86 protein-coding genes and 2 riboswitches (1 of these 88 cut by a window edge) are annotated in these 91,447 nt (G+C 68.1%); of the genes, 29 read left to right on the forward strand and 57 right to left on the reverse strand.

Annotated elements, in window-relative coordinates; genetic code table 11:
• The 4 genes in view from IB278_RS09900 to IB278_RS09915 are tightly spaced (at most 48 nt apart) and all read right to left on the reverse strand, a layout consistent with a single transcriptional unit that may run on beyond the window.
• Positions 1–832 carry the 5' portion of a Bug family tripartite tricarboxylate transporter substrate binding protein gene (locus IB278_RS09900; protein ID WP_145744704.1) on the reverse strand. The gene continues 140 nt to the left of window position 1, outside the view, so the window shows 832 of its 972 coding nt (coding positions 1–832); its start codon is at positions 830–832; its stop codon lies beyond the left edge, outside the window.
• 48 nt (positions 833–880) lie between these two features.
• On the reverse strand, positions 881–1,261 hold the full coding sequence (locus tag IB278_RS09905; RefSeq protein WP_145744702.1) for a VOC family protein: 381 nt from the start codon (positions 1,259–1,261) through the stop codon (positions 881–883).
• A complete protein-coding gene (locus tag IB278_RS09910) occupies positions 1,258–2,241 on the reverse strand; it encodes a hydroxymethylglutaryl-CoA lyase (protein ID WP_192323323.1) in 984 nt (327 codons plus the stop codon). The genes IB278_RS09905 and IB278_RS09910 overlap by 4 nt, the downstream gene beginning before the upstream one ends.
• Complete coding sequence (locus tag IB278_RS09915; RefSeq protein WP_145744698.1) at positions 2,238–3,413, reverse strand: CaiB/BaiF CoA transferase family protein; 1,176 nt, start codon at positions 3,411–3,413, stop codon at positions 2,238–2,240. The genes IB278_RS09910 and IB278_RS09915 overlap by 4 nt, the downstream gene beginning before the upstream one ends.
• 114 nt (positions 3,414–3,527) lie before the next feature.
• On the opposite strand from IB278_RS09915, the gene IB278_RS09920 reads away from it, so the two are divergent.
• Complete coding sequence (locus tag IB278_RS09920; protein ID WP_145744696.1) at positions 3,528–4,439, forward strand: LysR family transcriptional regulator; 912 nt, start codon at positions 3,528–3,530, stop codon at positions 4,437–4,439.
• A gap of 36 nt (positions 4,440–4,475) precedes the next feature.
• Here IB278_RS09920 and IB278_RS09925 read toward each other — a convergent pair whose 3' ends face one another.
• Positions 4,476–5,420, reverse strand: a complete 945-nt coding sequence (locus tag IB278_RS09925) for a LysR family transcriptional regulator (protein WP_192323324.1) — start codon at positions 5,418–5,420, stop codon at positions 4,476–4,478.
• Positions 5,421–5,523: 103 nt separating this feature from the next.
• On the opposite strand from IB278_RS09925, the gene IB278_RS09930 reads away from it, so the two are divergent.
• The 3 genes from IB278_RS09930 to IB278_RS09940 all read left to right on the forward strand — a co-directional run bounded on the left by IB278_RS09930 (position 5,524) and on the right by IB278_RS09940 (position 9,821).
• Positions 5,524–7,032: a CoA-acylating methylmalonate-semialdehyde dehydrogenase gene (locus IB278_RS09930; RefSeq protein ID WP_192323325.1), complete on the forward strand. Its 1,509-nt coding sequence runs from the start codon at positions 5,524–5,526 to the stop codon at positions 7,030–7,032.
• A gap of 116 nt (positions 7,033–7,148) precedes the next feature.
• Positions 7,149–8,006 (forward strand): class I SAM-dependent methyltransferase, encoded by an 858-nt coding sequence (locus IB278_RS09935; protein ID WP_192323326.1) that lies wholly within the window; start codon positions 7,149–7,151, stop codon positions 8,004–8,006.
• A gap of 216 nt (positions 8,007–8,222) precedes the next feature.
• The gene (locus IB278_RS09940) at positions 8,223–9,821 is read left to right on the forward strand and encodes a glucan biosynthesis protein (RefSeq protein ID WP_145744688.1); all 1,599 of its coding nucleotides are present in this window, start codon (positions 8,223–8,225) and stop codon (positions 9,819–9,821) included.
• A 13-nt stretch (positions 9,822–9,834) separates the two neighbouring features.
• Here the strand turns inward: IB278_RS09940 and IB278_RS09945 are convergent, their stop codons facing one another.
• On the reverse strand, positions 9,835–10,752 hold the full coding sequence (locus IB278_RS09945) for a LysR family transcriptional regulator (RefSeq protein ID WP_192323327.1): 918 nt from the start codon (positions 10,750–10,752) through the stop codon (positions 9,835–9,837).
• 125 nt (positions 10,753–10,877) lie between these two features.
• Here IB278_RS09945 and IB278_RS09950 point away from each other — a divergent pair, with 125 nt between their 5' ends.
• Entirely contained in the window at positions 10,878–11,630 is a 753-nt protein-coding gene (locus tag IB278_RS09950; protein WP_145744684.1) for a glucose 1-dehydrogenase, read from the forward strand.
• Positions 11,631–11,669: 39 nt separating this feature from the next.
• On the opposite strand, the gene IB278_RS09955 is transcribed toward IB278_RS09950, so the two are convergent.
• On the reverse strand, positions 11,670–12,047 hold the full coding sequence (locus tag IB278_RS09955; protein ID WP_370878910.1) for an FKBP-type peptidyl-prolyl cis-trans isomerase: 378 nt from the start codon (positions 12,045–12,047) through the stop codon (positions 11,670–11,672).
• Positions 12,048–12,201: 154 nt separating this feature from the next.
• On the opposite strand from IB278_RS09955, the gene eat reads away from it, so the two are divergent.
• From eat to IB278_RS09980, 5 genes are all read left to right on the forward strand, one after another.
• Positions 12,202–13,623, forward strand: coding sequence for an ethanolamine permease (eat, locus tag IB278_RS09960; protein WP_192323328.1), 1,422 nt, complete (start codon positions 12,202–12,204; stop codon positions 13,621–13,623).
• 13 nt (positions 13,624–13,636) lie between these two features.
• Positions 13,637–15,031 (forward strand): ethanolamine ammonia-lyase subunit EutB, encoded by a 1,395-nt coding sequence (locus tag IB278_RS09965; RefSeq protein ID WP_192323329.1) that lies wholly within the window; start codon positions 13,637–13,639, stop codon positions 15,029–15,031.
• The gene (gene eutC, locus IB278_RS09970) at positions 15,028–15,810 is read left to right on the forward strand and encodes an ethanolamine ammonia-lyase subunit EutC (RefSeq protein ID WP_192323330.1); all 783 of its coding nucleotides are present in this window, start codon (positions 15,028–15,030) and stop codon (positions 15,808–15,810) included. The genes IB278_RS09965 and eutC overlap by 4 nt, the downstream gene beginning before the upstream one ends.
• Positions 15,811–15,895: 85 nt before the next feature.
• Positions 15,896–17,155 carry an HAD family hydrolase gene (locus IB278_RS09975; protein ID WP_145744676.1) on the forward strand — a complete coding sequence of 420 codons (1,260 nt, stop codon included), beginning with the start codon at positions 15,896–15,898 and terminating at the stop codon, positions 17,153–17,155.
• Between the two features lie 192 nt (positions 17,156–17,347).
• On the forward strand, positions 17,348–17,929 hold the full coding sequence (locus tag IB278_RS09980; RefSeq protein WP_192323331.1) for a peroxidase-related enzyme: 582 nt from the start codon (positions 17,348–17,350) through the stop codon (positions 17,927–17,929).
• A gap of 12 nt (positions 17,930–17,941) precedes the next feature.
• On the opposite strand, the gene IB278_RS09985 is transcribed toward IB278_RS09980, so the two are convergent.
• The 3 genes from IB278_RS09985 to IB278_RS09995 are packed head-to-tail and all read right to left on the reverse strand — an operon-like array spanning position 17,942 to position 21,032.
• Positions 17,942–19,693: a phosphoethanolamine transferase gene (locus tag IB278_RS09985; protein ID WP_192323332.1), complete on the reverse strand. Its 1,752-nt coding sequence runs from the start codon at positions 19,691–19,693 to the stop codon at positions 17,942–17,944.
• A gap of 57 nt (positions 19,694–19,750) precedes the next feature.
• Positions 19,751–20,320, reverse strand: coding sequence for a phosphatase PAP2 family protein (locus tag IB278_RS09990; RefSeq protein WP_145744670.1), 570 nt, complete (start codon positions 20,318–20,320; stop codon positions 19,751–19,753).
• Entirely contained in the window at positions 20,307–21,032 is a 726-nt protein-coding gene (locus IB278_RS09995) for a phosphatase PAP2 family protein (RefSeq protein ID WP_145744669.1), read from the reverse strand. Before IB278_RS09995 ends, IB278_RS09990 begins: the two co-directional genes overlap by 14 nt.
• Positions 21,033–21,182: 150 nt before the next feature.
• Between IB278_RS09995 and IB278_RS10000 the strand changes: the two genes are divergently transcribed.
• Together IB278_RS10000 and IB278_RS10005 are read left to right on the forward strand one after the other, a co-directional pair.
• Positions 21,183–21,857 carry a response regulator transcription factor gene (locus IB278_RS10000; protein ID WP_145744667.1) on the forward strand — a complete coding sequence of 225 codons (675 nt, stop codon included), beginning with the start codon at positions 21,183–21,185 and terminating at the stop codon, positions 21,855–21,857.
• A complete protein-coding gene (locus IB278_RS10005) occupies positions 21,854–23,206 on the forward strand; it encodes a sensor histidine kinase (protein ID WP_145744666.1) in 1,353 nt (450 codons plus the stop codon). Before IB278_RS10000 ends, IB278_RS10005 begins: the two co-directional genes overlap by 4 nt.
• 9 nt (positions 23,207–23,215) lie before the next feature.
• Here the strand turns inward: IB278_RS10005 and IB278_RS10010 are convergent, their stop codons facing one another.
• Both IB278_RS10010 and IB278_RS10015 read right to left on the reverse strand, forming a co-directional pair.
• On the reverse strand, positions 23,216–23,638 hold the full coding sequence (locus tag IB278_RS10010; protein WP_012748385.1) for an acyl-CoA thioesterase: 423 nt from the start codon (positions 23,636–23,638) through the stop codon (positions 23,216–23,218).
• A gap of 22 nt (positions 23,639–23,660) precedes the next feature.
• Positions 23,661–24,443 (reverse strand): SDR family oxidoreductase, encoded by a 783-nt coding sequence (locus IB278_RS10015; protein ID WP_145744662.1) that lies wholly within the window; start codon positions 24,441–24,443, stop codon positions 23,661–23,663.
• Positions 24,444–24,559: 116 nt separating this feature from the next.
• Here IB278_RS10015 and IB278_RS10020 point away from each other — a divergent pair, with 116 nt between their 5' ends.
• Positions 24,560–26,263 carry an electron transfer flavoprotein-ubiquinone oxidoreductase gene (locus IB278_RS10020; protein WP_145744660.1) on the forward strand — a complete coding sequence of 568 codons (1,704 nt, stop codon included), beginning with the start codon at positions 24,560–24,562 and terminating at the stop codon, positions 26,261–26,263.
• 253 nt (positions 26,264–26,516) lie between these two features.
• On the opposite strand, the gene IB278_RS10025 is transcribed toward IB278_RS10020, so the two are convergent.
• The 4 genes from IB278_RS10025 to IB278_RS10040 all read right to left on the reverse strand — a co-directional run bounded on the left by IB278_RS10025 (position 26,517) and on the right by IB278_RS10040 (position 33,360).
• Positions 26,517–30,173, reverse strand: coding sequence for a hydantoinase B/oxoprolinase family protein (locus tag IB278_RS10025; protein ID WP_192323333.1), 3,657 nt, complete (start codon positions 30,171–30,173; stop codon positions 26,517–26,519).
• Between the two features lie 42 nt (positions 30,174–30,215).
• Positions 30,216–31,508 carry an MFS transporter gene (locus IB278_RS10030; RefSeq protein WP_192323334.1) on the reverse strand — a complete coding sequence of 431 codons (1,293 nt, stop codon included), beginning with the start codon at positions 31,506–31,508 and terminating at the stop codon, positions 30,216–30,218.
• A 39-nt stretch (positions 31,509–31,547) separates the two neighbouring features.
• Positions 31,548–32,363 (reverse strand): putative hydro-lyase, encoded by an 816-nt coding sequence (locus tag IB278_RS10035; protein WP_192323335.1) that lies wholly within the window; start codon positions 32,361–32,363, stop codon positions 31,548–31,550.
• Positions 32,364–32,454: 91 nt separating this feature from the next.
• Positions 32,455–33,360 carry a LysR family transcriptional regulator gene (locus IB278_RS10040; RefSeq protein ID WP_145744656.1) on the reverse strand — a complete coding sequence of 302 codons (906 nt, stop codon included), beginning with the start codon at positions 33,358–33,360 and terminating at the stop codon, positions 32,455–32,457.
• Between the two features lie 68 nt (positions 33,361–33,428).
• Here IB278_RS10040 and denD point away from each other — a divergent pair, with 68 nt between their 5' ends.
• From denD to gcvP, 8 genes are all read left to right on the forward strand, one after another.
• A complete protein-coding gene (denD, locus tag IB278_RS10045) occupies positions 33,429–34,445 on the forward strand; it encodes a D-erythronate dehydrogenase (protein ID WP_192323336.1) in 1,017 nt (338 codons plus the stop codon).
• 64 nt (positions 34,446–34,509) lie between these two features.
• On the forward strand, positions 34,510–35,481 hold the full coding sequence (locus tag IB278_RS10050) for a TRAP transporter substrate-binding protein (protein WP_012748393.1): 972 nt from the start codon (positions 34,510–34,512) through the stop codon (positions 35,479–35,481).
• Between the two features lie 82 nt (positions 35,482–35,563).
• The gene (locus IB278_RS10055) at positions 35,564–36,058 is read left to right on the forward strand and encodes a TRAP transporter small permease (protein WP_145744654.1); all 495 of its coding nucleotides are present in this window, start codon (positions 35,564–35,566) and stop codon (positions 36,056–36,058) included.
• Positions 36,055–37,332, forward strand: a complete 1,278-nt coding sequence (locus IB278_RS10060; RefSeq protein ID WP_145744653.1) for a TRAP transporter large permease — start codon at positions 36,055–36,057, stop codon at positions 37,330–37,332. The genes IB278_RS10055 and IB278_RS10060 overlap by 4 nt, the downstream gene beginning before the upstream one ends.
• 149 nt (positions 37,333–37,481) lie before the next feature.
• Entirely contained in the window at positions 37,482–38,030 is a 549-nt protein-coding gene (locus tag IB278_RS10065) for a hypothetical protein (RefSeq protein WP_186454199.1), read from the forward strand.
• A gap of 31 nt (positions 38,031–38,061) precedes the next feature.
• A riboswitch (glycine riboswitch) is annotated at positions 38,062–38,152 on the forward strand.
• A 12-nt stretch (positions 38,153–38,164) separates the two neighbouring features.
• A riboswitch (glycine riboswitch) is annotated at positions 38,165–38,280 on the forward strand.
• A 45-nt stretch (positions 38,281–38,325) separates the two neighbouring features.
• Positions 38,326–39,504: a glycine cleavage system aminomethyltransferase GcvT gene (gene gcvT, locus IB278_RS10070; protein WP_145744650.1), complete on the forward strand. Its 1,179-nt coding sequence runs from the start codon at positions 38,326–38,328 to the stop codon at positions 39,502–39,504.
• A 47-nt stretch (positions 39,505–39,551) separates the two neighbouring features.
• Positions 39,552–39,923 carry a glycine cleavage system protein GcvH gene (gene gcvH, locus IB278_RS10075; RefSeq protein ID WP_192323337.1) on the forward strand — a complete coding sequence of 124 codons (372 nt, stop codon included), beginning with the start codon at positions 39,552–39,554 and terminating at the stop codon, positions 39,921–39,923.
• A 50-nt stretch (positions 39,924–39,973) separates the two neighbouring features.
• Positions 39,974–42,880 carry an aminomethyl-transferring glycine dehydrogenase gene (gene gcvP / locus IB278_RS10080; RefSeq protein ID WP_192323338.1) on the forward strand — a complete coding sequence of 969 codons (2,907 nt, stop codon included), beginning with the start codon at positions 39,974–39,976 and terminating at the stop codon, positions 42,878–42,880.
• A 10-nt stretch (positions 42,881–42,890) separates the two neighbouring features.
• On the opposite strand, the gene IB278_RS10085 is transcribed toward gcvP, so the two are convergent.
• From IB278_RS10085 to IB278_RS10180, 20 genes are all read right to left on the reverse strand, one after another.
• Positions 42,891–43,139, reverse strand: a complete 249-nt coding sequence (locus IB278_RS10085; RefSeq protein WP_145744644.1) for a hypothetical protein — start codon at positions 43,137–43,139, stop codon at positions 42,891–42,893.
• A gap of 89 nt (positions 43,140–43,228) precedes the next feature.
• Positions 43,229–44,167 carry a DUF3014 domain-containing protein gene (locus IB278_RS10090; protein WP_192323339.1) on the reverse strand — a complete coding sequence of 313 codons (939 nt, stop codon included), beginning with the start codon at positions 44,165–44,167 and terminating at the stop codon, positions 43,229–43,231.
• A gap of 126 nt (positions 44,168–44,293) precedes the next feature.
• On the reverse strand, positions 44,294–44,959 hold the full coding sequence (locus IB278_RS10095; protein WP_192323340.1) for an alpha/beta hydrolase: 666 nt from the start codon (positions 44,957–44,959) through the stop codon (positions 44,294–44,296).
• A 4-nt stretch (positions 44,960–44,963) separates the two neighbouring features.
• Positions 44,964–46,022, reverse strand: a complete 1,059-nt coding sequence (locus tag IB278_RS10100; protein WP_145744638.1) for an NAD(P)H-dependent flavin oxidoreductase — start codon at positions 46,020–46,022, stop codon at positions 44,964–44,966.
• Between the two features lie 142 nt (positions 46,023–46,164).
• Positions 46,165–46,911: a tRNA-uridine aminocarboxypropyltransferase gene (locus tag IB278_RS10105; RefSeq protein ID WP_145744636.1), complete on the reverse strand. Its 747-nt coding sequence runs from the start codon at positions 46,909–46,911 to the stop codon at positions 46,165–46,167.
• 54 nt (positions 46,912–46,965) lie between these two features.
• Positions 46,966–48,177: a DUF1501 domain-containing protein gene (locus IB278_RS10110; protein WP_192323341.1), complete on the reverse strand. Its 1,212-nt coding sequence runs from the start codon at positions 48,175–48,177 to the stop codon at positions 46,966–46,968.
• A gap of 150 nt (positions 48,178–48,327) precedes the next feature.
• Entirely contained in the window at positions 48,328–49,878 is a 1,551-nt protein-coding gene (locus tag IB278_RS10115) for a DUF1800 domain-containing protein (RefSeq protein ID WP_192323368.1), read from the reverse strand.
• Between the two features lie 50 nt (positions 49,879–49,928).
• The gene (locus IB278_RS10120; protein ID WP_145744632.1) at positions 49,929–50,399 is read right to left on the reverse strand and encodes a hypothetical protein; all 471 of its coding nucleotides are present in this window, start codon (positions 50,397–50,399) and stop codon (positions 49,929–49,931) included.
• A gap of 122 nt (positions 50,400–50,521) precedes the next feature.
• The gene (locus IB278_RS10125) at positions 50,522–51,205 is read right to left on the reverse strand and encodes a DsbA family oxidoreductase (RefSeq protein ID WP_145744630.1); all 684 of its coding nucleotides are present in this window, start codon (positions 51,203–51,205) and stop codon (positions 50,522–50,524) included.
• 38 nt (positions 51,206–51,243) lie between these two features.
• Positions 51,244–52,656 (reverse strand): MFS transporter, encoded by a 1,413-nt coding sequence (locus IB278_RS10130; RefSeq protein WP_145744628.1) that lies wholly within the window; start codon positions 52,654–52,656, stop codon positions 51,244–51,246.
• 30 nt (positions 52,657–52,686) lie between these two features.
• On the reverse strand, positions 52,687–54,585 hold the full coding sequence (locus IB278_RS10135; protein WP_192323342.1) for a bifunctional sugar phosphate isomerase/epimerase/4-hydroxyphenylpyruvate dioxygenase family protein: 1,899 nt from the start codon (positions 54,583–54,585) through the stop codon (positions 52,687–52,689).
• A 141-nt stretch (positions 54,586–54,726) separates the two neighbouring features.
• Entirely contained in the window at positions 54,727–55,491 is a 765-nt protein-coding gene (locus tag IB278_RS10140) for an alpha/beta fold hydrolase (RefSeq protein WP_145744624.1), read from the reverse strand.
• The gene (locus tag IB278_RS10145; RefSeq protein WP_192323343.1) at positions 55,488–56,708 is read right to left on the reverse strand and encodes a Bcr/CflA family efflux MFS transporter; all 1,221 of its coding nucleotides are present in this window, start codon (positions 56,706–56,708) and stop codon (positions 55,488–55,490) included. Before IB278_RS10145 ends, IB278_RS10140 begins: the two co-directional genes overlap by 4 nt.
• On the reverse strand, positions 56,705–57,136 hold the full coding sequence (locus IB278_RS10150) for a carboxymuconolactone decarboxylase family protein (protein ID WP_192323344.1): 432 nt from the start codon (positions 57,134–57,136) through the stop codon (positions 56,705–56,707). Before IB278_RS10150 ends, IB278_RS10145 begins: the two co-directional genes overlap by 4 nt.
• Positions 57,136–58,344 (reverse strand): 3-carboxy-cis,cis-muconate cycloisomerase, encoded by a 1,209-nt coding sequence (pcaB, locus tag IB278_RS10155; protein WP_192323345.1) that lies wholly within the window; start codon positions 58,342–58,344, stop codon positions 57,136–57,138. Before pcaB ends, IB278_RS10150 begins: the two co-directional genes overlap by 1 nt.
• A 100-nt stretch (positions 58,345–58,444) precedes the next feature.
• Positions 58,445–59,278, reverse strand: a complete 834-nt coding sequence (locus IB278_RS10160; protein WP_145744617.1) for a shikimate dehydrogenase family protein — start codon at positions 59,276–59,278, stop codon at positions 58,445–58,447.
• A gap of 15 nt (positions 59,279–59,293) precedes the next feature.
• Positions 59,294–60,298 carry a TRAP transporter substrate-binding protein gene (locus tag IB278_RS10165; RefSeq protein WP_145744615.1) on the reverse strand — a complete coding sequence of 335 codons (1,005 nt, stop codon included), beginning with the start codon at positions 60,296–60,298 and terminating at the stop codon, positions 59,294–59,296.
• A gap of 46 nt (positions 60,299–60,344) precedes the next feature.
• Entirely contained in the window at positions 60,345–61,625 is a 1,281-nt protein-coding gene (locus IB278_RS10170) for a TRAP transporter large permease subunit (RefSeq protein WP_145744613.1), read from the reverse strand.
• Position 61,626: 1 nt separating this feature from the next.
• On the reverse strand, positions 61,627–62,232 hold the full coding sequence (locus IB278_RS10175; protein ID WP_145744612.1) for a TRAP transporter small permease: 606 nt from the start codon (positions 62,230–62,232) through the stop codon (positions 61,627–61,629).
• Between the two features lie 42 nt (positions 62,233–62,274).
• On the reverse strand, positions 62,275–63,198 hold the full coding sequence (locus IB278_RS10180; protein WP_192323346.1) for a shikimate dehydrogenase family protein: 924 nt from the start codon (positions 63,196–63,198) through the stop codon (positions 62,275–62,277).
• Positions 63,199–63,398: 200 nt separating this feature from the next.
• On the opposite strand from IB278_RS10180, the gene IB278_RS10185 reads away from it, so the two are divergent.
• The 6 genes from IB278_RS10185 to IB278_RS10210 all read left to right on the forward strand — a co-directional run bounded on the left by IB278_RS10185 (position 63,399) and on the right by IB278_RS10210 (position 69,019).
• Entirely contained in the window at positions 63,399–64,193 is a 795-nt protein-coding gene (locus tag IB278_RS10185) for an IclR family transcriptional regulator C-terminal domain-containing protein (protein WP_145744608.1), read from the forward strand.
• Positions 64,194–64,266: 73 nt separating this feature from the next.
• Entirely contained in the window at positions 64,267–65,274 is a 1,008-nt protein-coding gene (locus tag IB278_RS10190) for a Bug family tripartite tricarboxylate transporter substrate binding protein (protein WP_192323347.1), read from the forward strand.
• A gap of 25 nt (positions 65,275–65,299) precedes the next feature.
• Entirely contained in the window at positions 65,300–65,965 is a 666-nt protein-coding gene (locus IB278_RS10195; RefSeq protein WP_145744605.1) for a response regulator, read from the forward strand.
• On the forward strand, positions 65,966–67,384 hold the full coding sequence (locus IB278_RS10200; RefSeq protein ID WP_318646679.1) for a sensor histidine kinase: 1,419 nt from the start codon (positions 65,966–65,968) through the stop codon (positions 67,382–67,384). It abuts the gene before it with no gap.
• A gap of 28 nt (positions 67,385–67,412) precedes the next feature.
• Positions 67,413–68,435, forward strand: a complete 1,023-nt coding sequence (locus IB278_RS10205) for a Bug family tripartite tricarboxylate transporter substrate binding protein (RefSeq protein WP_192323348.1) — start codon at positions 67,413–67,415, stop codon at positions 68,433–68,435.
• A gap of 143 nt (positions 68,436–68,578) precedes the next feature.
• The gene (locus tag IB278_RS10210; RefSeq protein WP_145744601.1) at positions 68,579–69,019 is read left to right on the forward strand and encodes a hypothetical protein; all 441 of its coding nucleotides are present in this window, start codon (positions 68,579–68,581) and stop codon (positions 69,017–69,019) included.
• A gap of 34 nt (positions 69,020–69,053) precedes the next feature.
• Here IB278_RS10210 and IB278_RS10215 read toward each other — a convergent pair whose 3' ends face one another.
• The 13 genes from IB278_RS10215 to IB278_RS10275 form a co-directional block, all read right to left on the reverse strand.
• Complete coding sequence (locus IB278_RS10215) at positions 69,054–70,283, reverse strand: ROK family transcriptional regulator (protein ID WP_145744599.1); 1,230 nt, start codon at positions 70,281–70,283, stop codon at positions 69,054–69,056.
• Positions 70,276–71,073, reverse strand: coding sequence for an ATP-binding cassette domain-containing protein (locus IB278_RS10220; RefSeq protein WP_145744597.1), 798 nt, complete (start codon positions 71,071–71,073; stop codon positions 70,276–70,278). The genes IB278_RS10215 and IB278_RS10220 overlap by 8 nt, the downstream gene beginning before the upstream one ends.
• Entirely contained in the window at positions 71,073–72,032 is a 960-nt protein-coding gene (locus tag IB278_RS10225) for an ABC transporter permease (protein WP_145744595.1), read from the reverse strand. The genes IB278_RS10220 and IB278_RS10225 overlap by 1 nt, the downstream gene beginning before the upstream one ends.
• Before the next feature lie 16 nt (positions 72,033–72,048).
• Complete coding sequence (locus IB278_RS10230; protein WP_192323349.1) at positions 72,049–73,053, reverse strand: sugar ABC transporter substrate-binding protein; 1,005 nt, start codon at positions 73,051–73,053, stop codon at positions 72,049–72,051.
• 239 nt (positions 73,054–73,292) lie between these two features.
• Positions 73,293–73,769 carry a pentapeptide repeat-containing protein gene (locus IB278_RS34205; protein WP_318646680.1) on the reverse strand — a complete coding sequence of 159 codons (477 nt, stop codon included), beginning with the start codon at positions 73,767–73,769 and terminating at the stop codon, positions 73,293–73,295.
• A gap of 43 nt (positions 73,770–73,812) precedes the next feature.
• Positions 73,813–74,703, reverse strand: a complete 891-nt coding sequence (locus IB278_RS10240) for a hypothetical protein (RefSeq protein WP_192323350.1) — start codon at positions 74,701–74,703, stop codon at positions 73,813–73,815.
• Positions 74,703–75,176 carry a DUF2515 family protein gene (locus IB278_RS10245; RefSeq protein WP_412556323.1) on the reverse strand — a complete coding sequence of 158 codons (474 nt, stop codon included), beginning with the start codon at positions 75,174–75,176 and terminating at the stop codon, positions 74,703–74,705. The genes IB278_RS10240 and IB278_RS10245 overlap by 1 nt, the downstream gene beginning before the upstream one ends.
• Before the next feature lie 157 nt (positions 75,177–75,333).
• Positions 75,334–77,499 carry a LamG-like jellyroll fold domain-containing protein gene (locus IB278_RS10250; protein WP_192323352.1) on the reverse strand — a complete coding sequence of 722 codons (2,166 nt, stop codon included), beginning with the start codon at positions 77,497–77,499 and terminating at the stop codon, positions 75,334–75,336.
• A gap of 114 nt (positions 77,500–77,613) precedes the next feature.
• Complete coding sequence (locus IB278_RS10255; RefSeq protein WP_145747790.1) at positions 77,614–78,798, reverse strand: MFS transporter; 1,185 nt, start codon at positions 78,796–78,798, stop codon at positions 77,614–77,616.
• Positions 78,798–79,910 carry a chorismate synthase gene (aroC, locus tag IB278_RS10260; protein ID WP_145747791.1) on the reverse strand — a complete coding sequence of 371 codons (1,113 nt, stop codon included), beginning with the start codon at positions 79,908–79,910 and terminating at the stop codon, positions 78,798–78,800. The genes IB278_RS10255 and aroC overlap by 1 nt, the downstream gene beginning before the upstream one ends.
• Before the next feature lie 32 nt (positions 79,911–79,942).
• The gene (locus tag IB278_RS10265) at positions 79,943–80,128 is read right to left on the reverse strand and encodes a hypothetical protein (protein ID WP_021008003.1); all 186 of its coding nucleotides are present in this window, start codon (positions 80,126–80,128) and stop codon (positions 79,943–79,945) included.
• Between the two features lie 76 nt (positions 80,129–80,204).
• Positions 80,205–80,672, reverse strand: a complete 468-nt coding sequence (locus IB278_RS10270; RefSeq protein WP_145747792.1) for an SRPBCC family protein — start codon at positions 80,670–80,672, stop codon at positions 80,205–80,207.
• Positions 80,561–81,007, reverse strand: coding sequence for an ArsR/SmtB family transcription factor (locus tag IB278_RS10275; protein WP_192323353.1), 447 nt, complete (start codon positions 81,005–81,007; stop codon positions 80,561–80,563). The genes IB278_RS10270 and IB278_RS10275 overlap by 112 nt, the downstream gene beginning before the upstream one ends.
• Positions 81,008–81,114: 107 nt before the next feature.
• Between IB278_RS10275 and IB278_RS10280 the strand changes: the two genes are divergently transcribed.
• The gene (locus tag IB278_RS10280; protein WP_145747794.1) at positions 81,115–81,537 is read left to right on the forward strand and encodes a cupin domain-containing protein; all 423 of its coding nucleotides are present in this window, start codon (positions 81,115–81,117) and stop codon (positions 81,535–81,537) included.
• 142 nt (positions 81,538–81,679) lie between these two features.
• Positions 81,680–82,261, forward strand: a complete 582-nt coding sequence (locus IB278_RS10285) for a GbsR/MarR family transcriptional regulator (RefSeq protein WP_192323354.1) — start codon at positions 81,680–81,682, stop codon at positions 82,259–82,261.
• 6 nt (positions 82,262–82,267) lie between these two features.
• Here IB278_RS10285 and cydX read toward each other — a convergent pair whose 3' ends face one another.
• The 8 genes from cydX to IB278_RS10325 form a co-directional block, all read right to left on the reverse strand.
• Complete coding sequence (gene cydX / locus IB278_RS10290; protein WP_145747796.1) at positions 82,268–82,417, reverse strand: cytochrome bd-I oxidase subunit CydX; 150 nt, start codon at positions 82,415–82,417, stop codon at positions 82,268–82,270.
• A 14-nt stretch (positions 82,418–82,431) separates the two neighbouring features.
• Positions 82,432–83,586: a cytochrome d ubiquinol oxidase subunit II gene (gene cydB, locus IB278_RS10295; protein WP_145747797.1), complete on the reverse strand. Its 1,155-nt coding sequence runs from the start codon at positions 83,584–83,586 to the stop codon at positions 82,432–82,434.
• Entirely contained in the window at positions 83,583–85,199 is a 1,617-nt protein-coding gene (locus tag IB278_RS10300) for a cytochrome ubiquinol oxidase subunit I (RefSeq protein WP_145747798.1), read from the reverse strand. The genes cydB and IB278_RS10300 overlap by 4 nt, the downstream gene beginning before the upstream one ends.
• Before the next feature lie 49 nt (positions 85,200–85,248).
• A complete protein-coding gene (locus IB278_RS10305) occupies positions 85,249–86,955 on the reverse strand; it encodes an amino acid ABC transporter ATP-binding/permease protein (RefSeq protein ID WP_192323355.1) in 1,707 nt (568 codons plus the stop codon).
• Entirely contained in the window at positions 86,952–88,658 is a 1,707-nt protein-coding gene (gene cydD / locus IB278_RS10310; protein WP_192323356.1) for a thiol reductant ABC exporter subunit CydD, read from the reverse strand. Before cydD ends, IB278_RS10305 begins: the two co-directional genes overlap by 4 nt.
• A 161-nt stretch (positions 88,659–88,819) precedes the next feature.
• Positions 88,820–89,983, reverse strand: coding sequence for an acyltransferase family protein (locus IB278_RS10315; protein ID WP_412556324.1), 1,164 nt, complete (start codon positions 89,981–89,983; stop codon positions 88,820–88,822).
• Positions 89,980–90,942, reverse strand: coding sequence for an NAD(P)H-dependent flavin oxidoreductase (locus IB278_RS10320; RefSeq protein ID WP_145747801.1), 963 nt, complete (start codon positions 90,940–90,942; stop codon positions 89,980–89,982). The genes IB278_RS10315 and IB278_RS10320 overlap by 4 nt, the downstream gene beginning before the upstream one ends.
• Before the next feature lie 84 nt (positions 90,943–91,026).
• Positions 91,027–91,447: acyl-CoA dehydrogenase C-terminal domain-containing protein (locus tag IB278_RS10325; protein WP_192323357.1), on the reverse strand; the 421-nt coding region annotated here is incomplete at its 5' end.

Consider the following 91,447-nt stretch of genomic DNA (forward strand, 5'->3'; position numbering starts at 1 on the left):
TCTCGACGATCTTCTTGATCTCCGCACTGAGCTTGTTGACGACCTCGGGCGGCGTCCTGGCCGGTGCGAACACCGCGAACCACGACTCCACCTCGTAGCCCGGCAACCCCGCCTCGGCCGAGGTCGGCACATCGGGCATCGACGGATGGCGCTTGCTGCCCGTGTACGCCAGCGGCTTGATGCGCCCGCCCGCGAAATGGCCGATGACCGAGGGCGGCGTGGTGATGAACATGTCGACGTTGCCCGCGATCAGGTCGTTGATGGCCGGGCCCGAGCCCTTGTAGGGCACGTGCGTCATCGGCTGCCTGGCCTGACGCGACAGCAGCTCGCCCGCGATGTGCTGGATGGAGCCGTTGCCCGACGAGGCGTAGAACAGGCCGCCCTCCTTCTTCTTCTTGCCGTAATCGATCAGCTCCTTCATCGAGTTCACGGGCAGCTTGCCGCTCACCGCGACCACGTGCGGCGCGCGCATCACCAGCGCCACCGGCACGAAGTCCTTGGTGGGGCTCCACTTGATCTGCGGAAAGAGCGCGGGGTTGCCGACGTGGTAGCCCGAGTACTGCATCAGCAGCGTGTAGCCGTCGGGCGCGGCGCGCGCCACCGCCTCGGTGCCGATGTTGCCGCTGGCGCCGGGCCTGTTGTCGACCACGATGGGCTGGCCCAGCGCGCGCTGCAGCGGGTCGGCCACCATACGCGCCATGATGTCGGTGGACCCGGCAGGCGCGGTGGGCACGATGAAGGTGATCGGTTTCGAGGGCCAGGTGTCGGCACTGGCCGCGCTGGCCGCCAGCACGAGGCCTGCGGCCATCAGAAGGCGATGGGTGGATTTCATGGTTTGTCTGTCTCCGGTGTTTTTAGGGTTGCATTCGAAGCCGGCGCGTCAGGGCGCCAGCTCGGATATCTCGATGAGATTCAGGTCGGGATCGCGCACGTAGACCGATCGGATGCGCGAGGTGGCGCCGGTCCGCATCACCGGGCCTTCGAGGATCGGAACGCCATTGTTCTTCAGCCGCGCGATCACGTCCTCGAGCGGCACGCTCGCGATGAAGCACAGGTCCAGCGAGCCCGGCGTCGGCACCTGCGCCTTGGGCTCGAACTCATGGCCCTTCACATGCAGGTTGATCTTCTGGTTGCCGAAGCGGAAGGCCTTGCGGTTCGCGCCGAAAGTCTCCAGCGCCATGCCCATCACGTCGACATAGAAGCGGGTACAGGCCTCCTCGTGAGCGGTGGTGAGCACCAGGTGGTCCAGATGGTCGATCATGCGTGCAGCTCCTTGGCCCGGCGCGCATGCGCGCGCGCCGCGATGTCGTTGAAATCCGCCGGCGGCGCATGCCGCGTGAGCCGGTGGCCGGCGCGGGAAACCTGGCTCGGCAATTCGTGCTGCACCAGCGCTTCGAGTTCCGAGGCGGCATCGATCAGGCCGTCCAGATCCATGCCGGTGTCGTAGCCCATGCATTGCAGCATGTGCACCACGTCCTCGGTGGCGACGTTGCCGGTGGCGCCGGGTGCATAGGGGCAGCCGCCGATGCCGCCCAGCGACATGTCGAGCCGCTCGATGCCCGCCTCGACTGCCGCCACCGTGTTCGCGAGCCCCATGCCGCGCGTGTTGTGAAAGTGCGCCGTCCACTGCAGGCCGGGATGCCGCGCCATCGCGGCCTCGCAGACGGCCTGCACCTGCGTGGGAAAAGCCATGCCCGTGGTGTCGCACAGCGTGATGCCCTGCACCTGCAGCGCCGCGAAGCGGTCGATCCATTCCAGCACCGCAGCCATCGGCACCTCGCCTTCCATCGGGCAGCCGAAGACGCAGGAGAGCGACACGTTCACCGGCACGCCGGCCCGCCTGGCCAGCGCGATGACCTCGGCCAGCTGCGCGAACGACTGCTCGCGCGTCATGCGCAGGTTGCTGAGGTTGTGGGTCTCGCTGACCGACATGACGATGTTGAATTCGCCGATGCGGCTCTCCAGAGCGCGCTCGGCCCCGCGCAGGTTCGGCACCAGCGCGGTATAGACCACGCCCGGCCGGCGCACGATGCGCTGCATCACTTCCTCGCCATCGCGCAGCGCCGGAATCGCCTTGGCGGAGGTGAACGAAGTCACCTCGATCTTGGCGTAGCCCAGCGTGCCCAGCCGATCGACGAGCGCGATCTTGTCGTCGGTGGGAATGAAGCGGCCCTCCATCTGGAAGCCGTCGCGCGTGGCCACTTCGTTGATGAAGAGCCGCTTGCCCTTGCCTTCTTTCATACGGCCTCGCTTTCTTCGGTGCGGCGCGCCGGCCAGCCCGCGCCCTGCAGCTCATCGGTGTGTTCGCCGAGCCGCGGCGCGGGATGCGCGATGCGCCCCGGCGTGGCGCTGAGCTTGGGCACCACGCCCGGCACCTTGAGCATTTCGCCGTCGGCGGTGGCCGTCTCGACGATCATCTGGCGCGCCAGGTACTGCGGATCGGTGGCGATGTCGGCCACCGTGTAGATGCGCCCGACCGGCACGCCGGCCGCATCGAGCACCGCGAGCACCTCGTCGCGGCTGCGCTGCAGCGTCCAGGCCTCGATGGCGGCATCGATCTCTTCCACCCGCTGCACGCGGCCATCGTTGTGCACGAGCTGCGGATCGTTCTCCAGGTCCGCGCGGCCGATGGCGCGCATCAGCCGCCTGAAGATGCTGTCGCCGTTGCCCGCCACCAGCACGTAGTGGCCGTCATTGCACTTGTAGGCATTGGTCGGCGCAATGCCCGGCAGGGCGCTGCCGGCGCGCTCGCGCACCGCGCCGAACGCGTCGTATTCGGGCAGCAGGCTTTCCATCACATTGAAGACCGACTCGTAGAGCGCCACGTCGATGAATTGCCCCTCGCCGCCATGGACCGTGCGATGGTGCAGCGCCGTGAGCACGCCGATCACGCCATGCAGCGCCGCCAGCGTGTCGCCGAGCGAGACGCCCACGCGCACCGGCACCCGGCCCGGCTCGCCGCTCAGGTAGCGCAGCCCGCCCATCGATTCGCCGAGCACGCCGAAGCCCGGCTTGTCGCGGTACGGCCCGGTCTGCCCGTAGCCCGAGATGCGCAGCATGATGAGCCGCGGGTTGAGCGCATGCAGCTGCTCCCAGCCCAGGCCCCAGCCTTCGAGCGTGCCGGGCTTGAAGTTCTCGATCAGCACGTCGGCCTCCAGCGCCAGCGCGCGCACGGCCTGCTGGCCTTCGGCGCTGCGCAGGTCGAGGCACACCGAGCGCTTGTTGCGCGACTGCACCTCCCACCACACCGAAGTGCCTTCGCGCAGCAGCCGCCACTTGCGCAGCGGATCGCCGACGCCGGCCGGCTCGACCTTGATCACGTCGGCGCCGAATTCCGCGAGCGTCTTGCCCGCGAACGGGCCGGCGATGAGCTGGCCGAGCTCCAGCACCTTGAGGCCTTCGAGTGCATTCATCTTGCGTCTGTCTCCTGGTTGGTTGCCCCAACTCTAGGAACAGATCGCGGCGAGCGGAATTGCTTTGATGGCAGGAGGCCTTCGCAAAATGCGAAGGCTTTCTAGAATGGACGGATGGCCGTTCCCATCAACCCCGCCCGCGTCGACTTCGTCACGCTGCGCCTGTTCTGCGCCGTGGCCCAGTCGGGCAGCATCACCAAGGGCGCGGAAGCCTGCCACCTGGCGCTCTCGGCCGCCAGCCGGCGGCTTTCGGACTTCGAGGCGGCCACGGGATCGAAGCTGCTGGAGCGCAGCTCGCAAGGCATCGCGCTGACCCCGGCCGGCCACGTGGCCATGCAGCATGCAATGCGGCTGTTCCAGGGCTTCGAGCAGTTCAGCAACGAGCTCGGCGACTACTCGAGCGGGGTGCGCGGCCATGTGCGGCTGTGGGCCAACATGTCGGCGCTCACCGAGTTCCTGCCGGCCACGCTCGCCGCCTTCCTGGGCCAGCACCCGGACATCCGCGTCGAGGTCGAGGAACAGCTGAGCGGCGACATCGTGCGCGCGCTGGTCGACGGCCTGGCCGACGTGGGCGTGTTCGCCGAGAACACGCCAGCCTACGGGCTCGACGTGGCGCCGTTCCAGACCGACGAGCTGGTGGTGCTGTGCGCCCGGCAGCATCCGCTCGCACGCACCCGCCGGACCGATTTCAAGACCTGCCTCGCGCATGAGTTCGTGGGCCTGAACCGCAGCAGCTCGCTGCTCGAACTCACTTCGCGCGCGGCCGAGCAGGCCGGCATTCCGATGCGACTGCGCGTGCAGGTGCGCAGCTTCGATGCGATGTGCCACATGATCGCGGCCAACCTCGGCATCGGCGTGGTGCCGCTCGCGGCCTGCAAGGCGCAGGTGAACGCACTCGGCCTCAAGGTGGTTCGGCTCAGCGACGCCTGGGCCGTGCGCCGTCTGCTGATGGCGACCAAGACGGGCGAGACCTTGTCGCCGGCGGCGCAGCTGCTGGTGGGGCAGTTGATGGCGTCGTCCAACTGAAAACGAGACCGGAACGGTCTCCTTGAAGCATCAGCCCTAAGGCAGCTCGAACCCCGCCTTGAGCGTCTCGCGCAGATGGCTCACGAACAGGTTGACCGCGCGCGGAATGTGCAGCGAATAAGGCCGTATGGCGTAGATCTGGTCGGCAAAGGCGCCCGTGGGCTGCCAGTCGGAGAGCACCTCGACCAGCTTGCCCGCCTGCAGGCCCGACTGCGCGCTGAAGTCGGGCAAGAGCGCAATGCCCAGCCCCGCCTGGGCCGCGTCGCGCAGCGCCTCGCTGTTGTTGGCCGCCAGCGGCCCGGCAATGGGCACGGTCACGCGCTCGGCCTGGCGCGCGCGGCCGCCACGCCGCTCGAACGACCACACGTTGGTTTCCTGCCCGCGCGGATAGTGCAGGCAATCGTGCTCGGTCAGCATGGGCGGCGCCAGCGGGGTGCCGCGGCGGCGCAGGTAGGCCCGGCTGGCCACCAGCACCGAGCGCGTGTCGCACAGGCGCCAGGCCACGTGCGTGTCGGGCGGCGATGCCGCATGCCGCACCGCCAGGTCGAAGCCTTCCGTGGCCAGCGAACTCAGCCGGTCGGAAAGCTCCATCTCGATGCGGATCGACGGATGCGCCAGCAGAAAATCGGCGAGCCTGGGCAGCAGCTGCTGCCGCCCCAGCGCCACCGGCGCGGTGACCCGCACCAGGCCGCGTGGTTCGCCCGCATGGTCCCGCGCCTGCAGGAAGCTGTGGGCGATCTGCTCGAAGGGCTCGCGCGTCTGGTCGACCAGCTGCTGTCCGGCCTCGGTCAGCCGCATGCTGCGGGTGGTGCGGCGCACCAGGGTCACGCCCACGGCGCGCTCCAGCTCGGCGATGCGCTGGCTCATGGCGGCCTTGCTCACGCCCAGGCGCGCCGCGGCGGCGGTATAGCTGCCCTGCTGGCCGAGCACGATCAGCCAGTTCAGGTGCATCCAGAGCGATTCGGCTTTTTGCAGATCCATGGTGGGATTGTTCACTATAGCGAACAAACAGTTCAACTCCAGCGTCTAGGCAGGCGCCCTTCCCCTTTCTAGACTGGCGCAATCACTTGACCTGGGACCCTCCATGACCACACAGATCGCGCATTTCATCGGCGGCCAGCACGCCGCCGGCACCTCCGACCGCACGCAGGACGTCACCAATCCGGCCACCGGCAAGGTCACGGGCAAGGTGGCGCTGGCCGTCCAGGCCGACGTCGATGCCGCGGTGGCCGCCGCACAGGCCGCCTTCCCCAAGTGGGCCGACACGCCGCCGATCCGCCGCGCCCGCGTGATGTTCAAGTTCCTGGAACTGCTGAACCTGCACAAGGACGAGCTCGCGCACATGATCACCGCCGAGCACGGCAAGGTGTTCACCGACGCGCAGGGCGAGGTCTCGCGCGGCATCGACATCGTCGAATTCGCCTGCGGCATCCCGCAGCTGCTCAAGGGCGACTTCACCGACCAAGTCTCCACCGGCATCGACAACTGGACGCTGCGCCAGCCGCTCGGCGTGGTCGCCGGCATCACGCCCTTCAACTTCCCGGTGATGGTGCCGATGTGGATGTTCCCGGTGGCCATTGCCGCGGGCAACACCTTCGTGCTCAAGCCCAGCCCGACCGACCCGACCCCGTCGCTGCGCATGGCCGAGCTGCTGAAGGAGGCGGGCCTGCCCGACGGCGTGTTCAACGTGGTGCAGGGCGACAAGGTGGCGGTCGATGCGCTGCTCGAGCACCCCGACGTCAAGGCCGTGAGCTTCGTGGGCTCCACGCCCATTGCCAACTACATCTACGAAACCGGCGCCCGCAACGGCAAGCGCGTGCAGGCGCTCGGCGGCGCAAAGAACCACATGGTGGTGATGCCCGACGCCGACATCGACCAGACGGTGGATGCGCTGATCGGCGCGGGCTACGGCTCGGCCGGCGAGCGCTGCATGGCCATCAGCGTGGCGGTGCTGGTGGGCGACGTGGCCGACAAGATCATTCCCAAGCTCGTCGAGCGCACGAAGACGCTCAAGGTGCTCGACGGCGAGAACCTCGCGGCCGAGATGGGCCCGATCGTCACGCGCGCGGCGCACGAGCGCATCACGGGCTACATCGCCCAGGGCGAAAAAGAAGGCGCGAAGCTGCTGGTCGACGGCCGCCAGTTCGATGGCAGCAAGGCTGGCGACGGCTGCGGCGACGGCTTCTGGATGGGCGGCACGCTGTTCGACCACGTCACGCCCGAGATGCGCATCTACAAGGAAGAGATCTTCGGCCCGGTGCTCTCCTGCGTGCGCGTGGCCAGCTTCAAGGACGCGGTCGACCTGGTCAACGACCATGAATTCGGCAACGGCGTGAGCTGCTTCACGCGCGACGGCAACGTGGCGCGCGAATTCAGCCGCCGCATCCAGGTGGGCATGGTCGGCATCAACGTGCCGATCCCGGTGCCCATGGCATGGCACGGCTTCGGCGGCTGGAAGCGCAGCCTGTTCGGCGACATGCACGCCTATGGCGAGGAAGGCGTTCGCTTCTACACCAAGCAGAAGTCGATCATGCAGCGCTGGCCCGAGAGCATTGGCAAGGGCGCCGAGTTCGTGATGCCCACCGCCAAGTAGAAGATGCAGCGGCGGCCGGCACGGGGCATGCCGGCCTGCCCGCGGGCTAACGAAAGGCTGACTTGCTCCACGGCGTGGGAGCGGCCAGACTTGCGCATGAACCGGTGCCTGCGCCCATGACAGCAAGCAAGAGAGCCGCGCGAAGCCTGTCGGCCGTGCCGTCGACCTTGCGGATCCCGCTCGCCGCGCGCGCTTCGGGCGACGCGATGTTTCCGCAGATGGCCGTGCGCGACGCCTACGCCGCCTCGATCCTCGAGAAGATCCGCGACGAAGGCCATCCGCTGCCCGAGGACCGGACCACCATCTACAGCATCCTGAGCCGCACGCGGCGCTTTCGCAGCCTCGCGCAGGAGTTCCTCAAGCAGCATCCGGGCGGCCGCGTGGTGAACATGGGCTGCGGCCTAAGCCACTACTTCCAGTGGCTGGACGACGGAAGGTCGCGCATGACGGATGCCGACCTGCCCGAGGTGATGGCGCTGCGCCGCGAGCTGATTCCCGAGACCCACCCGCGCCACGATGCGCGCGAGCTCGACCTCACGTCGCCGCGCTGGTGGGACGCGCTCGAACTGCCGCGCAAGCGCCAGGCGCAGCCGGTCTTCCTCTTCACCGAAGGCGTCCTGATGTACCTTCAGCCGCAGCAGGCGCAGGCCGTGCTTGCGACCTTCGGCGAACGCGCGCCCGCGGGCTCGGTGCTGGCCTTCGATGCGGTCTGCTGGCTTGCCGTGGGCCGCGCCGCGCAGCATCCCTCGCTGCGCGCCACCGGGGCGGAGTTCCACTGGGGGCTGCGCAAGACCGCCGAGCTGACGCAGCCCCATCCGCGCCTGCGGCTCGACGCCACCTACCGGGTGCTCGAAGGCAGCGGCCTGGCCTACACCCTGTTCGCGCCACTGGTGCTGATGCTGCTCGGCCTGCCGCTCTATGCCGTCTACGCACTGGGCGTGGCCGACAGCGCCAATGACAGCGCCGATACATAAACGCACAAATTTCTCAAATCCCGGCCTTGTCCGGCTCGCGCTGCGCAGCTTGGCTGACGCGCCAAACCCCGCGGCCGCGGCATGCTCGCCGCTCCTGTGCGCGGAAAATCCAGGGCGCCGGCTGCATTAGGATGGTTTCCCCGGCCGCATCGGCTTCCGCTCATTCCTTTTCGTACTCCACGACGTACTCCCAAGACCGCAACCCTCAAGAAACACATGCTTGATCGCCGATCCTTCCTTGCCGCAGGTGGTGCCGCCGCCGCACTCGCCGCCCTTGGACTGCCCGAAGAGGCACTGGCCGCCAACGGCCTGAAGCTGAGCCAGCCTTCGCCCTTCTCGTTCGACCGCCTCGTGGCGCAGGCCAGGCGCCTGGCCGGGCAGCCCTATGCCGCGGCCGCGCCGCTCGCACCCGAGGTGCTCGAGAAGATCGACTACGACGCACACGGCAAGATCAAGTTCGACCCGGCCAACGCCCTCTTCCGCGACGGCCCGGGCGCCTTTCCCGTCACCTTCTTCCACCTCGGCCGCTTCTTCCAGACACCCGTGCGCATGCACGTGCTAGAGAATTCCGATGGCGACGCCTTCGCACGCGAGGTGCTCTACAGCCCTTCGTACTTCTCGATGCCGCCCGACAGCCCGGCGCGCGCGCTGCCAGCCGGCGCTGGCTTTGCGGGCTTCCGGCTGCAGGAAAGCCGCCTGGGCGACCAGAGCAAGCTCGACTGGCAGAAGAACGACTGGGTGGCCTTCCTGGGCGCCTCCTACTTCCGCGCGATCGGCGAGCTCTACCAGTACGGCCTGTCGGCGCGCGGCCTTGCGCTCGACGTGGCGGTGCCCGACAAGCCCGAGGAATTCCCCACCTTCACGCGCTTCTACTTCGAGACGCCGGCTGCGAACAACACCACATCGATGACCGTCTACGCGCTGCTCGAAGGGCCGAGCGTCACGGGCGTGTTCAAGTTCGTGATGCAGCGCGGCAAGGCCGTGATCATGGACATCGACGCACGCGTTTTCCTGCGCCGCGACGTGTCGCGCCTGGGCCTGGTGCCGCTCACCTCGATGTACTGGTACTCGGAGACCATCAAGCCCACCGCCATCGACTGGCGCCCCGAGGTGCACGACTCCGACGGCCTGGCCATCTGGAACGGCGCGGGCGAGCGCATCTGGCGCCCGCTCAACAACCCGACGCAGACGCGCGCCTCGGCCTTTGCGGACACCCGGCCGCGCGGTTTCGGGCTGCTGCAGCGCGACCGTGCGTTCGACAACTACCAGGACGGCGTCAACTACGAGAAGCGCCCCAGCCTCTGGATCGAGCCGCTGGGCGACTGGGGCGAAGGCTCGGTGCAGCTGATCGAGATCCCGACCGACGACGAGATCCACGACAACATCGTCGCCTTCTGGGTGCCCAAGGCCGAGGCCAAGGCGGGCGCGAGCTACAGCCTGCAGTACCGGCTGCACTGGACCGATCAGGAGCCCTTTCCCTCGCCGCTCGCGCGCTGCGTGGCCACGCGCATCGGACGCGGCGGACAGCCCGGCCAGCCGCGCCCGCCGGGCGTGCGCAAGTTCATGGTGGAGTTCGTCGGGCAGCCGCTCACCACCGTGCCCTTCGGCGTGAAGCCCGAGCTGGTGCTGACGGCGCCGCGCGGCAAGTTCTCCTACGTCTTTGCCGAGGCCGTGCCGAACGGTGTGCCGGGCCACTGGCGCGCACAGTTCGACTTCACGCCCGAAGGCAACGAGCCGATCGACATGCGGCTCTACCTGAAGACCGGCGACAAGACGCTGACCGAAACCTGGCTGTTCCAGTACCAGCCAGCCTGAGGCCGCCGATACTTCAGCGCCTGCCCGGCTGGTTGTAGGGCGCGAAGAGCTCCACCGCCCAATCGACGAGCACCCGCAGCTTCGCGCTCAGGTGCCGGTTGGTGGGATACACCACGTGCAGCGGATACGGCGGCGGCGCCCAGCCCTGCAACATCTCGACGAGTGCGCCGCTCGCGAGGTACGGAGCAGCCATCACGTCGAAGGTCTGCGCCACGCCCATGCCGGTGAGCATGGCCGTCAGGTGCGCGGTGCTCTCGTTCACGCCCACCACGGTGTGGCCATGGATCTCGATGCGCTCGTCGCCACGCACATAGCGCAGCGGAATCGGTCGGTTGCTCAGCGACGAGAAGTAGCCCACCACGCGGTGCGTGCCGTCGCCGAGGTCCGCCGGCGTCTTCGGCATGCCGTGGCGCTCCAGATAGGCCGGCGTCGCGCAGGTCACGAAGCGCAAGGTCGCGATGCGGCGCGCCACGAGCGACTGGTCGCTCAGTTCGCCCGCACGGATCACGCAGTCGACCGCATCGCCGATCAGGTTCACGGGCCGGTCGCTCACGCCGATCTCGAGCTCGATCTCCGGATACCGCGCATGAAACGCCGGCAGTTGTGGAATCAGGATCATGTTGGCAAAGGAGGACCCGACGTCCACCCTCAGCCGCCCGCGCGGATTGGCTTGCGCGTTGGTGAGGTCCGATTCGATGCCTTCGAGCTCCGCCAGCACGCGCGCGGTGCGCTCGTAGTACGCCGCGCCCTCGGGCGTGACCGTCACGCGCCGCGTCGTGCGCTGCAGCAGCTTCACGCGCAGATGCGTCTCGAGCTGCTGCACCATTTTTGTCACGGTGGGCTTGGGCATCTGCAGCGAGTCGGCCGCGCGGGTGAAGGTGCCCGCCTCGACCACCCTGGCGAAGACGCGCATGGCGGTGATCTGGTCCATCGCTGGATTATTAGTGATTCGTGAATAAACATATCCCTCGAGGCGTCTTGGTCCGCGAGCGGGTCGCGCCCAAACTTCGTTCCGTCGTCAACGCTGCATTGCAGCCATCAAGGAAGAAGGAAACCATGACCCTCAAGCTCAGCGACAAGATCGCCCTCGTCACCGGCGGCACCAGCGGCATCGGCCTTGCCACCGCGCAACGCTTCGTGGCCGAAGGCGCCCACGTGTTCATCACCGGCCGCCGCCAGGCCGAGCTCGACGCAGCCGTCAAAACCATCGGCCGCAACGTGACCGGCGTGCTCGGCGACGTGTCGAAGACCGCCGATCTCGATCGGCTCTATGCCGCCATCAAGGAACAAAAGGGCCGACTCGACGTGCTCTTCGCGAACGCAGGCGGCGGCAGCCTGCTGCCGCTGGGCCAGATCACCGAAGAGCATTTCGACAAGATCTTTGGCACCAATGTGCGCGGCCTGCTCTTTACCGTGCAGAAGGCGTTGCCGCTGATGCCGAAGGGCGCGTCGATCGTCCTCAACGCATCGATCACCAGCATCAAGGGCACGCCCGCCTTCAGCGTCTACAGTGCGACCAAGGCGGCGGTGCGCAGCTTCGCGCGCAGCTGGGCGGTGGACCTGAAGGATGCCGGCATCCGAGTCAACGCGGTCAGTCCCGGCGTGGTGCCTACCCCGGCCTACGACCTGCTGGGCCTCACGGCGGAACAGGTGAAAGGCTTCATCGAGGGACAGGCGCAGAACATTCCACTTGGCCGGGTAGGCACGCCCGACGAGATCGCCAAGGCCGTGGTATTCCTGGCCTCCGACGACAGCAGCTTCGTGCACGGAGCGGAGCTCTTCGTCGACGGAGGCATGGCGCAAATATAGGCACGCCCCGCCCCAGGCTCACGAACCGAGCACTCCGGTTCAGCGCTTCTTGACGGAAACCAGCTCGACCTCGAAGTTGAGCGTGGCATTCGGCGGAATCACGCCGCCTGCGCCGCGCGAGCCATAGGCGATGGCCGGCGGGCAGGTCAGCTTGGCCTTGCCGCCCGGCTTCATCTTCTGCACGCCTTCGGTCCAGCAGGGGATCACGCCGTTGAGCGGAAACTCGGTCGGCTCGCCGCGGCTGTAGGAGCTGTCGAATTCCTTGCCGCTGTCGGGAAAGGTGCCGCGGTAGTGCACCTTGACCACGTCGGTGGCGGCGGGCGATGCACCGGTGCCTTCCTTCAGCGACTGGTAGACCAGGCCGCTCGGCGTGGTGACGGGTGCCGACTGCGCCCAGGCGGAGGACACCGCGCACAGAGAAACCAGGACGGCACAGAAGACAGACAAGGAAGAAGAGGAAGACTTCACTGAACACCTCGGGAGATTGGAAAGGCACGATTATGGCCAGCGGTGGAACGGGCCTTGCTTTGCCGGATACGCACTGTCAACATCCGCAAAAGGAGGAAGCCCCATGCAGTCCACCGCAGTCACGCCGGCCGCAGCCGCTGTTCCCGCAGGCACCGGCCACCTGAAGAAGGTCCTCGGCCCCGTCCAGCTCTGGGGCATCGCCGTGGGCCTGGTCATCTCGGGCGAGTACTTTGGCTGGAGCTATGGCTGGAACACCGCCGGCACGCTCGGCTTCCTGGTGGCCACGGTGCTGGTGGCCACGATGTACACCACCTTCATCTTCAGCTTCACCGAGCTCTCCACCGCCATCCCGCATGCGGGTGGCCCCTTTGCCTATGCGCGGCGCGCCTTCGGTCCGACCGGCGGCTTCGTGGCGGGCTTTGCCACGCTGATCGAGTTCGTCTTTGCGCCGCCGGCCATCGCGCTGGCCATCGGCGCCTACCTCAACGTGCAGTTCCCGGGCATCAACCCCAAGTGGTTCGCGCTGGGCGCGTACGTGATCTTCATCGCGCTCAACTGGATCGGCATCGGCATTGCGGCGGCCTTCGAGCTGTTCGTGACGGTGCTCGCGATCGTCGAGCTGCTGGTGTTCATGGGCGTGGTCACGCCGGGCTGGACCATGGCCAACTTCGTTGCCAACGGCTGGGCCGGCGGCAGCGTGCTCAACGGCGCGGCCATCTCGGGCATCTTCGCGTCGATACCGTTCGCGATCTGGTTCTTCCTGGCCATCGAGGGCGCGGCCATGGCCGCCGAGGAAGCGCGCGATCCGCACCGCACCATTCCCATCGCCTACACCACGGGCATCGTCACGCTGGTGGTGCTGGCCTTCGGCGTGATGATCTTCGCCGGCGGCGTGGGCGACTGGCGCAAGCTCGCCAACATCAACGACCCACTGCCGCAGGCCATGAAGGCGGTGGTGGGCGACAACAGCGGCTGGCTGCACATGCTGGTGTGGATCGGCCTCTTCGGCCTGATCGCCTCGTTCCACGGAATCATCATGGGCTATTCGCGCCAGATCTTCGCGCTGGCGCGCGCGGGCTACCTGCCGCGCTACTTCGCGGGCCTGAGCCCGCGCTTCGACACGCCGCACCGCGCGCTGCTGGCGGGCGGCGTGATCGGCGTGGTCGCCATCTTCAGCGACGAGTGGGTGCAGTTCGGCGGCCAGACGCTCACGGCCAACATCGTGACCATGGCCGTGCTCGGCGCCATCGTGATGTACCTGATCTCGATGGCCGCGCTCTTCAAGCTGCGCCGCAGCGAGCCCGGCCTGCTGCGCACCTACCGCGCGCCCTTCTATCCGGTGTTTCCGGCGATTGCGCTCGGGCTCGGGGTGGTCTGCCTGGGTGCCATGGTCTGGTTCAACGCCATGCTCACGCTGCTGTTCGTGGTGCTGATGGCCCTGGCCTACGGCTACTTCCTGCTGACCTCGGCGCAGCGCAAGGCGGCGGCGCCCGACGAGATGCTTTCCTCAACGCGCACTCTGTGAAGAGGAAGGAAAGATGCGCTACCGCACCACCATCGCCGGCCAGGTCTTCGCCTTCGACGACCTGAAGCAGGTCATGGCCGTGGCCAGCCCGGCGCGCTCGGGCGACTACCTGGCGGAAATCGGCGCGGCCACCGCGCAGCAGCGCATGGCGGCGCGCCACGTGCTGGCCGAAACGCCGCTCAGGCAGTTCCTGAGCGAAGCGCTGATTCCCTACGAGAGCGACAACATCACGCGTCTCATCATCGACACCCATGATGCGCAGGCCTTTGCGCCGGTGGCCCACCTCACGGTCGGCGACTTCCGCAACTGGCTGCTTTCGGAGCAGGCCACCACCGACGCGCTGACGGCACTGGCACCGGGCCTCACGCCCGAGATGGTGGCAGCCGTGTCCAAGCTCATGCGCAACCAGGACCTGGTGTCGGTCGCCAAAAAATGCAGCGTGGTCACGCGCTTCCGCGACACCATCGGCCTGCCCGGCCACCTGGCCGTGCGCCTGCAGCCCAACCACCCGACCGACGATCTGCGCGGCGTGGCGGCCTCCACGCTCGACGGGCTGCTCTACGGCGCGGGCGACGCGGTGATCGGCCTCAACCCGGTGTCCGACAGCATGCAGGTACTCGGCCGCCTGCTGCACATGCTCGACGAGGTGATCCAGCGCTTCGAGATCCCCACCCAGAGCTGTGTGCTCACGCACGTGACCAACACGCTCAAGCTCGCGGAGGCCGGCGCGCCGGTGGACCTGGTGTTCCAGTCGATCGCGGGCACCGAGAAGGCGAACCTGTCCTTCGGCGTGACGCCCGAGCTGCTGGACGAAGCCTATGCCGCGGCACTGGCACTGAACCGGGGCACGGTCGGCAACAACGTGATGTATTTCGAGACCGGCCAGGGCAGCGCGCTGTCGGCCAATGCCAACTTCGGCGTCGACCAGCAGACCTGCGAGGTGCGCGCCTATGCGCTGGCGCGGCGCTACAAGCCGCTGCTCATCAACACGGTGGTCGGCTTCATCGGGCCTGAATACCTGTACGACGGCAAGCAGATCATCCGCGCCGGCCTCGAAGACCATTGCTGCGGCAAGCTGCTGGGCCTGCCCATCGGCTGCGACATCTGCTACACCAACCATGCCGAGGCCGACCAGGACGACATGGACAACCTGCTGGTGCTGCTGGGCACCGCGGGCATCAACTTCATCATGGGCATTCCGGGCGCCGACGACGTGATGCTCAACTACCAGAGCACCTCGTTCCACGACGCGCTGTTCCTGCGCCAGACGCTGGGCCTGAAGCGTGCCCCTGAGTTCGAGGCCTGGCTGCAGCGCATGCAGATCACCGATGCCGCGGGACAACTCGCGCCGCCTTCGGCCAACCGCCTGCTGGCGGACATGAGCGGGCTCGCCGCGCTTGGGTCATGAGCAAGGACGCCGTCACGCCGAATCCCTGGGCGCAATGGCGTTCGGCCACCCCCGCGCGCCTCGCGCTGGGCCGCGCCGGCGCCGGCATGCCGACCGACGAGACGCTGCGCTTCGGCTGGGCCCATGCGATGGCGCGCGATGCGATCCATGCGGCGCTCGACGTCGATGCACTCGAAGCCACGCTGCAACAACAGCATTGGCAGGTGATGCGGGTACGCAGCCGCGCCGAAGACCGCACCACCTACCTGCGCCGCCCCGACCTCGGCCGCCAGCTCGACCCCGCGGATGCGCAGCGCCTGCGAACCGCCGCGACAAGCGATTGCGATGTGTGCCTCGTCGTCGGCGACGGCCTTTCCTCGCTCGCCGTGGCGCGCCATGCCGCGCCGCTGCTGGCCGCGCTGCGCGCGCAGCTGCCGCCCGAGACGCGCTTCTCTCCCGTGGTCATCGCCACCCAGGCGCGCGTGGCGCTGGCCGACGAGGTCGGCGAGCTGTTCGGCGCCGCGCTCTCGGTGATGCTGATCGGCGAGCGCCCGGGGCTCAGTTCGCCGGACAGCCTCGGCATCTACCTGACCCATTCGCCCAAGCGCGGCCGCCACGACGCCGAGCGCAACTGCATCTCGAACGTGCGCCCCGAAGGCCTGCCCTGCGAAGCCGCCGCGTTCAAGCTGGCATGGCTGATGCGTGAGGCGTTACGCCGGGGGCTGACCGGCGTCGGGCTCAAGGACGAGAGCGATCTCGCGGTGCTCGAATCACGCCAGGCGACACCGCTGCCGCGCTGAGCGCCAAGCCCCTTGCCAAATTGTCACGAGCGTTCCGTACGCTCGCGGCCTGGTTCATCCCTGCACAAGTACAAGGTCAAAAACAATGCAACGCCGACTCGTCCTTCTCACCCCCCTGGCCGCGGCGCTCGTCGCCACCGGCTGCGCCAGCGTGCCTTCCCAGCGCCTGAACACCGGCCACTGGGACGCCTTCAACCGGGCGCAGATCGAAGGCCTGATCGCCAGCCTCGGCAAGTCGAGCCCGGGCTACAACGCGGCCAGGCCGCCCTATGTGGTTTTCGACTGGGACAACACCAGCGTGTTCCTCGACATCGAGGAAGCCTCGCTGATCTACCAGCTCGAGAACCTGGTCTTCGGCGCCACGCCCGCGCAGCTCGAGGTGGCGCTGCGCAAGAACATCCCGAAGAAGGACTTTCTTCCCGCCTACAACAATGCGGCCGGCCAGCCGGTCAACATCGACCGCGTGGTGCCCGACATCGTGGCCAGCTACACCTGGCTCTACCAGAACTACAGCGGCCTCAAGGGCAGCCAGCCGCTGGCCGCGGTGAAGCTGAGCCCGCACTACATCGCCTTCACCACCAAGGTGCGCTTTCTCTACGAAGCCATCGGCGACACCTTCGACCACGACACCGCCTACCCCTGGGTCACCTACCTCTTCGCCGGCATGACCGAAGCCCAGGTGCGCAAGCTCACGGCCGCCACCGTGGCCTGGCAGCTGAAGGAGCCCGTGGCCAAGGTGAAATGGACCTCGCCGGCCGCGCTGCCGGGCCAGGCCGGCGTGGTCTCGGTCAGCTGGAAGAACGGCCTGCGGCTGCAGCCCGAGATGCAGGAGCTGTATGCCGCGTTCCGCAACGCAGGCTTCGACGTGTGGGTGTGCTCGGCCTCCTTCGTCGACGTGATCAAGGAGATTTCCTCGAACCCCGCCTTCGGCTACAACAACCCGCCCGAGCGCGTGCTGGCAATGGAGCTGGAGCGCGACGCCAACGGCGTGATCCAGCCCGAGTACCGCCACGGCTACGACCAGACCCAGGGCCCCGGCAAGACCAAGAACATCCAGCGCTTCCTGGTCAGCAAGTACGGCTACGGCCCGAGCTTCATTGCCGGCGACAGCGAGGGCGACCAGAACATGATGGCCGACTTCGCCGACACGAAGAAGGTGCTGATCGTGAACCGCCTGCGCGACCCCAAGACCGACATCGGCAAGTTCTCGGCCATGGCGGTGCAGAACTACGGCAAGCCCGACACGCGCTACCTGCTGCAGGGCCGCGACGACAACACCGGCCAGTGGGTGGCTTCACAGCTGCACACGCCGCTCGGCGCAACCCAGGGCAAGGCACTGAAATAAGGCTCATCCCCAGGCTTCGCGCACTTCGTGTCGCTTCTCCCTCCCCCTCACCGGGGGCAACACCAGCGGCCCGGCGAAGCCGGCTCCGCGGTGTTCCTGGCATTGGCTGCGCCAGTCGCGTGGGCCGCGGGTCATACGTCATCGTAGTAAAAACTATGATGGCCCATCGAGACAACCCGCACCGGAGACGACATGGCCACAGACCGCTACCCCCTCGCCGAGCTGAAAGACCTGCCGGAAGACATCCGCACCGCGATCCTCGCGGTGCAGGAAAAGGCCGGCTTCGTGCCCAACGTGTTCCTCGCGCTGGCGCGCCGCCCGGCCGAGTGGCGCGCCTTCTTCGCCTACCACGACGCGCTGATGCTGAAGGAGGAAGGTTCGCTCACCAAGGGCGACCGCGAGATGATCGTCACCACCACCAGCGCGGCCAACCGGTGCCTCTACTGCGTGGTGGCGCACGGCGCGCTGCTGCGCATCTACGAGAAGAAGCCGCTGGTGGCCGACCAGGTGGCGGTGAACTACCGCAAGGCCGACATCACGCCGCGCCAGCGCGCCATGCTCGACTTTGCGATGAAGGTCTGCGAACGCTCACACGAAGTCGAGGACGCGGATTTCACCGCGCTGCACGCCCACGGCTTCGACGACGAGGACATCTGGGACATCGCCGCCATCACCGCCTTCTTCGGCCTGAGCAACCGCCTCGCGAGCTTCAGCGGCATGCAGCCGAACACCGAGTTCTTCCTGATGGGGCGGCTGCCGCGCGAGAAGAAATAGACCGCGCGGGGGTCAGGCCTTGCCCCGGCAGGACGCGAGCGCGTCCAGCGCGGGCTTGTAGGTGGGGTTGCTCACGTCCATCAGCCCCAGCACCGTGTGGTAGAGGTTGTCGTGCGTGAGCGGCGTGTCGAGCCCCGCCTCCATGCACGCGCGCGACAGCTTGCGGCGCTCGCTCATGCCGGCACCGAACCAGGTGACCATCGGCACGTGCTTCTGCGCCTCGGGTGCGAAGCTGTAGGGCACGCCATGCAGGAACAGGCCGTATTCGCCGAGCGACTCGCCATGGTCGCTCACGTAGAGCAAGGCCGGGTCGTACTGGCTCGACTGCGCCTTGAGCCAGTCGATGGTCTGGCCCAGGAAATGGTCGGTCTGCGCGATCGAGTTGTCGTAGACGTTCTGCAGCTCCGCGTGGCCGCACTCGGCCAGCGCATTGGTCTTGCACTCGGGCAGGTAGCGCTTGACCTCCGGCGCCGAGCGCTTGTAGTAGGCCGGCCCGTGGCTGCCCATCTGGTGCATGACCAGCACCACGCCCTTCGCGCGGCGCTCGGCGGGCAGCGCGGCAATGCGCGCGTCCAGGCCTTTGAGCATGACGTCGTCCAGGCATTCCTCGCCGTCGCACAGCGCGCTCTTCTGCGCGGGCGAGAGGCTGTCGAAAGCCGAGGCATTGGGAATGCGCGTGCACACGTCCTTGCAGCCGGCCTGGTTGTCCAGCCACAGCACCGCCAGTCCGGCGGCCTGCAGCACGTCGACCAGGTTCTCGTAGTCGTCGCTGCGCGACTCGTAGCCCTGCTTGCCGAGCGGCGAGAACATGCACGGCACCGAGGCGAGCGTGTTGGTGCCGCACGAATGCACGTCGCGATAGCTCAGTACACCGCGCGCCGCCAGCTCTGGCGTGGTGTTGCGTGCATAGCCGTTGAGGCCGAAGTGGTCGGCCCGCGCCGTCTCGCCCACCACCAGCACGAACATCGGCGGCCGCGCCTGGCCCGCGTAGCTCGCGCCCAGCGCCGTTCCGGCCGTGATGGGAATCAGCTTGCGGCTGCGCTTGAACATCGGCCTGATGACCACCGAGCCGGCCGAGTAGAGGCTCGCGACCGGGTTCATCATGTAGCGCAGGTGGACGTTGTTGCGCATCAGCGGCGCGAGCTGCCGGTTCATCGAGACCGCAGCCACCAGCGCCACCACCACCGAAAGCAGCAGCAGCGCCGCGTTGCGCCAGAGCTTGGAGACGAAGCGCATCGGCACGATGCGCGCGCGCCAGAGCGCCAGCGCCGGCAGCAGTGCCACCAGCAGCACGTGGTAGGCCATGCGCCAGCTCATGAGGTCGCGCGCCTCGTTCGGGTCGGTCTGCAGCACGTTGGCGATCATGGTCGGGTCCATCACCACGCGGTACTCGAGCATGTAGTGCTGCACGAACGCGGCCAGCAGCACCACCGCGAACCACAAGGGCTTCATCCAGCGCGACCAGGCCGTGAAGGACAGCAGCGCGACCGTGGCGCACACCATGAGCACCGCCATGGCGGCGCTCGTGGGCAGGTAGGTGCTGGGTGCGCCGCCGATGCGCGCCAGTTCGTTCCAGAGCGGCCAGTTGGCGGCCAGGGCAAGGTAGATGGCGAGCCAGACGACCACGCTCTGCGCCGAGCGTGGCCGCGCCAGCCAGAGGTCGATGTGCGCCCAGAGCGCACGTGCGGGCGCCAGGAAGGAAGCGCCGGACGCCGGCACGCCCACGTCCCGCCCCGGCGTGGGCTCGATTCTTGAAAATGACATCTACCGACTGTAAGAAGCGCAACTGAAGCCAGCCTGAATTGCGCGTTCAGCCGGCGTTCAGGTTCGCGCCCGCCTCGCCCTCAAGCGGGGCCGCATGAAGGCCCTGAGCGCCAGGTTCAGCGGCCGGCTCAGGCCGCGCTCCACCACGATCGACATCAGGGCGGCGAGCATCGCCCCCACGACCACGTCGAGCGGAAAGTGCAGTCCGAGGAACACGCGGCTCCATCCGACCACCGCGGCCACCGCCAGCGCGGCCAGCATGGGCGCGCGCCACGGCAGGCACCACAGCGAAAACGCCGCAGCGAAGGTGCAGGCGGCATGCAGGCTCGGAAAGCCCGGCCGCGCGCCTTGCGGCGCCCACTGGATTCCCAGGCCGTAGAAGGCGGGCCGCTGGAACGGCATGGCCGAGCGGAACACGTTCACGAAGATCCAGACCGCCAGCACGCTGACCAGCGCGGTGAAGCAGGCATAGCGCAGGCGGCGGTCGATCACCGCCGCACCGATGATCGCGGTGGCCAGCAAGGCCGGCAGCACGTCGGAGGCAAAGCGCGCGAAATGGATGCTCCACGCCGGTGCCGCGGCACTGGCGTTGATCAGCGCGAACAGGGCGGCATCAAGGGCCTGCATGCAGCACAGCAGGTTCGGCTGCGGCCAACCGCAAAGCGCGGGGTGCGGCGGCCAGGTCGATGGCAAAGCCCACCACCCAGCAGATCCAGGCGGTCCAGAGCGTGTGGCTCATGTAGTGGGCCCCCCGCAGTTGCTGCGACAGGCCGAGCAGCAGCCCCGCGGCCAGCGACGCGCAGAGCCAGAGGATGGCGGCGCGCGGCGATACCCGGCGCAGCACGAAATAGCCGCCCACATAGGCGAAGGCCGCTGAAGCGTGGCCCGCCGGGAAGCACCCGCCCGCGCCGCCGTCATAGACCTTCCATGCCCAGTGCGACACATGGCTGGCCGCGCCGCCGAATTCCTTCAGGTCCCAGGGGCAGCTCGTGTGGCTCGCATGCTTGAGCAGGCTGATGGCCACAACCGAGAGCAGCACGGTGAATGCCAGCTGCGCCCGGGCGCGAACCGGCAGCTGCCGCAGGACGCCGAGCGGCCAGCGGATGGCGGCGAACAGCGCGATCACGAACAGCCAGCTCAGGTCCTTCGCGCCCTCGTGCATCACATGCACCAGGAAGGCGTTGTCGCGCCACGGAAAGCCCACGGGGGTGCCCGCCAGGCGGGCCAGCGCGAGATCGCCTCCGGTGGCGTCCCACGCCAGCAGCAGGACCAATGCAAGGAAGGTCAGTGCTCCCAGGCGAAGATTCGAGGGATTTGGATGATTGGGGACACGCGTCATGAGAACAGAGGAAACCAGCAAGCCTGAAAACCCCCAGAGCCTACGTTCGTGGCCTGAACCGAGCCTGAAGCGGCCCTGAACGGAAACTGACGCCGCCCGGCCCCGCGACAGTCGGCGCTAGACTGCGTTTTTTTTGAAAGACCCCATCGCGTGCGCATATTGCTCGTCGAAGATGACAGTGCGTTGGCAGACGCCGTCTGCAGCTACCTGGTTGCGAAGGCATTCGTGGTCGACGTGGCGTCCAGCCTCGCCGAGGCACGCGGCGCCCTGCTCTCGGTGCAGTACGCCGCCGTGCTGCTCGACCTGCACCTGGGCGACGGCGACGGCCTGTCGCTGCTGCCCCAGGTGCGCGCGCTGCGCGAGCCACCCATCGTCATCGTGCTGACGGCGCGCGACCAGGTCACCGACCGCATCCGCGGGCTCGACGCCGGCGCCGACGACTACCTCATCAAGCCCTACGACCCGGCCGAACTGCTGGCCCGGCTGCGCGCGGTGGAGCGGCGGCGCAGCGCCGGCAGCTCGCCAGTGCTGCGCCTGGGAACACTGGAGATCGACCTGGCGCAGGACAGGGTCCGCAAGGACGGCAACCCGGTCGTCCTCACGCAGAAGGAATGGGCCCTGCTGCGCGTGATGGCCACGCGGCCCGAGCGCATCCACACGCGCGAGAACCTGGCCGACGCGCTCTACGGCTTCGGCGACGAGGCCGACAGCAACACGCTCGAAGTGTTCATCAGCCGCCTGCGGCGCAAGCTGGGCAAGAACCACATCCAGACGCTGCGCGGCCTGGGCTACCGGTTGTCGACCTCGTCGGGCGACGACGAATGACCGCGGCACGCCCGAAGGACGACCGCGACACGCTGGCCGGCCGCCTGACGCGCACACTGATCCTCTGGGTCGGCGGCGTGTGGATGCTCTGCGTGCTGGCCGTGGTCTGGTACGTGGACCGCGAGATCAACCACAACTTCGACAACGAACTGGTCGAGGTCTCGCACCGCATGTTCGACATGGCGCTGCAAGAGCTCGGCAAGCTGCAGCATTCGGGCGCCACGCCGGACGCGCCAATGATCGCGCCCAAGCAATTGTTCTCGGAAGACGCTGTGATGTACCAGGTGGTGGACATCCACGAGCACGTGCTGCTGCGCTCGGCCGAGGCGCCCACCGATGCCTTCGACGTGCCGCTGGCCGCGGGCTTCGCCAACAACCAGACCTGGCGCATCTATACGGTGCGGCATCCCACGCTGGGCCTTTACTTCCAGGTGGCCGATCCGCTTGACGAGCGGCGCTCGGCGCTGAACCGCACGCTGTTCGGGCTGATCATTCCGCTGGGTGCCGTGCTGCCGCTGCTGGCGCTGGTGCTGCGCAGGGTGGCCCGCAACGAGCTGCGCGTGCTGCAGCAGCTCGCAGGCGAGATCGAGAAGCGCAGCGGCTCCGACCTGCGCCCCATCACGCTGCCCGGCCTGCCGTACGAGCTGCGCGCGGTCGGCGACCACGTCAACAGCCTGCTGGAACGCCTGTCGCACTCGCTGGACGTCGAGCGCGCGCTGGCCGCCAACGCGGCGCACGAGCTGCGAACACCGCTGGCCGCCGCACGGCTGCGGCTGCAGACCGCGCTCGAGCACGACCTGCAGCGCAACGACGTGCAGGCGGCGCTCGATGCGCTGCAGATGCTCAGCCACCGCACCGAGAAGCTGCTGCAGCTCTCGCGCGCGGAATCGGCCGCCTCGCTCGCTCGCGCACGGGTCGACCTGGTGCAGCTGGCCGGTGCCGTGGCGCAGGACTTCTGGAACGACCCGCAGATCAGCGAGCGGCTCGCGCTCAAGGTGCCCGACGACGCCGCGCCGGTCGCCTCGGGTGACGTCGACGCGCTGGCGATCGCGCTGCGCAACCTGGTGGAAAACGCGCTGCGCTACGGCGGCAGCGGCCGCGTGGTGATCGAGGTGATGGCGCCCTGCACGCTCGCAGTGCGCGACTTCGGCGCGGGCGTCAGCGCCGCGCAGCTCGCCACGCTGCAGCAGCGCCATGTGCGCCACAGCTCCGATCGCGCGGGCTACGGACTGGGGCTGTCGATCGTGGGCACGATCGTCGAGAAGCACGGCGCCAGGCTCGAACTGGCATCGCCCCCGCCCGGCGCCGCCCATGGCTTCGAGGCGCGCATCGTGCTGCGGCCGGCCTAGCGGCCAGGCCTACTCGCTCACCACCGCGCGCAGCCAGTCGGGCAAGGGCAGCGCCTTCTGCTTCGGAAAGTCGACCCAGATCGTGGTGGCCCCGCCGGCCGCGCAGATCACCTCGGGCGCCTCGGCGCGCGCCATGGTGGCCCAGCTCTCGAAGGTGGTGCGTGCCGGATCGCTCACGTACATCTTGAGCAGCACGTCGCCGGGATATTCGATCTGGCGGTAGAAATTGCAGAAGGCGTTGACGATCACCATGCCTTCGCCGCCCGGCGCGGGCTCGATGCCGAGCGAGCGGATCCAGTCGATGCGCGCAGTTTCGAGGTAGCGGAAGTAGGTGCCGTTGTTGAGGTGGCCCATGGCGTCCATGTCGCCCCAGCGGATGGGGATGGACATCTCGAACACGAACTTTTTCTTCTCGGGGATTTCGATTCTCATCGGTGGGCTTTGATGGAGAGGATCAGAGCGCGAACCCGTCGTCGGCCGCAATGACCGCGCCGTTCACGAAGTGGCTCTGGCCACTGGCCAGCAGCACGATCAGCCCATCGAGGTCTTCGGGCTTGCCCACGCGCTTGCGCGGCAGCATGTTCACGAGCTTGGCGCCGCCCTCGGAGGCCCAGTGGTCCTCGTTGAGCTCGGTCGTGATGTAGCCCGGGCACAGCGCATTCACGTTGATGCCGAAGCGGCCCCATTCGAGCGCCATGGCCTTGGTCATCTGAACCACCGCCGCCTTGCTCATGCAGTAGGTGCCGATCTGCGGCAGCACCTTGAGCGCCGCCACCGAGGCGATGTTGATGATGCGCCCGCCGATGTAGGTGCCGGGCGCCGAACCGTCGGCGCGTGCCAGCATGCGCTTGCCCACTTCCTGCGCGACGAAGAAGGAGCCCTTCACGTTGGTGTCGAAGATGTAGTCGTAGTCGTCGGGCTTGACGTCCTGCAGGCGCTGGGTGGTGCTCACGCCCGAGTTGTTGACCAGGATGTCGATGGGGCCGACCTCGGTTTCGGCGCGCGCCACGGCGGCCTTGATGCTGCCGATGTCGGTGACGTCGAGCTCGACCGCATGCGCGTCGCCGCCCTCGCCCTCGATGCGGGCGCGCAGCTCCTTCAGTTTCTCGAGCCGGCGGCTCGCGAGCACGACTGCGGCGCCGGCGCGCGCCAGCGTCTTGGCAAACTGTGCGCCCAGTCCGCTGGAAGCGCCGGTGACGAAGGCCACGCGGCCCGAAAGATCGATGCTGTAAGCCATGAAAGGGGGTCCTGTTGAGCCGTTGCCGAGTCGCCGAGGCGACGCCCGGCACTCCACATAAAATGTTTCGCGCCCTCGAGGCGTCCGAGCCTCAAATCATTATCGACGAGACCCACATGACCCACGACGAAATCCTCGCCCAGTTCGGCCCCCGCGAATCCATGGAATATGACGTGGTCGTCGTCGGCGGCGGCCCGGCCGGCCTCTCGACCGCCATCCGGCTCAAGCAGTTGGCCGCCCATCATGAAAAGGAAATCTCGGTGGTGGTGCTCGAAAAGGGCTCCGAGCCCGGCGCGCACATCCTCTCGGGCGCCATCATGGACCCGCGCGCGCTCAACGAGCTGCTGCCCGACTGGAAGGAACTGGGCGCCCCGCTCAACCAGCCCGTCACCGACGACGCCATGGTGTTCCTCGGCGAGAAGTCGGGCCTGCGCACGCCCAACCTCTTCCTGCCGGCCTGCTTCCAGAACCACGGCAACTACATCATCAGCCTGGGCGCCTTCACCAAGTGGCTCGCGCAGCAGGCCGAGAACATGGGGGTGGAGATCTTCCCGGGCTTCCCGGCGGCCGAGGTGCTCTACAACGAGAACGGCTCGGTGCGCGGCGTGGCCACCGGCAACATGGGCGTGGGCAAGGACGGCGAACCCACCGAGAACTTCCAGCTCGGCATGGAGCTGCTGGGCAAGTACACGGTGTTTGCCGAAGGCGCGCGCGGCCACCTGGGCCGCCAGCTGATCGCCAGATTCAAGCTCGACGAGGGCAAGGATCCGCAGACCTACGGCCTGGGCGTGAAGGAAGTGTGGGAGATCGACCCCAAGCGCCACCAGCCCGGCTTCGTGCTGCACACCGCCGGCTGGCCGATGAAGAGCGACACCTACGGCGGCGCCTTCCTCTACCACATGGAAGACAACAAGGTCACCATGGGCTTCATCACCGGCCTGGACTACAGCAACCCCTACCTGAGCCCGTTCGAGGAAATGCAGCGCTGGAAGCTGCACCCCAACATCCGCTGGTACCTCGAAGGCGACGAGGCCCAGGGCATCAAGCCCGCCAAGCGCATCGGCTACGGCGCGCGCGCCATCACGGCCGGCGGCCTGATGTCGCTGCCCAAGACGGTGTTCCCGGGCGGCGCGCTGGTCGGCTGCGAGGCCGGCTACCTCAACGTGAGCCGCATCAAGGGCAGCCACGCCGCCATCAAGACCGGCATGCTGGCCGCCGAAGCCGCCTTCGACGCGGTGCAGGCCGGCCGCCAGCACGACGAGCTCACGGCCTACCCGGCCGCCTTCGAGAAGAGCTGGCTCTACACCGAGCTGAACAAGGCGCGCAACTTCAAGGCCTGGTTCAAGAAGGGGCTGGGCATTGCCACCTTCATGAACGGCATCGAGCAGTGGCTGTTGAAGGGTCATATTCCATGGACCCTGCACCGCCACAAGCCCGACCACCTGTACCTCAAGCCCGCGGCGGAGTGCAAGCCCATCGCCTATCCCAAGCCGGACGGCAAGCTGACCTTCGACCGCCTCTCGAGCGTGTTCATCAGCAACACCAACCACGAGGAGCAGCAGCCGGCGCACCTGACGCTCAAGGACGCGTCGGTGCCGGTGAACATCAACCTCTCGAAGTTCGCGGGCCCCGAAAGCCGCTACTGCCCGGCCGGCGTGTACGAGTTCGTGCCCGACGAGGCCAGCGCGGGCAAGCAGCGCCTGCAGATCAACGCGCAGAACTGCGTGCACTGCAAGACCTGCGACATCAAGGACCCGACGCAGAACATCGTGTGGGTCACGCCTGAAGGGGGCGGCGGGCCGAATTACGTGGGGATGTGAGGCTTCTCTACCTTCTTGGAAGCCCTCTTCGGAGGGCTTTTTGCTTTTTGTTGGTTGTTGTGCGCTCTTGTTCGGGGTGCGTGCACAGGCCACGGCGCCGGTGTACCGCTGATCAACGACCGCTGCGCATAACGCTCCCGTCGGTGGGGTGCCTTGCGCAGCGAAATCAAGGGGGAGGCCGCAGGCCGGAGGACATTCGCGGAGCAAGGTACCCCGTCGGCGGGAGCGCACCCCCGCCGACAGAACGCACAGTTCAGCGCCCAGCTTCGCCCCACCCTCCCCCACCGGGTGTCTCGATCACGAACACGTCCCCCGGTGCCATCTGCACCTGTCCGATGTGATCCAACGTCTCGACCGTCCCATCGGCCCGTTCGACACGGTTGATGCCCACCGCACCAGCCTCCCCACCCGCACCGCCGAAGGCACCGTAGAGCCGGCCATTGCTGAGGATCGATGCCGTCATCGGCGCCAGGAAGCGCACGCGCCGCACGCCGCCGTCGCCGCCACGCCAGCGGCCCGCCCCACCCGAGCCGGTGCGCAGGCGGTAGCTGTCCAGGCGCACCGGGTAGCGGAATTCGAGCACCTCGGGGTCGGTCAGGCGCGAGTTGGTCATGTGGGTCTGCACCACGCTCGTGCCATCGAAGCCCGGGCCCGCGCCGGAGCCGCCCGAGATGGTTTCGTAGTACTGGTGCTCGCCGTCGCCGAAGGTGAAGTTGTTCATGGTGCACTGGCTCGCGGCCATCACGCCCAGCGCGCCGTAGAGCGCATTGGTCACGCAGCTCGAGGTTTCGACGTTGCCCGCCACCACCGCGGCCGGCGGCAGCGGATTGAGCATGCAGCCGTCCGGCACGATCACCTCGATGGGCTTGAGGCAGCCCGCGTTGAGCGGGATGTCGTCGTCCACCAGCGTGCGGAACACGTACAGCACGGCCGCCATGGTGATGGCCCGCGGCGCATTGAAGTTGTTGGGCAGCTGCGCGCTGGTGCCGGTGAAGTCGACCGTGGCCGAGCGCGCGACGGCATCGACCGTGACCCGCACGCGGATCTGCGCGCCGTTGTCCAGCGGCAGCGTGAACTCGCCGTTCCTCAGCGCCGTGATGACGCGGCGCACCGATTCCTCGGCGTTGTCCTGCACGTGGGCCATGTAGGCGGCCACGGTCTCGCGGCCGAACTGCGCGACCATGGCCTGCAGCTCCTGCACGCCCTTCTCGTTGGCGGCGATCTGCGCGCGCAGGTCGGCCAGGTTCTGCTCGATATTGCGTGAGGGATGCGCGCCGCTGGCCAGCAGCGCGCGCAGCTCGGCCTCGCGCAGGCGGCCGCCCTCCACCAGCTTGAAGTTGTCGATCAGCACGCCCTCGTCGCCGATGGTGGCGGAGAACGGCGGCATCGAGCCCGGCGTGATGCCGCCCACGTCGGCATGGTGGCCGCGCGACGCCACGTAGAACGAGGGCCGCGCATCGCTCGCTCCCAGGTACACCGGCGTGACCACCGTGATGTCGGGCAGGTGCGTGCCGCCGTGGTAGGGGTCGTTCAGCACGAAGACGTCGCCCGGCTTCATGCCGGGGTTGCCGTCGATCACCGTCTTGATCGACTCGCTCATCGAGCCCAGGTGCACCGGCATGTGCGGCGCATTGGCGATCAGCTTGCCCTGCACGTCGAACAACGCGCAGGAGAAGTCGAGCCGTTCCTTGATGTTCACCGAGTAGGCCGTGTTCTGCAGCCGCAGGCCCATCTGCTCGGCAATGTTCATGAAGAGGTTGTTGAACACCTCGAGCATCACCGGATCGGCGCTGGTGCCCAGGGCCTGCGCGGCCACGCGCGGGCGCACGCGGTGCAGCTCGATGCCGGCCGCGGTGGCGCGCGCCTGCCAGCCGGGCTCGATCACCGTGGTGGCATTGCGGCCCGCGAGGATGGCGGGACCGTCGATGGAGGCGCCGGGCTTGAGCGCCGCCTCGTCGAACAGCGCGGCGTCGCGCCAGCCCGCGGCTTCTTCGTCGGCCTCGCAGTACATGCGCACGGCCGCCAGCGGCTCCGGTGCATGCGAGGCCGCTTCGGCCTGCGCGGCCGGCGCCGCGGCGCGCTCGCCGGCGCCCACGGCTTCGACCGTCACGGCTTCGATCACGAGCGCCCGTTCGGCCATCAGGAAGGCGAAGCGGCGGCGATAGCCGGCTTCGAACTCTTCGCGCATCGCGGCAATCGCCTCGCCGGCCGAACCCGCCATGGGCAGCGCGCAGGCCAGCGCGGTGTCGGTGCCCTCGTAGCGCAGCTGCACGCGGTGCACCGTGGCAATGGCTGCATCGGCCACGCCCTGCTCGCGCAGTTCTCCTTTGGCCTGCGCCGCCAGCGAACCCGCCGCCTCGCGCGCCGCCGCCAGGCCTTGCGCATCGAGCCGGCGTTCCAGCGCGAGTTCGCGCATCGCGAGCTGGTCGGCCAGCCCCATGCCGAAGGCCGAGAGCACGCCCGCCAGCGGATGCAGGTAGACGCTGCGCATGCCCAGCGCATCGGCCACCAGGCAGGCGTGCTGGCCGCCGGCGCCGCCGAAGCACTGCAGCGTGTACTGCGTGACGTCGTAGCCGCGCGCCACCGAGATGCGCTTGATGGCGTTGGCCATGCTGGCCACGGCGATGCGCAGCGCGCCGCTCGCCACTTCCTCGGCGCTCACGGTGCGGCCCGTGGCTTCCGACATGCGGCGCGCCATGGCGTCGAAGCCGCGCCGCGCGGCCGCCAGGTCGAGCGGTTCATCGGCGTTGGGCCCGAACACACGCGGAAAGTGCGAAGGCTGGATCTTGCCGAGCAGCACGTTCGCATCGGTGGTGGTGAGCGGACCGCCGCGCCGGTAGCTGGCCGGCCCGGGGTTCGCGCCGGCCGACTCCGGCCCCACGCGCAGCCGCGCGCCGTCGAAGGCGATGACCGAGCCGCCGCCCGCGGCCACGGTGTGGATGCTCATCATCGGCGCGCGCATGCGCACGCCGGCCACCTGGGTTTCGAAGGAGCGCTCGAACTCGCCGGCGTAATGCGAGACGTCGGTGGAAGTGCCGCCCATGTCGAAACCGATCACGCGCGGATGGCCGGCATCGATCGCGGTGCGCACCATGCCGACGATGCCGCCCGCCGGGCCCGAGAGGATCGCGTCCTTGCCCTGGAAGCGGTCGGCCTGCGTGAGCCCGCCCGAGCTCTGCATGAAGAACAGCGGCACGCCAGGCATCTGGCGCGACACCTGCTCCACGTAGCGCCGCAGGATCGGGCTCAGGTAGGCGTCGACCACCGTGGTGTCGCCGCGCGGCACCAGCTTCATGAGCGGGCTTGTCTTGTGCGAGACCGACACCTGCGTGAAGCCGATGGCGCGCGCGATGCGCTCGGCCGCCAGCTCGTGCGCGGTGTGGCGCCAGCCGTGCATGAAGACGATGGCGCAGGCGCGCAGGCCGGCATCGAAGGCCTCCTGCAGTTCGGCGCCCAATGCATCCTCGTCGAGAGGCTGCACGACGCCGCCCTGCGCATCCATGCGCTCGCCGGCCTCGATCACGCGCTCGTAGAGCAGCTCCGGCAGCACGATGCGGCGGTCGAACAGCCGCGGACGCGCCTGCGTGGCGATGCGCAGCGCATCGCGAAAGCCCGCCGTGGTGACCAGCACCGTGGGCTCGCCGTTGCGCTCCAGCAGTGCGTTGGTGGCCACCGTGGTGCCCATCTTCACGCACTCGACGCGCTCGGGGGTCACGGCCTCGGCGGGCGCGAGCTTCAGCAGGCGGCGGATGCCTTCGACGGCGGCGTCCTTGTACTGCTCGGGGTTCTCGGACAGCAGCTTGAGCGTGTGCAGGCCGCCCTCGGGGTCGCGGCCGACCAGGTCGGTGAAGGTGCCGCCGCGGTCGATCCAGAACTGCCAGCGGGACGGGAGAAGGGAATGCGTGGTCATGGGAAAGGAAGAGTCTTCGCAAAAAAGGAATGGCGGTCCGGATCAGTTCTGCCGCAGGTCGCGCCCGCGCGTCTCGGGCAGGCACAGCGCCACGATCACCACCATGGCGTAGGCCACCGCGGCGCACACACCGATGGCCGTGCCCAGCGAAAGATGCATGCGGTCGCTCAGCACGCCGACCAGCGCCGGAAAGGTGGCGCCGATGCCGCGCCCGAAGTTGTAGCAAAAGCCTTGCCCGGAGCCGCGCAGCTCATTGGGGAAGAGCTCGGCCAGGAAGGCACCTGCGCCGCTGAAGATGCCCGACATGAAGAAGCCGAGCGGAAAGCCGAGCAGCAGCATCAGGCCGTCGGTGATGGGCAGCAGCGTGTAGGCATAGACCAGCGATCCGGCGCCCACCGCGAACAGGATGAAGGCGCGGCGGCGCCCGAGCCGGTCCGACAGGTAGGCGCCGCACAGGTAGCCGATGAAGGCGCCGATGATGAACATGAACTGGTAGCCGCCCGAACTCAGCACCGTGAGATGGCGCTCGTTCTTGAGGAAGGTGGGCAGCCAGACGCCGATCGCGTAATAGCCGCCCTGCATGCCGGTGAACAGCAGGCTCGCGAGCACCGTGGTGCCCAGCATGCCGGGCTTGAAGATCGCGAGGAAATTGCCGCTGCGCTCGCCGCGTGCCACCGCGGCGCGGCTCTGCACATAGATTTCCGGGTCGCGGATGGAGCGGCGGATGAACACGATCAAAAGCGCCGGCAGCAGGCCCAGCATGAACATCGCGCGCCACGAATACTCCGGCGGCAGGAACGAGAACAGCGCCATCGACACCAGCACCGCCGCGCCCCAGCCCACGGCCCAGCTGCTCTGCACCAGCCCCACCGCCTTGCCCCGGTAGGCAGGCCGGATCATCTCGGCGATGAGTACCGAGCCCACCGCCCATTCGCCGCCGAAGCCCAGGCCCTGCAGCGTGCGGGCGACCAGCAACTGCTCGGGTGTCTGCGCGAGGCCGCAGGCAAAGGTGAAGATCGCGAACACCAGGATCGTGAGCTGCAGGATGCGCACGCGGCCATACCTGTCGGCCAGGATGCCGGCCACCCAGCCGCCGATGGCCGAGGCCGCCAGCGTGGCCGTGCCGATCAGCCCCACCTCGGTCTTGCTCATGCCCCACAGCGACAGCAGGATAGGCGTGACCAGCGGCAGCGTGTAGTAGTCGAAGGCGTCGACCGCGTAGCCGCTGAAGGATGCGGCGAGCGTGCGTTTCTCGTTGGGGTTGAGCGTGCGCAGCCAGCTGCCTTCGGCTGGTGCGGCGTCGCCCGCCTGGGTGGCATCGAGGGTGGTTTTCATGGTTTTGTCTCCAGGTATGAATGGGTGAAAACGGCGGAGCTAGAACGCGGCCAGGCTGTGATGCAGCAGATCGGTCACCAACATCGAGCCCGGCGCATGCGTGATGGCGAACGGCAGCCTGGCGGCGGCCAGCGCGGCCTGGGGCGTGACGCCGCAGGCCCAGAACACGGGCAGCTCATCGGGCATCACCTCGACCGCGTCGCCGTAGTCGGGGTCGGCAATCGAGCGGATGCCGATCAGCGCCGGGTTGCCGATGTGCACCGGCGCGCCGTGCACGGCCGGAAAGCGCGAGGTGATCTGCACCGCACGAATGGCATCGGCCGCGCGCAGCGGGCGCATCGACACCACCATCGGCCCATGGAAGGCACCGGCCGGCGTGGTGGCCACCGAGGTGCGGTACATCGCCACGTTGCGGCCCTGCGCCACGTGGCGAAGCACGATGCCTTCGGCCATCAGCGCATGCTCGAAGGTGAAGGAGCAGCCGATGACGAAGCTCACCAGGTCGTCGCTCCAGAGCGCGCGCACGTCGGTGGGTTCGTCCACCAGGATGCCGTCACGCCACACGCGGTAGCGCGGCAGGTCGGTGCGGATGTCGATGTCCTCGCCGAGCGCCGGCAGCGCCGGGTCACCGGCTTCCGAGACGCCGAGCAAGGGGCACGGCTTGGGGTTGGCCTGGCAGAAGCGCAGGAAGTCGGCCGCATGCACCCGCGGCAGGATCACGAGGTTGCCCTGCACATGGGCGCTTGCGAGCCCGCTGGTGTGGGAGCTCAGCGCACCGCTGCGGCAGGCTTGGCGCACGGCCAGTGCGCTGCTGCCTGCGCCGGGCTGTTCTGCGAAGGATGGACGGTTCGACATTTGGCGTTTCCGATGCCCGAGGCATCGCTGTGGTGTGATGCGCCGGATTGTGGGAATCCGCGCTCACGAACGCCAACGCAAAGTTTCTTTCTCAACTCATCGATTTTTTCGATGACCCCATGCGGTGCGAGGCATGCACCACGGCGGAGCCCAGCGCGGCCTCCGGCAGCGGAGACGAGGGGTCGTCGCGGTAGCTCGCGTAGATGGGCAGCGGCTCCAGCGTCACGTCGCAAGGCAACACGCGCAGCGGCAGGCGCCGCGCCAGCGGCTCGACCACCGCGCGCGGCAGCGCGGCCACGCCGAAGCCCGCCTCCACCAGCTGCGCCATCGCCGAGATCGACGAAATCGCATGCACGCGCGGCGGCGGGCTGCCGGCTTCGCGGAACAGCTCGAGCAGCGCCACATGCGGCTGCGAGCCGCGCTGGAAGGTCAGCAGGTCGAGCGACAGCAGGTCCGGCAGGCGGTAGCGCCGCTTCAGGTGCAGCTCGCGGTGGCCGACGAAGCACATGGGCATCGGCGGCACGGCGCGGGTGCGCACGCCGTCCCCGGCGGCCGGCAGCGCGGCGAACACCAGGTCCTGCTTGCCGCGCTGCAGCTGATCGACCAGCACCGGCGTGGTTTCGACGGTGAGCTCCAGCTCGAAGTCCGGATGCGTCGCCTGCATGTGCTTGAGCCAGCCGGTCAGCCAACTGTGCACCACCGATTCGATGGCGCCCACGCGCAGCACGGCCTCGCGCACCGTGCCCGAGCCCATCTCGGCCTTGATGTGCATCTGCATCTCGAGCAGCTTCTGCGCGAAGGCATGGAAGCGCTGCCCCGCCACCGTGAGGCGGAACTGCTTGTCGCGCCGGTCGAGCAGCAGCACGCCCAGCTCGCGTTCGAGCGCGGCGATGCGGCTGGACAGCGCCGACTGCGTGAGGTGCAGCTTCTCGGCCGCACGGGTGACACTCTTGAGCGCCACGGCCCAATGGAAGGCTTCGACGAATCGCAGGTTCATGGTGCAAGTGTCGCCTGAGCCGCGCCCTTCGCTGCGCTATGCTCGTTGTCGAAGGAGACAAGACCACCATGCAGATCGTCATCACGGGCGGCGCCGGCTTCCTGGGCGCACGACTTGCCCGCACCCTGCTGAAGCAGGGCGAGCTTTCGCTGGCGGGTGCGCCGGCACGCACCATTTCCCGCATCACGCTGGTCGACCGCGCCGCGCCGCCGGCCGACCTGGCGGCCGAGCCGCGCATCGCCACCGCGCTCGGCGACCTGAACGAACAGCTGGCCCCGTCCGATGCGGCGCCCTGGCGCGAGGCCGACGCCATCTTCCACCTGGCGGCCGCGGTCAGCGGCGAATGCGAGGCCGACTTCGACCTGGGCATGCGCAGCAACTTCGCCGCCACGCATGCGCTGCTCGAGAAGGCGCGCGCCGTGGGCACCCGGCCGCTGCTGGTGTTTGCCAGCTCGCTCGCGGTGTTCGGCGACTCGCCCGAGCAGCCGCTGCCGCCGGTGATCGAGGACCACACGCTGCCGACGCCGCAGACCAGCTACGGCATCCAGAAATTCATCGGCGAGCAGCTGGTGGCCGACTACACGCGCAAGGGCTTCATCCGCGGGCGCAGCGTGCGGCTGATGACGGTGAGCGTGCGCCCCGGCCGGCCCAACGGCGCGGCCTCGGGCTTTTTCAGCGGCATGATCCGCGAGCCGCTCGCGGGCATCCGCGCCGCCTGCCCGGTGCCCGACGAGACGCCGGTGGCCATCGCGTCGCCGGCGCGCACCGTCGAAGGCATCCTGCGCGCCGCGCAGGCCAGCGATGCCGAATGGGGACCGCGCACCGCGCTCAACCTGCCCTCGCTTTCCACCACGGTGGGCGAAATGGCCGCCGCGCTCGAACGCGTGGCCGGCAAGGCGGCCACCGATCTGCTCGACCGCACGCCCGATCCGGTTATCCAGCGCATCGTGAAGACCTGGCCCGGGCGCATCAAAACCGCGCGCGCCGGCAAGCTCGGGCTCGTGCCCGACGCCAGCTTCGAGGCGGTCATTCGCGATTACGTCCGTGAAAATCCCGACGCAGTCAAACTGGTTATTGCGGCATAGTCATCGGTTGCGCGCGAAGCCGACGCTTTGCGACACCCCCCTTTCCATCTCAGGAGACAGAAGAATGAAATTGACCCGACTGGCCGCTGGCCTGGTTCTGGGCATGGGCATGGCCTGCGCGGCCTTTGCGCAGACGACCATGAAGATCAGCATCTCGACCGCGCAGAACTCGCACCAGGGCGTGGCCATCGACACCTTCGCCAAGGAAGTCGAAAAGCGCACGGGCGGCCGCTACAAGGTCCAGACCTTCTACAACGGCTCGCTCGGCGGCGAGCGCGAATCGATCGAGGCGGTGCAGCTGGGCACGCAGGAACTCGCGTTCTCCTCGACCGGCCCGGTGCCCAATTTCGTGCCCGAGACCAAGATCCTCGACGTGCCCTTCCTGTTCCGCGACAAGGCCCATGCGCGCGCCGTGCTCGACGGCCCGATCGGCCAGGACCTGCTCACCAAGTTCGACGCCAAGGGCTTCAAGGCGCTGGCCTGGGCCGAGAACGGCTTCCGCCACATGACCAACAGCAAGCGCGACGTGAAGGCGCCCGAAGACCTCAAGGGCCTGAAGATGCGCACCATGGAGAACCCGGTGCACATCGCCGCCTACAAGGGTTTCGGCATCATCACCACGCCCATGGCCTTCCCCGAGGTGTTCACCGCGCTGCAGCAGGGCACGGTCGACGGCCAGGAGAACCCGCTGCCGGTGATCATCTCCGCCAAGTTCGACCAGGTGCAAAAGCATCTTTCGCTCACGGGCCACGTCTATTCGCCCTGCATCTTCCTGATGAACAAGGCCTCGTTCGACAAGCTCAGCGCGGCCGACAAGCAGGCCTTCCTCGACGCCGCCAAGGAAGGCACCAAGGCCAACCGCGCCCGCGTGGACGAGGACGACGCCAAGGGCGTGGCCGACCTGCGCGCCAAGGGCATGACCGTGATCGAGAATGTCGACAAGGCCAAGTTCGTGGCCGCGCTCGCTCCGGTGAATGCGCAGTTCGAGAAGGACTTCGGCAAGGCCAATCTCGACAAGATCCGCGACTACAAGTAACCCCGGCTGCCGCCGCCCGGCGGCATGCCCCCGCCCGCCCAGACCGGTCTGGCGGGCTTTTTTGTTTTGAACGCGAGTGCAGATGAAAGAAAAATTCCTCGGCATCGAACGCTGGACCACCGGCGCCTCGATGCTTGCCGCCTGCCTGATGCTGGTCATTGCATCGGCCCTGGGCGTGTTCCAGATCGTGACCCGCTTCGTGCTCGAGCAGCCCGCCGAGTGGAGCGAGATCCTGATCCGCGTGAGCCTGATCTGGATGGTGTTTTTGGGCATACCGATGGCGTTTCGCCAGGGTGCCATGGTCAGCGTGGACGTGCTCTACCGCTGGAGCCCGCCGCGCATCAAGCGCGTGCTCGACGCGGTGGTGAGCATTGCCGCCCTCATCCTGATGCTGGTCATTCTCTGGTGGGGCTGGGACTACGCGATGCGCGGCCGCGTGCAGTCGATGGCCGGGCTCGAAAGCTTGTCGATGGTCTGGGCATACCTGGCGCTGCCGGTCGGCTCCGTCTTCTGCCTGTTCGGCATCGTTGGTAATTTTCTCGATCCCAAGCGGCTCGAACTGGAGACCGCGCAATGACACCAGTCATGGTTGCAACGATGGTGCTGTGTTTTGCACTGTCGGTTTCGGTGGCGGTTTCCATCGGGCTCGCGTCGATCCTGGGCATCCAGGTGGCCAATGCCAACATGCTGATCTCCGTCAAGGAGATGTTCAATTCGATCAACAAGTTTCCGCTGGCGGCGATTCCGTTCTTCATCCTGGCCGGCAACCTGATGGAAACCGGCGGCATCTCGCGGCGGCTGGTCGAGTTTGCCAAGAGCATCGTGGGCGGCGTACAGGGCGGCCTGCCGATGACCTGTGTGCTCACCTGCATGATCTTTGCGGCGGTGTCGGGTTCGTCGGTGGCCACCACCTTCGCCATTGGCGCGATCCTGATTCCGGCGCTCATCAAGCACGGCTATCCCACCGCCTACGCGGCGGCGCTGCAGGCCACCAGCGCCGAACTGGGCGTGATCATCCCGCCTTCGATTCCGATGATCCTCTACGGCGTGAGCGCCGAGGTCTCGATCGGCGAGCTGTTCATCGCGGGCTTCGGCCCCGGCATCCTGATCAGCCTGGCGCTGATGCTGTTCGTCTGGATCTACTGCAAGTGGAAGGGCTGGGGCAAGAACGATGGCGACGGCCGCATGCCCTTCGGCCGCGCGCTGTGGCAGGCCGGCTGGGCGCTGCTGATGCCCGTCATCATCCTGGGCGGCATCTACGGCGGCATCTTCACGCCCACCGAAGCCTCGGCCGTGGCGGTGTTCTATGCGCTGGTGGTGGGCGTCGTGATCTACCGCGAGATCAAGCCCGCGGACCTGTACGTGATCCTGCGCAAGTCGGTGCTGTCGTCGGCGGTGATCATGTTCATCATCGCCAATGCGGGCCTGTTCGCGTTCCTGATCACGCGCGCAGGCGTGCCCGACGCCATCGGCCACTGGCTGCAGGAAGTGCTGAAGTCGCCCGCGATGTTCCTGCTGGGCGTGAACGCGGCACTGTTCGTCATCGGCATGTTCATCGAGACCAGCGCGGCCATCATCGTGCTCGCGCCGATTCTCGCGCCAGTGGCGGTGCACTTCGGCATCGACCCGGTGCACTTCGGGCTCGTCATGGTAGTGAACCTTGCGCTCGGCATGATCACCCCGCCTTTCGGCGTGAACCTGTTCGCCGCCTGCACGGTGGCGCGCATCTCGCTCGACCGGATCGTGAAGTACCTGGTGCCCTTCGTGCTCGTGATCCTGGCCTGCCTGATGGTGATCACTTACGTGCCATGGATATCGCTGGCGCTGCGCGACCTGGTGTACGCCAAGTAGCGGAACGGCGCGAAAAACAAGGAAGAAACGGCAGCCTGTTCGCAGGCTGCTTTTTTTGTGCGGCGGCGCCGCTGTAAGGCAAACGTTTCACGAAGATGTCACCGCTTGCAACGATGCTGCAGCCCTCGATTCCCGAAAGCTGTGGCGCCATGTTTCCCACCAAGACCGACAAGGCACGCGACGAACTCCAGGGCCGCCAGCGCACGCTGAGCCAGCGCGAACGCGCCTTGCTGCTGATGGCCGACGGCCGGCGTTCGCTGACCGATTTCAGCCCGCTGTTCGCAAGCCGGACCGAAGCCGAGCAGGCGATCCAGGCGCTGATGCGCCAGGGCTACCTGCAGGACGCGCAGGCGGTGGCTGCCGCGGCAGCGCAGGCCGTGGCCCCGCCGCCCGCCCCGGTGCCCGCGGCCGACCCGATACGGCTCGCCACCTCGGCCGACAACTTCGACGGCAAGCGATCCCTGGCCACGACGCGCATGTTCCTGTTCGACATCTGCGAGCGCATGTTCGTGCGCCGCGACCCCAGGTTCGCGCTGCAGATGCGCGACGCCCTGCGCGAGGCGCGCGACCGCGGCGCGATGCTGACCATTGCCGCGCTGATGCTCACCGAGGTCGAGAAAGCCGCGGGCGCCGAGCGGGCCGAATCGCTGCGCGAGCGCATCGACCGGCTGCTGCCGCCGGCCGAGACCGTGCACTGAGCCGCAGACCGGACGGCCGCGATCCACTACACTCCCATGGTCAGGAGAGAGCCCCGCCAGCCGGGGCCGCCGAAGGCGCAGGGGTTTCCCGAACGCTCAGGCAAAAGGACTGACACAGCGCTGGCGCATGCCGGCGTTTCCTTGCTGGAGAGAGGCTGTTGCTTGCATCAATGCGATGCACCAGCCCACCGAAGGAGCAAACCCCGATCGTGGGGCGAATCTCTCAGGTAAAGCGGACAGCAGGGGTGGCCCATGGCTCGCGCCATGGAATTCGTCTGCCCCTTTGGAGTGCCCCGTGGCCGCATCCTCCGACGCCTCTTCCGCCGAACAACTCCTGAAGACCCCGCTGTACGGCCTGCACGTGGAGCTCGGCGCCCGCATGGTGCCGTTTGCCGGCTATTCGATGCCGGTGCAGTACCCCGCCGGCCTCATGGCCGAGCACAGGCACACGCGCGATGCGGCCGGCCTGTTCGACATCTCGCACATGGGCCAGCTGCGCCTGGTGGGCCCGGACGCGGCGGCCGCCTTCGAAACCCTGATGCCGGTCGACGTGATCGACCTCGCCGCCGGCAAGCAGCGCTATGGCCTGCTGCTGAACGACGAGGGCGGCATCCTCGACGACCTGATGTTCTTCAACGAGGGCCACGGCTCGATCTTCGTGATCGTCAACGGCGCCTGCAAGGTGGCGGACATCGCCCACATCCAGCAGCAGATCGGCGCACGCTGCGAAGTGCAGCCCATGCCCGACCACGCGCTGCTCGCGCTGCAGGGGCCGCAGGCGGCCACGGTGCTGGCGCGGCTGTCGCCCGGCATCGAGCGCTTCGTGTTCATGACGGGCGGCGCGGTGCAGATCGGCGGCATTCCGGCCTTCGCCACGCGCAGCGGCTACACCGGCGAGGACGGCTTCGAGATCTCGGTGGCCGGCCAGAATGCAGAGGCGCTGGCCCGCCTGCTGCTGGCGCAGCCCGAGGTCAAGCCCATCGGCCTGGGCGCACGCAATTCGCTGCGGCTGGAAGCGGGGCTGTGCCTCTACGGCAACGACATCGACACCGCCACCACGCCGGTCGAGGCCTCGCTGAACTGGGCGATCCAGAAGGTGCGCCGCACGGGCGGCGCGCGCGAAGGCGGCTTCCCCGGCGCGGCCAAAGTCCTGGCCCAGCTCGCCGCCGCCACGGCCGGCGCCGCGGGCCACACCGACCATGACACGCTGAAGCGCAAGCGCGTCGGCCTCGTGGCGCTGGAACGCATTCCGGTGCGCGACGGCACCGTGCTGCAATCCTTCGAAGGCCACGACATCGGCTTTGTCACGAGCGGCCTGCTCGGCCCGACGGCCGACCGCCCGATTGCCATGGGCTACGTGGCCACCGCGTTTTCCGAGCCCGGCACGCGCGTTCAGGCCATCGTGCGCGGCAAGCCGGTGCCGATGGAAGTCTCGACCCTGCCTTTCGTGCCCACGCGCTACTACCGCGGCTAGGCGCTGCGCGCCCCCATCATCATTTTTTCCACGAGGAGTTTTCCACCATGAGCATCAAGTACACCAAGGACCACGAATGGGTCTCGGCCGAAGGCAACGCAGCCACCGTCGGCATCACCGTGCATGCGCAGGACGCGCTCGGCGACGTGGTCTTTGTCGACCTGCCTGAAGTCGGCAAGACCTTTGCACAGGGCGAGGTGGCCGGTGTCGTCGAATCGGTCAAGGCCGCGGCCGATGTGTTCATGCCCGTGTCGGGCGAGATCACCGAAGTGAACGAAGCCCTGCGCGCCGATCCCTCGCTCGCCAACACCGACCCGCTGGCCGCGGGCTGGTTCTTCAAGGTCAAGCTCAGCGAGCCGGCGCAGCTCGACGCGCTGCTCGACGCCGCCAGCTACGACAAGTTCGCTGCCGAGTCCTGATCCGCCGAGTTCGCAAGCCGCTTTTTCCTCATCCCCGAGCCTTCACCGCCATGCCGATTCCCGCCCTTCCCTCTTTGCAACAACTGGAGAACGCCGAAGAGTTTCTCGCCCGCCACATCGGCATCGATGCGGCCGACGAGGCGCGCATGCTGCCGGTGATCGGCTCGGAAACGCGCGCGGAGCTCATCGACGGCATCGTGCCTGCGGCCATCCGCCGGGCGAAGCCGATGCGGCTGCCGGCACCGGCCACCGAGGCCGATGCGCTGGCCGAGCTGAAGGCAATCGCGGCAAAGAACAAGGTCTTCCGGAGTTTCATCGGCCAGGGTTACTACGGCACGCACACGCCGGGCGTCATCCTGCGCAACGTGCTCGAGAACCCCGCCTGGTACACGGCCTACACGCCCTACCAGGCCGAGATTTCGCAGGGCCGCATGGAAGCGCTGCTCAACTTCCAGACCATGGTGTGCGACCTCACGGGCATGGCCATCGCCAATGCCTCGATGCTCGACGAAGCCACGGCCGCGGCCGAGGCCATGACGCTCGCCAAGCGCAGCGTCAAGAGCAAGAGCAACGTGTTCCTCGTGTCGGGCGACTGCCACCCGCAGACCATCGAGGTCATCAAGACGCGCGCCGCGCCGCTGGGCATCGAGGTCAAGGTCAGCACCGTCTCCGAGACGCTGCCGCACCTGATGGTGAGCGGCGAATTCTTCGGCGTGCTCGCGCAGTACCCCGCCACCACCGGCCATGTGCACGACCTGCGCCCGCTTGCGGGCCATGCGCACCAGTGCGACGCCGCCTTCTGCGTGGCCGCCGACCTGCTCGCGCTCACCCTGCTCGCGCCCCCCGGTGAGTGGGACGCCGACATCGTCTGCGGCACCACGCAGCGCTTCGGCATGCCGATGTGCAACGGCGGCCCGCACGCGGCCTACCTGGCCTGCCGCGACGAGTTCAAGCGCTCGCTGCCGGGCCGCCTGGTCGGCGTGAGTGTCGACACGCACGGCCAGCCCGCCTACCGCCTCGCGCTGCAGACGCGCGAGCAGCACATCCGCCGCGAGAAGGCCACCTCCAACATCTGTACCGCCCAGGTGCTGCCGGCCGTGGTGGCCAGCATGTACGCCGTGTACCACGGGCCCGACGGCCTCACGCGCATTGCGCAGCGCGTGGCCGCGCTCACGGCCATCCTCGCGCAGGGCCTCGCGCAAATGGGCCGCGAGCCGGTCAATGCCACCGCCTTCGATTCGCTGACCATCCGCACCGGCGACGACACGCCCAGGATCATCGAGCGCGCCCAGGCTGCGGGCGTCAACCTGCGCCAGCGCCTGCAGCAGCACCTGGGCATTTCGCTCGACGAGACCACCACGCGCGCCGACATCGAGACGCTCTGGGCGCTGTTCGTGCCGGCCGGCACGCCGATGCCGCGCTTCGACGACCTGGCCAACACGGCGCCGCGCCTGCCCGAGGACCTGCGCCGCACCAGCGCCTTTCTCACGCACCCGGTGTTCAACACCCACAAGAGCGAAACCGCGATGCTGCGCTACATCCGCAGCCTGTCGGACAAGGACCTCGCCCTCGACCGCAGCATGATCCCGCTCGGCAGCTGCACCATGAAGCTCAATGCGACCAGCGAGATGATCCCGATCACCTGGCCCGAGTTCGCGAACATCCATCCCTTTGCGCCGGCCGAGCAGCTGGTGGGCTACGCCCAGCTCGACGCCCAGCTGCGCGCCTGGCTCTGCGAAGCCACGGGCTACGCGGGCATCAGCCTGCAGCCCAACGCGGGCTCGCAGGGCGAGTACGCGGGCCTGCTGGCCATCCGCTCCTTCCATGAGGCCAACGGCCAGGGACACCGCAACATCTGCCTCATTCCTTCGTCGGCGCACGGCACCAACCCCGCGAGCGCACAGATGGTGGGCCTGCAGGTGGTGGTGACGGCCTGCGACGCGCAGGGCAACGTCGACATGGACGACCTGAAGCGCGCCTGCGAGAAGCACAGCGACAAGCTCGCGGCCGTGATGATCACCTACCCGAGCACGCACGGCGTGTTCGAAACGCGCGTGAAGGAACTCTGCGGGCTCGTGCACGAACACGGCGGCCGCGTGTACGTCGATGGCGCCAACATGAATGCGCTGGTCGGCGTGGCCGCGCCGGGCGAGTTCGGCGGCGACGTGAGCCACCTGAACCTGCACAAGACCTTCTGCATTCCGCACGGCGGCGGCGGCCCGGGCGTGGGACCGGTGTGCGTGGTGGAAGACCTCGTGCCCTACCTGCCAGGGCATGCGACCGCGGGTGTCGCTTCCAACGGCGTGGGCGCCGTGTCGGCGGCACCGCTGGGCAACGCGGCCGTGCTGCCGATCAGCTGGATGTACTGCCGCATGATGGGCGCCAAGGGCCTGCAGGCGGCGACCGAGACCGCGATCCTGAGCGCCAACTACATCAGCGCGCGCCTCAAGGACCACTACCCCACGCTGTATGCGAGCCCCAACGGCCACGTCGCGCACGAGTGCATCCTCGACCTGCGCCCGCTCAAGGACAGCAGCGGCGTCACCGCCGAGGACGTGGCCAAGCGGCTGATCGACTACGGCTTCCACGCGCCCACGCTGAGCTTTCCGGTGCCGGGCACGCTGATGGTGGAACCCACCGAAAGCGAGCCGCTGGCCGAACTCGACCGCTTCATCGACGCAATGATCGCGATCCGCGGCGAGATCCGCCGCGTCGAGGAAGGCGTCTGGCCGAAGGACGACAACCCGCTCAAGCACGCGCCGCACACGGCGGCCAGCCTGCTCGGCACGGAATGGGCGCACCCGTATTCGCGCGAGCTCGGCGCGTTTCCGCTGGCCGAACTGAAGCTGGCCAAGTACTGGCCGCCGATCGGCCGCGTCGACAACGTCTACGGCGACCGCAACCTGTTCTGCAGCTGCGTGCCGGTGGGCGACTACAAGGAAACCGAAGAGGCCTGAAAAAGGCCGCTCAGGCTTCGCGGCGGTACATCGCCCATTTCACGGTGAGGACGTCCGCCGCAATCTTCGCGGCGTTGACGCCCGCGTAGCTTTGGGACGGATCGAATTCGAAGCCTTCCTTGTAGCACCTGACATGCGCGAAGTCGCGGTCGAAGGTCATCGGACCCATGAGCTCGGCGGGGTCGGTGCCCGCGGGAAGCGCCAGGAATTTCTCGGGATCGGTGGCACTCTGGTAGAGGTCGACGCTCATCAGGTTCATATGGGTGTCCTCGAAATCTGGGGATCCGGCGAATCATCCCCGGCATCCGCGCCGCATGCAATCGGCCCGCGCCTACACGGCGCGCCCGTTCAGCGCTGCTGCTGCTTCTTCTTCGCCAGCTCGCCCGTGGCGATCTGGTCGCGGAAGCCGCGCAGGCTGGCCTTGAGCTTGCGCTCGTTCTCCAGTCCCACGCGCACCATGATCTTCTGGCCCGACGAGAGCGACTCGAGCTGCGGATCGGCGTACTCGTAGCGCACCCAGGGCCGCTGCGACGGCACCTTGCCCTTCACCTCGACCAGGCGCACCGGCACCGGGCCGGCGGGCTCGGGCGCCTGCAGCAGATGGTCGATCACGGCAACGAGCCGGTCGTTGAAGTAGCGCCCCGGATAGCCGAGCTCCTCGTAGGCCTGCTGGAACAGCGGATAGAGCCGCGCATACACCTTGGCCGCCTTGGCCGGATCGATCGACTCGGCCAGCATCACGATAGGGCTGTAGCGCGCGGCATTGTTGGGCGAAATGGTCTCTTTCTCGCCCTTGCCCTGGGTGGTGAAGCGCTGCTTCGTCGGCTGCACCGGCCACGTGCTCGCGGGCGACTGCTCGCGCGCGAGGTTGTCGACCGTGGCCACGAAGCGGCGCACGATGCCTTCGAACTGCAGGAAGTCCGCCACGTTCTTGCTGCCCATCAGGTCGACGAGCGCCTTCATCACACGCGCATCGGAATCGGCGACCTTGGGCAGCCCCGATTCGGGCAGCGCGATCGCGTCGATGGGGTTCTGCGGCTCCGGGGATTCGGGCAGGGACGGGGGCGGCGCAGGCGCAAGCCCGTCGTTCGGGGCGGCGGCCACCGGCGGTTCGACCGGCAGCGGCTGTTGCTGTTGGTACCAGCGCCAGCCCAGGAATCCGGCCGCGATCGCCAGCAGCACGATCACGATGATGGTTCCGGTCGATGTCTCGCGCCGCGGCCTGTACGCAGGCGCATCGCGCGGATCGCGCGCGTCGTGAATTTCGGGGATGTCTCGGTCGGACATGTCTGCGGTTTCCTTTTTGGAGGATTGCAATGGGAGACGAGCGGCTATGGTGCACCAGATTGGCGCCCGGCCGCGGCTTGGTCCCGTAACGCCCTGTGACGCGCCGATCGCCCGAAAGTTCGACCGCTAGGACGCGCCGAGCGCCTGCAGCCACGCCAGCGTGCCTTGCAGCTCGGCCGGACGGATCTCGTGGCCGCCCGGAAAATCGGCGCCCGACAGCGCCAGCGGCAGGCCGCGCGCGAGTTCGCGCGTGGCCTGCGCGGCGCTTGGCGGAATCACGTTGTCGCCGCTGCCGTGGCTCACCCACAGCGCCTTGCCTTCGAAAGCCTCGGGCGGCGCGACGTGCGCCGCCACTTGCGACAGCAGCCGGCCGTGCCACACCATCGCCGCGCGCACCTTGGCGGGCTGGGTCAGCAGCAGCGACAGCGCCATGATGCCGCCCTGGCTGAAACCGCCGACCACCACGCGCTCGGGCGGTACGCCGAGCTGCTGCGACGCCGAGGCCACCATCTCGCCCACCAGGAAGCGGCTTTCGCGCTCCTGCTCCTCGTTGATGCGCCGCTCGCCATCGGCCAGCACCTCGAACTCGAACCACGCATAGGCATCGGGCGACAGCACATACGGCGCGCGCAGGCTCAGCACGTGGAACTGCGGCGGCATGAGCCGCGCGAGGCCGAACAGGTCCTGCTCGTTGCTGCCGACGCCGTGCATCAGCACCAGCAGCCAGGGCTCGCGCACGTTCGGCCCTGCGGCCTGCTCGAGGAACTTGAAAGGCAGGTGGAGTTGCGTCATGGCGTCAGGCCGTAAGAGATTGAAAACCTTGCGCCAATGCGCGCGTGATCTCGGCGGCCGGCAGCTCGCGGCAGCCGGTGGCGTTCTGCCCCGACCACAGCGGAGAAAAATCGCCGCTGCCCTGCGCCTCGGCCTTGGCGCGCAGCGGCGCAATGCCCGACGTGGCCAGCGGAAACTCGGGCGCCGCGGCACCGATCGGGCCCAGCTCGCGCATCACGCGGTTCACGATGCCGCGCGCGGGGCGGCCCGTGAAGAGATTGGTGAGCGCCGTGTGGCGCGCGGCCTGGCTCTTCAGCGCCGCACGGTGCACGGCGCTGGTGGTCGCCTCCGGCGCCAGCAGATAGGCGGTGCCGACCTGCACGCCCGCCGCGCCCAGCGCCATGGCCGCGGCCACGCCCGCTGCATCGGCAATGCCGCCGGCCGCGATCACCGGCACCTTCACGGCATGCACCAGCTGCGGCAGCAGCGCAAAGGTGCCGAGCTGCCTCGTCAGGTCATGCGACAGGAAATGGCCGCGGTGCCCGCCGGCCTCCAGCCCTTGCGCGATGACCGCATCCACACCACGCGCTTCGAGCCACCGCGCCTCCTCGACCGTGGTGGCCGAAGCCAGCACCTTCGCGCCCCAGCCGTGCACCTGCGCCATCAGCGCCTCCGAAGGCAGCCCGAAATGAAAGCTCACCACCGCCGGGCGGAACTCGGCCAGCACCTTGGCCACGTCGGCGCTGAACGGATTGCGCCCGGGACCGGTGGGGATGCTCGCGGCATCGATGCCGAATTCGGCGTAGTACGGCGCCAGCGCACTGCGCCATGCCGCCTCGCGCTCGGCGCTCGGCTCCGGCGGCGTGTGGCAGAAGAAGTTGACGTTGCAGGGCTTGCCGGTGCCGGCCCGGATCGCGGCGAGTTCGCTGCGCATGGCATCGGGGGCCAGCATGGCGCAGGGCAGCGAGCCGAGCCCGCCCGCGTTGCTGACCGCAATGGCCATGGCGCTGCCTTGGACGCCGGCCATCGGGGCCTGGATCAGCGGCAGATCGGTGCCGAGGAGTTGCTGTAAGGGCGTAGTCATGTCGGATGTTCCTTCTGGATGCGCCGTGCGCGCCGGCGCCTATTTTGCGGCGAAGCCCAAAGCCCTGGCGCCGAGCAGGCAGGCGATGCGGGAAGTGCCGCAAGCCGAGGCATGACGATGATCGCTGGCAAGTTCGGCGACATTACGCCGGCGGTCGAATGGACACTTCGCGCAGCCGCCGATGCGCTGCACCGTCCCAGGCAACGGGCTGCTGGTTCTTCGCATGCAGATAGTGGTGCGTGAACACCGCGAGGTAGGCATCCAGCGTCTGTTCGGCGACGCTTTCGCCCGCCAGGCTCATGCACATCGCGGCCACCTCGCTGGTGCAGAAGTGGTCGTCGCGGCCGGAATTGCGCAGCTTGTACTGCGTGATCCGCTCCGGCTGCAGGCTCAGCACCGGCAGCCGGTCGAGGTAAGGGCTTCTGCGGAACATCTTGCGTGCCTCGGCCCATGTCGCGTCGAACAGGATGAAGAGCGGCCGTTTCGAAATGCCGCTGCCGTCCGTTCCAGGCGCCGGAACGGCCAGGACCACGCGCTCGGGTGCCGCGTATTGCCCCGGGAACACCACGTAGGGCTGCCATTGCGGATCGTTCAGCAGCGCCAGCAGCGCGGGATCGGTCTCGGTGCGGGCCCAGCCGAAGGCGAAGGTATCGGCCACCACGTCGGCGACCAGCCACCCCGTGTTGGTGGGCTTGAGCGGCTCGATGTCGGCCATGAGCAGGCACACCCCCGCGTGCGTTGCCACCGAAGGGCGCACGGCGCACATGCAATGGCTGGGCACCAGGCGGCAGCCCGCGCAGCGCTCGCGCTTGAAGCCGCCGCGGGCGAGAAAGGGTTTGGCGCTTCGCGCCAGGCGTGCGGCGCGAAGGAAGGAGACGGCATGAGGCATGCCCCGATTCTCGGCGGCTCCTGGACGCCCGATCCGCAGGAATGCGCCGGGCAGCTAAACCAGCTGCAGATCCTTCGGCGCCACCCCCTCGAACACCCGCGCGAGCTGGGCCGGCGAAAGGCCGTACATCCGCTTGAACAGCCCGCCGAACACCGCGCGGTATTCGTTGAGCACCGGGTAGTCGCGGTTCTGGAACAGCGTGGCCTGGGCCACTTCCTGCTGCTCGCCCACGATGCGCCCGCCGGCCTGCGCCGACAGCCCACCGCCGAGCACCCAGTACACGGTGCCGTGCCCGTGGTCGGTGCCGCGGTTGCCGTTTTCGCGGAAGGTGCGGCCGAATTCGCTGATGACCACCACCACGGTCTGGCGCCAGGCGTCGTCGCCCATCTCCTGCGCGAAGCCGGCCACGCCACGGCCCAGTTCCTCGAACCGGTTGGCGAGGTAGCCGGTGGCGCCGCCCTGCCCCACGTGCGTGTCCCAGCCGCCGACGTCGACGAAGCCGAGGTCGAAGCGGTCCCGCATCAGCAGCGTCATGCGGCGCGCCACCAGTTCGAAGCCCTTGGCGCTCATGGCGTTGCGGCTGGCGGCGTCCATCTCGGCCTGCACCGCGCGCATGACCTCGTCGCGCACCTGGAAGCCCTCTGCCACCGGCTGGGCCAGCGTGGTGTTTCGGTACATGGCCGCGATGACCTGGCTCTGCCGCGCGTCGATGCCCGAGCGCGCACTGCCGGCCAGCGCCATATTGGCTGCCTTGGCGCTGCCGCGCATCGAGATCGGCAACTGGTCGGTGAAGGCGATGGGCGAGACGTCGGTGACGGGCCCCGCGCCGAGCACGCCGGCCAGCCGGTTGAGAAAGCCCGAGCGGTAGTCGCGGCGCTTGTCGAGGGCCTGGCCCAGTTCGATGGAGTCCTGCGTCTCGAAGTGGCTGCGCGTGAGGTCGTCGGTGCCGGCGAAGGCGATGAAGGAGGCCTGCTTCTGCTGGAACATCGGCATCACGCTCTGCGCCAGCGCAGGGTGCAGGCCCCAGTCGGCGTCCAGCGGCAGCGCGCCGTTGGGCGAGCCGGGCCGGGCGATGGCGATGTTGGGGCGCGATGCGTAGTAGAAGTCGCTGCCGGTGGGCACGAGCAGGTTGGCGCAGTCGTACGCGCCGCGCAGGAACACCACCAGCAGCTTGGTGCCTTCGGCCGCGGGCGCGGCCACCAGCCGGCCGACGGCGCCCGCGAGTGGCGCGCCGGCCAGGAGCTTCAAGAGTTCTCGACGTTGCATAAGATATGTCCTTTCTTCTGCCTTGCCCCTTCCCCTTCCGGGGGAAGGTTGAGATGGGGGCCCGGCGGCGCTTGTCTCGCCTTGTGCGTCATCGAACGCCGCTGGCCCCCACCCCTGCCCTCCCCCGGAGGGGAGGGAGAAAAACCTCGATCAGCGCCGCATCAGTTCGGGCGACGCCAGCAGGAAGGTGTTCCACTCCTGCGGGGTCCTCGCCTGCGCCAGCGCCTCGCGCGTGTCCGCGCCCAGGCCCGCCTGCATGGCGCGCACCGCGCGCGAATCGGCCAGTGGCGGGAATGCGGGTTTCTCAAGCGGCGCCTTGTCGTCCGTGCGGAACAGCACGGCGCCGTTCGCACCAATGGCGCGCGCAATCTCGAAGCGCGTGTTCATCTGCCCCGCGCTGGCCCAGGCTGCTTCGTTGAGCGGATAGCCGTCGGGCGTCTCGTGGCCGTACAGCTGTTCGCCCATGCGGTTGATCCAGCCGAGCATCGGACCCACGTTCGTCACCACGCGGTCGTCGTATGCGAGCCGCACGCCGGCGATCACGTAGTGGACCGGGTCGCGGAACTTGCGTCCGAGCGAGGCGGCGAACTCGGGCGACTCGAACATCGCCTTGAGCGTGACGGCGATGTCGCCGTCGCTGCGCGTGAAGGCCGCAGCCATGCGCTCGACCAGCGCCTGCGGCGGATCGTCGGAGACGAAGTACACGGCGAGCTTGCGCGAGATGAAGCGCGCGGTAGCCGGCGCGCGCGCCAGGCGGTCGAGCGCCTCGTCGGCCTCGGCCAGTCCGCGGCCCTGGATAGGCTGGCCCAGCAGCGTCTTCGGGCCGTAGTCGTGCCGGTTGGGGTTGAACTCGAACAGGCCCCGGCGCAGGTAATCGGCGCGCAGCGCCGGCCGCACGTTGGGAGGCGGCGCATCGAGCGGCTGGTAGCTCACGCCCACGCCGGTGAGTACGCGCGCGAGTTCCTGCACGTCGGCCTGCGAATAGCCGCCGCCCACGCCCAAGGTGTGCAGTTCCATCAGCTCGCGCGCATAGTTCTCGTTGATGCGGTTGGCGGCGTTCTGCGCGTTGTCCAGGTAGCGCAGCATCGCGGGGTGGTGCAGCGTGGCGCCGAGCAGGTCGCGGAACCGGCCGAGCGCATGCGGGCGGATCGCGTTCTCTTCGTAGTCGCCCACCATCGCGCGGATGTTGTCCTTGCGCAGGTTGACGTTGAAGTGGTTCATCCAGAACCACGTCATCTGCTCCTGCAGCTGGTTGGGCGAATAGAGTGCGCGCAGCAAGAAGCGCTGTTGCGCCTCGCGCGCCAGCGCATTGAGCTGCTGCTGGTAGGCCTGGCGCGCGGCCTTCTTCTGGTCTTCGTCGGGCAAGGCGTCGGCAGCCTTGCGCTGTGCGTCGAGTTCGGTGACGAGCTGGTCGAGCGGCGTGCGCGAAATGGCCATGGCATCGACCTGCGCCTGCGCGGCCGGCGGCAGCGCGGCGGGCCGCGGATTGAGCTGGTCGCGCATCCACAGCAGCAGGCCGCGCCGCGCCAGCTGCGCTTCGCTGCTCGCATTGGCGCCCCAGCCCACGCGGTCGAGCCAGCGCAGCCGCGCAGCTTCGTCGACCGAAGCGAAAGGCAAGGAGACCGAGACCAGCGGCCGATGGTCGCCCGGCGCGCCCGCGCAGGCCGCGAGCAGTGCCAGTGCGCATGCACCCAGCGACATCCGCGCGCGACGAATGGAGAACCACGGCGAAGCGGCGGCCGGCACCGCGTTCACTCCCTGCGCAGGTCGTGGCGGCGCACGTCGCCGATGGCGTGCTGCGCGGTGCCGAGTGCCAGGTCGACGTGCGCCAGGCCGCGCTGCTGGAACAGCCGCGAACGCGGGTCGTCTTCTTCGCGCGCCACGTCTGAGCGCACCTTGCGCAGCAGGTCGACCGCTGCATGCAGGCGGCCCTCGCGCGGCAGCCACGCATCGGTGGGCTCGCGCCATTCGACGGGCTTGCCATCGAGCCACGCCGCGTGCTGCAGGTCGCCGATGGCGGCATGGATCTCGTCGAGCACCACCTGCTCGTCGCGCGAGACCTGCCCGTCTTCGGGGCGGCGGTGCTCCACCTTCCAGGCGGCCGTGCGCAGGTCCGACAGGGCGTGCAGGTAGAACGGGTGCCTGCCGTATTCGTCGGCCAACGCGGGCAGCGAGGCCGCGGCCATGAGAACGAGTGCGGCGATGAGGCTTTTCTTCTTCATCTTCGGAGCTCCTGTGAGTGACGGCGATTCGAGGACGCTTCCTCAACCGCCGTGCCCCGCTCCGCGTTGACGCACTTTACCTTCGCCGCGCCGCGCGAGGCAGTGCCTAAGCTCCAGCTAAGTCAGGCAACCGCCACGCTGGCAGGTGCAGCGCCGGCAATCTGGCGCAAGGCGCGCTCGAACACCTCGACCGGCTGGCCGCCCGAGATCAGGTGGTGGTCGTTGATGATGATCGCGGGCACCGAATGGATGCCGGCATCGGTGTACATGCGTTCGCGCTCTCGGGTTTCGCGCGCAAACTCGTCGCTGGCCAGAATCTCACGGGCCCGTGCCCCATCGAGCCCGGCCTCGGCGGCCAGGCGCACCAGCACCTCGTGGTCGGAGGGGTTCTGGCGGTCGGTGAAGTAGGCCTTCAGCAGCAGCTTCTTGAGCGCTGCCTGCCTGGCCGGGCTTTCGAGCTCGGCCCAGTGCAGCAGGCGGTGGGCGTCGAAGGTGTTGTAGATGCGCGGCCGGCCCTCGGGGCTGAACTCGAAGCCCACCTCGGCCCCGCGCTGGCGGATCATCTCGCGCGACTGCGCCTGCTGTTCACGCGTGGAGCCGTATTTCTGGCTCAGGTGCTCGAAGGTGTCCTGGCCTTCGGGCGGCATCTGCGGGTTCAGCTCGAAGGGCTGGAAATGCAGCTCCGCCGTGATGCCGGGCGCGACGCGCCGCAGCGCCGCTTCGAGCGAGCCCAGGCCGACGGCGCACCAGGGGCAGGAGACATCGGAGACGAAATCGATCTTGAGATGGGAGGTCATGGGCGCCATTCTTCATGGCGCCGACGCCCTTGGTGCGCGCAAGGTCTTCAGGCCACGGCCTTGGCGGCCATGCGTGCGGAGGCGAGCGTTTCTTCGCGCAGCCGGTCATACTCGAGCTTGTCGACCGGCACCGCATCGGGCTTGCCCAGGTCGTTCATGTGCACGCGGTAGGTTTCGCGTGCGCTCAGGGCCGAGATCGCGGCAATGGCGCAGATCGCCAGCGTGATGGCGCCGACGGTCAGCGGGATGTTGGCGGCGCCGGGAGGCGCGACCGCCACGAACAGCGCCGGCAGCAGCGCGGTGATCGCGGTGCCGATGTTCTGCGAGATCGCCATGCCGGAAACGCGGGTGCGTGTGGGGAACATCTCCGGATAGAAGCTCGGGAACACGGCGTTGTAGCCCTGGTAGACCACGCCCCACATCAGGAGCGACATCACGATGGCCAGCGGCACGTTGTGGATGCTGATGGCGTACAGGTAGCCGAACGACAGCAGGCCCGAACCGATGGCGCCGACGGCAATCGGCAGGCGGCGGCCGACCTTGTCCGACAGGTTGCCGACGAACGGGATCACGATCACGGCCAGGATGTTGCCCATCACCGGAATCCAGAGGTAGATGTCCTTCTCGAAGTTGATGCCGTAGCCCGGCTGCACCGCGTAGGCGGCGCCGAAGATGGTCGCGACCACCGGGATCACGTTCATCAGCGAGCACAGCAGCACGCGCAGCATGTCGCCCCAGCTCTCGGTCACGGCCTGGATCACCGGCGCCTTCGGCACCTTGGCGCTCTTCTCGACTTCGGCAAAGGCAGGGGTCTCGTCCACTTCCTTGCGGATGATGTAGCCGGCCACGATGACGATGAAGCTCAGCAGGAACGGAATGCGCCAGCCCCAGGCGTTGAAGGCATCCTTGTCCATGTAGTGCGCGAGCGGCAGGAACACGGCGGCCGCCATGATCTGGCCGGCCTGCACGCCCTGCAGCGTGAAGCTCGCGAAGAAGCCGCGGCGTCCGAACGGCGCGTGCTCCAGGATCATCGAGCTCGCGCCCGAAATCTCGCCGGCCACCGCAAAGCCCTGGATCAGGCGCAGCACCACCAGCAGCGCGGGCGCCCACAGGCCGACCTGGTCATAGGTGGGCAGCAGGCCGACGGCCACGGTGGAAAAGCCCATCAGGAACATGCACAGGATCAGCACCGTCTTGCGGCCGTGCGTGTCGCCCCAGTGGCCCAGCAGCAGCGCGCCGATCGGCCGTGCGACGTAGCCCACGCCGTAGGTGGCGAGCGACGCGATGATCGCGATCTGCGGGTCGCCCTTGGGAAAGAAGATCTGCGGAAAGATCAGCGCCGCCGCGGTGGCGTAGATGAAGAAGTCGTAGTACTCCAGCGCCGAGCCGATCCAGCCGCTCGCGGTGGCTTTCTTCGACTGGTGCTTGCCTTTCGGCTCGTGGGCCGTGATGGTTGCCATGGTTTGTCTCCGGGTTGACGAAAAGAATCTTTATTGCTGCGCCTGCGATGCCATGCGCGCCGGTGCGTTGAGCGCGCCGTAGGCGTCGTAGCCCGCGGTGCGCTGTGCCAGTTCGAAGAAGAGCCCGCCTTCGATGTTCTCGGTGTAGATGTGCAGGTAGTCGCCCGCGGGCGAACGGTCGAACAGCACGCCCGCCGCGCGCAGGCGTGCGAGCAACGCCGGGTCGAGGTCGACGCGCGTGGCCAGGTCGTCGTAGTAGTTGTCCGAAATCGGCACGAAGCGCGTGCCGCTCGCGCGCAGCCGCTCCACGCTCTCGAAGATGTCGTCGCAGCGCAGCGCGATGTGGTGCACCGCGCCGCCGCCGGTCAGGCTCAGCGTGCGCGCGGTGCGGGTGCGCTGGCTCAGCGACACGTTGAGCACCAGCCGCACGCTGCGGTCGGCATTGGCCACGCCGCGGCTGCGGATCAGGCCGAAAGGGTCGGCCAGCTCCAGGCTTTCGCCGGGCTCCAGTCCCAGCACGGCACGCGTGAACAGCACCCAGGTGTCGAGCTGGTCGAGCGCCAGGCCCAGCGCCACGTGGTCGACCTGCGCGAGGCCGGCGCCGCCGGCATCGGCCGCCGCGTCTTCCTCGAGGATGAAGTCGGCCTCGTACAGCCCATTGGTTCCCAGGGCCTCGGGCACGAAATGGATCAGGTTGCCGCCCGGCGCCACGATGGCCGGCACGCGCAATTCGTTCGGTCCGACCGGGCTGTCGTGGCGCTGCGAGCACATGGCCGTGGCGCGCTCGACGGCGGCCTGCGGATCGGCGCAGCGCACCCCCAGCGCGCACACCGAGGTGCCGTGCGCCTCGAAGCGGCTGCGTGCGAACGAATCCGGCTGCGCGTTGACGATCAGGTTGATTTCGCCCTGGCGGTACAGCACCACGGCCTTCGAGCGGTGCCGGCCGACGCGGCGGAAGCCGATCTGCTCCAGGAACGCGCCGAGCGTGCCGGCCGAGGCCTCATCGGCCGCGAACTCGATGAACGACAGGCCCGAGAGCGCCGGCACGGGCGGCGGGCTGAACAGCTCGACCGCGACCGGCTGCGCGGGCGCCTGCGCATCGGCCGCCGGAGCCAACCGTTGCCGCGCCTCGCTTTCGAGGTACAGCAGCGAGCGCATCGCGTCCACCGCGGTGCGGCGGTTGGGCGTTTCGCGGAACAGGTCGTTGAAGATCTCGAGAGACAGCGGGCCGGTGTAGCCCGCGCGCAGCACCTGCTCGAAGAAGCCGATCACGTCGAAATCGCCCTGCCCCGGGAACGAGCGGTGGTGGCGCGCCCATTGCAGCACGTCCATCGACAGCAGCGGCGCGTCGGCCATCTGCAGGAAGAAGATCTTGTCGCCCGGAATGGCGGCGATGCCCGTGGCATCGTCCTTCAGCGACAGCGTGTGGAAGCTGTCGAGAATCAGGCCGAGCTGCGGGTGGTCGACCTGCTTCACGATGTTCCAGGCCTGGCCGTACAACGAGGTGTGGCGGCCCCAGGCCAGCGCCTCGAAGCCCACGCGCAGATTGCGGCGCGCGGCACGCTCCGCGAGTTCGTGCAGCTGCGCGGCGGCCAGCGCGGGGTCGTTCACCGAGAGCGGCGAGGTGTTGGAGCAGCACAGCATCAGCGGCGCTCCCATGGCCTCCATCAGGTCGAACTTGCGCTCGGCGCGCTCCAGGCTGCGGCGGAACTGGGCCTCGGGCATGCCCTCGAAATCGCGGAAGGGCTGGTACAGGTCGATCGAGAGGCCGAGGTCCGAGGCGATGCGGCGCAGTTCGGCGGCGCTGCCCTTGAAGTTGACGAAGTCGGCCTCGAACAGCTCGATGCCGTCGAAGCCCGCGGCCGAAACGGCTTCGAGCTTCTGGCGAAGCGTGCCGCTGAGGGAGACGGTGGCAATGGAGCGATGCATGAGGGTGACTGTAGGAACACCCACCGCCGCCCACAACGCTCCACATGCACCCAGCGTTCGATCATCGAACGCATGCGTGCATTGTTCGCACGGATTAGGGGTTAGACCTAGGCCCGACCCATGGCGTGGAGGCCGCGTTTCTCAAAGGCTGCGCCAGTAATCGATCAGCAGCTGCGTGAACTCGACCGGCCGCTCCACCGCGCTCAGATGCGCCGCGTCGATGGTGGCCAGGCGCGCGCCGGGAATGGCGGCCGCGATGGCCTCGGACATCACCTGCGGCGTGGCCTCGTCCTGCAGCCCCGCGATCACCAGCGTGGGCACGGCGATGCGGCGATTGCTGTCGCGGAAATCGATCGCCGCCACCGCGTTGCAGCTTTCGATGTAGCCCTGCGCGTCGGTGCGCACCAGCACGTCGTGCAGCGCCTCGGCCGCGGCCTTGCCCTCCTGCGTGGTGACGTAGCCGTGCGTGAGCCAGCGCGCCACCGCGCCTGGTGCAATGGCGGCCACGCCCTTGGCGGCCACCGTCTCGGCGCGCGCGCGCCACGGCGACTGGTCAGGGTAGTGGGCCGACGAATTCGCGATCACCACGCTGCGCAGCAGCTCGGGATGGCGCACCGCCAGCGCCTGCGCGGTCATGCCGCCCATGGACAGGCCGACGAAGTGCACCGGCTCCCCGCCCGCCTCGCGCTGGATGAGCTCGGCCGCGTCCTGCGCCAGCGTCTCCACGCGCAGCGCGCCCGGCACCACCTGCGAGCCGCCATGGTTGCGGTGGTCGTAGCGGATCACGGTGTGGGCGCGCGCAAGCTGCTCGGCCACGCCGTCCCACATGTGCAGGTCGCAGCCCAGCGCATGGCTCAGCACGACGAAAGGACCGCTGCCTTCGCGGACGACATTCAAACGGGTCATGGTGATTCCTTTTCCTTGATCGGATGTTGCAGGCGCGGCAGCCAGAGGAACGCGATGGCCAGCAACCCGCAGCCTGCGAGCAGCATCGGAACGACCATCGGCCAGGCGCCGTTCGAAAAATCGGTGTCGACGAACTGCGCGGCCAGCTGCCCGACGCTGAACGCCACCATCATCATGCCGAAACCGGACCACGACACGGCCCGCCCCGCGAGGTGCGGCAGGTCGCCCACGGCGCCGGCCTGGCCGCAGGGCTGGTGGATGCCGTGGCCCAGGCAATACACCGCGTGGCCCGCGAGCAGCGGCAGCGCGCTGTGCGGCGCGAGCCAGCAGCCCAGCGCCTGGACCGCGGCGCCGGCCATGCTCAGCGTGGCGCCCAGTTGCACGGTACCCACCGGGCCGTACCTGCGCAGCAGCCGCCGGCACAGGGTGGTGCTGAAGATGTAGACCAGCGAGCCGCCGGCCGGGATCCAGCCGTACATCGCGGGCGACCAGCCCAGGTAGCCGATGTAGACCATCGGCGACAGCAGCAGGAAGCAGAAAAGGCCGCCATAGGTGGTTGCAGCCACCGAGGCCCAGGCCCGGAAGCTGCGGCTCGCGAACACGGCGCGGGTGCTGCCGCGCGGCGCCGAGGGCTCGCCCGCCAGCGGCCGCCGCGTCTCCGCGAACGAACGCCAGCAGAGCGCCAGCAGCACCAGCGCGTAGAGCGCCATCGAGGCCATCACCCAGCGCCAGCCGGCGCCCTGCACCAGCCATGCGCCCACGAGCGGCGCCAGCAGCCCCACCACGCCCAGGCCCGTGAGCCCGCGCGCCATCACGTGCGGGCCCTCGTGCGCGGGGTAGAGGTCGCGCACCGCGGCGCGCGCGCACACCAGGATGGCCGCCATCGAAAAGCCCTGCAGCGTGCGCCAGCCCGCGAGCACCGCCACGCTGCCGGCGAAGGCGCCGCCCAGCGCCGCGGCCGCGTAGCAGCCAAGCCCCGCCAGCAGCACCGGCCGGCGGCCGAAGCGGTCGGCCAGCGGGCCGCACAGCAACTGCGCAAAGCCGAAGGCCAGCACGAACAGCGTGAGGCTGGTGCTGGCCGAGCCCAGCTCCCTGGCAATAGCGGGCAGCGCGGGCAGGTAGCTGTCGGTGGCCACGGGCTGCGCCGCCAGCAGCAGCGGCAGCAGCAGGCCGAAACCGGGCTCGAACCGGTCCTTGCGGGTGGGCGGCCCGCTCACTGCGGGGCCGCGGCCAGCAAGCCCTTCTCGCGCAGGATGCCGGTCGCGATGCCGAAGGCGTGGTTCGCCACCGGAACGCCGCAGTAGATGGCCGCCATCATGATGACTTCCTTGATGTCCTCGGGCGTGAGGCGCGACTCGGGCGGGCCGTCGAGCGCCGCGCGCACGTGCATCGCGAATTCTTCATAGGCGTGGATGCCCAGCATCATCGACAGCACCATGTAGCGGCGCGTCTTGTCGCCCAGCGCGGGCCGGCCCCAGATGTCGTTCCAGGCATGGCGCGTGATGAGCTCCTGAAACTCGGCGTTGAACGCGTTGCGGTTGGCGAGCGACTTGTCGACCCAGGCGTCGCCGAGCACGCGGCGGCGGTTGACGAGGCCGGCTTCGTAGTCGTTGGGAGGTGTGGTCGTGCTTGCTTCGTCGGTCATCAGGGGGTGTCTTTCGCAATCAGTTGGGCGCGCAGTGCCGCGACTTGCCGCAGCGCGGTTTCGCCTGCGGGCCCGGCCAGCGCGGGGTCGAACCATTCGTCCGCGGCCTCGCGCGGCAGCTCCGAGCGCAGGGTGTCGATGTTGGCACGCATGCGCGCCGCGTCGATCTGCAGGCCGGGCAGCGCACTGGCCAGCGCACGCGCGCTGCCGTGCGCCGACATCAGCAGCTGCGGCCATTCGGCCAGCTCGGCCTGCCAGCCGCCGAGCGCGCGCTCGTGTTCCTGCGGCATGGCCGCCAACAGCGCGGCCACGCGCTGCGGCGCGCGCTGGGCCGCGGCCAGCGCGACCATCGCCGCCACCGGGTTGCGCTTGTGCGGCATGGCCGAGGAGCCGCCGCGGCCCGGCTCGGTGGGCTCGGCCACCTCGCCGACCTCGTACTGGCCCATGAGCGCGATGTCGCGCGCGATCTTGCCGAGGCTGCCCGTGAGCAGCCCCAGCTCGCAGCCGAGCGCGACCCATTCGTCGCGCTGCGTGTGCCAGGTGGCGCCGGCATTGCCGAGGCCGAGCTCATCGGCCACGCGCTGCACGACGGCCGGGCCCTGCCCCTTCATCTGCGAGAGCGTGCCGACGGCACCGCCGAGCTGCACGCTCAGCGCGTGGCGTGCGGCCTCGCGCAGGCGGGCGCGGCTGCGCACCAGCGGCGCGGCCCAGCCGGCGCACTTGAGGCCGAAGCTCGTGACCGACGCGGGCTGCATCAGCGTGCGTGCCAGGATCGGCGTGGCCGCATGCTGCGTCGCGTGCTGCAGCAGCGCCTCGATGGCGCGGTCGACATCGGCTTCGATCAGCGCGATGCCTTCGCGCGTGACCAGCGCCATCGCGGTGTCGATCACGTCCTGGCTGGTGCTGCCGAAATGCACGAAGGGCACGGCAGCCGGATTGAACAGGCCCACGGCCTCCTTCAAGGCCTTGACCAGCGGAATCGCGACGCTGCCCGCGCGGCCGCTGTCGCGCACGATCTTGGCCACGTCGAACAGTTCGACCTTGCAGCTGCCGACGATCGAATGCGCGGCCGCCTCCGGCACCAGCCCGAGCGCGGCCTGCGCGCGGGTCAGTGCGGCCTCGAAGCGAAGCATCGCGCCGACGAAATTGTGGTCGCTGAAGGCGGAAAGCGTCTCGGACGTGGAAAGGAAGCCTTCGAAAATACTCATGGTGAATGTCTTCTTGCGTCAAAAAAAACGAGTGATCGCAACAGCATTACACCGCGTCTTCCCTCGCGCCGCACGGCGCAGGGCCGGCGTTGCACACTGCTCAGTAGCTGATCTTCGCCTCGGCACGCAGCGCATCGGCCGTGGCCGTACCGAAGCCGAAGAACTCGAGGTACGCGGGAATCATCTCGAACAGCATGTCGGTGCCCACCTGCACGGCACAGCCCTTGTCCCGGGCGGCACGCAGCAGCGGCGTGTATTCCGACTTCATGACCACTTCGCCGACGAAGGTCGAGGCCGCGATGCGGTCCACATCGAAAGGCAGCGGATCGCCTTCCTTCATGCCCAGCGGCGTGGCATTGACGATGAGGTCGAAGCCGGCCGGATCGTTCGAGCCGGTGGACACGGCCAGCGCCGGATAGTGCGTGCGCAGGCGCCCGGCGAGCGCCTCGGCCGACGGTGCGTGGGCATCGAAGAGCGCGATCTGCGCCACGCCGGCCGCTGCCAGCGAGGCCGCGATTGCCGAGCCCACGCCGCCGCTGCCGGAGACCAGCACGCGTGCGCCCTCGAGCGCGCAGCCCTTGCGCAGCACGCCGCGCACGAAGCCTGCGCCGTCGAACTGGTCGCCCACCAGCGTGCCGTCGGCGCGCTTGAGCACGGCGTTGCAGGCGCCCGCGATCTTTGCCGTTGGCGTGACCTCGTCGACCAGGCCCATGGTCGTGATCTTGTGCGGCATGGTCACCAGCGCGCCCCGGATGTTGGTGAGCCGGAAGAGCGCGGCGAAGGCAGCCGGATAGTCCTCGGGCTTCACGCCCATCGGCACCACGACGGCGTCGATGCCCTGCTTCTCGAACCAGGGGTTGTAGATCATCGGCGCCTTGAAGCTTTCGGTGGGAAAGCCCAGGTGCGCGACGAGTGTGGTCTTGCCGGAAATCATGTCGGTCAGCCGTCCTTACTTGCGAACCTTGGCGATCTCCGCCATCAGTTCCTTGACGGTCGCCTCGCCTACGGTGGCCGTGTACTTGTCGATCACCGGCTTGACCTTGTCGCGCAGCTTGGCCATCTCGGCGGGCGGGAGTTCGGTCACGGTCATGCCGGCCTTCTTGAGCGTGTCGAGCGCGGTGTCGGCCGCGTCGCGGGACGCCTGGCGCTGGAACTTGGTGGCTTCGGCGGCGGCCTCGCCGATGATCTTCTTCTCCTCGGCGCTCATGCCGTCCCAGGCCTTCTTGCTGATGATCAGCGCCTGCGGGTTGTAGATGTGGCGCGTCTGCGTGATGTGCTTTTGCACTTCGGCGAACTTCGACGACGCGATCACGGTGTTGGGATTCTCCTGGCCGTCCACCGCCTTCTGGTCCAGCGCCGAGTACAGCTCCGGGAAGGGCATCGGCGTGGCATTGGCGCCCAGCGTGTTGAACAGGTCGATGTAGATCGGCGACTGGATCACGCGGATCTTCAGGCCCGCGATGTCGTCGGCCTTGGCGATCGGGCGCTTGCTGTTGGTCAGGTTGCGAAAGCCAAGGTCCCAGTAGCCCAGGCCGTGCAGGTTCTTCTCGTCGAGCTTGGCGAGCAGCTTCTGGCCGAAGGGGCCATCGGTCACGGCATCGGCTTCCTGCGCGTTGTTGAACAGGAACGGGAAGTCGTAGGCCGCAAACTCCTTGACCTGCGCCGTCAGGATGCCGGCATTGAGCACCGTCATCTCCACGGTGCCGCCCTGCAGCGCGGAAACCGTCTGCAGGTCGCCGCCGAGCGTGCCGCCCGGGAACAGCTTGACGGTGATCTTCTTGCCCGACTTCTCGGCGACGAGGTCTGCGAACTTCTGCGCACCCTGCGCCTGCGGATGGCCGGTCTGGTTCTGGAACGCGAACTTGAGCGTGCGTTCCTTCACCTGGGCCGCGGCGCCGCCCATGGCCGCGAGCGTGACGACGGCGACCAGCGTGCGCTTGAAAAAGCTGTTCATGTGAAAGTCTCCTTGGGTTGATCTGGGAAAAAAGAAAGGGTGGACGTCAGCCGCTCAGCAGCCGGGCCGGCCAGATGACGAGTTGGGGGAACATGACCATCAGGAACATCATTCCGAACTCCGCAACGGCAAAGGGCCACACGCCGCGCGTGACCTCGTCCATCTTCATCCGGCCGACGCCGGCCACCACGTTGAGCACCGTGCCCACCGGCGGCGTGATGAGGCCGATCGAGTTGTTGATGATGAAAAGCACGCCGAAGTAGACCGGATCGATGCCCGCGGCCTTGATGACCGGCATCAGCACCGGCGTGAGGATCAGGATGGTGGGCGTCATGTCCATTGCGGTGCCGACCGCCATCACCAGCACCATGATCACGACCATCAGCAGCATCGGGCTCGCGATCAGCGGCTCGAGCAGCGCGACCAGCTTGGCCGGCAGGTCGGCCACGGTGATGAGCCAGGCCGAGACCATGGCCGCCGCAACCAGGAACATCACGATCGCGCTGGTCTTGGCGGCCGAGACGAACATGGCATAGAACTGCGAGGGCTTGAGCTCGCGGTAGACGACGGTGGCCACGAAGATCGCGTAGACCGCGGCCACCACGGCCGCCTCGGTGGGCGTGAAGATGCCGAAGCGCAGGCCCACCAGGATGATCAGCGGCAGCAGCAGCGCCCAGGTCGCCTCGCGCAGCGCGGTGAGCATCTCGGCGCCGGACTTGCGCGGCGGCGGCAGCACCTTTTCCTTGCGCACCAGCCACCACCACGTGAACCAGAGCGAGGCGCCGATCAGGATGCCCGGGAAGATGCCCGCAAGGAAGAGCTTGGAGATCGACACGTTGGCGGCAACGCCGAAGATCACGAACCCGATCGAGGGCGGGATGATCGGCCCGATCACGCCCGAGGCCGCGATGAGGCCGCCCGAGCGCGCCTTGTCGTGGCCGGCGGCCACCATCATCGGGATCAGCAGCGCCGACAGCGCGGCCGCGTCGGCCACCGCCGACCCCGAGAGCGCCGAGAGGATGCAGGCCGCCACGATCGCGACGTAGCCGAGGCCGCCGCGCACGTGGCCGACCACCGCCAGCGCCAGGTTCACGATGCGCCGCGACAGCCCGCCCTGGTTCATGGCCTCGCCGGCCAGCATGAAGAAAGGCACGGCCAGCAGCGGAAAGCTGTCGGCGCCGTTGATCACGTTCTGCGCCAGGATCTGCGCATCGAACAGGTCGAGGTGCCACATCAGCGCGACACCGCACAGCAGCAGCGAATAGGCGATCGGCACGCCGATGGCCATGGCGCCCAGCAGGGCACCGAGGAAGATGGCGATCGTCATGTCAGCGGCCTCGCGTGTCGTTACCGCTGCCCTGGCGGGTGCGTGCTTCTTCTTCCGCATCGCGGCGCGCCAGTTCGGCGTTGATGCGGTCGATGTCGCCCTGCTCTTCCGACTCGTGCACCATCACGAGTTCGGCGTCGCTGAGCTTTCCGCTCAGCGCCAGCCACAGGTCGTACAGCAGGAACACGATGGCCGAGACGCCGAACACCACGCCGACGAAATAGAAGATGCCGACCGAGGCGCCGGTGGTGGGCGCACTCACGTCCCAGTTGATCAGCGTCTGCTGCCAGCTGCCCGTGAGCAGCAGGTACGAGGCGAACAGCATCAGCCCGTGGGCCACCACCAGGCACAGCTTCTTGCCCCAGGTGGGCAGCTTCGAGATCAGCATGTCGGTGCCCAGGTGGCCGTGCTCGCGCACCGCGACGATGGCGCCCAGAAAGGTCATCCAGACGAAGAGCCAGCGCGACACTTCCTCCGACACGGTGATGCCCGAATTGAAGCCGTAGCGCAGCACGACGTTGCCGAACACCATGGCCACCATGAGGGCCAGCATCAGCGCCATGAGCCCTTCGAGCCCCCGGCAGTACCACGAGAAGATCCTTGTCATTGCTTGCCTCCTGTTGAAATTGTTCTGGGTCGGTCCGCGTTTTCAGGCGACGTTGTCGGAGCGATAGCGCAAGGGGGCTGCAATCTCCGCGGCCATGGCGGCCGGATAGATCAGCTCGCGCAGGAAATCCGCGTCCTTGCGCAGCGCTTCGGCCGCATCCTTGTGGCCGAAGTAGCCGAAGTAGTGCGGCATCTGCTGGATCAGCATCTCGAAGCCGGCCTGCGCATTGAGGCCGCGCGCGCGCGCGGCGCGCACCAGCGGCGTCGGCTGGTTGCGCAGCAGGATGTCGAACAGCGCGGCATGGGCGTCCATGCGTGCGACGTCGACGGGCAGCGCGTCCGCCTCGTCCAGGCCCAGCGGCGTGGCGTTGATGACGAGGTCGTAGCCCTCGGGCGCATTGCGGTCGACCGCCACCACGTTGGCATCGAAGAAGGCGTCGAGCTTGGCCGCCACGCCGGCGGCCCTGCCGGCCGAGGTGTCGTAGAACGCGATGTGCTCGGCGCCGTCGACCGTGCCGCCTTCGGCCAGCGCCACGCCGATGGCCGCGGCGCTCACGCCGGCACCCAGGATCAGCACCCGCTTGCCGCGGAATGGAATGTTGAAGTGGTCCAGCGCACCCAGCAGGCCCTCGCCGTCGAACAGGTCGCCCTCCAGCTCGTTGTTCTCGATGCGGCGCACCACGTTGACCGAGCCCGCCACGCGGCCGAACAGGCCGCAGCCATCGAGCAGGTCGACCGCCAGCGGCTTGTGCGGCGGTGCAATCACCATCCCGCGCACGTTGCGCGCGAGGAAGGCCGACTTGAAGAACACCGCGAAATCGCGCAGGGGCACCTGCACGGGCACCAGCACCGCGTCGATGCCAAAGCGCTCGAAGGCAGCGTTGAACATCCGGGGCAGGCGCACGTTGCGCACGGGGTCGCCGGGGATCAGGTACGCCAGGGTGCTGCCGCTGATGGAGGTGGTCATCTTTTGCCTCTTTTTGTCCGGCAATCGCTCCAGGACCATTGCCAAGGCGAACTTTAGCCACCTCTCCATGGATTTCGCTCAGAAATCAAGCCCACATCGATCGACAATCGTCCTTATTCGTTCGATGATCGTACATAAACAGGGTTTGTCCTTATCCAGCCGGGCCTCCGCACCGCCCGCCGCACGGCACACTTCGGGCCATGAGCACCGATGCCACCGATCTTTCCCCCGCGCCGGCCGGCCTCGACAAGCGCGACTGGATCGCCGGGCTGGAACGCGGCGTGAGCATCATCGAAGCCTTCGACGACGCCCATCCGCGACTCACCGCCAGCCAGGCCGGCGAACGCACCGGCATGACGCGCACCGCCGCGCGGCGCTATCTGCTGACGCTGCAGCACATGGGCTACGTGGCGAGCGACGGCAAGCTGTTCTGGCTCACGCCGCGCGTGCTGCGGCTCGGGCAGTCGTACCTCGACTCGGCGCGGCTGCCGCGCATCGTCCAGCCCTTCCTGCAGCGCGTGGCCGCGGGCACCAGCGAGATCGCCTACCTCAGCGTGATGGACGGCGACGAGGTGGTCTACATCGCGCGCAACGGGCCCAACCGCAGCATGAGCACGGGCTACGTGCTGGGCGCGCGGGTGCCGGCGCAGGTCACGGCCGCAGGCATGCTGATGCTCGCGCTGCGCAGCGACGCCGAGCTGGCCGGCTGGCTCGCCACGCGGCAGCTGCAGGTGTTCACCTCGCACACCATCGCAAGCAAGGAGCGCATGAAGCTGGAGCTCGCGCGCATCCGGGCCCAGGGCTGGGCGCTGTCGGAGCAGCAGCTGGACCTCAATTCGCGCGGCATTGCGGTGCCGCTGCGCGACCGGCACGGCACGCTGGTGGGCGCGCTCAACATCACCATGCCGATGGGCCACGAAAGCTCCGAGGACGCGGTCGCCCGCGTGCTGCCGGTCTTGCGCGAAACCGCGCAGGCCATGCGCAACCTGATCTGACCGACAGCTTTCCGACAGCATCCGTGCGGCAGGATGCGGGCTTTCTTTTACACGAGCGATGGAGACAAGCATCATGTCCAATGACTTCCCGAACGACCCGCAGCCCACGCGCCGCCAGTGGCTGCAGGGCGGCGGCGCCCTGGCCCTGGGCGGCCTGCTGCCTTCGCTGGCCTCGGCGCAGGCCGGCTGGCCCAGCAAGTCGGTGCGCTTCGTCGTGCCCTTCGCGCCGGGCGGCAGCTCGGAGATCGTGGCGCGCTCCACCGCCGCCGAACTCTCGCGCACGCTAGGCCAGAGCGTCTTCGTCGACAACAAGCCCGGCGCGGCCGGCAACATCGCGATGAGCGAGGTGGCGCGCAGCACCGACCAGCACACGATCATCCTCGGCCACATCGGCACGCTGGCGGTCAACCCGTTCATCTTCGCCAAGCTGCCCTACGACGCGAACAAGGACTTCAAGCCCGTGAGCTTGCTGGCCAAGGTGCCCAGCCTCTACGTGGTGCACCCCGACGTGCCCGCCAGGAACCTGAAGGAATTCATCGCCTACGCCAAGTCCAAGCCCGGCAAGCTCAGCTACGGCTCCGCAGGCAACGGCAGCGCGGGCCACCTGGCCTTCGAATACCTGAAGATGACCGCCGACGTGTTCATGCTGCACGTGCCCTACCGCGGCACCGGGCCGATGGTGACCGACCTGCTCTCGGGCCGCCTGGACGCATCGGCCATCGGCGCCGCGGCCATCATTCCATTCATCAAGGCAGGCAAGGTGCGCTGCATCGCCACCGGCTCGGCCAAGCGCCTCGCGCAGCTGCCCGACGTGGCCACGGTGGCCGAGCAGGGCTTTCCGGGCTTCGAGATGACGCAGTGGTACGGCATGCTCGCGCCGGCCAACATGGAGCCCGCGAACCTGGCCAGGCTCTCAGCCGAAACGATGAAGGCCGTGAAGTCGCCGGATTCGATGCAGCGGCTCACGGCCGATGCGGCCGAGGCCGTCGGCGGCACGCCCGAGCAGTTCGCACAGTTCATCGCGGCGGAACAAGCCCGTTGGCAGAAGGTCATCGCAAGGGCAAACATCAAGCCTGATTGAGCGCTCCAGCCTCTAGCATCGCGCCATGCGCATCCTGCTGGCCGAAGACGAACACACCCTGGGCACCTGGCTGTGCAAGGCGCTGGAGCATGCGGGCATCCAGGTCGAATGGGTGGATGACGGCCGGCTCGCCGACCGCGCGCTGCAGCAGCGCGACCACGACGCGCTGGTGCTCGACCTCGGCCTGCCGGGCATGGACGGCCACACAGTGCTGCAGCGGCTGCGCGAGCGCGACCAGCGGCTGCCCGCGCTGATCCTCACCGCGCGTGATTCGCTGAGCGAGCGCGTGGCCTCGCTCAACGCGGGCGCCGACGACTTCCTGGCCAAGCCCTTCGCGCTGGCCGAACTCGAGGCGCGGCTGCATGCGCTGGTGCGCCGCGCGCGCGGCGTGGAGCATCCGCGCCTGGCCTGCGGGCCGCTCGCGTACGACGGCGCGCGCCGGCAGTTCGTGCTGGACGGCGAAGCGCTGGCACTGTCGCCGCGCGAGCAGGCGGTGCTGCGCGTGCTGGTGCAGCGCAGCGGCGAGCCGCTGTCCAAGCAGCAGATCCTCGAGCGCGTGTTCTCCGACGACGATGAGGTGCATCTCGAAGCGGTCGAAGTGCTGGTCTACCGGCTGCGCAAGCGGCTCGACGGCAGCGGGGTACGCATCGTCACGCTGCGCGGCCTGGGCTACGTGCTGGAAGCCGACTGAGTGAGTGCGCTGCGCCCATTCGCACAGCGCCTGCGGCGCGCGAGCCTGTGGCGGCGGCTCGCGCTGCTGCTGTTCCCCGCCCTGCTGCTGGTGACCGGCATCGAGCTGTGGATGACGCGGCACGACGCGCTGGCCGCCGCCAACGCGGCCTACGACCGCTCGCTGCTCGGCGCGCTCAAGTCGATCGACGCGAACATCTCCACCGCCTCGGGCGGCCTCTCGGTCGAACTGCCCTACACGATGTTCGAGTTCTTCGAGCTCACGGCCAGCGGCCAGGTGTTCTTTCGCGTGGCGACCTCCGACGGCCTGGTCGAACTCGGCAGCGCCGACCTGCCCGCGCCGCCCGCCGAGCTGCGCACGGGCGTGCCGGCCTTCTACGACGCAAGCTATTTCGGCGAGTCCGTGCGGCTTGCGGCCTACCGGCGCGACCTCGACCGCACGCCGGCCGGCAGCACCGGGCGCAGCGTGCTGATCCAGGTGGGCGAGAGCACGCGCTCGCGGCAGGAATTCAGCGCGCGCTTTGTCCGAAGCGCCGCACTGCGCGACGGACTGGTGCTCGCGCTGCTGCTGTGCAGCACCTCGTTGGCGCTGGCCGCGGCGCTGCGGCCGCTGTCGCGGCTCGCGCGCGAGGTGCAGGCCCGCGCGCCCGACGACCTGACCCGCATCGCGGACGCCGACCTGCCCGCGGAAGTCCGGCCGCTGGTGGCGGCGGTCAACCAGCAGATGTCGCGCACGCAGGAACTGGCGGCGCAGCAGCGCCAGTTTCTCGACGATGCGTCCCACCAGCTGCGCACGCACCTCACCACGCTGCAGATGCAGGCCGACTACGCCAGGCGCGAGGACGACCCGACGCAGGTGCAGGCCGCCCTCGACGCGCTCGGCACCGAGATCGGCCGCGCGACGCGCAGCGCGCAGCAGCTGCTGGCGCTGGGCCGCAGCGACACGGTGGCGGTGGAGCCCGCCGAGTTCGACCTGGCGGCGCTGCTGCGCGAAGTGGCCGTCGACCTGCTGCCGCTCGCGCGCGCCAAGCGCATCGACCTGGGCATCCATGCGCCCGCGCCCGAGTTCTTCGCGGTGGCCGACCGGGCACTGCTGCGCGAAGCATTGAGCAACCTCGTGGCGAACGCCATCGCCTACACGCCGGCCGAAGGCACGATCACCCTCTTCGCGGCGGGCGATGCGGCGGGCTGGAGCCTCAACGTCGAGGACGACGGCCCCGGCCTGAGCAATGAGGAGCGCACCGCGCTGGGCCAGCGCTTTCGCCGCGGGGCGCGCGCGGGCAAGGGCGGCTTCGGGCTCGGCCTGGCCATCGCGCGCTCCATCGCGCAGCGGCACCGCGGGGAGCTGCGGCTCGAGGCACGCGAGTCCGGCACGGGGCTGCATGCGATCATCTGGTGGCCCCGTCCGGCGGCCAGCTAGCCGGGACGTCGCGCCGCCCAACGCTCCCATGCCGATTCCTTTCGCCACCCGCCGCCATGCGCTCAGCGCGCTGTCTGCACTGCTGATGCCCGGCATCGCGCGCACGGCCATGGCGCAGAGCACCACCGATCCGTCGTTGGCCGCGGCCGAATGCGTGATCCCCGCCAAGGCCGGCGGCGGCTTCGACCTGACCTGCGCGCTGGCGCGCGATGCGCTGCAGGCCGTGCGCCCCGTGCGGCCGCCGCTCGGCCTGCGCTACCTGCCGGGCGGCATCGGCGCGGTGGCCTTCGACCGCATCGCCACCGGCCGGCTCGGCGGGCCTGGCACGCTGGTGGCGTTCTCCAGCGGCTCGCTGCTCAACCTCGCGCAGGGCCGCTTCGGTCCGCATGCGCCCGCGGCCGTGCGCTGGATTGCCGCGCTCGGCACCGACTACGGCGTGATCGCCGTGCACCGCGACTCGCCCTACAGGCAATTGCAGGACCTGGTGGCCGCGCTGCGCCAGGACCCCTCGCGCGTGGCCTTTGGCGCGGGCGGTACGGTCGGCAGCCAGGATTGGGTGAAGGCCGCGCTGCTGGCGCGCGCCGCCGGCCGCGACCACCGCGCCATGCGCTTCGTGTCCTTCGAAGGCGGCGGCGACGCGCTGGGCGCGCTGCAGGGCAGGCACGTCGATGCGTTCCCCGGCGACGCCGCCGAGGCGCTGCAGGCCATCGCGGGCGGTGCGGCGGTGCGGCTGCTGGCCGTGCTCTCGCAGGCGCGGCTGGGCGGTGCACTCGACGGTGTGCCGACCGCGCGAGAGCAAGGCGTGGACATCGTCTGGCCGACCGTGCGCGGCCTGTACCTCAGCGCGAACGTTCCCGATGCCGCGGTGCGCGCATGGACTGCGGCATTCGTCGAAGCCACGGCCGCACCCGGCTATGCGGCGCTGCGCGAACGGCATGGCCTCTACCCCTTCGCGCTGACCGGCGCCGCGCTCGACGACTACGTGCAGGCCCGCATCCAGGCCTACCGGCAGCTCGCCGAAGAACTGGGCCTGCGGCGCTGGAAGCCCTGAAGAACCCGGGTGGGCGAGGCCCCGCAGCGGTCCTTTCCACGGCATCGACGCGGCGGATTCCGTAGCGCCACGTGGCGCAGGCCTACAGCAGCGCCAGACGGGCGCCGGTAAGAACGGCTGAAAACAACCAAGGAGCTTCAGCCATGAGCCCGGAACACACGATCGACCCGTCCAGGCACCCGGATGCTGCGCGCCGATCCGGCTCGCAACGGTACTGGGCGCCCTGCCTGGCCGTGGCGCTGCTGGCGACATCCCTTTTCTATGTGGCCTTGAAAGACCTGGTGCACGAAAGCACCGCGCGCGCACCGGCCTTGCCGGCAGCGACCATGCCGGCCCATGTCGAGCCCCCGGTGCCAGCCAGGGAAGCGCCTGCCCCGCCGGTGCCCTTTCGCGCGCCGCTCGTGAACGCCGTCATCGAAAGCCCGGCGGTCGCTCCAGCAGAGCCGCCCGCCTTCGTCGAAGTGCAAAAGTGTGTCATGCCCGAGGGCGATGCCCTCTATTCCGATGGGCCCTGCCCCGAAAGCGCACGCGCAAGCACGCTGCGACTGCCACGCAACCTGCACGTGGCAGCGGCGCGGCTATAGGCGGCGTGGTTCAGAACCGGACCGGAGCCGCGCCTCAGGCCGCCTTCAGGAACACATCATGATCGGGCGCGAAATTGGCGTGCAGCGGCAGCATCGCGCCGCCCAGCGCACACGCCTGTGCACCCACCCGGCCCCCATGCAGCTGCGGCGCCCACAAGCCCTCCCAGTTGCACCGGGCCAGCGCTGCACGGGTCTGCTCGAGCAGGGCTTGCAGCAGCGAGCGCGACATCGAGCCGTCCATCACCACGTCCGCCAGGTCGAGCACCGCCGTGCTGCTCACGATGGCATGCGCGAGCGCCAGCGATGCGGAGCCGAGCCAGGCCTGCGTGGCTGCGGCAAAGGGCGCCTGCAGCGCGCGGTCGTCGTAGGCCGCGGTGGTATCCAGGCCCTGGGCCTGCAGCCGCTGTTCCAGTTCCCACAGCGAGGCCTCGGCCATCACCTGCGGCGGCAGCGCCCCGCCCGCACCAGCCTGCGCCGGCTGCATCGGCAGCGAAGCCAGCGCGCCCGCGTTGCCGTGCGCGCCGGTGTGCAGGTGCGAGTTGATGACCAGCCCGCCGCCCACGAAGGTGTCGACGAAGATGTAGAGAAAGCTCTTCAGGTCATGGCCGCGCCCGCCCACCAGCTCGGCCACGCAGGCTGCCACCGTGTCGCGCGCAAAGCTCACGGGCAGCTCGGTGCGCGCGCGCACCTCGGCCGCCAGGTCCATCTGGTTCCAGAGGTCGGCCTGCGCCTTCGACAGCCCGAGCGTGCGATGCCAGCCTCCGAGCTGGAACGGCGCGGCCAGCCCCGCACCCACGTTGCGCACCGCCAGCGGCCCGAGGCCCTCGCGCAGCCGGTGGATGTGCTGCGCGATGGCAGGCAGCAGTTCGTCCGCATCGGGAAAGTCGTAGCTGATCGCATGCCGCTCGCGCACCTTCGCGGTGAAGTCGATCAAGAGCCATTCGGCGCCGCGCCGGCCCACCTTGATGCCGATGGCAAAGGCCCCGTCGGGGTTGAGCGCGAGCGGCACCGAAGGCTGCCCGATGCGGCCGCGCACGCGGCCCTGCTTGATGATGAGCCCGTCTTCCTCGAGCCGCGCGGTGATGAGCCCGATGGTCTGCGCGCTCAGCCCCGTGAGCCGCGCGAGGTCGGCCTTGGGCAGGCTGGTGTGAACGCGCAGCGCCTGCAGCACGGTGCGCTCGTTGAACTGGCGCATGCCGACCTGGTTGGACCCGCGAGGCCGCAGCAGGTCGGGCGAGCGCGCAGGGGCTTCTGCATCAGGCATGCGCCTCCGCGGGCAGCTGGTCGGCGGTCATGGCACCGGTCATCACGGCCACCGTGTCGCTCATGCTGATGTTCTTCGGGTTGAGCACCGCCGCGCGCTTGCCCAGGCGCGCCACGTGGATGCGGTCGGCCACCTCGAACACGTGCGGCATGTTGTGGCTGATGAGCACCACCGGCAGGCCGCGGTCGCGCACGCGGCGGATCAGCTCGAGCACCATGTTGCCCTCCTTCACGCCAAGTGCCGCGGTGGGCTCGTCCATGATGACCACGTGCCGCGCGAAGGCCGCGCTGCGCGCCACCGCCACGCACTGGCGCTGGCCGCCCGAGAGCGTTTCGACTGCCTGCGTCATCGACTGGATGCCGACCTTCAGGTCCGCCATGCGGGCCGCGCTTTCGTGCAGCATCTTCTTCTTGTCGAGCATGCGCAGCATGTTGCCCAGGAAGCCGGGGCGGCGCAGCTCGCGGCCGAGAAAGAGGTTCTCGTAGATGGTCATGGCGGGCGCCACCGCCAGGTCCTGGTAGACCGTCTCGATGCCTGCACGCCGCGCATCGAGCGGGTTGCGAAAGTGCACCGGCGCGCCGTCGAGCAGGATCTCGCCCTCGTCCGGCACGATGGCGCCCGACAGCGCCTTGATCAGCGACGACTTGCCCGCGCCGTTGTCGCCGATCACCGCGAGGATTTCTCCTTCGCGCAGTTCGAAGTCGACACCATCGAGCGCCGTGACCTGGCCGTAGCGCTTCACCAGGCCACGGGCCTGCATCACGATCTTGGGGTTTGCCACGGTATTCATCAACGTGCTCCCCGGCGCGACAGCTGGTCTGCCGCCACCGCCAGAATCACCAGCACGCCCGTCACCAGCACCTGGTAGATCGAGGACACGCCCATCAGCGTGAGCCCGTTGCGGAACACACCCACGATCAGCACGCCGATCAGCGAGCCCAGCACCACGCCGCGGCCGCCGAACAGGCTGGTGCCGCCGAGCACCACGGCCGTGATGGCGTCGAGGTTCTCGGTCTGCCCCGCATTCGGATCGCCCACGCCGGTGCGCGCCACCGACAGCAGCGAGGCGATGCCGTACAGCGCGCCCGCCGCCACGTAAACGCCCAGCAGCACGCGCTGCGTCGGAATGCCGACCAGCCGCGTGGCCTCGGCGTTGTTGCCCACCGCGTAGATGTGCCGCCCCGCGGCCGTCTCGCGCAACACGAACCAGGCGAGCGCGTAGAGCACCAGCATCAGCACCGCGCCCCAGGCCACCGCGGCGCCGCCGACGGCGAAGGTGGTGCCCAGCCCCGTGAGGCCGGCGGGCAGGTCGGTGATGGTCTGGGATGACGAATACAGCTGCGTGATCGCGAACGCGATGTTCAGCGTGCCCAGGGTCACGATGAAGGGCGGCAGCTTGATGCGCGTGACCAGCAGGCCGTTGACCAGCCCGAACAGCGTCGTCACGCCCACGCCGCACAGAATGGCCACCGGCACCGGCAGCCCGAGCTCGGTCGCGAACTTGCTCATGATGATGCTGCCCAGCGCCATCACCATGCCGCACGACAGGTCGATGCCCGCCGTGAGAATGATCAGCGTCTGGCCGATGGCGATCACGCCGACCACCATCACCTGCTGCAGGATCAGCGAGAGGTTGTCCCCCGTGAGAAAACGGTCGGACTGGGTCGCAAAGAAGATGCATGCGCCAAGCAGGGCCAGCCACGGCCCCAGGGCGCCCCACGGAATGTGGTGCGTTGGAGATTTCGCCATCAAAGCGCTCCGATGCTTACTTCTTGCCCCAGCACAGCTCGGCGCCGGTCTTGGTGTCCTTGCTGTCGACGCCGGCCACGCTCTTGCCCGCGATCAGGGTCACGCCCGTGTCGACGTAGCCCGAGGCCTTCTTGCCCGTCTTGGCAAACTCCACGCCCGCCGCCACGCCCATCGCGGCCATCTTGAGCGGGTACTGCTGCGAGGTGGCGGCGATGATGCCGGCGCTGGTGTCCTTGATGCCCTGGCAGCCGCCGTCCACCGAGACGATCAGCACGCCCTTCTCCTTGCCCGCACGCTTGAGTGCGTTGTAGGCACCGGCCGCAGCGGGTTCGTTGATGGTGTAGACCAGGTTCACCTCGGGCGCCTTCTGCAGGCAGTTTTCCATCGCCGTCTGCGCCTTGGCCTGGTCGCCGAAGCTGTCGGCCATGCAGACGATCTCGGGCGCCTTCGACAGCTCGTTCGACTTGGCGTCGTTGGCCGGCAGGCCGAAGCCCTTCATGAAGCCGTTGTGCCGCTGCGCGCCCACCGGGTGGCCCGGCAGCAGGTCGAGCGCGACGATCTTCGGCGTCTTGCCGGCCATCGCGGCCTTGGCATATTCGCCGATCAGCACGCCGGCCGTGTAGTTGTTGGTGGCAAAGAGCGCATCGGTCGCATCCGGCGGATCGGCCGGGCTGTCGAGCGCGATCACCATCACGCCCTTGTCGCGCGCCTTCTTGATCGCCGGCACGATGGCCTTGGCGTCGCTCGGCGTGATGAGGATGGTCTTGGCGCCCGCGGCGATCATGTTTTCCATCGCAGTGATCTGGCCCGCGTTGTCGCCGTCGGCCTTGCCCGAGCCCGAGAGCAGCTTGGCGCCGAGCTTCTTGGCCTCTTCCTGCGCGCCCTCCTTCATCTTGACGAAAAAGGGATTGGTTTCGGTCTTGGTGACCAGGCCGATGACGGGCTGGTCGGCGGCGAAGGCGGCAGACGATGCGGCCAGGGACATGGCCGCCATGGCCAGGATGGAGCGGGAGCTGAACATGGTTTGTCTCCGTACGTTCGTTGGCGGGCGGCAAGCGCCCGCGGGGCTGGATAACCGGCAGCGGCCCCTGTGTGGAAGGAGCGCGGCGGCCGGACGCAGGGAGACTATCGGCGAGCGAAGCGACTAAATCAAGTGGTTTTAGTTATCGAAAACCCGAGGGGGCGCAAGTTCGCACCTCGCGGCCTCACAGGGTGTTGTTGAGCTGCGCACCCTCGAATTCGACCTGCTCGAAATAGCTGTCAGTCAAGTCGACCTGCTCGCCGCGCAGGTTCCTTGCGTACGTTCGTTCCCTTGCACTGCAGCACCTTCACATGGCTCCAGTCGCTGCCGTCGAAGTTCATGCCGTTCCACGTGCACTGGACAAAGCGGCAACCGCGAAGGGAGCTTTGGCTGAACTGCGCCTGGTCGAAGGCACAGCGCGTGAACACGCAATCCGCCATAGCGATGTGCTCGACGTTGCAGCGCGTGAAGCTGCAGCCATCGAATTGGCAGGCGGTCCAGCCGGCGCGCCTAAAGACCGTGTCCGTGAAGCTGCTGCCCGAGAAGGACGACGCGGCGAATTGCGCCGTTTCCAGTCCAGCCGGGGATAGGCATTGGCGTCGCTTTGGCCGGCCAGGCCCGCGGGCGCGCCGCCGAGGCCTTTGCGCCATTTGTCGTGGTCGAGGATGAATTGTTGGGCGCTTATGTTGTTTGTCCCAATTGCCACAATGGTTCATCCCACGTCAACGGGGCCATCTCCTGCCCAAGGGCTCTGCAATGTCATTGATCTGGATTCTTATATTCGACATCTATTTTATAACCTTGCATCTGGAGTTTTTTTTCCTGCTCGATGCGGATGGACAGCTGTCTTTTTCTTGCCCCAGGATATAGCGCCTTCCATTTTTTACGCTCCTCACCTTGAAATTCGCTACGCTCCATCTCGTTCTTCGATATCAGCTCGATCCAAACAATATACGCGCCGGGGAGGTTCGGCTTCATCCGATCCTGGTCTCTAGAGAATCTGACGGACATAGCAACATCATTCAAGAAGAACTTCCATTGCGAGCGATCTGAAAGCTTCATCCAGACATCCAAGGGAGGCAGGTAATTCGAGTCCAATGAGTAGAACGTATCGTCTTCTGCGATTTGATAACGAAATGCGTCCTCCCCGCTCAATCGAGGGTCACTCGGATAGATCCAGCGTGTCCATCCTGCACTTCGGATTTTTTGCAGCAGTGCGAATATTTTTTGCCGAGCTTCGTCATGAGCGATGGTTTCGCTCTGGGAGATGTTCGTCGTAATCACAATCTTCGAAAAGCCCTCTCCTGGATATTCGTCATCGAAAGTCCCCATTGCCCCCAACACCGCTTCCAATTGAAATTCACTTAAACGATTGCGAACGATCAATTGCCCCGGATTTTTGACCGTCCAATCGAGGCCGTAGAACTTTAACCCATGATTTTTTGAATTGATTTCAACCTTTTTCCCATAACGTCTGACCCAAGCCTCGGGAGGCTCTCCAATCTCTACGAATACGTTGCGTTTTTCCGAGGAATTCATAACTGTTTTCGATAAGGCATCTGGGGTTTGGCTTGGGGCAGCCCACGCCAAAAAAGAAAAACTGGCAAGCAAAAAAATGGCGAACACCCCATTTAATTCTCGAAAATTCATCAGAGTGCTCGACTTTCCTTCAGATAAACAACCGAATCTTGTGTATCGACCCAGCCTGCCATCGCCGACAGTTCCGCTTCCATGAACGAGGTCTTTCTTCTCATCAAGTCATGAAATTGGCTCCCGACCAACTCGATCCATTTCATTCGGCTTTGATAGCTTTCCAATTTCGTATCCTCGGAAGCGACATTGCTGTACTCCGGAAGATCGGTATCGCATTGACTGATGAAAGAAACCTTCAACTTGGGGCTGACCCAACTTGCCGGAACTGCAAAAGCCTTTGCCAGCCCCCGCAACTCCGAATCATTTCTTTGAACTTTGATCCACCAAGAAAAATCGGCATTGTTATAAATGAGATTTTGCAGGATGTTTTTTTGCTCATGGGCAGCCATTTTCATCAGATGGCGTAGTTGTGGAGTCAATTGCTCAAGGCAAGGCTTGTTTTTCTTTGCCACCAGTGAAAAAGGGCACACGAATGAGCCTCACGGCCCTCCAGGAAGAAGGAGCCTTGATCGACATCGAGGAATGGAAAAAGCGCCAGCCGAATAGCGCTGCTGCACATCGCGCGCAGGGAGCCGGGAAGGCAGGCGGGAAGCAGCAGCCCCCGCCTTTACCTTTATCTACTCCTGCTCAACCCGCGCGCGCCGTCAGCCACTGCGCCGGCGCCAGCGCAGCGCCCACAACGCGCACTTCCCCGATGTTGCCGAAGAAGCCGTCGGCGCGGGCGCCGTCCCACGAGCCGCCGCCCACCACCCAGGGCGAACTGGCCGAGAGCGTGGCCAGTCCGGGTGCGTTGCCGATGTTGCGCAGCACCGGCGCACCTTCGACATACATCGTGGTGTCGTGCGACACCGGGTCGTTGACGATTGCGATATGCACCCAGCGGTCGGCAATCACCTCGCCGGACCAGTTGGTCTTGGGAGAGCGCGCGCCGGCCGCGCTTGGCACCACTTCCCACTGCACTTCGCGCAGGCTCGAGATCGCGAACAGCATCGGCGGCGCTTCCGGGTCTCCGCCCTGGTAGCCGGCAAGGTCGCCGCGCCGGCCGTCGCGCGTCATGATGTTCATCCACGCCTGCTTGCTGCTGGTCCAGCTCTTGTCGATCTTCACGAAGGCCTCGACGGTGTAGCCCTTGTCCAGCGTCTGGCCATTGATCGGTGCCGCTGCCTCGGTCAGGAAGTAGCTCAGGCGCGGCACGTTCTTGTCGGTGTTCAGGAAGCGCACCGAGCCCGGCGCCGCCGAGAGATGGTGGCGGTCGTCGGTCCAGACGATGTCGCCGTCCGCCGCGCCCTGGATGCCGCCCTGGTTCAGCGCGTCGCGGTGCAGCGGATTGGCGCCGGCCACGTCTGCAATGACGGTCCCAGGCAGCACCGGCTGGTTGGCGGTGCCGCCGAAGAAGCGCCAGTGCGCGAGCGTGTTCGCAACCTTGGGATAGTCGTCCGGATTCGAGGCCGGCCGCTGTGCGAGCACCTCGGGCTCGGTGTAGTTCGCGAGGATCATGGCCCTGGCCTGGTCGACCAGCGAACCGTCGATGGTGGCGCTGCCCGTGCCGAAGCTCTTGTTGAAGCCTGCGAAACGCTGCGCAAAGTCCATCTCGATGGTGAAGGCCTCGTTGGGCGTGGCGAGCACGGCCTGGTCGAAGGACGTCAGCGTGGCGGCCGGCTTCTGCGGCACCCAGGGCGAAAACGACAGCACCTTGATCTGCTTGCGGGTCAGGTCGAATTCATAGAGGCGCATCAGGCCGTTGCCGCCCTGGTAGGCCATCTGGTAGTCGACCACCATCTCCTCGACCTGGTGGCCGAAGTCGTTGGTCTTCGTGAGGTGCGCGGCGCCGTGATGGTGGCCGTTGAGCGTCATGAAGATCTGGTCGTTGTCGCGGATCAGCTTCTCCCAGAGCATCTTGCCGTAGTCGGTCTCGAGCGGGCTGGTGCCGTCGGCAGCAATGTTGAGCAGCTGGTGGTTGACCAGGATCACCGGCAGCGTGGGGTTCTTCGCGATCACCTGGCGCGCCCAGGCGATGCCGGCATCCGAGATGCGCCACGACAGCGACAGCACCATGAACTTCTGGCCCTGCGCCTCGAACACGTGGTATTCGTGGAAGCCGCTGGCGTCGCGCGCGCCGAAGGTGGACTGGCGCCTGGCGCGCTCGGTGCCGAACCATTGCAGGTAGGGCTCGTTGGCAAGCGTGCGGGTCGCGTCGGTGCCGCTGTTCGGGTCGACGCTGTAGTCCACGTCGTTCAGCACGTCGTGGTTGCCGGCGAGCACGCTGTAGGGCAGCCTGGCGTCTTCGAGCACCTTCATGGCAGCATCGGCCACCTTCCACTGGTCGGGCTTGCCGACCTGGTCGACCACGTCGCCGAGGTGAATGGTGAAGGGAATGTTCAGCGCCTTGGCATTGGCTGCGATCCACTTCGTCTGGGCGGCGAAGGGTGCGCTGCCGAAACGCTTGTCGTATTGGTCGTTCTCGGCGGCCGTGGCATAGCGCGCATAGAACTGGGTGTCGGGCATCACGGCGAGCGCGAAGCTGGAGACCCTGGTGTCGGCCGGCGCCGCGGGCGGCGGCGGTGCAGGCGCCGGAGCGGGTGCAGGGGCCGGCAACGGTCCGAAGCCGGGCGCAACGCCGCCTCCTCCGCCACCGCAGGCGGCCAGCATGGCACTGCTGCCGCCGACGGCCAGCAGGGATGCGCCGAGCTTGAGGACCTGGCGGCGCGGCGGGGCCGCCGGTTCGCCATGGGATTCGGGCAGGGAAGGATGGCTCGGAGTGCGCGCGCCGCGCGGATCGTCGGAAACAGACATGGGGATGGCAAAGCGTTGGAAAGCGCGCAGCGTAGGCAAGCCCGATGACGTGGGCATTGAGGGCCCGTGACACTTTGTTTGCCGTGCGATTTCCGCGCGCACGCCGCAAGAAGCTCAGGCCTTGCCCACCCGCTCCAGTCTCACCACCCGCCACGCGCACAGGCTCCCCACCGCCGCCAGCACGGCCGCCAGCGCAAACATGGTGCGGTAGCCCAGTTCCTGCGCCACCGCACCGCCCAGCAGCACGCCCAGCACGCCGCCGAAGCCATAGCCGATCACCGTGAAGAGCGCCTGTCCCCTTCCGCGCAGCCGGCCCGGAAAGCGCCGCGACACCACGGCGATGCAGGTCGTGTGGTGCGCCGCGAAGCTCAGCGCATGCAGCCATTGCGCGACGACGAGCGCCGCGATCGAGCCGCCCAGCCCGGCAGTGAGGCCCAGCCGCGCCACGGCGGCAATGCCGCACACCAGCATCCAGCGCGGCATCGGCAAGAGGCCGATGAGCCGCCCCTGCAGGAAGAACCAGACGATCTCGGCCACCACCGACAACGCCCACAGCAGGCCGATGACGCTCTTGCCGTAGCCGAGCGAATCGAGGTACAGCGAGAAAAAAGCGTAGACGGAGAAGTGCGACATCACCTGGAAGAACAGCGACGCGAAGAACCACCGCACCGCCGGGATGCGCAGCACCGGCCCGATCGGCTCCTTGACCGCGTCGTGCGCCGCCACCGGCTCGCGGATGTCGGGCAGCTTCATCGTCGCGATCAGCACGATGGCCAGCGTGCCCGCGGCCCAGGCCGGAAAGTGCTTCATGCCGAAGTGCTCGAACCACTCGCCCGCAAAGAACACGGTCACCAGGAAGCCGGCCGAGCCGCAAAGGCGAATGCGCCCGTAGCGCCCCCAGTCGCCCGCCACCAGCTGCGCCATGGCGGCCTCGGTGAGCGACATCATCGAACTGGTGTGGGTGAACATCACCAGCAGCACCAGCGCCAGCCACCAGGCGCCGCCGTGCCACCAGAGCCCGAACGAACTGGCGAGCGCCACGGCGGCGCTGAAGCGCAGCAGCTTCACGCGCTGCCCGGTGTGGTCGCTGAGCGCACCCCAGGCATAGGGCGCGAACACGCGCGTGATCGACTGCACCGAGGCCAGCAGGCTGATCGTGAAGATCGGCAGCCCCAGGTCCTGGAGCCACAGCGGCAGGTAGGGGTTGAAGAAACCGATGTGCGCGAAATAGCTGGCCGACAGACCAGCGAACGCCAGCAGGTGGCCGCGCCCGGCGGCCACGGGTGGCGCAGTAGACACTAGAGGAAGGACGCCTGCGGCGAGGCGGATTCCGGCTTCTCGGCTTGCGTTTGCACATCGCCGCACTGCGCACGGTTGCGCAGCGCGTGCTCCATGACCACCAGCGCGAGCATGGCCTCGGCGATGGGCGTCGCGCGGATGCCGACGCACGGATCGTGGCGGCCCTTCGTGACCACCTCGACCGGGTTGTTGTGGATGTCGATGGACTGGCGCGGGCTGATGATCGAGCTGGTGGGCTTGATCGCGATGCTCACCTCGAGGTCCTGGCCCGAGCTGATGCCGCCCAGGATGCCGCCTGCGTTGTTGGTGACGAAGCCGGTGGGCGTGATCGAGTCGCCGTGCGTGGTGCCGCGCTGCGTGATGCTGTCGAAGCCGGCGCCGATCTCGACCGCCTTCACGGCGTTGATGCCCATCATCGCGTAGGCGATTTCGGCGTCGAGCTTGTCGAACAGGGGTTCGCCCAGGCCGATGGGCACGTTGGTGGCCGTCACGCGGATGCGCGCGCCGCAGGAATCGCCGGCCTTGCGCAGGCGGTCCATGTAGGCCTCGAGTTCGCTCACGTCGGCGACGGGTGCGAAGAAGGGATTGTTGGGCACGTGGTCCCAGCTCTCGAACGGAATGGCGATCTCGCCGATCTGCGTCATGCAGCCGCGGAACACCATGCCGTATTTCTCGGCCAGCCACTTCTTGGCGACCGCGCCCGCGGCCACCATGGGCGCCGTGAGCCGCGCCGAAGAGCGCCCGCCCCCGCGTGGATCGCGGATGCCGTATTTCTTCCAGTAGGTGAAGTCGGCGTGGCCGGGGCGGAACTGCTGGGCGATCTGGCCGTAGTCCTTGCTGCGCTGGTCGGTGTTCTGGATCAGCAGCGCAATCGGGGTGCCGGTGGTCTTGCCTTCGTAGATGCCCGAAAGAATCTGCACCGCGTCGGGTTCGTTGCGCTGGGTGACGTGGCGGCTGGTGCCGGGACGGCGGCGGTCGAGATCGCCCTGGATGTCGGCCTCGCTCAATGCCATGCCCGGGGGGCAGCCGTCGATGACGCAGCCGATGGCCGGGCCGTGCGACTCGCCGAAATTGGTGACCGCGAAGAGAGTTCCGAAGGTGTTGCCGCTCATGGTGGGGATTATCCCTACAAAGCGGCGGCCACTCAGTCCGTCGTGTTTTCCATGCGCCTGGTGAGCGTGCCCAGCTGCAGTTCGATGGCGAAGAGCCGTTCGTTCAGCACGGCCGTCTGAAGCCGTATGGCCTCGACGATGGCCCTGGTCTGCGGGTCCGAGGTGTTGTCGGCCAGTTCCGCCAGGTCGTGCAGCTTCTTGCGAAGTTCGTTGCTCATGGGAGGCTCCGTTCGTCGTCTCGTGGAGGCCCCAGTATGGGTCTTCGCCAGCGCCCAGGCAATGCGTGGAAGCCGGTCATGCGTCCTGCTGCTGCGCCAGCCACCGCTCGAGCTTGCCCATCGCGCCGGTCCAGCCATGGTTGTGCCCTTCGCGCGCGGCCTCGTCGAAGAACTGCTCGTGCAGCAGGACCAGTTCGCAGCCGTTGCCATCAGGCTCGATCCGCACCGTGACGCGGGACTCGCGCTCCGGCGTGCTGCGCCAGGCCCAGCTGAAGACCAGCTTGCGGTTGGGCACGAGCTCCAGGTAGGTGCCGCTCACGTCGTGCGTTTCTCCATCGGCCGCGCGCATGGCGACGCGAAAGCGGCCCCCCACGCGCAGGTCGACCTCGGCCACCGGCACGGAAACGATTTCTTCAGGGCCGAACCAGGCCTTCAGCGCTTGCGGGTCAGTCCACGCGCGCCAGACTTTTTCGGGGGCGACGGGGTAGTGCCTGCGGAGGGTGAGCGAGGGTCGCTCTTTGGCGGGGGCGGCAGGTTTTGCCATTCGGTCTCCTCTTGGTGGTAGAGAAAGCGCGCCAATGCGTCGAGGCGCCCGGTCCAGAATTTCTCATAGCGCGACAGCCACACGGCAGCCTCCTGCATGGGGCGCGGCGAGAGTTCGCAGCGCACGATGCGGCCCTCTTTCGTGCGCGAGATGAGCCCGGCGTCCTCCAGCACCCGCAGGTGCTTCATGAAGCCGGTCAGCGACATGCCATGCGGTTCGGCCAGCTCGGTCACGCTGAGGCTGCGCTCGCCCAGCGTCTCCAGCACGGTGCGCCGCGTGGGGTCGGAGAGCGCGGCGAAGACGGCGTCGAGGGTGGCATTGTCTGAGTGAACCATATGGTTGAGTATATGGTGTTTTTCTTGAGAGGCGTTGCGGGCGCCAGTCTCGGGAACGCTTTATGCGTGCCGCACCACGGCACACACCACCCGCGAAGGAGCGCCCCATGCCGGACCGAACCGCCACCCAGTTCTCCCACGTCAAACCCGGCGACACCGCGTATGTCTCGGGCGGCCTGCGCGATTTCTTTCTCTACCGCGACCTCGGCATTGCCGAGGCCACCCACGGCAAGGTCATCGCGCACCTCGTCAAGGCCAACATGGCACCGGAAACGGGCACCGGCTGGCACCGCCACGAGGCCGACTTCCAGATCGTGATCATGCTCAAGGGCTGGGCGCGCTTCATGTACGAGGACAAGGAAACGCTGGTCGAAGCCGGCGACGTGGTGCACCAGCGGCCCGGCATCCGCCATTTCCTTTTCGATTACTCGCCCGACATGGAATACCTGGAGATCGTCTCGCCGGCCGACTTCAAGAGCATCGACGTCGAGCCGGTGTGCGAGATTCCGCCGCCCACGCCGTGGGCCTAGGCACGCCTAGCTCGGGAAGGGGCGATGCGGCCCGGCAACTGACGGAGGAGGAATTCACTTCGGTGGGACGAAGCACGCCCTCGCATCCCGGAAAGCTTCAGTCTTTCTTGAAGCTACAGCAATTCGCAACGAAAATCTGCCGATGCCCACCGCCACCCTTCCCCCGCTCAGCCGCCAGTTCGTCGCCCACTTCGGCGAGATGGGCAGCAAGTGGGGCATCAACCGCACGGTCGGCCAGATCTACGCGCTGATCTTCATTTCCGAGCATGCGCTCAACGCCGACGAGATTGCCGAGCTGCTCGAGTTCTCGCGCTCCAACGTGAGCATGGGCCTGAAGGAACTGCAGGCCTGGCGGCTGGTGCACCTGCGCCACCACCCCGGCGACCGGCGCGAGTATTTCGAGGCGCCCGCGGACGTGTGGGAGATCTTTCGCGTGCTGGCCGAGGAGCGCCGCCGCCGCGAGATCGAGCCCACGCTCTCGATGCTGCGCAACGCGCTGCTCGAATCGCCCGCGAGCGATGCCGAGCGGCATGCGCAGGAGCGCATGCGCGAGATGCACGACCTGATCGACCGGCTCATGAAGTGGTTCGACGACGTGCAGCGGCTCGCACCGGAGACCGCCTTGCAGCTGATGGGCATGGGCGCCACCGTGACCAAGGTGCTGGGCCTCAAGGACCGCATCACCGGCAGCACCCCCAAGAAGAACAAGCCGGCTGCCGGTTGAGAGGTTTCAGAGCCGCTCCTGCCCCTGCGGCGCTTCGGGCACCGCGAGCTTTTCCTTGCGGATGGCGTCGTCGTCCATGAGTTCGTACCACATGGCGTTGAGCACGGCGAAGGCAGCCGCCAGCGGCAGGCCGAGAATCCAGGCGAAGTACCACATCTCTTTTCGTCCTTTCAGTAGGCGTGTCCGCTCTCGTCGCGGATGGCCTGTTCGTCGACCTTGCCCCACAGCACGTGGTAGACCCAGGTGGTGTAGGCCACGACGATGGGAATGAAGATGGCCGTGACCACCAGCATGATGAACAGCGTGAGATGGCTCGACGACGAGTCCCACACCGTGAGGCTGGCGCGCGGGTCGATCGACGACGGCAGGATGAACGGGAACATCGATGCGCCCACGCTCAGGATGATGCCGGCGATGCCGAGTGCGGCCGCCAGCAGCGCAAGCACCGGCCGCCGCAACACCAGCCCGAGCAGCGCACCCAGCGCACCGACGAAGCCGAGCACCGGTGCAGCCAGCGTCCACGGGTGCGCCGCGTAGTTGGCGGTCCATGCGCCGGCATGCAGCTCGACGGTCTTGAGCATCGGGTTCGACGGCCCGACGGCGTCCACCACGCTGCTGATCCGGTAGCCGCCGATGCTCGTCGCGAGCAGAACGCCGGCCAGCGCATACAGCGCGACGGTGAGCACGGAGGCAACGATGCCGTAGGTGCGCGCACGTTCCGCCACTGCGCCCGCCGTCTTGAGCAGCAGCCACGCAGCGCCGTGCATCACGAGCATCGCCACCGACACCAGGCCGCACAGGATCGCGAACGGATTCAGCAAGCCGAAGAAGCCGCCGTCGTAGAAGATGTGCATGTCCGCGCCGAAGCGGAACGGCACGCCCTGCAGCACGTTGCCCACGGCCACGCCGCAGATCAGCGCGGGCACGAAGCCGCTGAAGAACAGCACCCAGTCCCAGCGCGCGCGCCATTGCGGCGACTCGCGCTTGCTGCGGAACTTGAAGGCCACGGGCCGCAGGATGAGCGCCGTGAGAATCACGAACATCGCCAGGTAGAAGCCCGAGAACGACACGGCGTACAGCTGCGGCCACGCCGCGAAGATCGCGCCGCCGCCAAGGATCAGCCACACCTGGTTGCCCTCCCACACCGGGCCCACGCTGTTGATGACCACGCGGCGCTCGATGTCGTTGCGCGCCGCGAAAGGCAGCAGCATGCCGCTGCCCAGGTCGAAGCCGTCGGTCACGGCGAAACCCACCAGCAGCACGCCGATCAACAGCCACCAGATGATGCGCAGGGTGTCGTAGTCTAGAAGTGTGTGGAGGATCATGCGGCGCTCCCGGTGGAAGGAATGACGGCGGCACCTGCGTGTGCCGGCGGAATGTGCGAGAGCGTGTCGCCCTCGTCGGGTGCATGCTCCGCCTCCGGTCCCTTGCGGATGGCCTTGAGCATCAGCTTCATCTCGATGATCAGCAGCGTGGTGTAGATCGCGACGAAGCCGGCGAGCGTGAGCAGCAGCGTCTTCACGCCCAGGTTCGAGACGGCGACCGCGGTCGGCAACACGCCTTCGATCACCCACGGCTGGCGGCCGAACTCCGCCACCAGCCAGCCGGACTCGATGGCGATCCACGGCAGCGGTATGGCAAGCACTGCGATCCTCAGCAGCCAGCGGTGGCTGTCGAGCCGGCGCCGCGTCGAAAGCACGAAGAAGGTGGCCGTCAGCACGATCAGCAGCACGCCGATGCCCACCATGATCCGGAACAGCCAGAAGAGCGGCGCCACCTGCGGCACGGTGTCCCATGCGGCCTTGGAAATCTGCTCGGGCGTGGCGTTGCGCGGATCGTCGACGTAGCGCTTGAGCAGCAGCGCATAGCCCATGTCGGTGCCGCCGTTCTCGAAGGCGTCGCGCACGCCCTGCGGCACGGCCTGCGTGCTGCCGGCGGCCCGGATCTGCTGCAGCGCGTCGTAGGCCTTGATGCCTTCGCGGATGCGCACCTCGGCGCGCTTCACGAGCTCGTCGATGCCGGGGATCACGGTGTTGAGCGAGCGCGTGCCGATCAGCCCCATCACCGCCGGAATATGGATCGCGTAGTGCGTCTCGCGCGCCTCCTGGTCGGGGAAGCCGAAGGCGGTGAAGGCCGCCGGCGCGGGATGCGTCTCCCACATGGCCTCGATGGCGGCCAGCTTCATCTTCTGGTGTTCGGTCGACAGGTAGCCGCTCTCGTCGCCCAGCACCACCACCGACAGCGACGCCGCCAGGCCGAACGAGGCCGCCACCGTCATCGAGCGCTTGGCCAATTCGAGGTGGCGGCCCTTGAGCACGTACCAGGCCGACACGCCCAGCACGAACACCGCCGCGCACACATAGCCCGCCGACACGGTATGCACGAACTTGGCCTGCGCCACCGGGTTGGTCAGCACCGCAAAAAAGTCGGTCACCTCCATGCGCATGGTCTGCGGATTGAAGGCTGCGCCCACGGGGTTCTGCATCCAGCCGTTGGCAATGAGGATCCACAGCGCCGAGAAGTTGGAGCCGATGGCCACGGCCCAGGTGGCGATCAGGTGGCCCACCTTGGAGAGCTTGTCCCAGCCGAAGAAGAACAGGCCCACGAAGGTGGCTTCCATGAAGAAGGCCATCAGCCCCTCGATGGCCAGCGGCGCGCCGAAGATGTCGCCGACGTAGTGGCTGTAGTAGCTCCAGTTCATGCCGAACTGGAACTCCATCACCACGCCGGTGGCCACGCCCATCGCAAAGTTGATGCCGAACAGCACGCCCCAGAACTTGGTCATGTCGCGCCAGATCACGCGGCCCGTCATCACGTAGACGGTTTCCATGACCGCGAGGATGATCGACAGCCCGAGCGTCAACGGCACGAACAGGAAGTGGTAGAGCGCCGTGGCGGCGAACTGCAGGCGCGATAGCGCGACGATGTCGAGGTCCATGGGGTGGCTTCCTTTGTGTTCCCTGTGTCGGTCTTTGGCTTCTGTCGGTTCAGTCGGGCCGCAGCACATTCAGTGCGGCGTCGAAGGCGGGGCTGCCGCGCCGCAGGTCGGCAACGATGCGGCCCTGCCGCATGTACACCAGGCGGTCGGCCAGCGCGGCCTCGCGTCGCAGGTGCGTGGCGATCAGCAGCGTGCGCGGGCCGGCCTCCCTGGACAGGCGCTGCAGCACGTCGTGCGCGATGGCGGCGTCCAGCGCCTCGGTGGGCTCGTCGAGCAGCCAGAGCGGCACCGGACGCAGCAGCAGCCGCGCGAGCGCGAGCCGGCGCGACTGCCCACCCGAAAGGCCCAGGCCCCCTTCGCCCAGCAGGGTGTCGAGTCCGGCGGGGAAGGAACGCACGTCGCTCGCAAGGCCGGCCGATTGCAGCGCGCTCCAGAGGTGGGTGTCGTCTGCGGCGGGATCGGCGAGCCGCAGGTTGTCGCGCAGGCTGTCCTGGAAGAGCTCGGTGCGCTGGGTCAGGAGGCAGGCCGGCTGGGCGTTGACGCTGCCGGCCAATGGTGCGATTTCTCCGGCGATCACCCCGAGCAGCGTCGACTTGCCCGCGCCGCTCGCGCCGATCAGCGCCACCCGTTCGCCCGGGGCAACGGCCAGCGAGACATCGCTCAGCGCAGGAATGCTGCTGCCGGCATGCGCCGCGCCCAAGTGGGAAAGGCTCACTGCGCAAGCCGCGCCGGGTTCGACAGCGGCGACGCCTGGCCGCGCCTCTCCAGGCGCCATGCGCGGCGCGAGGCGCCGGACCGCGAGCCAGGTGCGGCCGGCATCGAGCGCACCGCGCCTGAGGGCCGCGAAAGGCTCCGTGGCCGTCAGCGCCACCAGCAGCCCGAGCGCAGCGGCAGGTGCGCCGATGGCGCCCTCGCCCACGAGCGCGCCCACCGCCAGCAGCACGCCCGCCAGCGTCAGCGTGCCGGCCACGCCGTAGGCCGCGCCGGCCGAAGTCTCGAGCCTGTTCAGCGCAAGGTCGACCCTGGCCAGGTGCGCGTCGGCGTTCATCAGTGCGTCGCGCTGCGCATCGGCGCGCCCCGCCATCACCAGGTCGGTCTGGCCCGCGACGAGGTCGACGGTGCGCGCCCGCAGCGCCTCGATGCCATGTGCGCGGCGCACCGCCGGGCGCCGGGCGCGCCGCGCGATGAACAGTGCCAGGCCCCAGCCGGCGGCCACCAGCCACAGCAGCAGCGCGAGCCCCACGCCGACGTGCATGAATCCGAGCACCACGCCTGCGAACAGCGCCGCGCCCAGCGCCGCGGCAGCGGGCACGAGCAGCCGCAGGTAGAGCGACTCCAGCGCATCGATGTCGGAGGTCAGCCGGAACAGCAGCCGCGACGGCCGCATCGCCAGTTCGAGCGCCGCGCCGGGGCGTGCCCAGCCGCGGAACAGGCGCACGCGCAATGCCGCGAGCACGCCGAAGGTTGCATCGTGCGTGACCAGGCGCTCGCCGTAGCGCGATGCGGTGCGTCCCAGCGCCAGCAGCCGGATGCCGGCCGAGGGCATGAACACGTCGAAGGTGAAGGCCGTGGCCGCGTGCAGGCCGGCCAGCGCCGTCGCGGTGATGAACCAGCCCGACAGGCCGAGCAAGGCCATGCCCACCAGCACGGTGGCCGCCGCCAGCAGGCCGCCCCACAGCAGCGCGCGAGGCTGCGTTGCCAGGAAGGGCCGCAGCACCAGCCGGAGATCGCGCCAGCCGCCCTGAGATCTGCTCATGCGGCGCGCTCCAAGGCCGCATCGGCCGGCTCGGCATCGAGGCGGATCGAGCGGTGCATGCGCGCCGCCAGCACCGGGTCGTGCGTGGCGACGACCAGGGTCTTTCCGCGCGCAAGGGCGAGCAGCGCGTCGGCCACCTGGGTGGCGGTTTCGCTGTCGAGGTGGGCGGTGGGCTCGTCCACCAGCAGCAGGTCGGCACACGGATGGACCGCGATGCGCGCCAGCGCGAGGCGCACCGCCTCGCCGCCCGACAGGCCGATGCCACCCTCGCCCAGCGCCACGCCCGGATGCGCCTGCGCCACCGTCTCGAGCGAGGCGAAGCGCATCGCCGCCGCAACCTGCGAGGCGCCCACGCCCGCGCGCCCGAGCGCGACGTTGGATTCGACCGAGCCCGCGAACACATGCGGCTTCTGTCCCATCCACGCGATGCGCTGGCGCAGCGCACCCACCGTGCGATCGGACAGCGGCACGCCGCCGATGGAGATTTCGCCGCGCGCGGCCGGCAGCAGCCCCGCCATCAGCGACAGCAGCGCCGTCTTGCCCGTGCCGCTCGCGCCCGTGAGCGCCACGTGCTCGCCGGCCGCAATGCGCAGATCGAAGCCTTCGAAGACCTGGCGCTCGTCGCCCGGCCATGCGAAATGCAGGTCGCGGATCACGACGGCGGGCGCGGAGCCTGCGCGGGCCGCGCCTGTCGCGGCACGTGCGATCGGGGAGTCCGCGCCAGGCAGGGGCAATGCGCGCCTTTGCAGCGCATCGAGCGCCTGCAGTGCCGCCTCGCCGGCCGCGCGGTCGTGCCAGACCGCCGAGAGTTCGCGCAGCGGTTCGAAGAACGCCGGCGCGAGCAGCAGGATGAACAGCCCTTCCCCCAGGCTCAGCTGGCCTCCCCAGGCACCAAAGCCCAAGGTGCCCAGCAGATGGAAGCCGACGTACGCCGCCACCATGGCCACGCCCAGCGCCGAGAAAAGCTCCAGCACCGCCGACGAGAGGAAGGCGATGCGCAGCACCGCCATGGTCCGTTCCCGCAGCGACTGCGCCGCCTGCGCGAGCCGCTCGGCGGCCGCTTCCACCGCATCGAGCGCGCGCAGCGTGGCCAGCCCGCGCAGCCGGTCGAGCAGGAAGGCGTTCATGCCGCCCATCTCGACCATCTGCGCCTCGCTCGCCGCCTTGGCGCGCCAGCCGACGATGGCCATGAAAAGCGGGATGAGCGGAGCGGCAGCCAGCAGCACGAGTGCCGCCACCCACGAAAGGCTGGCCACTGCCGCCAGGATGACGGCCGGAACCACCATCGCGCGCCAGCGTGCCGGCCGGTAACGCACCAGATACGGCACCAGCGCTTCCGCCTGCTCGGCCAGAACGCTGGCCGCGCGCCCGGACGCGGCACGCTCGCGGTCCAGCGGCGAACCGGCCGCCAGCGCGAAGGCAGTCTGGGCGCGCAGCGCCGAGAGCTGCGCCCTTGCATGTCCGAAGATGCGCCTTGCGCCCCATGCCTCGCACACAGCCCGCAGCACGCCGAGCAGCAGGATGCCGCCGGCCGGCCACTGCACCGCCGAAATCCCCTGCCCCGAGGCCAGCCCCTGCACAGCCATGGCCAGCAGCGCCGCCTGCGGAATCCACGTGAGCGCCGCGGCGCCCTGCACGAGGCTTGCGGCATCCGGCCGTGCAGAAAACTGCAGCGGCGGCCGTGGCGGAGGATGCTTGATCATTCCTTGATATTTTGTATTTTCAGTATTTACTGAATATTCGCAATCTTATCAAAGGCGGAAAAACCCTGAAGCAGCCGGGAGCGTGACCGCTCCGGCGCCCTCTTGCAACCATTTCAGTGAAAACCGCCCGCGCCCTGCGCTGCCAGCGCGGGCGGCTCAGGTCAGAGCGAGACGAGCATTCCGCTGACCAGCAGGGCTGCGAACAGCGCCGCGACCACGCGCCACGACGCGGGCCGCAGCTCGACGCTGCGGTGCAGCAACTGCGCAGCGGCCACCGAAAGCCCGAAGGTGGCGGCCAGGCCCAGCGCATCGATCCAGGCGGGATGCGGCCCCAGCTGCGCCGCCGCCGCATTGGTGGCCAGCAGCACCGGGAAGTGGATCAGGAACAGCGAATACGACATGCGGCCCAGCCGCTGCAAGGGCATGGCCGCATCCGGCCAGCGCCCGAGCGAGAGCCAGCCGCGCCGCTGCGCAACGGCAATCAGCAGCGCGCTCACCAGGGCGGTGGCGATGCGGCTGCGCCAGTCGACCGCGAGCGCGCCCGCGCCGGTCAGCGCGAGCAGCACGATGGCACTGCGCCACGTGCTCGCGCGCGTCGCGCGTCCGATCCAGAAGGCCAGCATGCCGAGCCCGTAGGCGCCGAAGAAATAGAACCCTGTACCGTCGAGATCCGCGTTGCGGTTGAAGAGCAGCAGCGAAGCGGTGGCCAGGCACAACACCAGCGCCACCGGAATCCAGCGCTCGTACGAAGCCGCAGCCGGTGCCGGTGCGCGCCGCAGCATCGCGGGAAGCCCCATGAGCGCCAGCGCCAGCACGAACAGCTGGAAGTCGATGGCCACGTACCAGACGCCCGTGGACAGCGCCTCGTAGCCCAGCAGGTCCTGTATCAGCAAGCCGTGCGCAAGCAACTGGCCGATGCTCGGCGCGGCCGGCACGTCGTCGCCCGCCATCCAGGGGCGCACCAGGGCGGCCACCAGCACCGACACCGTGAGCGCCGCCAGGTAGGGCATGACCAGGCGGCCGTAGCGCTGCAGGATGCGCGCCATCGGCCGCTCCACGCGCAGCAAGCCGTCGGGTGCCAGGCTGGAAGCCGCAAGAAAGCCGGCAATCACCAGGAAGACCTGCACCGCGAGCCGGCCGTCATCGGCCAGCCAGCCCAGCAGGCCCGGTGCCAGCAGGAAGGCGCCCACCGGCATCGTGCCGTAGCGCGACAGGTGGTGCCCGACGATCACCGCGCAAGCGACGCCCTTGGCGATGTCGAGCAGCGGCATCCGCCCGCGCTGCGCGGGCTCCGCGGCAGGCGCCGGGTTGCGCGCGCCGTTCAAAGTGCGAGCCGCTGCCTTGCTTCCTGGTATTCGCGCTTGAGCTTTTCGATGAACGCGGCCGCGCTGGCCACTTCGGTCACGGCGCCGATGCCCTGGCCCGAGCCCCAGATGTCCTTCCAGGCCTTGGCCTTGCTGCCCTCGCCGCCGCCGAAGTTCATGGTCTTGACGTCGCCTTCGGGCAGGTTGGCCGGGTCCATGCCGGCCTTGACGATGCTGGGCGCCAGGTAGTTGCCGTGCACGCCCGTGAAGAGGCTGGAATAGACGATGTCGTCCGAGGTGCCATCCACGATGGCCTGCTTGTACTCGTCGCTCGCACGCGCTTCCTCGGTCGCGATGAAGGCGGTGCCGATGTAGGCGAAGTCCGCACCCATGGCCTGCGCCGCGAGCACCGCGCCGCCGGTGGCGATGGAGCCCGACAGCGCAATGGGGCCGTCGAACCACTGGCGGATTTCCTGCACCAGCGCGAACGGGCTCTTCACGCCCGCATGGCCGCCGGCGCCGGCCGCCACGGCAATGATGCCGTCGGCGCCCTTCTCGATCGCCTTCTGCGCGAACTTGTTGTTGATGATGTCGTGCAGCGTGACGCCGCCGTAGCTGTGCACCGCATCGTTCACGTCGGTGCGCGCGCCCAGCGAGGTGATGACGATCGGCACCTTGTACTTCACGACCATCTCCATGTCGTGCTCGAGCCGGTCGTTGCTCTTGTGCACGATCTGGTTGATGGCGAACGGTGCGGCGGGCTTGTCCGGGTTGGCCTTGTTGTAGGCCGCGAGCTCCTCGGTGATCTCGGCCAGCCAGTCTTCGAGCTGGGCCGCGGGGCGGGCGTTGAGCGCCGGCATCGAGCCGACCACGCCGGCCTTGCATTGCGCGATCACGAGCTTGGGGTTGCTGATGATGAACAGCGGCGAGCCGATGATGGGCAGCGGCAGGTTGGCGAGCACGGGGGGCAGCTTCGACATGTCGTCTCCGGGAATGGGGTTCGGTTTTATATAAGAGGAAGGCCTGCATCGCCCGTCAGGTGGGCGACACGGGGCCGTGGGTCATCAGAAGGCGTCGAGCGCCAGCGCCGTCACGCTTTCCGCGCCATCGACGATGCTGTCGCGCAGCCCGGGCGCCTTGGCGAGGATGTGCTCGGCGTAGAAGCGGGCGGTCGCGATCTTGGCCTGCATGAAGTCCACGTCGACGTTGTGCAACGCAAGGTCCTGCGCAATGATCAGCGAGCGCGCCAGCTGCCAGCCGGCCACGAGGTTGCCCGCGAGCATCAGGTAGGGCACGCTGCCCGCGAACACCGCGTTGGGCGAGGCCTTGGTCTGGCCCGCCACGAAATCCACCACTTCCACAAAAGCCTCGCGCGCGGCCTTCAGGCGCTTGAGCACCGCCGCCGCGGCCGCGCTGCTGTCGCTCTTGGCAAGCTCGGCTTCGGTCTTCTCGATCTGCGCCGCAATGGCCCTGGCGGTCTGGCCG

The organism is Variovorax sp. VRV01 (genome assembly GCF_014852545.1).
Classification (GTDB): Bacteria; Pseudomonadota; Gammaproteobacteria; order Burkholderiales; family Burkholderiaceae_C; genus Variovorax; species Variovorax beijingensis_A.

Coding starts and splice junctions, on each gene's coding strand:
- IB278_RS09905 (WP_145744702.1), bottom strand. CDS start 1,261: ATGATCGACCATCTGGACCACCTGGTGCTCACCACCGCTCACGAGGAG.
- IB278_RS09910 (WP_192323323.1), bottom strand. CDS start 2,241: ATGAAAGAAGGCAAGGGCAAGCGGCTCTTCATCAACGAAGTGGCCACG.
- IB278_RS09915 (WP_145744698.1), bottom strand. CDS start 3,413: ATGAATGCACTCGAAGGCCTCAAGGTGCTGGAGCTCGGCCAGCTCATC.
- IB278_RS09920 (WP_145744696.1), top strand. CDS start 3,528: ATGGCCGTTCCCATCAACCCCGCCCGCGTCGACTTCGTCACGCTGCGC.
- IB278_RS09925 (WP_192323324.1), bottom strand. CDS start 5,420: ATGGATCTGCAAAAAGCCGAATCGCTCTGGATGCACCTGAACTGGCTG.
- IB278_RS09930 (WP_192323325.1), top strand. CDS start 5,524: ATGACCACACAGATCGCGCATTTCATCGGCGGCCAGCACGCCGCCGGC.
- IB278_RS09935 (WP_192323326.1), top strand. CDS start 7,149: ATGACAGCAAGCAAGAGAGCCGCGCGAAGCCTGTCGGCCGTGCCGTCG.
- IB278_RS09940 (WP_145744688.1), top strand. CDS start 8,223: ATGCTTGATCGCCGATCCTTCCTTGCCGCAGGTGGTGCCGCCGCCGCA.
- IB278_RS09945 (WP_192323327.1), bottom strand. CDS start 10,752: ATGGACCAGATCACCGCCATGCGCGTCTTCGCCAGGGTGGTCGAGGCG.
- IB278_RS09950 (WP_145744684.1), top strand. CDS start 10,878: ATGACCCTCAAGCTCAGCGACAAGATCGCCCTCGTCACCGGCGGCACC.
- eat (WP_192323328.1), top strand. CDS start 12,202: ATGCAGTCCACCGCAGTCACGCCGGCCGCAGCCGCTGTTCCCGCAGGC.
- IB278_RS09965 (WP_192323329.1), top strand. CDS start 13,637: ATGCGCTACCGCACCACCATCGCCGGCCAGGTCTTCGCCTTCGACGAC.
- eutC (WP_192323330.1), top strand. CDS start 15,028: ATGAGCAAGGACGCCGTCACGCCGAATCCCTGGGCGCAATGGCGTTCG.
- IB278_RS09975 (WP_145744676.1), top strand. CDS start 15,896: ATGCAACGCCGACTCGTCCTTCTCACCCCCCTGGCCGCGGCGCTCGTC.
- IB278_RS09980 (WP_192323331.1), top strand. CDS start 17,348: ATGGCCACAGACCGCTACCCCCTCGCCGAGCTGAAAGACCTGCCGGAA.
- IB278_RS09985 (WP_192323332.1), bottom strand. CDS start 19,693: ATGTCATTTTCAAGAATCGAGCCCACGCCGGGGCGGGACGTGGGCGTG.
- IB278_RS09990 (WP_145744670.1), bottom strand. CDS start 20,320: ATGCAGGCCCTTGATGCCGCCCTGTTCGCGCTGATCAACGCCAGTGCC.
- IB278_RS09995 (WP_145744669.1), bottom strand. CDS start 21,032: ATGACGCGTGTCCCCAATCATCCAAATCCCTCGAATCTTCGCCTGGGA.
- IB278_RS10005 (WP_145744666.1), top strand. CDS start 21,854: ATGACCGCGGCACGCCCGAAGGACGACCGCGACACGCTGGCCGGCCGC.
- IB278_RS10010 (WP_012748385.1), bottom strand. CDS start 23,638: ATGAGAATCGAAATCCCCGAGAAGAAAAAGTTCGTGTTCGAGATGTCC.
- IB278_RS10015 (WP_145744662.1), bottom strand. CDS start 24,443: ATGGCTTACAGCATCGATCTTTCGGGCCGCGTGGCCTTCGTCACCGGC.
- IB278_RS10020 (WP_145744660.1), top strand. CDS start 24,560: ATGACCCACGACGAAATCCTCGCCCAGTTCGGCCCCCGCGAATCCATG.
- IB278_RS10025 (WP_192323333.1), bottom strand. CDS start 30,173: ATGACCACGCATTCCCTTCTCCCGTCCCGCTGGCAGTTCTGGATCGAC.
- IB278_RS10030 (WP_192323334.1), bottom strand. CDS start 31,508: ATGAAAACCACCCTCGATGCCACCCAGGCGGGCGACGCCGCACCAGCC.
- IB278_RS10035 (WP_192323335.1), bottom strand. CDS start 32,363: ATGTCGAACCGTCCATCCTTCGCAGAACAGCCCGGCGCAGGCAGCAGC.
- IB278_RS10040 (WP_145744656.1), bottom strand. CDS start 33,360: ATGAACCTGCGATTCGTCGAAGCCTTCCATTGGGCCGTGGCGCTCAAG.
- denD (WP_192323336.1), top strand. CDS start 33,429: ATGCAGATCGTCATCACGGGCGGCGCCGGCTTCCTGGGCGCACGACTT.
- IB278_RS10050 (WP_012748393.1), top strand. CDS start 34,510: ATGAAATTGACCCGACTGGCCGCTGGCCTGGTTCTGGGCATGGGCATG.
- IB278_RS10055 (WP_145744654.1), top strand. CDS start 35,564: ATGAAAGAAAAATTCCTCGGCATCGAACGCTGGACCACCGGCGCCTCG.
- IB278_RS10060 (WP_145744653.1), top strand. CDS start 36,055: ATGACACCAGTCATGGTTGCAACGATGGTGCTGTGTTTTGCACTGTCG.
- IB278_RS10065 (WP_186454199.1), top strand. CDS start 37,482: ATGTTTCCCACCAAGACCGACAAGGCACGCGACGAACTCCAGGGCCGC.
- gcvH (WP_192323337.1), top strand. CDS start 39,552: ATGAGCATCAAGTACACCAAGGACCACGAATGGGTCTCGGCCGAAGGC.
- gcvP (WP_192323338.1), top strand. CDS start 39,974: ATGCCGATTCCCGCCCTTCCCTCTTTGCAACAACTGGAGAACGCCGAA.
- IB278_RS10085 (WP_145744644.1), bottom strand. CDS start 43,139: ATGAACCTGATGAGCGTCGACCTCTACCAGAGTGCCACCGATCCCGAG.
- IB278_RS10090 (WP_192323339.1), bottom strand. CDS start 44,167: ATGTCCGACCGAGACATCCCCGAAATTCACGACGCGCGCGATCCGCGC.
- IB278_RS10095 (WP_192323340.1), bottom strand. CDS start 44,959: ATGACGCAACTCCACCTGCCTTTCAAGTTCCTCGAGCAGGCCGCAGGG.
- IB278_RS10100 (WP_145744638.1), bottom strand. CDS start 46,022: ATGACTACGCCCTTACAGCAACTCCTCGGCACCGATCTGCCGCTGATC.
- IB278_RS10105 (WP_145744636.1), bottom strand. CDS start 46,911: ATGCCTCATGCCGTCTCCTTCCTTCGCGCCGCACGCCTGGCGCGAAGC.
- IB278_RS10110 (WP_192323341.1), bottom strand. CDS start 48,177: ATGCAACGTCGAGAACTCTTGAAGCTCCTGGCCGGCGCGCCACTCGCG.
- IB278_RS10115 (WP_192323368.1), bottom strand. CDS start 49,878: ATGTCGCTGGGTGCATGCGCACTGGCACTGCTCGCGGCCTGCGCGGGC.
- IB278_RS10120 (WP_145744632.1), bottom strand. CDS start 50,399: ATGAAGAAGAAAAGCCTCATCGCCGCACTCGTTCTCATGGCCGCGGCC.
- IB278_RS10125 (WP_145744630.1), bottom strand. CDS start 51,205: ATGGCGCCCATGACCTCCCATCTCAAGATCGATTTCGTCTCCGATGTC.
- IB278_RS10130 (WP_145744628.1), bottom strand. CDS start 52,656: ATGGCAACCATCACGGCCCACGAGCCGAAAGGCAAGCACCAGTCGAAG.
- IB278_RS10135 (WP_192323342.1), bottom strand. CDS start 54,585: ATGCATCGCTCCATTGCCACCGTCTCCCTCAGCGGCACGCTTCGCCAG.
- IB278_RS10140 (WP_145744624.1), bottom strand. CDS start 55,491: ATGACCCGTTTGAATGTCGTCCGCGAAGGCAGCGGTCCTTTCGTCGTG.
- IB278_RS10150 (WP_192323344.1), bottom strand. CDS start 57,136: ATGACCGACGAAGCAAGCACGACCACACCTCCCAACGACTACGAAGCC.
- pcaB (WP_192323345.1), bottom strand. CDS start 58,344: ATGAGTATTTTCGAAGGCTTCCTTTCCACGTCCGAGACGCTTTCCGCC.
- IB278_RS10160 (WP_145744617.1), bottom strand. CDS start 59,278: ATGATTTCCGGCAAGACCACACTCGTCGCGCACCTGGGCTTTCCCACC.
- IB278_RS10165 (WP_145744615.1), bottom strand. CDS start 60,298: ATGAACAGCTTTTTCAAGCGCACGCTGGTCGCCGTCGTCACGCTCGCG.
- IB278_RS10170 (WP_145744613.1), bottom strand. CDS start 61,625: ATGACGATCGCCATCTTCCTCGGTGCCCTGCTGGGCGCCATGGCCATC.
- IB278_RS10175 (WP_145744612.1), bottom strand. CDS start 62,232: ATGACAAGGATCTTCTCGTGGTACTGCCGGGGGCTCGAAGGGCTCATG.
- IB278_RS10180 (WP_192323346.1), bottom strand. CDS start 63,198: ATGACCACCTCCATCAGCGGCAGCACCCTGGCGTACCTGATCCCCGGC.
- IB278_RS10185 (WP_145744608.1), top strand. CDS start 63,399: ATGAGCACCGATGCCACCGATCTTTCCCCCGCGCCGGCCGGCCTCGAC.
- IB278_RS10190 (WP_192323347.1), top strand. CDS start 64,267: ATGTCCAATGACTTCCCGAACGACCCGCAGCCCACGCGCCGCCAGTGG.
- IB278_RS10195 (WP_145744605.1), top strand. CDS start 65,300: ATGCGCATCCTGCTGGCCGAAGACGAACACACCCTGGGCACCTGGCTG.
- IB278_RS10205 (WP_192323348.1), top strand. CDS start 67,413: ATGCCGATTCCTTTCGCCACCCGCCGCCATGCGCTCAGCGCGCTGTCT.
- IB278_RS10210 (WP_145744601.1), top strand. CDS start 68,579: ATGAGCCCGGAACACACGATCGACCCGTCCAGGCACCCGGATGCTGCG.
- IB278_RS10215 (WP_145744599.1), bottom strand. CDS start 70,283: ATGCCTGATGCAGAAGCCCCTGCGCGCTCGCCCGACCTGCTGCGGCCT.
- IB278_RS10220 (WP_145744597.1), bottom strand. CDS start 71,073: ATGAATACCGTGGCAAACCCCAAGATCGTGATGCAGGCCCGTGGCCTG.
- IB278_RS10225 (WP_145744595.1), bottom strand. CDS start 72,032: ATGGCGAAATCTCCAACGCACCACATTCCGTGGGGCGCCCTGGGGCCG.
- IB278_RS10230 (WP_192323349.1), bottom strand. CDS start 73,053: ATGTTCAGCTCCCGCTCCATCCTGGCCATGGCGGCCATGTCCCTGGCC.
- IB278_RS34205 (WP_318646680.1), bottom strand. CDS start 73,769: ATGAACCATTGTGGCAATTGGGACAAACAACATAAGCGCCCAACAATT.
- IB278_RS10240 (WP_192323350.1), bottom strand. CDS start 74,703: ATGAATTTTCGAGAATTAAATGGGGTGTTCGCCATTTTTTTGCTTGCC.
- IB278_RS10250 (WP_192323352.1), bottom strand. CDS start 77,499: ATGTCTGTTTCCGACGATCCGCGCGGCGCGCGCACTCCGAGCCATCCT.
- aroC (WP_145747791.1), bottom strand. CDS start 79,910: ATGAGCGGCAACACCTTCGGAACTCTCTTCGCGGTCACCAATTTCGGC.
- IB278_RS10265 (WP_021008003.1), bottom strand. CDS start 80,128: ATGAGCAACGAACTTCGCAAGAAGCTGCACGACCTGGCGGAACTGGCC.
- IB278_RS10270 (WP_145747792.1), bottom strand. CDS start 80,672: ATGGCAAAACCTGCCGCCCCCGCCAAAGAGCGACCCTCGCTCACCCTC.
- IB278_RS10275 (WP_192323353.1), bottom strand. CDS start 81,007: ATGGTTCACTCAGACAATGCCACCCTCGACGCCGTCTTCGCCGCGCTC.
- IB278_RS10280 (WP_145747794.1), top strand. CDS start 81,115: ATGCCGGACCGAACCGCCACCCAGTTCTCCCACGTCAAACCCGGCGAC.
- IB278_RS10285 (WP_192323354.1), top strand. CDS start 81,680: ATGCCCACCGCCACCCTTCCCCCGCTCAGCCGCCAGTTCGTCGCCCAC.
- cydX (WP_145747796.1), bottom strand. CDS start 82,417: ATGTGGTACTTCGCCTGGATTCTCGGCCTGCCGCTGGCGGCTGCCTTC.
- cydB (WP_145747797.1), bottom strand. CDS start 83,586: ATGATCCTCCACACACTTCTAGACTACGACACCCTGCGCATCATCTGG.
- IB278_RS10300 (WP_145747798.1), bottom strand. CDS start 85,199: ATGGACCTCGACATCGTCGCGCTATCGCGCCTGCAGTTCGCCGCCACG.
- IB278_RS10305 (WP_192323355.1), bottom strand. CDS start 86,955: ATGAGCAGATCTCAGGGCGGCTGGCGCGATCTCCGGCTGGTGCTGCGG.
- cydD (WP_192323356.1), bottom strand. CDS start 88,658: ATGATCAAGCATCCTCCGCCACGGCCGCCGCTGCAGTTTTCTGCACGG.
- IB278_RS10320 (WP_145747801.1), bottom strand. CDS start 90,942: ATGTCGAAGCTGCCCCCCGTGCTCGCCAACCTGCCGCTGCCCATCATC.